General features: G+C 72.3%; 106 protein-coding genes (2 of these 106 running past the window's edge). 59 read left to right on the top strand and 47 right to left on the bottom strand.

Annotated elements, in window-relative coordinates:
* Positions 1–161 carry the final stretch of a family 2 encapsulin nanocompartment cargo protein polyprenyl transferase gene (locus tag OG500_RS17190; RefSeq protein WP_327067559.1) on the top strand. 1,012 nt of this gene lie to the left of the window's left edge, so the window shows 161 of its 1,173 coding nt (coding positions 1,013–1,173); the start codon falls outside the window, past its left edge; its stop codon occupies positions 159–161.
* A gap of 124 nt (positions 162–285) precedes the next feature.
* A complete protein-coding gene (locus tag OG500_RS17185) occupies positions 286–1,044 on the top strand; it encodes a bestrophin-like domain (RefSeq protein WP_327067558.1) in 759 nt (252 codons plus the stop codon).
* A gap of 83 nt (positions 1,045–1,127) precedes the next feature.
* Here OG500_RS17185 and OG500_RS17180 read toward each other — a convergent pair whose 3' ends face one another.
* Together OG500_RS17180 and OG500_RS17175 are read right to left on the bottom strand one after the other, a co-directional pair.
* Positions 1,128–2,153 carry an NAD-dependent epimerase/dehydratase family protein gene (locus OG500_RS17180; RefSeq protein WP_329581159.1) on the bottom strand — a complete coding sequence of 342 codons (1,026 nt, stop codon included), beginning with the start codon at positions 2,151–2,153 and terminating at the stop codon, positions 1,128–1,130.
* 253 nt (positions 2,154–2,406) lie between these two features.
* Complete coding sequence (locus tag OG500_RS17175; protein ID WP_329581156.1) at positions 2,407–4,515, bottom strand: BACON domain-containing protein; 2,109 nt, start codon at positions 4,513–4,515, stop codon at positions 2,407–2,409.
* A gap of 140 nt (positions 4,516–4,655) precedes the next feature.
* Here OG500_RS17175 and radA point away from each other — a divergent pair, with 140 nt between their 5' ends.
* Both radA and disA read left to right on the top strand, forming a co-directional pair.
* Positions 4,656–6,173: a DNA repair protein RadA gene (gene radA, locus OG500_RS17170; RefSeq protein ID WP_327067555.1), complete on the top strand. Its 1,518-nt coding sequence runs from the start codon at positions 4,656–4,658 to the stop codon at positions 6,171–6,173.
* A gap of 169 nt (positions 6,174–6,342) precedes the next feature.
* Complete coding sequence (gene disA, locus OG500_RS17165; protein ID WP_327071589.1) at positions 6,343–7,401, top strand: DNA integrity scanning diadenylate cyclase DisA; 1,059 nt, start codon at positions 6,343–6,345, stop codon at positions 7,399–7,401.
* A 158-nt stretch (positions 7,402–7,559) separates the two neighbouring features.
* Here disA and OG500_RS17160 read toward each other — a convergent pair whose 3' ends face one another.
* Positions 7,560–8,528: a hypothetical protein gene (locus OG500_RS17160; protein WP_329581154.1), complete on the bottom strand. Its 969-nt coding sequence runs from the start codon at positions 8,526–8,528 to the stop codon at positions 7,560–7,562.
* Positions 8,529–8,669: 141 nt separating this feature from the next.
* On the opposite strand from OG500_RS17160, the gene OG500_RS17155 reads away from it, so the two are divergent.
* Positions 8,670–9,566 (top strand): A/G-specific adenine glycosylase, encoded by an 897-nt coding sequence (locus OG500_RS17155; protein ID WP_329581151.1) that lies wholly within the window; start codon positions 8,670–8,672, stop codon positions 9,564–9,566.
* Between the two features lie 96 nt (positions 9,567–9,662).
* On the opposite strand, the gene OG500_RS17150 is transcribed toward OG500_RS17155, so the two are convergent.
* A complete protein-coding gene (locus OG500_RS17150) occupies positions 9,663–11,267 on the bottom strand; it encodes an MDR family MFS transporter (RefSeq protein ID WP_327067552.1) in 1,605 nt (534 codons plus the stop codon).
* Positions 11,268–11,534: 267 nt separating this feature from the next.
* Between OG500_RS17150 and OG500_RS17145 the strand changes: the two genes are divergently transcribed.
* A complete protein-coding gene (locus OG500_RS17145) occupies positions 11,535–12,164 on the top strand; it encodes a TetR/AcrR family transcriptional regulator (protein ID WP_327067551.1) in 630 nt (209 codons plus the stop codon).
* A gap of 57 nt (positions 12,165–12,221) precedes the next feature.
* Here the strand turns inward: OG500_RS17145 and OG500_RS17140 are convergent, their stop codons facing one another.
* Positions 12,222–13,106, bottom strand: a complete 885-nt coding sequence (locus tag OG500_RS17140) for a M23 family metallopeptidase (RefSeq protein ID WP_329581146.1) — start codon at positions 13,104–13,106, stop codon at positions 12,222–12,224.
* Between the two features lie 319 nt (positions 13,107–13,425).
* On the opposite strand from OG500_RS17140, the gene OG500_RS17135 reads away from it, so the two are divergent.
* From OG500_RS17135 to OG500_RS17110, 6 genes are all read left to right on the top strand, one after another.
* Positions 13,426–14,583 (top strand): threonine aldolase family protein, encoded by a 1,158-nt coding sequence (locus OG500_RS17135; protein ID WP_327067549.1) that lies wholly within the window; start codon positions 13,426–13,428, stop codon positions 14,581–14,583.
* A 76-nt stretch (positions 14,584–14,659) separates the two neighbouring features.
* Complete coding sequence (locus tag OG500_RS17130) at positions 14,660–14,989, top strand: trypco2 family protein (protein ID WP_329581144.1); 330 nt, start codon at positions 14,660–14,662, stop codon at positions 14,987–14,989.
* Positions 14,986–18,702 (top strand): tetratricopeptide repeat protein, encoded by a 3,717-nt coding sequence (locus OG500_RS17125; RefSeq protein ID WP_329581141.1) that lies wholly within the window; start codon positions 14,986–14,988, stop codon positions 18,700–18,702. Before OG500_RS17130 ends, OG500_RS17125 begins: the two co-directional genes overlap by 4 nt.
* Before the next feature lie 39 nt (positions 18,703–18,741).
* Positions 18,742–18,960 (top strand): hypothetical protein, encoded by a 219-nt coding sequence (locus OG500_RS17120; RefSeq protein WP_327067546.1) that lies wholly within the window; start codon positions 18,742–18,744, stop codon positions 18,958–18,960.
* 68 nt (positions 18,961–19,028) lie between these two features.
* A complete protein-coding gene (locus OG500_RS17115; protein ID WP_327067545.1) occupies positions 19,029–19,754 on the top strand; it encodes a Clp protease N-terminal domain-containing protein in 726 nt (241 codons plus the stop codon).
* A gap of 90 nt (positions 19,755–19,844) precedes the next feature.
* The gene (locus OG500_RS17110; protein ID WP_329581136.1) at positions 19,845–20,609 is read left to right on the top strand and encodes a MerR family transcriptional regulator; all 765 of its coding nucleotides are present in this window, start codon (positions 19,845–19,847) and stop codon (positions 20,607–20,609) included.
* 92 nt (positions 20,610–20,701) lie between these two features.
* Here the strand turns inward: OG500_RS17110 and OG500_RS17105 are convergent, their stop codons facing one another.
* The 16 genes from OG500_RS17105 to OG500_RS17030 form a co-directional block, all read right to left on the bottom strand.
* Positions 20,702–23,218 carry an ATP-dependent Clp protease ATP-binding subunit gene (locus OG500_RS17105; protein ID WP_327067543.1) on the bottom strand — a complete coding sequence of 839 codons (2,517 nt, stop codon included), beginning with the start codon at positions 23,216–23,218 and terminating at the stop codon, positions 20,702–20,704.
* Positions 23,219–23,982: 764 nt separating this feature from the next.
* A complete protein-coding gene (locus OG500_RS17100) occupies positions 23,983–24,333 on the bottom strand; it encodes a histone-like nucleoid-structuring protein Lsr2 (protein WP_327067542.1) in 351 nt (116 codons plus the stop codon).
* 162 nt (positions 24,334–24,495) lie between these two features.
* A complete protein-coding gene (locus OG500_RS17095) occupies positions 24,496–25,023 on the bottom strand; it encodes an amino-acid N-acetyltransferase (protein ID WP_327067541.1) in 528 nt (175 codons plus the stop codon).
* A 10-nt stretch (positions 25,024–25,033) separates the two neighbouring features.
* Complete coding sequence (locus OG500_RS17090; RefSeq protein WP_327067540.1) at positions 25,034–25,456, bottom strand: BlaI/MecI/CopY family transcriptional regulator; 423 nt, start codon at positions 25,454–25,456, stop codon at positions 25,034–25,036.
* A 100-nt stretch (positions 25,457–25,556) separates the two neighbouring features.
* A complete protein-coding gene (locus OG500_RS17085; protein WP_327067539.1) occupies positions 25,557–25,724 on the bottom strand; it encodes a hypothetical protein in 168 nt (55 codons plus the stop codon).
* 4 nt (positions 25,725–25,728) lie between these two features.
* Positions 25,729–27,291: a bifunctional lysylphosphatidylglycerol synthetase/lysine--tRNA ligase LysX gene (gene lysX, locus OG500_RS17080; protein WP_327067538.1), complete on the bottom strand. Its 1,563-nt coding sequence runs from the start codon at positions 27,289–27,291 to the stop codon at positions 25,729–25,731.
* A gap of 80 nt (positions 27,292–27,371) precedes the next feature.
* Entirely contained in the window at positions 27,372–29,012 is a 1,641-nt protein-coding gene (locus OG500_RS17075; RefSeq protein ID WP_327067537.1) for a hypothetical protein, read from the bottom strand.
* A gap of 223 nt (positions 29,013–29,235) precedes the next feature.
* Positions 29,236–29,952 (bottom strand): hypothetical protein, encoded by a 717-nt coding sequence (locus OG500_RS17070; RefSeq protein WP_327067536.1) that lies wholly within the window; start codon positions 29,950–29,952, stop codon positions 29,236–29,238.
* Between the two features lie 117 nt (positions 29,953–30,069).
* The gene (locus OG500_RS17065; RefSeq protein WP_327067535.1) at positions 30,070–30,861 is read right to left on the bottom strand and encodes a type III pantothenate kinase; all 792 of its coding nucleotides are present in this window, start codon (positions 30,859–30,861) and stop codon (positions 30,070–30,072) included.
* A 58-nt stretch (positions 30,862–30,919) separates the two neighbouring features.
* A complete protein-coding gene (gene nadC, locus OG500_RS17060) occupies positions 30,920–31,888 on the bottom strand; it encodes a carboxylating nicotinate-nucleotide diphosphorylase (RefSeq protein ID WP_327067534.1) in 969 nt (322 codons plus the stop codon).
* Positions 31,885–33,561 (bottom strand): L-aspartate oxidase, encoded by a 1,677-nt coding sequence (locus OG500_RS17055; RefSeq protein ID WP_329581127.1) that lies wholly within the window; start codon positions 33,559–33,561, stop codon positions 31,885–31,887. The genes nadC and OG500_RS17055 overlap by 4 nt, the downstream gene beginning before the upstream one ends.
* 22 nt (positions 33,562–33,583) lie before the next feature.
* The gene (gene panD, locus OG500_RS17050; RefSeq protein ID WP_327067532.1) at positions 33,584–34,000 is read right to left on the bottom strand and encodes an aspartate 1-decarboxylase; all 417 of its coding nucleotides are present in this window, start codon (positions 33,998–34,000) and stop codon (positions 33,584–33,586) included.
* A 46-nt stretch (positions 34,001–34,046) separates the two neighbouring features.
* On the bottom strand, positions 34,047–34,943 hold the full coding sequence (gene panC / locus OG500_RS17045) for a pantoate--beta-alanine ligase (protein ID WP_329581124.1): 897 nt from the start codon (positions 34,941–34,943) through the stop codon (positions 34,047–34,049).
* Positions 34,943–35,866: a Rossmann-like and DUF2520 domain-containing protein gene (locus OG500_RS17040; RefSeq protein WP_442789175.1), complete on the bottom strand. Its 924-nt coding sequence runs from the start codon at positions 35,864–35,866 to the stop codon at positions 34,943–34,945. Before OG500_RS17040 ends, panC begins: the two co-directional genes overlap by 1 nt.
* Positions 35,867–35,927: 61 nt before the next feature.
* Positions 35,928–36,614, bottom strand: coding sequence for a response regulator transcription factor (locus tag OG500_RS17035; RefSeq protein ID WP_327067529.1), 687 nt, complete (start codon positions 36,612–36,614; stop codon positions 35,928–35,930).
* Between the two features lie 13 nt (positions 36,615–36,627).
* On the bottom strand, positions 36,628–37,830 hold the full coding sequence (locus OG500_RS17030) for a sensor histidine kinase (protein WP_327067528.1): 1,203 nt from the start codon (positions 37,828–37,830) through the stop codon (positions 36,628–36,630).
* Between the two features lie 94 nt (positions 37,831–37,924).
* Here OG500_RS17030 and OG500_RS17025 point away from each other — a divergent pair, with 94 nt between their 5' ends.
* Positions 37,925–38,926 (top strand): SAM-dependent methyltransferase, encoded by a 1,002-nt coding sequence (locus OG500_RS17025; RefSeq protein ID WP_329581118.1) that lies wholly within the window; start codon positions 37,925–37,927, stop codon positions 38,924–38,926.
* A gap of 5 nt (positions 38,927–38,931) precedes the next feature.
* A complete protein-coding gene (locus OG500_RS17020; protein WP_327071588.1) occupies positions 38,932–40,080 on the top strand; it encodes an NADH-quinone oxidoreductase subunit D in 1,149 nt (382 codons plus the stop codon).
* Between the two features lie 18 nt (positions 40,081–40,098).
* Here the strand turns inward: OG500_RS17020 and OG500_RS17015 are convergent, their stop codons facing one another.
* Both OG500_RS17015 and OG500_RS17010 read right to left on the bottom strand, forming a co-directional pair.
* A complete protein-coding gene (locus tag OG500_RS17015; RefSeq protein ID WP_329581115.1) occupies positions 40,099–40,932 on the bottom strand; it encodes a hypothetical protein in 834 nt (277 codons plus the stop codon).
* Between the two features lie 129 nt (positions 40,933–41,061).
* The gene (locus OG500_RS17010) at positions 41,062–41,817 is read right to left on the bottom strand and encodes an alpha/beta fold hydrolase (RefSeq protein WP_329581112.1); all 756 of its coding nucleotides are present in this window, start codon (positions 41,815–41,817) and stop codon (positions 41,062–41,064) included.
* Positions 41,818–41,934: 117 nt separating this feature from the next.
* On the opposite strand from OG500_RS17010, the gene OG500_RS17005 reads away from it, so the two are divergent.
* The 5 genes from OG500_RS17005 to OG500_RS16985 all read left to right on the top strand — a co-directional run bounded on the left by OG500_RS17005 (position 41,935) and on the right by OG500_RS16985 (position 47,203).
* Entirely contained in the window at positions 41,935–42,906 is a 972-nt protein-coding gene (locus OG500_RS17005) for a Ppx/GppA phosphatase family protein (RefSeq protein WP_327067524.1), read from the top strand.
* 199 nt (positions 42,907–43,105) lie between these two features.
* Positions 43,106–43,909 (top strand): sugar phosphate isomerase/epimerase family protein, encoded by an 804-nt coding sequence (locus OG500_RS17000; RefSeq protein ID WP_442789342.1) that lies wholly within the window; start codon positions 43,106–43,108, stop codon positions 43,907–43,909.
* Positions 43,910–43,938: 29 nt separating this feature from the next.
* Complete coding sequence (locus OG500_RS16995) at positions 43,939–44,703, top strand: class I SAM-dependent methyltransferase (RefSeq protein WP_327067523.1); 765 nt, start codon at positions 43,939–43,941, stop codon at positions 44,701–44,703.
* A 122-nt stretch (positions 44,704–44,825) separates the two neighbouring features.
* A complete protein-coding gene (gene ilvD / locus OG500_RS16990; RefSeq protein ID WP_327067522.1) occupies positions 44,826–46,670 on the top strand; it encodes a dihydroxy-acid dehydratase in 1,845 nt (614 codons plus the stop codon).
* A 38-nt stretch (positions 46,671–46,708) separates the two neighbouring features.
* On the top strand, positions 46,709–47,203 hold the full coding sequence (locus OG500_RS16985; RefSeq protein WP_327067521.1) for a hypothetical protein: 495 nt from the start codon (positions 46,709–46,711) through the stop codon (positions 47,201–47,203).
* Between the two features lie 266 nt (positions 47,204–47,469).
* Here the strand turns inward: OG500_RS16985 and OG500_RS16980 are convergent, their stop codons facing one another.
* Positions 47,470–47,919, bottom strand: coding sequence for a hypothetical protein (locus OG500_RS16980; RefSeq protein WP_327067520.1), 450 nt, complete (start codon positions 47,917–47,919; stop codon positions 47,470–47,472).
* A gap of 129 nt (positions 47,920–48,048) precedes the next feature.
* Positions 48,049–48,519 carry a hypothetical protein gene (locus OG500_RS16975; protein WP_327067519.1) on the bottom strand — a complete coding sequence of 157 codons (471 nt, stop codon included), beginning with the start codon at positions 48,517–48,519 and terminating at the stop codon, positions 48,049–48,051.
* Between the two features lie 507 nt (positions 48,520–49,026).
* Here OG500_RS16975 and OG500_RS16970 point away from each other — a divergent pair.
* The 5 genes from OG500_RS16970 (at position 49,027) to OG500_RS16950 (ending at position 57,042) form a co-directional block, all read left to right on the top strand.
* Positions 49,027–50,370, top strand: coding sequence for an NDP-sugar synthase (locus OG500_RS16970; protein ID WP_329581106.1), 1,344 nt, complete (start codon positions 49,027–49,029; stop codon positions 50,368–50,370).
* A 143-nt stretch (positions 50,371–50,513) separates the two neighbouring features.
* Positions 50,514–51,206, top strand: coding sequence for an NAD(P)H-binding protein (locus tag OG500_RS16965; RefSeq protein WP_329581103.1), 693 nt, complete (start codon positions 50,514–50,516; stop codon positions 51,204–51,206).
* Between the two features lie 204 nt (positions 51,207–51,410).
* Complete coding sequence (gene glgX / locus OG500_RS16960; RefSeq protein WP_329581100.1) at positions 51,411–53,552, top strand: glycogen debranching protein GlgX; 2,142 nt, start codon at positions 51,411–51,413, stop codon at positions 53,550–53,552.
* Positions 53,549–55,717 carry an AGE family epimerase/isomerase gene (locus tag OG500_RS16955; protein ID WP_329581097.1) on the top strand — a complete coding sequence of 723 codons (2,169 nt, stop codon included), beginning with the start codon at positions 53,549–53,551 and terminating at the stop codon, positions 55,715–55,717. Before glgX ends, OG500_RS16955 begins: the two co-directional genes overlap by 4 nt.
* Positions 55,718–55,809: 92 nt before the next feature.
* A complete protein-coding gene (locus tag OG500_RS16950; protein ID WP_327067514.1) occupies positions 55,810–57,042 on the top strand; it encodes an IS701 family transposase in 1,233 nt (410 codons plus the stop codon).
* Positions 57,043–57,113: 71 nt separating this feature from the next.
* Here the strand turns inward: OG500_RS16950 and OG500_RS16945 are convergent, their stop codons facing one another.
* From OG500_RS16945 to OG500_RS16920, 6 genes are all read right to left on the bottom strand, one after another.
* The gene (locus OG500_RS16945) at positions 57,114–58,064 is read right to left on the bottom strand and encodes a TMEM175 family protein (protein WP_329581093.1); all 951 of its coding nucleotides are present in this window, start codon (positions 58,062–58,064) and stop codon (positions 57,114–57,116) included.
* 98 nt (positions 58,065–58,162) lie between these two features.
* Complete coding sequence (locus OG500_RS16940) at positions 58,163–58,849, bottom strand: EthD domain-containing protein (RefSeq protein WP_327067512.1); 687 nt, start codon at positions 58,847–58,849, stop codon at positions 58,163–58,165.
* A gap of 37 nt (positions 58,850–58,886) precedes the next feature.
* Positions 58,887–59,195, bottom strand: a complete 309-nt coding sequence (locus OG500_RS16935) for a muconolactone Delta-isomerase family protein (protein WP_327067511.1) — start codon at positions 59,193–59,195, stop codon at positions 58,887–58,889.
* 32 nt (positions 59,196–59,227) lie between these two features.
* Entirely contained in the window at positions 59,228–60,706 is a 1,479-nt protein-coding gene (locus tag OG500_RS16930) for an ankyrin repeat domain-containing protein (RefSeq protein ID WP_329581089.1), read from the bottom strand.
* A 36-nt stretch (positions 60,707–60,742) separates the two neighbouring features.
* Positions 60,743–61,168: a VOC family protein gene (locus OG500_RS16925; protein ID WP_327067509.1), complete on the bottom strand. Its 426-nt coding sequence runs from the start codon at positions 61,166–61,168 to the stop codon at positions 60,743–60,745.
* Positions 61,165–61,854, bottom strand: coding sequence for an SDR family oxidoreductase (locus tag OG500_RS16920; protein ID WP_327067508.1), 690 nt, complete (start codon positions 61,852–61,854; stop codon positions 61,165–61,167). The genes OG500_RS16925 and OG500_RS16920 overlap by 4 nt, the downstream gene beginning before the upstream one ends.
* Before the next feature lie 406 nt (positions 61,855–62,260).
* Between OG500_RS16920 and OG500_RS16915 the strand changes: the two genes are divergently transcribed.
* From OG500_RS16915 to glgB, 6 genes are all read left to right on the top strand, one after another.
* Entirely contained in the window at positions 62,261–63,112 is an 852-nt protein-coding gene (locus OG500_RS16915) for a type 1 glutamine amidotransferase domain-containing protein (protein ID WP_327067507.1), read from the top strand.
* A 173-nt stretch (positions 63,113–63,285) separates the two neighbouring features.
* Positions 63,286–64,950, top strand: a complete 1,665-nt coding sequence (locus tag OG500_RS16910; RefSeq protein WP_329581085.1) for a thiamine pyrophosphate-binding protein — start codon at positions 63,286–63,288, stop codon at positions 64,948–64,950.
* A 54-nt stretch (positions 64,951–65,004) separates the two neighbouring features.
* Entirely contained in the window at positions 65,005–65,601 is a 597-nt protein-coding gene (locus OG500_RS16905; RefSeq protein ID WP_327067505.1) for a DJ-1/PfpI family protein, read from the top strand.
* Between the two features lie 30 nt (positions 65,602–65,631).
* On the top strand, positions 65,632–67,728 hold the full coding sequence (locus tag OG500_RS16900; protein ID WP_329581083.1) for an alpha-1,4-glucan--maltose-1-phosphate maltosyltransferase: 2,097 nt from the start codon (positions 65,632–65,634) through the stop codon (positions 67,726–67,728).
* Positions 67,728–69,257, top strand: coding sequence for a maltokinase N-terminal cap-like domain-containing protein (locus OG500_RS16895; RefSeq protein WP_329581080.1), 1,530 nt, complete (start codon positions 67,728–67,730; stop codon positions 69,255–69,257). The genes OG500_RS16900 and OG500_RS16895 overlap by 1 nt, the downstream gene beginning before the upstream one ends.
* 72 nt (positions 69,258–69,329) lie before the next feature.
* Positions 69,330–71,630 carry a 1,4-alpha-glucan branching protein GlgB gene (gene glgB / locus OG500_RS16890; protein WP_442907042.1) on the top strand — a complete coding sequence of 767 codons (2,301 nt, stop codon included), beginning with the start codon at positions 69,330–69,332 and terminating at the stop codon, positions 71,628–71,630.
* Between the two features lie 49 nt (positions 71,631–71,679).
* Here glgB and OG500_RS16885 read toward each other — a convergent pair whose 3' ends face one another.
* Positions 71,680–73,026, bottom strand: a complete 1,347-nt coding sequence (locus OG500_RS16885; protein ID WP_327067502.1) for a helix-turn-helix domain-containing protein — start codon at positions 73,024–73,026, stop codon at positions 71,680–71,682.
* A 280-nt stretch (positions 73,027–73,306) separates the two neighbouring features.
* Between OG500_RS16885 and OG500_RS16880 the strand changes: the two genes are divergently transcribed.
* The gene (locus tag OG500_RS16880) at positions 73,307–73,480 is read left to right on the top strand and encodes a hypothetical protein (protein ID WP_327067501.1); all 174 of its coding nucleotides are present in this window, start codon (positions 73,307–73,309) and stop codon (positions 73,478–73,480) included.
* Positions 73,481–73,523: 43 nt separating this feature from the next.
* Positions 73,524–74,708: a glycogen synthase gene (glgA, locus tag OG500_RS16875; protein WP_329581075.1), complete on the top strand. Its 1,185-nt coding sequence runs from the start codon at positions 73,524–73,526 to the stop codon at positions 74,706–74,708.
* Positions 74,709–74,737: 29 nt separating this feature from the next.
* Here the strand turns inward: glgA and OG500_RS16870 are convergent, their stop codons facing one another.
* On the bottom strand, positions 74,738–76,105 hold the full coding sequence (locus OG500_RS16870) for a cation:proton antiporter (RefSeq protein ID WP_329581072.1): 1,368 nt from the start codon (positions 76,103–76,105) through the stop codon (positions 74,738–74,740).
* A 442-nt stretch (positions 76,106–76,547) separates the two neighbouring features.
* Between OG500_RS16870 and proC the strand changes: the two genes are divergently transcribed.
* From proC to OG500_RS16835, 7 genes are all read left to right on the top strand, one after another.
* Positions 76,548–77,375 carry a pyrroline-5-carboxylate reductase gene (proC, locus tag OG500_RS16865; RefSeq protein ID WP_327067498.1) on the top strand — a complete coding sequence of 276 codons (828 nt, stop codon included), beginning with the start codon at positions 76,548–76,550 and terminating at the stop codon, positions 77,373–77,375.
* A 122-nt stretch (positions 77,376–77,497) separates the two neighbouring features.
* Complete coding sequence (locus tag OG500_RS16860) at positions 77,498–78,712, top strand: MFS transporter (protein ID WP_327067497.1); 1,215 nt, start codon at positions 77,498–77,500, stop codon at positions 78,710–78,712.
* Positions 78,693–79,892, top strand: coding sequence for an acetoin utilization protein AcuC (locus OG500_RS16855; protein WP_329581068.1), 1,200 nt, complete (start codon positions 78,693–78,695; stop codon positions 79,890–79,892). Before OG500_RS16860 ends, OG500_RS16855 begins: the two co-directional genes overlap by 20 nt.
* 258 nt (positions 79,893–80,150) lie before the next feature.
* Complete coding sequence (locus OG500_RS16850; protein WP_035847941.1) at positions 80,151–80,360, top strand: helix-turn-helix domain-containing protein; 210 nt, start codon at positions 80,151–80,153, stop codon at positions 80,358–80,360.
* A 103-nt stretch (positions 80,361–80,463) separates the two neighbouring features.
* A complete protein-coding gene (locus OG500_RS16845) occupies positions 80,464–80,580 on the top strand; it encodes a 30S ribosomal protein bS22 (RefSeq protein ID WP_425311139.1) in 117 nt (38 codons plus the stop codon).
* 142 nt (positions 80,581–80,722) lie between these two features.
* On the top strand, positions 80,723–81,814 hold the full coding sequence (locus tag OG500_RS16840; protein WP_329581065.1) for an NAD-dependent epimerase/dehydratase family protein: 1,092 nt from the start codon (positions 80,723–80,725) through the stop codon (positions 81,812–81,814).
* Positions 81,811–82,860 (top strand): lysophospholipid acyltransferase family protein, encoded by a 1,050-nt coding sequence (locus OG500_RS16835; RefSeq protein WP_327067494.1) that lies wholly within the window; start codon positions 81,811–81,813, stop codon positions 82,858–82,860. The genes OG500_RS16840 and OG500_RS16835 overlap by 4 nt, the downstream gene beginning before the upstream one ends.
* Positions 82,861–82,922: 62 nt before the next feature.
* On the opposite strand, the gene OG500_RS16830 is transcribed toward OG500_RS16835, so the two are convergent.
* From OG500_RS16830 to OG500_RS16820, 3 genes are all read right to left on the bottom strand, one after another.
* The gene (locus OG500_RS16830; protein WP_329581060.1) at positions 82,923–84,206 is read right to left on the bottom strand and encodes a DUF5667 domain-containing protein; all 1,284 of its coding nucleotides are present in this window, start codon (positions 84,204–84,206) and stop codon (positions 82,923–82,925) included.
* A gap of 251 nt (positions 84,207–84,457) precedes the next feature.
* Entirely contained in the window at positions 84,458–85,234 is a 777-nt protein-coding gene (locus tag OG500_RS16825) for an ECF subfamily RNA polymerase sigma factor, BldN family (RefSeq protein ID WP_442789341.1), read from the bottom strand.
* 656 nt (positions 85,235–85,890) lie between these two features.
* Positions 85,891–86,844: an HAD family hydrolase gene (locus OG500_RS16820; protein WP_329581057.1), complete on the bottom strand. Its 954-nt coding sequence runs from the start codon at positions 86,842–86,844 to the stop codon at positions 85,891–85,893.
* Between the two features lie 96 nt (positions 86,845–86,940).
* On the opposite strand from OG500_RS16820, the gene OG500_RS16815 reads away from it, so the two are divergent.
* From OG500_RS16815 to hemB, 6 genes are all read left to right on the top strand, one after another.
* Positions 86,941–87,219, top strand: coding sequence for a glutaredoxin family protein (locus OG500_RS16815; RefSeq protein WP_327067491.1), 279 nt, complete (start codon positions 86,941–86,943; stop codon positions 87,217–87,219).
* A 250-nt stretch (positions 87,220–87,469) separates the two neighbouring features.
* Positions 87,470–88,294: a redox-sensing transcriptional repressor Rex gene (locus tag OG500_RS16810; RefSeq protein WP_327067490.1), complete on the top strand. Its 825-nt coding sequence runs from the start codon at positions 87,470–87,472 to the stop codon at positions 88,292–88,294.
* A 70-nt stretch (positions 88,295–88,364) separates the two neighbouring features.
* The gene (locus OG500_RS16805; RefSeq protein ID WP_327067489.1) at positions 88,365–89,711 is read left to right on the top strand and encodes a glutamyl-tRNA reductase; all 1,347 of its coding nucleotides are present in this window, start codon (positions 88,365–88,367) and stop codon (positions 89,709–89,711) included.
* A gap of 50 nt (positions 89,712–89,761) precedes the next feature.
* A complete protein-coding gene (gene hemC, locus OG500_RS16800) occupies positions 89,762–90,769 on the top strand; it encodes a hydroxymethylbilane synthase (RefSeq protein ID WP_327067488.1) in 1,008 nt (335 codons plus the stop codon).
* Positions 90,766–92,427: a bifunctional uroporphyrinogen-III C-methyltransferase/uroporphyrinogen-III synthase gene (locus OG500_RS16795; protein ID WP_327067487.1), complete on the top strand. Its 1,662-nt coding sequence runs from the start codon at positions 90,766–90,768 to the stop codon at positions 92,425–92,427. The genes hemC and OG500_RS16795 overlap by 4 nt, the downstream gene beginning before the upstream one ends.
* 31 nt (positions 92,428–92,458) lie before the next feature.
* Positions 92,459–93,439 carry a porphobilinogen synthase gene (hemB, locus tag OG500_RS16790; protein ID WP_442789340.1) on the top strand — a complete coding sequence of 327 codons (981 nt, stop codon included), beginning with the start codon at positions 92,459–92,461 and terminating at the stop codon, positions 93,437–93,439.
* Between the two features lie 67 nt (positions 93,440–93,506).
* Here hemB and OG500_RS16785 read toward each other — a convergent pair whose 3' ends face one another.
* From OG500_RS16785 to OG500_RS16775, 3 genes are all read right to left on the bottom strand, one after another.
* Entirely contained in the window at positions 93,507–93,779 is a 273-nt protein-coding gene (locus tag OG500_RS16785) for a hypothetical protein (protein WP_327067485.1), read from the bottom strand.
* A gap of 192 nt (positions 93,780–93,971) precedes the next feature.
* A complete protein-coding gene (locus OG500_RS16780) occupies positions 93,972–94,310 on the bottom strand; it encodes a rodlet layer protein (RefSeq protein ID WP_184936990.1) in 339 nt (112 codons plus the stop codon).
* A 69-nt stretch (positions 94,311–94,379) separates the two neighbouring features.
* Complete coding sequence (locus tag OG500_RS16775) at positions 94,380–94,718, bottom strand: rodlet layer protein (protein ID WP_184936991.1); 339 nt, start codon at positions 94,716–94,718, stop codon at positions 94,380–94,382.
* Between the two features lie 426 nt (positions 94,719–95,144).
* On the opposite strand from OG500_RS16775, the gene OG500_RS16770 reads away from it, so the two are divergent.
* On the top strand, positions 95,145–95,828 hold the full coding sequence (locus OG500_RS16770) for a hypothetical protein (protein ID WP_329581049.1): 684 nt from the start codon (positions 95,145–95,147) through the stop codon (positions 95,826–95,828).
* Positions 95,829–95,908: 80 nt separating this feature from the next.
* Here the strand turns inward: OG500_RS16770 and OG500_RS16765 are convergent, their stop codons facing one another.
* The 4 genes from OG500_RS16765 to OG500_RS16750 all read right to left on the bottom strand — a co-directional run bounded on the left by OG500_RS16765 (position 95,909) and on the right by OG500_RS16750 (position 97,407).
* A complete protein-coding gene (locus OG500_RS16765; protein ID WP_327067483.1) occupies positions 95,909–96,286 on the bottom strand; it encodes a hypothetical protein in 378 nt (125 codons plus the stop codon).
* Between the two features lie 87 nt (positions 96,287–96,373).
* Positions 96,374–96,643, bottom strand: a complete 270-nt coding sequence (locus tag OG500_RS16760; protein WP_327067482.1) for a chaplin — start codon at positions 96,641–96,643, stop codon at positions 96,374–96,376.
* A gap of 95 nt (positions 96,644–96,738) precedes the next feature.
* On the bottom strand, positions 96,739–96,981 hold the full coding sequence (locus OG500_RS16755) for a chaplin (RefSeq protein WP_327067481.1): 243 nt from the start codon (positions 96,979–96,981) through the stop codon (positions 96,739–96,741).
* 186 nt (positions 96,982–97,167) lie between these two features.
* On the bottom strand, positions 97,168–97,407 hold the full coding sequence (locus OG500_RS16750) for a chaplin (RefSeq protein ID WP_184937001.1): 240 nt from the start codon (positions 97,405–97,407) through the stop codon (positions 97,168–97,170).
* A 253-nt stretch (positions 97,408–97,660) separates the two neighbouring features.
* On the opposite strand from OG500_RS16750, the gene OG500_RS16745 reads away from it, so the two are divergent.
* Entirely contained in the window at positions 97,661–97,900 is a 240-nt protein-coding gene (locus OG500_RS16745) for a chaplin (protein WP_184937003.1), read from the top strand.
* 205 nt (positions 97,901–98,105) lie between these two features.
* Positions 98,106–99,755, top strand: coding sequence for an RICIN domain-containing protein (locus tag OG500_RS16740; RefSeq protein WP_329581043.1), 1,650 nt, complete (start codon positions 98,106–98,108; stop codon positions 99,753–99,755).
* 59 nt (positions 99,756–99,814) lie between these two features.
* Here the strand turns inward: OG500_RS16740 and OG500_RS16735 are convergent, their stop codons facing one another.
* The gene (locus OG500_RS16735) at positions 99,815–100,402 is read right to left on the bottom strand and encodes a hypothetical protein (protein WP_376778494.1); all 588 of its coding nucleotides are present in this window, start codon (positions 100,400–100,402) and stop codon (positions 99,815–99,817) included.
* A 285-nt stretch (positions 100,403–100,687) separates the two neighbouring features.
* On the opposite strand from OG500_RS16735, the gene hemL reads away from it, so the two are divergent.
* The 9 genes from hemL to OG500_RS16690 all read left to right on the top strand — a co-directional run bounded on the left by hemL (position 100,688) and on the right by OG500_RS16690 (position 109,002).
* A complete protein-coding gene (hemL, locus tag OG500_RS16730; protein ID WP_327067479.1) occupies positions 100,688–102,022 on the top strand; it encodes a glutamate-1-semialdehyde 2,1-aminomutase in 1,335 nt (444 codons plus the stop codon).
* Entirely contained in the window at positions 102,019–102,696 is a 678-nt protein-coding gene (locus tag OG500_RS16725; RefSeq protein ID WP_327067478.1) for a histidine phosphatase family protein, read from the top strand. Before hemL ends, OG500_RS16725 begins: the two co-directional genes overlap by 4 nt.
* Positions 102,697–102,812: 116 nt before the next feature.
* On the top strand, positions 102,813–103,415 hold the full coding sequence (locus tag OG500_RS16720; protein WP_327067477.1) for a TlpA family protein disulfide reductase: 603 nt from the start codon (positions 102,813–102,815) through the stop codon (positions 103,413–103,415).
* A gap of 107 nt (positions 103,416–103,522) precedes the next feature.
* On the top strand, positions 103,523–104,125 hold the full coding sequence (locus tag OG500_RS16715; protein WP_327067476.1) for a TlpA family protein disulfide reductase: 603 nt from the start codon (positions 103,523–103,525) through the stop codon (positions 104,123–104,125).
* A 35-nt stretch (positions 104,126–104,160) separates the two neighbouring features.
* Positions 104,161–104,907: a cytochrome c biogenesis CcdA family protein gene (locus OG500_RS16710; protein WP_327071584.1), complete on the top strand. Its 747-nt coding sequence runs from the start codon at positions 104,161–104,163 to the stop codon at positions 104,905–104,907.
* Between the two features lies 1 nt (position 104,908).
* Entirely contained in the window at positions 104,909–106,687 is a 1,779-nt protein-coding gene (gene resB / locus OG500_RS16705) for a cytochrome c biogenesis protein ResB (protein ID WP_327067475.1), read from the top strand.
* A gap of 45 nt (positions 106,688–106,732) precedes the next feature.
* Positions 106,733–107,848: a c-type cytochrome biogenesis protein CcsB gene (gene ccsB / locus OG500_RS16700; protein WP_327071583.1), complete on the top strand. Its 1,116-nt coding sequence runs from the start codon at positions 106,733–106,735 to the stop codon at positions 107,846–107,848.
* A gap of 189 nt (positions 107,849–108,037) precedes the next feature.
* A complete protein-coding gene (locus OG500_RS16695) occupies positions 108,038–108,442 on the top strand; it encodes a hypothetical protein (protein WP_327067474.1) in 405 nt (134 codons plus the stop codon).
* A 65-nt stretch (positions 108,443–108,507) separates the two neighbouring features.
* On the top strand, positions 108,508–109,002 hold the full coding sequence (locus OG500_RS16690; protein ID WP_329581033.1) for a GNAT family N-acetyltransferase: 495 nt from the start codon (positions 108,508–108,510) through the stop codon (positions 109,000–109,002).
* On the opposite strand, the gene OG500_RS16685 is transcribed toward OG500_RS16690, so the two are convergent.
* The 3 genes from OG500_RS16685 to OG500_RS16675 all read right to left on the bottom strand — a co-directional run bounded on the left by OG500_RS16685 (position 108,980) and on the right by OG500_RS16675 (position 111,668).
* Positions 108,980–109,192 (bottom strand): acyl-CoA carboxylase epsilon subunit, encoded by a 213-nt coding sequence (locus OG500_RS16685; protein ID WP_327067472.1) that lies wholly within the window; start codon positions 109,190–109,192, stop codon positions 108,980–108,982. The two genes, OG500_RS16690 and OG500_RS16685, sit on opposite strands and share 23 nt — an antisense overlap.
* Before the next feature lie 99 nt (positions 109,193–109,291).
* Positions 109,292–110,878, bottom strand: coding sequence for an acyl-CoA carboxylase subunit beta (locus tag OG500_RS16680; RefSeq protein ID WP_327067471.1), 1,587 nt, complete (start codon positions 110,876–110,878; stop codon positions 109,292–109,294).
* A gap of 448 nt (positions 110,879–111,326) precedes the next feature.
* Complete coding sequence (locus tag OG500_RS16675; RefSeq protein ID WP_327067470.1) at positions 111,327–111,668, bottom strand: PLD nuclease N-terminal domain-containing protein; 342 nt, start codon at positions 111,666–111,668, stop codon at positions 111,327–111,329.
* A 105-nt stretch (positions 111,669–111,773) separates the two neighbouring features.
* Here OG500_RS16675 and OG500_RS16670 point away from each other — a divergent pair, with 105 nt between their 5' ends.
* Together OG500_RS16670 and mqnP are read left to right on the top strand one after the other, a co-directional pair.
* A complete protein-coding gene (locus tag OG500_RS16670) occupies positions 111,774–113,231 on the top strand; it encodes a menaquinone biosynthesis decarboxylase (protein ID WP_327067469.1) in 1,458 nt (485 codons plus the stop codon).
* Positions 113,228–114,089 carry the 5' portion of a menaquinone biosynthesis prenyltransferase MqnP gene (gene mqnP / locus OG500_RS16665; protein WP_327067468.1) on the top strand. Its footprint extends 47 nt past the window's final position, so 862 of the gene's 909 nt are visible here — the first part of the coding sequence; its start codon is at positions 113,228–113,230; its stop codon lies beyond the right edge, outside the window. The genes OG500_RS16670 and mqnP overlap by 4 nt, the downstream gene beginning before the upstream one ends.

The raw sequence follows: 114,089 nt of genomic DNA, 5'->3' as shown, positions 1-114,089 counted from the left end.
CCGAGGCCGTCGAGCGGGCCGGCGGCCGCGCCTGGGCCCAGGGCGCCTCGTGCGAGCACATGGCCGCCGCGATCGAGCACCTCGCCGTCGCCGTGCCCGAGCCCTCGGCCGCCGAGGACTTGCTGGCCCTGGCCGAGCTGGTCACCCGCCGCAACCGCTGAGCCAGGTCGCGCCCGGGGCGTTCCACCCCACACATCCCACCGCGCACGACGTCACGTCACACCACCCCACACCCCGCTGTCATGGCACCGCAATCCCCCAGAACACAGCAAGGACCTCTTCGCCATGAGCCTGACGGACATCGGTATCGTCCTCATAGTCCTCGCCGCGCTGGCCGTCGCCCTGTTCCTGTTGCAGCGCTGGGTCCCGCACCCGGTGCGCGAGGCGCACAACGACGTGGCCGGCTTCATCTTCGCCGCGGTCGGCGTCATCTACGCCGTGCTGGTCGCCTTCGTGGTCGTCACGGTCTGGACCAACGACGACGCCGCCCGCAAGACCACCTTCCAGGAGGCCGACTCGCTCGCCGGCATCTACTGGATCTCCCGCGAGCTGCCCGCGCCGTTGGGCCCGCAACTGGAGCAGCAGACCCTCAGCTACGCGCGGACCGTGATGGACACCGAGTGGCCGCTGATGGCCTCGCACCAGAGCAGCCCGGCGGCCACCGACCTCGTCTACCAGATCCGTGACAGCGTCTTCGCGATCAACCCCAGCGGCCCGCAGCAGCAGGTCCTCTACGAGCACGCGGTGAGTCACATGGAGGACCTCGCCTCGCAGCGCCGGGCCCGGCTGAACGAAGTGGACGACGAGGTCCCGACGCTGCTCTGGGTGGCGTTGATCGTCGGCGGGGTGCTCACCGTGGGCTTCACCTTCCTCTTCGGCTTGCCCAACACCCTGGCGCACTCGATGATGGTGCTCTCACTCGGCGGGCTGGTGGTGATCTCGCTGCTGGTGATCAAGGAGATGAACTTCCCGTTCACCGGGGTCACCGCGGTCAAGCCGACGGCCTTCGAGGTCTTCCTGCAACGCCTGCCACCGCCGCGCTGACGCGGGGCGGGCCGACCACGCCCCGCTTGCCTGCTGCCTGCTGCCTGCTGCCCGAGGGTGCACCACCCTCGGGCAGCAGCTGTTCAGGCGCCGTCGAGGATCCGGCGCTCCTTCTCCGGGTCGATGCCCAGCACCTCGGTGCCCTGCAGGTACGGCCGGTCCCGTGGGCCGCGCTGCTGGATCCAGGCCCAGGTGTCGCGCACGCTCTCCTCGAGCGGCCGGCAGCGCAGCCCGGCGGCCACTGCCTTGCGGCTGTCCGCCTGCCAGATCCCGCTCGGCCTGCCGTCGCCCGTGAACTCGGCGGCCCAGAGCGGCAGCTCGGTCCACTCCTCGATCCCGGCGGCGACCAGCTTCCGGTCCGGCACCCAGACCAGCTCGGCCGACGAGCCGGTGGCCGCCACGCAGGCCGCCAGCAACTGCCCGTAGGTGCTCGATCCCGGCAGTGCGGTGGTGACGTAGCTGCCCGCGGCGCCGCGCTCGGCCAGGTCGAGGCCGAAGACGGCGAAGTCCCGGGCGTCGATCAGCTGGATCGGCAGGTCGGGCCGGCCCGGGGCGAGCACCCGCCCGCCGCGCGCGATCCGCTCCAGCCACCAGGGCAGGCGGCCGACGTTCTCGTAGGGGCCCATCAGCAGTCCGCAGTTGAGGATGATCGAGCGGTCGCCGAACTGCTCGACGACCGCGCGCTCGCAGCCCGCTTTGAGTGCCGTGCTGAACGGCTGGTCGGGCGGCGAGTCGGCCGGGCACTCGTGCAGCGGCGCATGCTCGTCGATCGCCTCGGCGGGCCAGTCGGCGAAGGCGTGCACCGAGGAGACGAAGAGGTAGCGCGCGGCGTGCTCGCGCAGCAGGGTGGCCGTACGCGAGACGGCGTGCGGCTGCTGGCCGCTGGTGTCGATCACCAGGTCCCAGGGGCCGTCCGGGCCGGTGGCGGCGGCGGTCAGCTGGGCCAGGTCCTGCTCGTTGCCACGGTCGCCGCGCAGTGCCCGGACGCCCGGCTGATCGGGCCCCGAGGCGCCGCGGTTGAAGGTGGTCACCTGATGGCCGCGCGCCAGGGCTTCGGTGACGAAGGCGCGCCCGAGGAAGACCGAGCCGCCGAGTATCAGGATTCGCATGCCCCCGATCCTGCCCAGCGGGACCGCCCGAGCAGCAGGCCTTACGCCCATGGCGGATCAGCCGAGGGCGAAGTGATCGGGTGTCAGGCGAGGGTCGAGGCGGTCGGTCCCGCTCCGGCCTCCCCGCCGGGCGGCCGGGGCCCGGTCGCGGCAGGGCCGGGTGGCCGATTTTCTCGGAGCTTTCTCATCAATCGTGCGCAACATGACCGGCGTGTGGGGAGTCATAGTCACGTGACCGGAGGGTCCTGAAGGTTCAGCGCGCGGGTGACGAGGACGAAGGGTTGGACGTCGTGGAGGTCGGAACGGGGCTGGGTGAGGCGGCCGGCGGCGCGGCCGACGGCGTCGCGGGGGCGGGCGTCGGCGTGGCGCTCGGCGGACTGCTCGGCCGCACGGAGGGGCTCGCCGGGGCCGAGGGGCCGGACGTCGGGTTCGCGGTGGGGCTGGCGCTGCTGCTCGGCGCGCTGCTGGCGCTGCTGCCCGGGGTGGAGGTCTCCGAGGGGCTGGGGCTGGCGACGCCGCTGGGGTTCGCGCTCGCGCTCGGCGCCACCGTCGGTGCCGACGAGGAGGAGGACGCGCCGGGCGCGGGAGTGGGGGTGGACGGCGTGCCGGGTTCGCCGGTCGGGCCGCCCTGCAGGGTGACCACGGCCTCGGACGGCGGCAGCGCGATCTCGGCCGTCCACTGACCGGTGGGCGCGCGCTGCTCGTCGACGGTGACCGTGACGGTGATCCGCTGGCCCGGGGCCAGGGTGCCCGCGTCGCGGCTCAGCCGCAGCCAGTCGCGATCGGGCACGGCGTGCCAGTCGATCGGGGCGTCGCCGCTGTTGGTCAGGGTGAGCACGGTCCGGTTGCCGTAGGCGCCGGCCGCCACGGTGAGCTGGGCGCCGGCCGACGGCGGCGGGACGGGCGCACTGTGCAGGCCCGGGCTGTCGAGCGGGACGGCGCCAGGGGCCGGGACCGGGACCGCGACACCCTGAACCGCCGGTAGAAACGTTTCTGCACCCAGGGCACCCAGGGCACCGGTGCCGCTGCGCGCACCCCCCGCCGGGTCCGCGTCGACCAGACTGGCGGCCAGGCCGGTCCCGGCCTTCGAGGCGCCCGCCGCGCCCGGCAGCACAGCGCCCAGGCCCCGGCCCGGTGCCGCGGCCGGCGCCGGGATCGGGGCGGCGGCGACCACACCGGGGCCGGCGGCCTCGCCGCCTCCGTCGCCCGGGCCCGCCCAGTCGTCCGGACCGCCCGGGTCCGGGTCGCCGTCGGCCACCCGGACCGCGGAGACGGCGGTGGCGCCGGTGGCGCCCGCGGTGTCCCGGTGGGCGATCCACAGCGCCGCCAGCGGGGCGGAGAGGACGGCGGCGAGCACCCCGGTGGTGACGGCCCGCTGCCGCACCAGGACCACCCGCTCGTGCAGGTCGCCGCCGCGCCGGTGGCGCTCCAGCAGGCTCGGGGCGCGGTGGCGGGGGAAGCCGCGCTGGTCGAAGCGGATCGCGCCGGAGCGGGCACCGCGGGCACTGCGGGCACTGCGGGTGCTGAGGACGCCGAGCGCGCTGCGAGTGGCGGAGTGGCGGGCCTCGCCGCCCCGGGCGTCGGCGGAGTCGACTTCCACCGCGCCCGCCCGTGCCGCCGCCGGGGCGGACAGCAACCGCGGCCCGCCCCCGCCGCCTGACGCCCCGCCCCCGCCGGCCGCCCCGCCCGCGTCGGCCAGCTGCTCCGCCGTGCCCCGGCAGGTGGGGCAGTCGACCAGGTGCCCCACCAGCTCGCGGCGCAGCGCCGGCCCCAGCACCCAGCCGTCCTCGGCCGCCCCCGCACCGGTGCTCGCCCCCGCGCAGCCGAGCCGGGTCAGCTCGGGACAGCGCCCCGCCGCCAGCACGCGCAGCGCCTGCCCGGTCCGTTCGGCCTCGGCGCTCCCGGCCGCCAGCAGCCGCTGGGCCGCCACCGCCTCCAGGCCGAGCACCGCCGCGACCTCCAGCGGGGTGAGCCGGTGGCGGACCGCCAGCTCCAGCGCCTCGCGCTGCTCCGCCGTGGTGCCGGCCGCCGCGGGCCAGGCGAGCGCCGCCGGCAGCGCCGCGGCCCCGGGGCCGCCGGCCGGCTCCGTCCCGGGGTCGGCGGCCGGCCCGGCCGACCACCCGTCAGCTCCGGCCAGCCGCCGCACGCAGGCGTACCGCGCCACCGCGTACAGCCAGGCCCGCCGCAGCCCGGGGTCGGTCAGCCGGTCCGCGTTGGCGGTGGCCAGCTCCCGCGTCTCGGCCAGGGCCGCGAGCGCCGCCCGCTGGTCGCAGAGCACCGAGAGGCAGTAGGTGTACAGGCCGTCCAGCAGTTGGTCACAGCTCGGCGCGGGGTTCGGCACGGGGTCCAGGCGGTGTCTCATCCTGCTGACGGTAGGGACCTCGCTCCGGCGGACCCGGAAAGTCGGCCCGCTTGTCCTTCTTTCGGGTAACAACACCGCCCACCGGCTGACAATCCACAGTCGGCCGACCCTTGTCGGTGCCACCCGCTACGGTGGCCCCCATGGCAGCCCGTACCTCGAAGACCACCGCCAAGCCGCGCCCGGCCTACCGCTGCACCGAGTGCGGCAACCAGCTGCCCAAGTGGGTCGGCCGGTGCCCGGAGTGCAACGCCTGGGGCACGGTGGAGGAGTACGGTGCGGTCCCGATCCGCACCACCGCCGCCGGCCCGGTCAGCGCGCCGGCCCGCCCGATCGGCCAGGTCGACGGCCAGGTCGCCACCGCGCGCTCCACCGGCGTCCCGGAGCTGGACCGGGTGCTCGGCGGCGGCCTGGTGCCGGGCGCCGTGGTGCTGCTGGCGGGCGAGCCCGGCGTCGGCAAGTCCACCCTGCTGCTGGACGTCGCCGCGAAGGCCGCCACCTCCCAGCACCGCACCCTCTACGTCACCGGTGAGGAGTCGGCCGGTCAGGTCCGGCTGCGCGCCGACCGGATCAACGCCCTCTCCGACCACCTCTACCTGGCCGCCGAGTCCGACCTGGGCGCGGTGCTCGGCCACATCGAGCAGGTCAACCCGGGGCTGCTGATCCTGGACTCGGTGCAGACCATCGCCTCCGCCGAGCTCGACGGCGCGCCCGGCGGCCCGGCCCAGGTGCGCGAGGTGGCGGGCGCCCTGATCCGCGCCTCCAAGGACCGCGGCATGGCCACCCTGCTGGTCGGCCACGTCACCAAGGACGGCCAGATCGCGGGCCCGCGCCTGCTGGAGCACCTGGTCGACGTGGTGCTCTCCTTCGAGGGCGACCGGCACGCCCGGCTTCGCATCATCCGCGGTATCAAGAACCGCTACGGCGCCACCGACGAGGTCGGCTGCTTCGAGCTGCACGACGAGGGCATCGAGGGGTTGGCCGACCCCAGCGGCCTCTTCCTGACCCGCCGTGACAAGCCGGTGCCCGGCACCTGCCTGACCGTCACGCTGGAGGGCAAGCGCCCACTGGTCGCCGAGGTGCAGGCGCTGATGGTCGATTCGCAGATCCCCTCCCCGCGCCGCACCACCTCGGGCCTGGAGTCGCCGCGGATCGCGATGATCCTGGCCGTGGTCGAGCGGCACGGCGGGGTCAAGCTCGGCAAGCAGGACATCTACACGGCCACCGTCGGCGGGGTGAAGCTCACCGAGCCCTCCGCCGACCTCGCGGTCGCGCTCGCGGTCGCCAGCTCCTCCACCGACACCCCGCTGCCGAGCAACCTGGTGGCGATCGGCGAGGTGGGCCTGGCCGGTGAGGTGCGCCGGGTGACGGGTGTGCAGCGACGGCTGGCCGAGGCGCACCGGCTCGGCTTCACCCACGCGTTGGTCCCGCCGGACCCGGGCAAGGTGCCGCCGGGCATGAAGGTGGTCGAGGTGGCCGACATCGGCGAGGCGCTGCGGGCACTGCCGGGGCGCCGCCGCGCCGCCTCCGGCAAGCCCCCGGTCAAGAGCGCCGCGCAAGGTTCGCGGACCAACCAGGCCCCGGTGGTGCCGCCCCCGGCCGCCTGGCCGGAGGAGGTGATGGGGAGCTGGGAGCCCGTCGATTCGGACGAAGTGGTCTGACCGAGGCTCCGTCAGCGCGCCCGCACCGTAGACTTTGCCCTGTCAAGCACCAGATCGGGCAGTAGCGAACGAGGGACCGGGGCCACCGCGCCGAGCGGACCGGGCCGGCCGGAGGAGTCACGTGGCAGCGAGCGACCGGGTGGAGAAGTCCCCCCGCGAGGAGGCCCTGCTGCGCTCCTCCCTGCAGGCGATCGCGCCCGGAACGCCGCTGCGCGACGGTCTGGAGCGGGTGCTGCGGGCCAACACCGGTGGTCTGATCGTGCTCGGTTTCGACAAGACGATGGAGTCGGTCTGCACCGGCGGCTTCGTGCTGGACGTCGAGTTCACCGCGACCCGGCTGCGCGAGCTGTGCAAGCTGGACGGCGCCGTGGTGCTCGACAAGGACATCACCAAGATCGTCCGGGCCGGGGTGCACCTGATGCCGGACGCCTCGATCCCGACCGACGAGACCGGCACCCGGCACCGCACGGCCGAACGGGTCAACAAGCAGACCGGGTTCCCGGTGGTGGCCGTCTCGCACTCGATGCGGCTGATCGCGATGTACGTCAACGGCAGCCGCCGGGTCCTGGAGGACTCGCCCACCGTGCTCTCCCGGGCCAACCAGGCGCTGGCCACCCTGGAGCGCTACAAGCTGCGGCTGGACGAGGTGGCCGGCACGCTCTCCGCCCTGGAGATCGAGGACCTGGTCACCGTCCGGGACGTCACGGCGGTGGCCCAGCGGCTGGAGATGGTCCGGCTGATCGCGGCCGAGATCGCCGGCTACGTGCTGGAGCTGGGCACCGACGGGCGACTGCTCTCGCTGCAGCTGGACGAGCTGATCGCGGGCGTCGAGCCGGAGCGCGAGCTGGTGGCCCGGGACTACTTCCCCGATCGGATGGCCAAGCGCGGCCGGACCGTCGCCGAGGTGCTGGCCGACCTGGAGACGCTCACCCACGCCGAGCTGCTGGACCTCCAGACAGTTGCAAAAACGATCGGCTACTCGGGCTCGCCGGAGTCGCTGGACTCGGCCGTCTCGCCGCGCGGCTACCGGCTGCTGGCCAAGATCCCGCGGCTGCCGAACACCGTGATCGAGCGGCTGGTCGAGCATTTCGGCGGGCTGCAGAAGCTGCTGGCGGCCAGCATCGACGACCTGCAGGCGGTGGAGGGCGTCGGCGAGACCCGGGCGCGCTCGGTGCGCGAGGGGCTGTCGCGGCTGGCGGAGTCCTCGATCCTGGAGCGCTACGTCTAGGCCGTGTCTCACAGTTCCCGCCAGGCGCGCGGAGCCGCGCGCTGATCCGACGCGAATGGTGAGACACGGCCCAGGGCCTGTCCGGCCCCAGGCCTGTCCGGCTACAGCTGAGCCCAGGTCGTCCGCGACCTGGGCTCCGTGCTGTGCGGGACGGGGCGTCAGGCGTCCAGCCTGGTCGAGGTGCGGGCCGGGACCGGGCCGCCGCTGGGGCCGGTCAGCTCTGCCTGCACCAGGTAGTTGCCGGTCGGCGCGGGCGAGGTGTCGCTCGGCGTCGCGCACTGCGGCTTGCTGCGGGTGCGGTCCCAGACGAAGGTCTCGGTCAGCGCGTTCGCGGGGGAGACCTGCACCCAGCGGCTCTGCTTGTCGGTCACGCAGTCGGCGGAGGACCAGATCCGTTCGCCACTGGCGGAGTTGACGGTGATCGCGGCGGCGGCCTGGCTCAGGTCCACCCGGCAGCCGGCCGAGGAGGCGTTGCGGATCTTCAGCTCGAAGGTCGGCTTCTCCTTGGTCTGGTAGGCGTTCTGGGTGCCGGCGAGTTCCAGGGTGAGCTGGGAGGCGGTGCAGACGGGCAGCGCCATCACCTCGCCGGTGTTGATCGGCGGGTTGCCGCCGCCGGACCCACTGCTGCCCGAACCACTGCTGCCCGAACTGCCGCTGCCCGACCCGCCACTGGATCCGGCGCTGCCCATGCCGGATCCGGAGCCGCCCGTGCCCGAGCCGCCGCCCGTGGCGGAGCCGCCCGCACCCCCGCCGTCGCCGCTGCCACCGGCGCTGCCCGAGATCGCACCGGTGCCGCCCCCGGTGTCGCTGCCGCCGCTACCACCGCTGCCGCCGGTGCCGCCACCGGACGCGGTGCCGCCGCCGCTCGTGCCCCCGGTGCCGCCGGGGCGGGAGGTGATCGCGGGACCGGTCGGGCTGGCCCCCGGCGTGATCGAGGCGGCTGCCGTGGGCGTGCCGGTAGCGGGGGCCGGCTGAGCGGTCTTCTGCTTGCCGCCGTCACCGCCCTGACCGAGCGTCAGCCACGCCACGAGGGCCACCACCACCGCGGCGGCCGCGAGCACAACAACCCGCCGCCGCCAGTAGATCGAGGCGGGCAGCGGTCCGACAGGCTGACGCAATGAAGGCACGATCAAACTCTACGAGAGGCGGAGCACCGCTTGTCGCACCAACACCGGTATCGAACCCCGATCTTTCAGATCATCCGGTATTTCCTCCCTTTGAGGGAGGGAAACGGGGCCGTCCGGGCGTGTGCGAGGATCGGTAGCGCTATGGCGACCACCACCACTCACGCTCCCGCCCCGCTGCTGCACACGATCGTGCTGGACTGGTACCGGGAGTACGCCCGCGACCTGCCCTGGCGGGCACCCGACGCCTCGCCCTGGGCGGTCATGGTGAGCGAGTTCATGCTCCAGCAGACCCCGGTCAAGCGGGTGCTGCCCGCCTACCAGGCCTGGCTGGAGCGCTGGCCCACCCCGGCCGCGCTCGCCCAGGACGCGCCGGGCGAGGCGGTGCGGATGTGGGGCCGGCTGGGCTACCCGCGACGGGCGCTGCGGCTGCACGCGGCCGCGAGCGCGATCGTCGAGCGGCACGGCGGCGAGGTGCCGAGCGACCACACCGAGCTGCTCGCGCTGCCGGGCGTCGGTGAGTACACCGCCGCGGCCGTGGCCTCCTTCGCCTTCCGGCAGCGCCACGCGGTGCTGGACACCAACGTCCGCCGGGTCTTCGCCCGGGCGGTGACCGGCGAGGAGTACCCGGCCCAGGCCACCACCGCCGCCGAGCGCCGCACGGCCGTCGAGCTGCTGCCCGACCACCCCGAGGTGGCCGCCCAGTGGGCGGTGGGCGTGATGGAGCTGGGCGCGCTGGTCTGCACCGCCCGCAGCCCCGAGTGCGGTGGCTGCCCGCTGCGCGCGCACTGCGCCTGGGACCGGGCCGGACGCCCGCCGTACCAGGGTCCGGCCCGCCGGGGTCAGAGCTACGAGGGCACCGACCGCCAGGTCCGCGGCAAGCTGCTGGCGGTGCTGCGCGAGGCGCACGGCGAGGTCCCGCAGCACCGGCTGGACGCCGTGTGGCCCGAGCCCGTGCAGCGCTCGCGGGCGTTGCACGGCCTGATCGTCGACGGCCTGGTGGAGCCGGTGGCCCCGGGCGTCTACCGGTTGCCGCAGTAGCTGCGGCGGAGAACGCGGAGCGGGTGGGCCCGGGAGTGATCCCGGGCCCACCCGCTCTGTTCTTCAGGCAGGTGCGCCGTCAGACGGCCGCGCCGGTCAGTGCGCCATCGCCGCCATGTCGCTGCCCTCGGCCTGCTCGCCGGCGGCCTTGCCGGCGCCGCGCAGCGGGGTGCCCTTGAGGAAGAGCGCGGCGATGATCGAGACCACGCTGATCCCCGCGGCCCAGAGGAAGACCGCGTGGTTGCCGTTGCTGTAGGCGTGGTGGAACGCGCTCTGCACCGGCTCGGGCAGGGTGCGCAGCTTGGCCGGCGTCATCTGGCCGGTCCCGTCCGAACCGGAGCCGCTGGCGCCCGGCAGGCTCTTCAGGCCGTCGGTGACGTGGTTGGTGAAGATCGAGCCGAACAGCGCCACACCGAAGGAGCCGCCGATGGTGCGGAACAGGGTGGCGGTGGAGCTGGCCACGCCCATGTCCTTGAGCTGCACGCTGTTCTGGGCGACCAGCATGGTGATCTGCATCAGGAAGCCCATGCCGGCGCCGAGCACCGCCATGAAGATGCTGGAGGTCAGGCGGGTGGTGCCGACGCCCATGGTGGAGAGCAGCAGCGAGCCGGCGCCCATCACCACGGTGCCGATGATGGGGAAGACCCGGTACTTGCCGGTCTTGGTGACCACCTGGCCGACCGCCAGCGAGACGACGAGCATGCCGAACATCATCGGCATCAGCAGCAGGCCGGAGTTGGTGGCCGAGGCGTTCTGCACGATCTGCTGGTACTGCGGCAGGAAGGTGACGCCACCGAACATCTGGAAGCCGACGATGAAGCCGATGATCGAGACGACGGTGAAGTCGCGGTTGCGGAACATGCTCAGCGGCAGCATCGGCTCCTGGACCCGCGCCTCCACGTAGCAGAAGCCGATCAGCGAGGCGGCGGCCAGCACGATCAGGCCGATGATGTGCTTGGAGCCCCAGGCGTACTGGGTGCCGCCCCAGGTGGTGATCAGGACCAGCGAGGTGATGCCGACGGTCAGCAGCAGCGCGCCGAGGTAGTCCACCTTGGCGTCGGAGCGGACCTTGGGCAGGTGCAGCGTGACCCACACCACGGCAAGTGCGACCGCGCCCAGCGGCAGGTTGATGTAGAAGATCCAGTGCCAGCTGAAGTGGTCGGTGATGAAGCCGCCGAGCAGCGGCCCGCCGACGGTGGCGATCGCCATGACGGCGGCGAACATGCCCTGGTACTTGCCGCGCTCGCGCGGGCTGACCAGCGCGCCCATGATCGACATCACGCCGACCATCAGGCCGCCGGCGCCCAGGCCCTGCAGGGCGCGGAAGCCGATCATCTCGTTCATGTTCTGCGACAGACCGGCCAGTGCCGAGCCGACCAGGAAGATCACGATCGAGGTGAGGAAGGTGCCCTTGCGGCCGTAGAGGTCGCCGAGCTTGCCCCAGATCGGGGTGGCGGCGGCGGTGGCCAGGGTGTACGAGGTGACCACCCAGGACAGGTGGTTGGCCCCGTGCAGGTCGCCGACGATGGTGGGCATCGCGGTGCCGACGATCAGGTTGTCGAGCATCGCGAGCATCATGGTGATGACCAGACCGATCATCACCAACCGGATCTCACGCGGTGAACGGGCCGGGCGCTCGCCCTCCCCCGCGACGCCTCCCGGCGGTGTGTCCGCCTTGGCGTCGACCTGCTGCTGTGCCATGGTGCATCTCCCGGAAGCGCGTCTGGTCCGCGACTCGCGGCCCTCTTGGTGTCGGCTGCTGACTGCGGTGACTGATGTGGTGGAGCGGAAAGCTTACTTGCCGACCGGCTAGTTGTTTGTCAGCTGGCACGGTAAGGTCTGGGTAAGCCGGGCGTCAAGCCGAATTCGGCCCCGTCGGTGCGTACCGGTGAGAATGTCCGTACGGGAGGCTGGGCACGGCCCGGCCTCCGGGTCCCCTCAGCAGCTAACTAGGCAGGCCAGGAAGCCATGAGTACGTCGCAGAGCCCCCGCAGTGGCACCCGCGCGCGCATCATCTCGGTCGCGCTGGAGCTGTTCGCCGAGCAGGGCTACGAGAAGACCTCGCTGCGCGAGATCGCCGACCGGCTCGGGGTGACCAAGGCCGCGTTGTACTACCACTTCAAGACCAAGGACGACATCGTCCACGGCATCGTGCAGAGCATGGCCGCCCCGATCGACGAGGCGATCAGCTGGGGCGAGCAGCAGTCCTGGACGCCCGAGGTGCGCGACGAGCTGGTGCGGCGGTTCGCGGCGGGCATGGCCGAGCGGGCGCCGCTGCTGCGCTTCTTCCACGACAACCAGCCTGCGCTGCGCGACCTGCCGGCCGGGCTGGAGTTCAAGATCCGGATGCTGCGGATGGTCCGCATGGTGCACGGTCCGGGCGCCTCGTTCGAGGACCGGCTGCGCGCCACCATGGCGCTCTTCTCGGTCAACTCGGCGTTCTTCCTGCTCAAGCACGACCCGGACGAGGGGAGCGGCCTGCCGCCGCTGGACTCCGCGCGGGCCACCAGCGAGGAGGAGGCGATGGCGGCCGCGCTCACGGTGGCGCTGGAGATCGCCGGCCGGATCGGGCCGCGCGAGGACTGCGCGGTGGGCTGACCGCGCACGGCGAGCCCCGCGGGCGCCGTGTCCCCGCACGGCGCCGTCCGCGGCCGCTCAGAGGTCGTCCACCCCGTGCGCCGTCAGGTACCTGACCGGGTCCACCACCGCGCCGTAGGTGTCGACGGTGCGGATCTCGAAGTGCAGGTGCGGCCCGGTGGAGTTGCCCGTGCTGCCGGAGGCCCCGACCAGCTGCCCGGCGCCCACCCGCTGCCCCGGGGCGACGTCCAGCCGCGACAGGTGCGCGTACTGCGCGAACCGGCCGTCCGCCAGCCGCAGCACCACCTCCTTCCCGTAGGCCCCGTCCCAGGCGGCCGAGACCACGGTGGCCGCGCCGACCGCGTGCACGGGCGTGCCCGCGTCGACGGCGAAGTCCACCCCGGTGTGGTAGCCGGCCGCGTAGCCGGTGTCGGGGGTGCCGAAGAGGTAGCTGATCCGTGCCCCGGGCACCGGTGCCGACCAGTCCGGCGGCGTGGCCGCGGCCGGCTGGGCCGGCGGTGCCGGCTGCGGTGCGGCGGGGGTGGCCGGGGCCAGGTTCCCCGCGACCGTGACGGCCAGCTGCAGGTCCTTCCAGCCGGCCGCCGGCCGGTACGGACGCGCGGCGGCCACCTGCACCAGGTTGTCGAAGGGCGCCGCCTCGTGGGCGGTGCTGAACGCGGAGCTGCCGGGCGTGGTCGGGCGCACGGTCTGCGCCACCGCGCTGCCCGGCACCGCCGACACCGCCACCCCGAGCAGCGCCGCGCCCGCCACGGTGGCGGAGACCGCCTTGCGCCGGTGCGGGCCGCGGAAGACGGCGTACGGATCCGGCCAGGGCAGGGCCGGGCGCCGCACCAGCCGCGGGCGCGCGTGGCGGCCGTGGCCCAGCCGGGTGCGCAGGACGGTCAGGCGCAGGACGGCGGAACGGGCGGCTGAGCGGGCGTCGGAACGGGGCTGGAAGGACATCGTGTGCTCGACCTCGCAGTGGTTCGGGGCAGCGCGGAGCCGGCCTTGGGGGCGCACGCGGCGGGGGGCCCTACAGCTTTACCGTCGGTGAGGTGGTAGCGAAATCCGATCAGCTACGACGGTGTGTAGTGCGAGGCGTCTGAAATTTTCAGGCGATCGGCGGATTGGTCCATTGATCAGATCGGCGACCGATCGCTCACGACCTACTACGCCGGTTCGTATCAGGCTTCCGGGCTGTGACAAGGCCCACCCCGGCCCGCCATCGAGCAGTCCCGGCACGGGCATTCCCCGCACCGCGCGGCTGATGGACCATCGAGGGATGACGGACGAGTCGAACGGCCCATCGGATCCGGTGCTCGACCCGCAGGACCAGCGTTTCGCCCGGTGGCGCTCCAGTCGCCGGATCCTCTCCGGGCCGCGCCCGGTCACCCTGCACGAGCGCCTCGCCGAACTGGGCGCCGACGCCCGTGCCGTGGTCGGCCCGCAGGAGCGTCCCGACACCTACGGCGACGGCGTGGTCGCCGAACTGGAGTGCCGGGTGGCCGACCTGCTCGGCAAGCCCGCCGCCGTGTTCTTCCCCACCGGCACCATGGCCCAGCAGGTCGCGCTGCGCTGCTGGGCCCGCCGGCGCGGCAGCCAGGTGGTCGCCGCCCACCCGCAGTTCCACCTGGAGACCCGCGAGCGCCACGCCTACCGCCGCCTCACCGGCCTGGAGACGGTCTGGCCCACCGCCGCCGGCCGGCTGCCCACCGCCGCCGAACTGACCGCGTTCGACGAACCCTTCGGCGTGCTGATGATCGAACTGCCGCTGCGCGAGGCCGGCTTCGTGCTGCCCGAGTGGTCCGAGCTGACCGGGCTGGTGGCCGCGGCCCGCCGCCGCGGCGCGGCGGTGCACCTGGACGGCGCCCGGCTCTGGGAGTCCGCCGCCCACTACAACCGACCGCTGGCCCGGCTCGCCGCGCTCGGCGACTCGGTCTACGTCTCGCTCTACAAGGCGCTGGGCGGCATCAGCGGGGCGGTGCTGGCCGGTGACCCCGAGCTGGTGCGCGAGGCCGTCGCCTGGCGCCACCGCTACGGCGGCCTGCTCTACCAGCAGTGGCCCGCCGCGCTCTCCGGGCTCGCCGCGCTCAATCGCGAACTGCCGCGCCTGCCCGGCTACCTGGCCCAGGCCCGGATCCTGGCGGACGGGCTGCGCGAGGTGCTGTCCGAGGTGCCGGGCGGGCGGCTGCACCCCGATCCGCCGCACACCCACCAGTTCCAGCTCTGGCTGCCGCACCCGCCACAGCTCCTCGCCGAGGCGACCCTGCGGCACGCCGAGACCAGCGGCGACGCGCTCTTCGGCAGCTGGTGGGAGACCCGGCTGCCGGGTCTGTCGATGACCGAGGTGACCGCGCTGACGCCTTCGCTGGCCTGGTCGGCCGGGCAGGTCGCCGACTCCTTCCGCGGCTTTCTCCAGCTTCTGGAGAAAGGGGGTTGACGGTCCGTCGGGCATCGTCAACGCTGATGGGTGATCAGTTGACGAAGCGTCGAACAGCGGCCCCCGAGGAGTGCCAGTGAGCGACGACCGGTTCGCGGACATCGAACTCGCGGAGGCGGTCGAGGCCGTCCGCCGGCAGCTGGTGTCGGCCGCCGAGCGCGCCGAGGGGGAGCGCTTCCAGTTCGAGGTCGGCACGGTCGAGCTGGAGTTCGACGTCGAGCTGCGCCGTGAGGTGAAGGCCGCCGGGCGGGTGCGGGCCTGGGTGCTCTCCGGCCAGGCCGAGGCGGCAGCCGGGCGCACCCGTACCCAGCGGGTCACCGTCAGCCTCACCCCCAAGGACGTCGTCAGCAACGGCAGCGTGCGGGTGGGCAACCCGGACCTGGGCAGCCGTGAGGGCTTCAATTGAGCCTGACGGCCCAGCGGGTCGCGGCGATCCGCGCGGCGGGCCAGGGCAGCGGCGTGCTGCTCACCGGCCGCCTGGTGCTGACCGTCGCGCATCTGCTGCCCCCCGAAGGGACGGCACCCGTGCGGATCGAGGCCGCCGTCCCCGGGGGCCGGGGCTGGGTGCGCTGCACCCCGCTGTGGCGCGCCCCGCTGGACGGCGCGGACGTCACGCTGCTGCTGGCCGCCGGCGACCTGGTCCGCCGGGAGGTGGCGGCCGGCTTCAGCCCGCTGCACTGGGGACGGATCGAGGGACTGGACCCGGTCCCGCTCTGCCACGCGATCGGCTACCCGGCTGCGGGCCGCGAGGACGGCGGGGTGCTGCGCAGCCACCAGCTGGTCGGCACGCTGGCTCCCGGCACCGGCCTGGGCACCGGCCGGCACACCCTGACCACCCAGCACCAGCCGCCGGGCCCGGTGGGCGGCGCCGACTCCCCGTGGTCGGGCATGTCGGGCGCCCCGGTGATCTTCAACGGCCTGCTGCTGGGCCTGGCCACCGCCGATCTCGCGCCCGAGGTCTGGAGCCACTCCCAGCTGGGCCTGGTCCCGGTCGTCCCGCTGCTCGACACCCCGGAGTTCACCCGGCAGCTGGCCCGGCGGCTGCCCGCTCCGGTCCGGATCCAGGGCATCTCGGCCCAGGAGCGCCAGGACGCCGCCTTCGAGGAGCGGTACGCCCGCAGCATCGGCAAGGAGCACGGCCGGCTGAAGATCTTCGGCCTGCCCCAGTCGCTGCCCTGGGACCTGGGCACCGCCTACCTGAGCCTGCAGGCCGTCCAGCTCTCCGACACCCAGCGCAGCGCCGACTCCCCGGCGCCCCGGCGCGGCTACGGCAACACGGCCGTGCCCTCCGGGGACACCCTGCTCGGCCCGCCCGAGCGGCGCGGACGGGTGGAGGGCATGCTCAAGAGCCGCCGCCGGGTCCTGCTGCGCGGCCAGGCGGGCTCCGGCAAGACCACCCTGCTGCAGTGGCTCGCGGTCAACGCGGTGGCCGGCACCCTGGTCGGCGAGCTGGCCGAACTCAACTACCGGGTTCCGTTCGTGCTGCGGCTGCGCACGATGTTCCAGCTGCGCAACCTGCAGCCGGTGCCCGCCGAGTTCCTGGCGATGGACCGCAGCCCGGTCGCCGACAGCCAGCCGCCCGGCTGGGCGGACCGGCTCTTCGCCGCCGGACGGGCGGTGCTGCTGGTCGACGGCCTGGACGAGATCCCGCAGGGCGAGCGCGACGAGGCCGGCGAGTGGCTGGCCGAGCTGCTCGCCTCCTACCCGAACTGCTTCACCCTGGTCACCGTGCGCCCCTCCGGGGTGCCCGCGCAGTGGCTCAGCCACCTGCGCTTCGAAGAACTGCTGCTCTGCCCGATGGACGAGTGGGACCGCAACCGCTTCGTCGAACGCTGGCACCAGGCGGCGCTGGCCGCCGAGCGCGCCGCCGCCGAGGCGACCGCGCCCGAGCAGCTGACCGAGGACGAACTCGCCGCGCTGGAGGAGCAGTTCCGTGGGATGAAGAACATCCTGCGGCGCACCCTGCGGCAGTCGCCGGAGCTGGAGCTGCTCACCGACAGCCCGCTGCTGTGCGCGATGATCTGCGCGCTGCACCGCGACTGGGAGGGCGCGCTGCCGCGCCGCAAGATGGAGCTCTACGAACTGGCCCTGGACATGCTGCTGCTGCGCCGCGACAAGCAGCGCCGGGTGGCCGTCGAACCGGCCGGCTACCAGTACGGGCGCGAGGAGCAGCTGGCGCCGTTGCAGCGGATGGCCCGCTGGCTGGTGCTCAACGGCCAGCACGAGGGCGACCGCAGCGACGCGCTGCGCCAGATCGCCCAGGTGCTGCCCAGCCTGCCCGCCGCCCGGGCCGGGCTGGACGCCGAGCAGATGCTGCGGCACCTGGTGGAACGCACCGGCCTGCTCACCGAGACCAGCGTGGACACCTTCGAATTCGTCCACCGCACCTTCCAGGACTACCTGGCCGGCCTGGAGTTCGCCCAGGACCGGGACTTCGGCCTGCTGGCCGGGCGGGCCGCCGACGAGCACTGGGCGGACGTGGTGCGGATGGCGGTGGGCCACTGCTCGCACGGCGACCGGGGCCGCCTGCTGCACCGCCTGCTGGTCGCCGCCGACGAGTGCCCCGACCCGCGCGAGGCCCGCTGGATGCGGCTGGTCACCGCCAGCTGCCTGCCGTACGCCTCGGTGCTGGCCGAGAACGTGCGCGCCGAGGTGCTGGCCGGGGTGGAGCCGCTGCTGCGGCTCTACCCGGTGGAGGCCGAGGCCGCCTACGAACAGCGCGAGTGGCAGGGGCTGTTCGCGATCGGCGAGGACCTGCTGCCGCTGCTCACCCCCGACACCGACCTGCCGCTCTGGCTGGTCTGCCGGCTGCTGGAACGGATGGGCGGCGAGGAGGCGCTCAGCCGGCTGGCCGCGATCAACAGCCGGATCGCGGCCGAACAGGGCTCGCCCGACTCCTCGCGCGACGCGCTCGCCTCCCGCGAGGTGCTGGCCCGCGCCTACCAGGAGGCCGGCGACCTGGCCCGGGCGATCCCGGTGCTGGAGCAACTGGTCACCCTTGCCGAGGCGGTGAAGGGCCCCGGCCACCCCGACACCTTCGGTCCGCGGCTGCGGCTGGCCGACGCCTACCTCGACTCCGGCCAGCTCAGTGGCGCGCTGCCGCGCTACCAGCAGCTGCTCGCCGACGCCGAGGCCGCCACCGGTGCGGGGCAGGGCGGCGCGGGCGACGGCACCACGGCCGCCGGCACGCCCGCCGCCGCCGACCTGCTGCACATCCGCGGCCGGCTCGGCGCCGCCTATCTGCAGGCCGGCGCGATCGGCCAGGCGATCCCGCTGCTGGAGGACCTCACCGCGCAGACCGAGGACCTGCACGGCCCGGAGAGCGGCGAGGCGCTGGCCGCCCGCGGCAGCCACGCCGCCGCGCTGCGCGACGCGGGCGTGCTCGCCAAGGCGATCACCACCTTCGAGTGGCTGCTGATGGACGCCGAGCACGCGCTCGGCGAGGACCACCCGATCACCCTGGTGATCCGCACCGACGCCGCCGCCGCGCTGGCCGAGGCCGGCGACCTGTCCCGGGCGATCGCCGCCCTCGAACAGGTCCAGGCGGATGCGGTGCGCGCGCTCGGTGAGGACTACCCCGCCACTCTGACCGCGAGCCTGCGGCTGGCCGCCGCCTACGCGGACGCGGGCGACCTGTTCCGGGCCGTCCCGCTGCTGGAGGCCGTCGACCTGGCCCGCACCCGGGTGCTCGGCGAGCGGCACCCCGCCACCTTCAGCGCCCGCCGTCATCTCGCGGTTGCCTATCTCGACCAGGGCGAGGCGGCGCTCGCCTTCGACCTGCTGCACAGCACGCTGGAGCGGGCCCGGCGCTCGGTGGGCGACCAGCACCCCGAGTCGCTCGCGCTGCGCCACGAACTGGGGGTCGCCACCCGGCGGGTGGGCGACGCGAGGCAGGCGCTGGGGCTGCTGCGCGAGGTGCTCAACGACCGCTGGGCGCTGCTGGGCGAGCGCCACCCGGACACCCTGCGCACCCGTCATCAGCTGGCGAAGGCCTACTGGGCGGCCGGGGACTCGGTGGAGGCGGCCCAACTGGCCGGGCGCACCCTGGCGTTGTGCCTGACCTACCTGAGCGCCGGGCATCCGCTGACGGTGGCGGTCCGGGAGAGCCTGCGCGGCTGAGGGCCGTGACCCCGTCGGTCGCGGCTCGTTGTGCCGGGTATGAAGAAGCGCAGCATGCTCGCCGTCGCCTCCCTCGCCGTCGGTTTCGCGGCCTCCCTCGCGGCGCCCTCCGCCCACGCGGCCACCTCGCTCGGGGACGGCAGGACGCCGAATCTGCTCGGCAACAGCACGGTGCTCGACCCCCTGCTCGGCGGCCACCACAGTGCGCCCGAGGCCGGCGCGACCACCAGCACGACCGGGGGCCTGCTCGGCGGCTAGGCTCCGTCCGATCGAAAGATGTCAACCGGCGGTTGACGTCGCGCCATGTGTCAACCTACGGTTGACACATGGCGAACTCCACGCGCAAGACGTACTCCGTGCGCCTCGACGACCTGATCGAGGCCATCAAGCAGGGCCAGGGCGATGCGCTGACCCAGCTCTCCAACGCGGTCGTCGCGGCGGACCACCTCGGCGAGGTGGCCGACCACCTGATCGGCCACTTCGTCGACCAGGCCCGACGCTCGGGCGCCTCCTGGACCGACATCGGCCGCAGCATGGGCGTCACCCGGCAGGCCGCCCAGAAGCGGTTCGTGCCCAAGGACCCGGGCGAGCCCACCGACCTCGACCCCAGCCAGGGCTTCGGCCGCTTCACCCCGCGGGCGCGCAAGGTGGTGGTGGCCTCCCAGGAGGAGGCCCGCGACGCCCGGAACGAGGAGATCAACGCCGACCACCTGCTGCTCGGCCTGCTGCACGAGCCGGACGGCCTGGCCGTCAAGGCCCTGCTGGCTCAGGACATCACGGTGGCCCAGCTGCGGGAGGCCGCGACCGCGGTGCTGCCGGCGGCCTCGGACGAGGCGATCCCCGCGCTCATCCCGTTCGACGCGGGCGCGCGCAAGGCGATCGAGCTGAGCTTCCGCGAGGCGATCCGGCTGGGCCACAACTACGTCGGCACGGAGCACATCCTGCTCGCCCTGCTGGAGTTCGAGGACGGCTCCGGCGTGCTGGGCGGGCTCGGCCTGGACAAGGCGGGGGTGGAGGCCGCCATCGCGGCGGAACTGGCCGCGTTCAGCTGACCGGCCCGGGGGCCGCCACCTGATGGGCGGCGGCCCCCGGGAGTGCCCGCCCCTTGCTCCTCACGCGACGTGAGGAGCGATCGTGGACGCATGGACACCGAACAGACCTGGAAGGTCGGGGCCTTGGCCCAGGCGAGCGGCCTGACCGTACGCACCCTGCACCACTGGGACGAGATCGCCCTGCTCAGCCCCTCCCGCCGCACCCGTGCCGGGCACCGTGAGTACGGCGAAGGGGACGTCATCCGCCTCTACCAGGTGCTGGCATTGCGCCGGCTGGGCCTCGGGCTGGAGAGCATCGCCGTCTGCCTGGACGCCGGGGTGGACCCGGTCCGGCTGGTGGGGGAGCACCTGGCCGGCGTCGAGGCCTCGATCGCGGCCCTGACGACCCTGCGGCAGCGCCTCGCCCAGGTCCGCGACCAACTGGCCGACGAGCAGGAGCCGGACAGCGCCACCCTGATCGCCCTGCTGCAGGCGATGGGCAGCGCGGGCCCGGCGGGCGAGCAGGCACTGCGGCGCCACCTGGACCAGGACCAGCTCGACGCGCTGCGCGACCGCGCCGCCGCGATCGGGCCCACCGCCCACTACCTGCTCGAGGTGGAGTGGCCGGAACTCTACCGCAGGGCGGAGGCGCTGCGGCTGGCGCAGGCCGACCCGGCCTCGGCGCCGGTGCAGAAGCTGGTGCGGCGGATGGACGAACTCGGCGCGCTCTTCGCCTGCGGCGACCTGTCCCTCTCCGCCGGCGTCCGGACAGCCTGGCACGAGGACCCGGCCGCGATGGCGGGCGACCCCGCGCTCGCCCCCGACGCCTGGCACGACCTCACCGCCTTCCTGGACCGCGCCCGGTCCGCGAGCTGACACTCCCCCTGGGACGGCCCGGGACGACCAACGGCCGCGGCCCCCTCGAATTCCTTCGAGGGGGCCGCGGCCGTTGAGGCACCTGGCAGGTGTTACTTCGTCAGGTCGGGACCCGTCGCCGCCACCGCGGCCGGAGTGTCGGCAACCGCCGACTTCTCCTCGCCACGGAAGGTGAACTTGGCGTCCTTGCCGTCGCCCTCCACGCCGACGACCACGATGTGGCCGGCGCGCAGCTCGCCGAAGAGGATCTTCTCGGAGAGGTGGTCCTCGATCTCGCGCTGAATCGTGCGACGCAGCGGGCGGGCGCCGAGCAGCGGGTCGTAACCGCGCTTGGCCAGCAGCTTCTTGGCCTCGATGCTGAGCTCCAGGCCCATGTCGCGGTCCTTGAGGCGGCCGTCCACCTTCTCGATCATCAGGTCGACGATCTGGATGATGTCTTCCTCGGTCAGCTGGTGGAAGACCACGATGTCGTCGACACGGTTGAGGAACTCGGGGCGGAAGTGCTGCTTGAGCTCCTCGCCGACCTTGGCCTTCATCCGCTCGTACCCGGTCTGGGTGTCACCGCTGGCGGCGAAGCCCAGGCCGAAGCCCTTGGAGATGTCCCGGGTGCCGAGGTTGGTGGTCATGATGATGACCGTGTTCTTGAAGTCCACGACCCGGCCCTGGGAGTCGGTCAGGCGACCGTCCTCCAGGATCTGCAGCAGCGAGTTGAAGATGTCCGGGTGGGCCTTCTCGACCTCGTCGAAGAGGACGACCGAGAACGGCTTGCGGCGCACCTTCTCGGTGAGCTGGCCACCCTCCTCGTACCCGACGTAGCCGGGGGGCGAGCCGAAGAGCCGCGAGACGGTGTGCTTCTCGCTGAACTCCGACATGTCGAGGGAGATCAGGGCGTCCTCGTCGCCGAAGAGGAACTCGGCGAGCGTCTTGGAGAGTTCGGTCTTACCGACGCCGGAGGGGCCGGCGAAGATGAACGAACCACCGGGACGCTTCGGGTCCTTGAGGCCTGCCCGGGTGCGCCGGATGGCCTGGGAGAGCGCCTTGATGGCGTCCTTCTGGCCGATGACGCGCTTGTGCAGCTCGTCCTCCATACGCAGCAGGCGGGAGGACTCCTCCTCGGTGAGCTTGAAGACCGGGATGCCGGTGGCGGTGGCCAGGACCTCCGCGATCAGCTCCTCGTCCACCTCGGCGACGACGTCCATGTCGCCGGCCTTCCACTCCTTCTCGCGCTTGGACTTCGCGTTCAGGAGCTGCTTCTCGTCGTCACGCAGCGAGGCGGCCTTCTCGAAGTCCTGCGCGTCGATCGCGCTCTCCTTCTCGCGGCGGACCTCGGCGATCTTCTCGTCGAACTCGCGCAGGTCCGGCGGCGCGGTCATCCGGCGGATGCGCATCCGGGAGCCGGCCTCGTCGATCAGGTCGATCGCCTTGTCCGGCAGGAAGCGGTCCGAGATGTACCGGTCGGCCAGGGTGGCGGCGGCGACCAGGGCGGCGTCCGTGATCGAGACCCGGTGGTGGGCCTCGTACCGGTCGCGCAGACCCTTGAGGATCTCGATGGTGTGCGGGAGCGAGGGCTCGGCGACCTGGATCGGCTGGAAGCGGCGCTCCAGCGCGGCGTCCTTCTCCAGGTGCTTGCGGTACTCGTCCAGCGTGGTGGCGCCGATCGTCTGCAGCTCACCACGGGCCAGCATCGGCTTGAGGATGGAGGCCGCGTCGATCGCACCCTCGGCGGCGCCCGCGCCGACCAGGGTGTGCAGCTCGTCGATGAACAGGATGATGTCGCCGCGGGTGCGGATCTCCTTGAGCACCTTCTTCAGGCGCTCCTCGAAGTCACCGCGGTAGCGGGAACCGGCCACCAGAGCGCCGAGGTCGAGCGTGTAGAGCTGCTTGTCCTTCAGCGTCTCCGGCACCTCGCCCTTGACGATCGCCTGGGCCAGGCCCTCGACGACCGCCGTCTTGCCGACGCCGGGCTCGCCGATCAGCACCGGGTTGTTCTTGGTGCGGCGGGACAGCACCTGCATGACCCGCTCGATCTCCTTCTCGCGCCCGATCACCGGGTCGAGCTTGGCCTCGCGGGCGGCCTGGGTGAGGTTGCGGCCGAACTGGTCCAGGACCAGCGAGGTCGACGGGGTGCCCTCGGCGGGCCCGCCGGCCGTGGCCGACTCCTTGCCGCCGCCCTGGTACCCGGAGAGCAGCTGGATGACCTGCTGGCGGACCCGGTTGAGGTCCGCACCCAGCTTCACGAGGACCTGGGCGGCGACGCCCTCGCCCTCGCGGATCAGGCCGAGCAGGATGTGCTCGGTGCCGATGTAGTTGTGGCCGAGCTGAAGGGCCTCGCGGAGCGAGAGCTCCAGCACCTTCTTGGCCCGGGGGGTGAACGGGATGTGGCCGGACGGAGCCTGCTGGCCCTGCCCGATGATCTCCTCGACCTGCTGGCGGACCGCCTCAAGAGAGATCCCGAGGCTCTCCAGGGCCTTAGCGGCGACACCCTCACCCTCGTGGATCAGGCCCAGGAGGATGTGCTCGGTGCCGATGTAGTTGTGGTTGAGCATCCGGGCTTCTTCCTGAGCCAGGACGACAACCCGCCGCGCGCGGTCGGTGAACCTCTCGAACATCGTTAATCGCTCCTCAGAGCGGTCGGGCAGTTCGGGGACTGTCCCCGCCCTGTCCTTCCGCATGCTAGTCCCGCTCAGCGGCGCGGCCTACGGTGTTCCTCGCGACTGCGAGGAAATCGTGCTGCGCGACCAGCCGACACCCTTCCCAACCTGATGCTGGGGAACGGTGTTCCCGCCAGTACGCGCGATGCACGTCTTGCCGCTACGCCAATGGCGAACACGCATCGGACCCCGATGGGGAACAGTGCGCACCCGCCTCGATTCCCGGCTTCGCGGCCTGCCTCCGGGGTGGGCCACGGAAGCCACTCACGCCCCAGTCGCCCGCCCCACCTGCATTCATACCGGAAATTCCGGCCGTTCTCGTGCAGTTTCCCCGGTAGTGTTGTTCGCCCGGCGAGAAGTTGCCCGCCCGGCGAGAACTCGCCGCCGCATCGGCCGCCGGCCCTCCGCTGGGGCCGAACGGGGCCGATGCCGTGACCGGCCCGCCGTTCCAGCGTTGCACAGTGCGTGAGCCTTCTGCTGCCGGTGCCCCAACCCGCCGGTGCCCCGCGCCCATCGGGCGCCGGCGGCCGCGGGACGGGGCGCGCCTGCGGCGGCCGGGCGGGGTGTGCCCGCGCCGGCCGGATCGGTCGCGCCGCTGATGCGGCCACGGCGCGCGGAGGGGGATCCTCCGCGCGCCGTCGTGGGTGGCGCGGTCCGCTCGCGTCCGTCCGTCGGCCCGGCGTGCACTCCCGGCTCGCCGCGCAGTGCCGCCCTGGGGCGGGTCAGGAGACGTTGGCCGCCTCGTAGGCCTCGCGGACGTTGCTCGGAACCCGGCCGCGGTCGTTCACGTTGTAGCCGTTGTCCTTCGCCCACGTGCGGATCTTGGCCGTGTCCGCACTACCGGCCGCCGGGCGGGCGGCGGCGCGGCCACCGGAGCGGCGCGCGCTGGTGAGGCGACCGCTCTGCTTGCGGCCCTTTTCGACGTACGGAGCGAGCAGACCGCGCAGCTTCTCCGCGTTGCCGGACTTCAGGTCGATCTCGTAGGCAACGCCGTCGAGCGCGAACGTCACCGTCTCGTCCGCCGAACCGCCGTCGAGATCGTCTTCAAGAATGACCTGCACCCTCTGTGCCACGGGACTCCCTTTCCGCTTAACGACCCAATGCCTTAGGGAAAGGAAACCGCCTTTTCTCGGAAAACACAAACCCCGGTCTCTTCGGCCGGGCGTGCCAAGCGGCATGGGCAAGTCGCCGTCAGTTGCTCCGGCGAGTGCGCCGCGAGTAGTGCACGGCCCGGTTCAGAGGTGCAGCAGCATGCGCGAGTTGCCCAGGGTGTTGGGCTTCACCCGCTCCAGGTCGAGGAACTCCGCCACTCCTTCGTCGTAGGAGCGAAGGAGTTCTTCATACACTTCCGTAGCGATGACGGCCGGGTCTGTCGTACCATCATCGGTTTCGCCGATCTCGATGAAGCCGTGTTTCGCGAAGAACGCGACCTCGAACGTCAAGCAGAAAATCCGACGGACGCCGAGCCACCGCGCGGTCTGCAGCAGCTTCTCCAGCAGCACGTGTCCGATGCCGTGACCTCGGCAGATCGGATCGACGGCCAGGGTGCGCACCTCCGCCAGGTCTTCCCACATCACGTGCAGCGCGCCGCAGGCGACCACGCTCCCGTCGTCATCGCGTTCGGCGACCCAGAACTCCTGAACGGATTCGAACAGTGTGACCGTGGGCTTGTCGAGCAGAATGCCGCCCCGCGCGTAGCCGTCGATCAGCCGGCGGACGGCCCGCACATCAGTGGTCCGCGCCCGGCGGATGGTGACCTCCATGGGCGCGACGTTATCGTGTCGGCCCCGGCTCGGTCCCATCGGTGCCAAGGGGCGGATTGCCGTCGTCCGAAGGGTCGGGGCCGGTGACACGAAGCGCGTCGCGCAGTGCCGCGCGCTGGTCGGCCGACATCATGCCGAAGAAGTGCACCAGGGCCGCCGCGGGATTGTCGCTGGTGGCCCACGCATCGTTCATCAGAGATGCCGTGTACGCCTCACGGGAGGAGACCGGCGCATATCGATAGGCCCGCCCCTCGCGCTCGCGGCGCAGCCAGCCCTTTCGGTAGAGCTTGTCCAGCACCGTCATCACCGTGGTGTACGCGATATCGCGTTCCGCGCGCAGATCGAGCAGAACCTCGCGAACCGTCACCGGACGGTTCCACCGCCACACCCGGGTCATGACGGCGTTCTCGAGTTCGCCGAGCGAGCGCACCATACGACCACTTTAGAGACTTTTGTCTGTTTAATGGCGCAGGCCGCCACCCGAATCGGGAGGCGGCCTGCGGCCGAGCGATCGGCCCTGCGCTACGACGGTGCTACTCGGCCGCCGAACCGCGCGCGGCACTGGCCTTGACCAGCACGTCGGCGGCGGCGTCCTCCTTGCTCTTCTGGGCGCCGCCCTGGTTGCGGATGATGGCCCGCACCAGGAACCCGAACCCGATCGCCATCACCAGCGGCGGCACGATCGCACTGATGTACTCCATCAGGTCACTCTCCCTCGGACTCTTCGGTCTTTTCGGCGGTCCCCGTGGTCTTTGCGGCCGGCTTCACCAGCGGGAAGAGCACCGTCTCGCGGATGTTCTTGCCGGTGAGCAGCATGATCAGGCGGTCGACGCCCAGGCCCAGGCCGCCGGTGGGCGGCATCGCGTACTCCAGCGCCCGCAGGAAGTCCTCGTCGATCTGCATCGCCTCGACGTCGCCGCCGGCCGCCAGCAGCGACTGGGCGGTGAGGCGGGCGCGCTGCTCGACCGGGTCGATCAGCTCGGAGTAGGCGGTGCCCAGCTCGGTCCCGAAGATCACCAGGTCCCACTTCTCCGCCACGCCCGGGATCGAGCGGTGCTGGCGGGTGAGCGGGGAGACCTCGGTCGGGTAGTCCTTGATGAAGGTCGGCCGGATCGCGTTCTCCTCCAGCAGGCGCTCGACCATCTCCAGGACGATCTGCCCGTGGCCCCACTCCTTCTCGTAGGGCACGCCGGCCGCGTCGGCGAGCTTGCGCAGCTCCTCGACGGTGGTCTGCGGGGTCACCTCGCTGCCCAGGCGGGCGGAGATGCCCGGGTAGACGCCGACCTCCTCCCACGGCTCGGCCAGGTCGATCTCGTGCTCCACGCCGTGCGCGTCGACGCCCTTGATCACCGTGGTGCCCAGCGCGTCGCGGGCCGCGTTGACGATCGTCGCGCGGATCAGCTCGGCCTGGGTGTCGTAGTCGCCGTACGCCTCGTACGACTCCAGCGAGGTGAACTCCGGGTTGTGGGTGGAGTCCGCGCCCTCGTTGCGGAAGTTGCGGTTGATCTCGAAGACCTTCTCGGCGCCGCCGACCACCAGCCGCTTGAGGTACAGCTCGGGGGCGATGCGCATGTAGAGGTCGATGTCGTACGCGTTGATGTGCGTCTTGAACGGACGCGCGTTGGCGCCGCCGTGCACCGGCTGCAGCATCGGCGTCTCGACCTCGATGTAGCCGCGCTCCTCGTAGGTGCGGCGGATCGAGCGGACCACCTTGCTGCGCAGGTGCAGGATCTCGCGGGCCTCGGGGTTGACGATCAGGTCCACGTACCGCTGGCGGACCCGGGCCTCCGGGTCGGTCAGGCCCTTGTGCTTGTCCGGCAGCGGGCGCAGGCACTTGGCGGTGAGCTCCCAGCGGTCCACCATGACGCTCAGCTCGCCGCGCTTGGAGGTGATCACCTCGCCCTCGACGCCCACCTGGTCGCCCAGGTCGATGTCGCTCTTCCAGGCCGCCAGCCGCTCCTCGCCGAGCTTGTCCAGCGAGAGCATCACCTGCAGGTCGCCCGAGCCGTCGCGCAGGGTGGCGAAGCAGAGCTTGCCGCCGGTGCGGGCCAGGATCACGCGCCCGGTGATGCCGGCGCGCTCGCCGGTGGCGGTGTCGGCGGGCAGGTCCGGGTGCTTGGCGCGGAGGTCCGCGATGGTGGTGGTCCGCGGGAACCCGACCGGGTACGGGTCGATCCCGGCGGCGCGGAGCCGGTCGAGCTTCTCGCGCCTCACGCGCATCTGCTCGGGAAGGTCGTCGGTCGCGGGAAGGCTGCTCTGATCGCTCACCTCACCAGGGTAGCGAGCCAAACACCCCGCTCCGCCACCGGATATCTCCGGACGGCGGGGCGGGGTGTCCGGCCTGGCCGTCAGTGCTGCGCGCCGGCCTTGCGGCGACGGGCGGCGTACACCAGGGCGCCGGCGCCGAGCAGCACCGCGGCGCCACCGGCGGCGGCGATCGCACCGGCGTCGGAGCCACCGCCGGTGAAGGCGAGCTCCTGGCCGGCCGGCTTCGCGGCGGCCTCGGTGGCCCGGGCAGCCGGGGTGGCCGGGGCCACGGGGGCGGCGGTGGTCGGCGCGGCGCTGGTGGCGGCGACGGGGGCGGCGCCGGTCGGGGCGGCGCTCGGGGTGGCGGCGGCCTGGGTGCCGAAGGCCAGCTGGACGCTGTTGTTGGCCGGGTTCGGGTCGAAGTCCAGCTTGTCGGTGGCGTCGAAGTCGGACGGCGCCTCACCGTTCACGAAGTCGACCAGCCCGTTGCGCACGGCGCTCGGGTCGTCCACCTGGATGCCGAAGTTGAAGGTGATCTTGAAGCCGGCCGGCTGGGTGTCCTTGGTGTCGCAGCGGTACATCGTGCGGTTCGCCGCGTCGGTCAGGTGCGTCTGCAGCAGGCAGCCGCTCGGCACCGTGGTGGCCTTGACCCCGGCGGGCAGGATCACCTGCAGGTCGGCGATCGAGGAGCCGGCCCGGTCGCTGTACAGCGCGGGGCCGTCGTTGCGCAGGCCGACCTGCAGGGTGCCCTGCTTGCCGCCGGCCTGGGGCTGCCAGCTGCCGAGCGCGACGTAGTCCGCGTGGTTGACGGCGGTGACGTCGAGTTCCGCCCCGCTGTTGGTGCCGAGGTCGGCGACGGTCGAGGGGCCCTGGCCGGGCGTCTCGGGCTTGCCGAGGGTCAGGTGGGGGCCGCTGCCCTGGGTGAACGTCTCGGTGCTGAAGCGGGTGAGGTCGTACGGCTGCGGGCTCACCGCGAATTCGACGAAGTCCTCCAGCGCCTGGCTGCTCACGTCGAACTGCATCGGGTCCAGATGGACCGTCTCGCCCGGCGCGATGCCGGTGTCTATGGTGCAGACGGCGGTCGAGGCGATGCCGTTGGCGTCCTTGCCGTACTTGCAGTTGCCGTACTGCTGGTGGAACGGCAGGGCGACGGACGAGAAGATCTCGATGTTCGTCTGGGTCGAGGCCAGCGTGCCGTTGTTGGTGATCTCGAGCCCGGTGCCCACGGTGGAGCCGATCTTCACACCGTTCTGCGCCGGGATCTGCTGGACCGACAGCTTGGTGCCGCCGACGGTGAGCGCGGTGTCGAAGGTGGTGGTGGCCCCGTCGTCCGTGGTGGCCGTGAGGTGGAGCTTCGCGGAGGCGCCGGGCTTGGCGCCGGCGACCGCCGCGAAGTTCAGCTGGGGCTGGGCCTCGGCGTACGGCCCCATGGAGTCCGTGCAGCTGACGACGGTGCCCTTGACGTTGCAGCTGGCGCTCGGCCGGAACGTGGCGATGCCGGTCAGCGCGCTGGTGTCGAAGGTGTAGGTGAGGCCCTCGTTCGAGGCCGCGCCGGGCTCGTCGATCCGGAGCTGGACCTGCTTCGGGGTGCCGTCTGCGGCCAGTGCGTTGGCGGCATCGCCGCTGATGGTCAGCTTGCCGGCCGCCGCGTGGGCCGGCAGCGCCGTCAGGCCGGCGGTGAGGAGCGCGGTGAGCGCGGTGGCGCCGGCGGCGGTGGCGCGGCGGGTGCGGACTGAGAGCACGGGGGTCCCCCTGGTTGCTGAATATTCCCAGCGGACCATAGGGGCGGACGTGACGGCGCGAATCGGACAGTTTCGGGCAGTGGTGGCTTAAATGCACTCAAGTTTTAGTGAAGCTTGACCATGAATCAGGAACGCAGCCATCACATTATCGACAAAGCGCTGCACGCCACCGCCTGCGGAAGGCGATGGCGTGCAGTTCGGACCAGGGCGTCAGCGCTGCGCGTCAGCCGGTGCCGGTCGCCAGCTCCTCGTCCTCCTCGGCCTGCGCGACCACCACCGGTGCCGGGCGGCGGGCGAAGAGCTCGGCGGGGGTGGGGATGCGGCCGGTGCCGGGGGCACCGGCGGTGCCGGCCGGGGCGGTGGCCTTCGGGCGGGGGGCGGGGGTACCAGCGGGGGTGCTCATCGGGATCGGTCCTCCGGCGCGGTCGGCTCGGTCGTTGAGGGGGCTGGGTACGGCCGCCAGGTGCCGCGTGGTGGCGGGACCCGGGACGGTGGGGCGGGGCAGGCCGGTGGTGCGGGCCAGGCGCTCGCGGATGGCGGTCTCGGCCAGGGCGTGGCAGCGGCCGGCCAGGCGGGAGCGGCGGGTGCGTTCACCGGGGCCGCAGGGCAGCTTGGCCAGGGCGCGCAGGGCGGCGAGGTCGTCCGGTTCGGGGAGGTAGCCGTCGGTGACGGCCTCCTCCAGCCGTTCCAGGTAGCCGCGGGCGCTGCCGGGCAGGGCGCGCCGGTAGCGGACCAGCTCGGCGAGGAGGAAGCCACGCAACCGGCCGCCCTCGCTGACGGCCTCGTCGATGGCCTCGGCCAGTCGGAGCGCCTCCTGGACGTCCTCGACCCAGAGGTCGGCCGGCAGAGGGCCGGCCGGGCTCTGGGCGGGGACGGCGGGGTGGAGGGCTTGGGCGAGGGCACGGCGCAGCACGCGCACTTCGTCGCTGCTGAAGGCCATGCCACCGCGGGATCCGTGAGGCGTGGGCATAAGTTGACACTACGTGAGGAATATCCGATTTGTGGGATGCCTCGCATGGCGCCGCCCGGATGGCCCAGCCTTATATCTGATGGTCCGTCAACTCGCGGTGTTCCGCTCGTAGACCAGTCGCAGTCCGATCAGCGTCAGCCAGGGCTCGTGCACGTCGATGGTGCTCGCCTCGTCCAGCACCAGCGGGGCCAGGCCGCCGGTGGCGATCACCTGGACGTCCTCGGGGTCGGTGGGCGAGAGCTCCTTGGCCATTCTGCTGACCAGCCCGTCCACCTGGCCGGCGAAGCCGTAGAGCACGCCGGACTGCATGCCCTCCACGGTGTTCTTGCCGATCACATTGCGGGGCTTGGCCAGCTCGATCTTGCGCAGCTGGGCGCCGCGCACCCCCAGCGCCTCGACCGAGATCTCGATGCCGGGGGCGATCGCGCCGCCCACGTAGTCGCCGCGCTCGTTGATCGCGTCGAAGGTGGTGGCGGTGCCGAAGTCGACCACGATGCACGGCCCGCCGTACAGGTGGTTGGCGGCCAGTGCGTTGACGATCCGGTCGGCGCCGACCTCCTTGGGGTTGTCCATCAGGACGTGCACCCCGGTCTTGACGCCGGGGGCCACCAGCACCGCGGGCAGGTCGCCGTAGTAGCGGCGGGTCACCTCGCGCAGCTCGTGCAGCACGGCGGGCACCGACGAGCAGATCGCCAGCCCGTCCACCCGCTCGCGGCCCGCGCCACCGGGCTGGCGGCCCATCAACCCCTGCATCAGGACCGCCAGTTCATCGGCGGTGCGGCGCGGGTCGGTGGAGATCCGCCAGTGGTCGACGACCTCCTCACCGTCGAACAGGCCGAGCGTGGTCTGGGTGTTGCCGACGTCGATGGTGAGGAGCATGGGCCCCGCTTTCCGGATCGGAGGGGTCGTCAAGGGTCGTCAGGGGTCGGCCGCCGGATCAGGCCCTCAGGTCCAGGCCGATGTCCAGGACCGGCACCGAGTGGGTGATCGCGCCGACCGCCAGGTAGTCGACACCAGTCTCGGCGACCTCGCGCGCGGTGGCCAGGGTCAGACCGCCGGAGGCCTCCAGCTTGGCCCGGCCCGCCACCAGCTCCACCGCCTCGCGCATCTTCGGCACGGTGAAGTTGTCCAGCAGGATCAGCTCGGCACCGAGCTCCAGCACCGGCGGGATCTGCTCCAGGGTGTCCACCTCGACCTCCACCGGCAGCTCGGGGTAGGCGGCCTTGACGGCCGCGAAGGCCTCGGCCACGCCGCCCGCGGCGACCACGTGGTTGTCCTTGATCAGCGCGGCGTCGGAGAGCGCCATCCGGTGGTTGACGCCGCCGCCGCAGCGCACCGCGTACTTCTGCAGCGCCCGCAGGCCCGGGTGGGTCTTGCGGGTGTCGCGCACCGCGGCGCCGGTGCCCTCCAGGGCGTCGGCCCAGGCGCGGGTGGCGGTGGCGATGCCGGACAGGTGGCAGAGCAGGTTGAGCGCGCTGCGCTCGGCGGTGAGCAGGTCGCGGGTGCGGCTGCGCACCGAGAGCAGCACCTGGCCGGCCTCGACCCGGTCGCCGTCCTCGACGTGCCGCTCGACCTCGAACTCCTCCTCGCAGATCAGCGAGACCACGGCCTCGGCGATCCGCAGACCGGCCACCACGCCCGCCTCGCGGGCGGTGAAGTCGGCGGTGGCCACCGCGTCCTCGGGGACGGTGGCCACCGAGGTGACGTCCTCGCCGCCGGCCAGGTCCTCGGCCAGCGCCAGGGTGGCGATGTCCTCGACCTCGACCGGGTCCAGGCCCGCCTGCTCCAGCAGCTCGGCCAGCGCCGGGTCCAGGCCCGTCTCGTAGCCCTCGCCGTCGGCGCAGCCGCAGCCGGCGCCGCAGCCGTCCTGGTCGGCCAGCGGAAGTTCCTCGTGGCTGTGGGTCATTGGTTCTGGTGCTCCTCACGGACGCGGACACCGGCGGCGTCCAGGACGGTGGTCAGATGACGCTGCCAGTTGGCGTCGTCGCGGTCGGGGAAGTCCTCGCGCCAGTGGCAGCCGCGGGTCTCGGTGCGGCGGGCGGCCGCGGCCACCAGGGCGGTGCCGACCAGCAGCAGGTTGGCCGCCTCCCAGGTCTCCACCCGCGGGTCGGCCGGCTTCTGCTCGGCGGCCCGCTCGGCGGCGCCGGCGGCGAGCGCGGCCAGCCCCTCGGCGGCTTCGGCCATGCTCCCGGCCGAGCGCAGCACGCCCGCGCCACGCGACATCAGGTGCTGGATCCGGGCCCGCGCCTCGGGGGCGGGCAGCGGGACGGGGGTGGCGGCCCGGGCGGCCGCCACGTCGACCTCGCGCAGCGGCAGTTCGCCGGCCGCGCTGCGCTCGGCCAGGTCGTGGGCGATCCGCTCGGCGAAGACCAGGCCTTCGAGCAGCGAGTTGGACGCCAGCCGGTTGGCGCCGTGCACCCCGGTGCAGGCCACCTCGCCGCAGGCGTAGAGGCCGGGCACCGAGGTGCGGCCGTGCAGGTCGGTGCGCACCCCGCCGGAGGCGTGGTGCGCGGCCGGGGCCACCGGGATCGGCTCGGTGACCGGGTCGATGCCGTGCGCCCGGCAGGAGGCCAGGATGGTGGGGAACCGCTCGGCCCACATCCGCGCGCCGAAGTGCCGACCGTCCAGGTACATGTGCTCGGCGCCCTGGGCCGCCATCTGCCGGGTGATCGCCTTGGCCACGATGTCACGCGGGGCCAGCTCGTTGAGTTCGTGCTGGCCGACCATGAAACGGGTGCCGGCGGCGTCCACCAGGTGGGCGCCCTCGCCGCGGACGGCCTCGGAGACCAGCGGCAGCTGGCCCTCGGCCCCCGGGCCGACCCAGAAGACGGTGGGGTGGAACTGGACGAACTCCAGGTCGGCCACCTCGGCGCCGGCCCGCAGCGCGAGCGCCACCCCGTCGCCGGTGGAGACCGCCGGGTTGGTGGTGGCGGAGAAGACCTGGCCCATGCCGCCGGTGGCCAGCACCACGGCCCGGGCCCGGATCGCGCCCACCCCGTCGCGCTGGCCCTCGCCCATCACGTGCAGGGTCAGCCCGGCCGTGCGGCCCGCGGCGTCGGTGAGCAGGTCGAGCACCAGCGCGTGCTCGATCAGCTCGATCTCGGGGTCGGCGTGGACGGCGGCGACCAGGGCGCGCGATATCTCCGCGCCGGTGGCGTCGCCGCCCGCGTGGACGATCCGGTTGCGGTGGTGGCCGCCCTCGCGGGTGAGCAGGATCTCGCCCTCGGCGTCGGTGTCGAAGGCCGCACCGAGGGCGATCAGGCGGCGCACCGCCTCGGGGCCCTCGGTGACCAGCACCCGCACGGCCTGCTCGTCGCAGACCCCGGCGCCGGCCACCAGGGTGTCGGCCAGGTGCTGTTCGGGGGTGTCGCCCTCGCCCAGGGCGGCGGCGACACCGCCCTGGGCCCAGCGGGTCGAGCCCTCGTCGAGCACTGCCTTGGTGACCACCGTCACCCGCAGGCCCGCTGTGCGGATGTTCAGGGCGGCCGTCAGGCCGGCGACACCCGAGCCGACCACCACGACGTCGGTCGTGGCGGTCCAGCCGGGCGCGGGTGCGGTGAGGCGGTGGGTCGCAGGCATCTCAGGCTCCAGTCGGCCGGTGTTACGCGTGTACGGCGTCGCCGCGCAGGGTGTCCGTCCCGGGCAGGGCTTCGGCGGCGTCGGAACCGAAGCCGGTGATCCTGTTCTCCGCGTCCACGAAGACCACCTTGGGCTGGTAGGCCCTGGCCTCGGCGGTGTCCATCTGCCCGTAGGCGATCAGGATCACCAGGTCGCCGGGGTGGACCAGGCGGGCGGCGGCGCCGTTGATGCCTATCACGCCGGTGCCGCGCGGCCCGGCGATGGTGTAGGTCTCCAGCCGGGCGCCGTTGTTGATGTCGACGATGTGGACCAGCTCGCCGGGGAGCAGGTCGGCCGCGTCGAGCAGGTCCTGGTCCACCGTCACCGAGCCGACGTAGTGCAGGTCGGCCTGGGTGACGGTGGCCCGGTGGATCTTGGACTTGAGCATGGTGCGGAGCATGGGTCACGCCTCCTGAGGTGAGTGCATGCCGAAGGGAATTACTGGGTTACCTGACCTGCAGGCGGACGTTGTCGATCAGGCGGGTGGAACCCACCTTCGCCGCCACGGCCAGCACCGCCTCGCCCTGGAAGTCGTCCGGCGCCTCGACGAAGTCGTGCGGGTCGATCAGGGCGAGGTAGTCGAGTTCGATGCCGTCCGCCTCGGACAGCACCTGCCCGGCCGCCTCGCGCACGGCCGCCGGGCCCTTGGCGGCCACGTCACGGCCGGCGAACAGCGCGCGGGAGAGCGCCAGCGCGTGGGTGCGCTCGGCCTCGGAGAGGTAGCGGTTGCGCGAGGAGAGTGCCAGGCCGTCGGCCTCGCGGACGGTCGGCACGCCGATCACCTCGACGTCGAAGTCCAGGTCGGCCACCATCCGCTGGATGACCGCCAGCTGCTGGGCGTCCTTCTCGCCGAAGAACGCGTAGTCCGGGTCGGTGATGTGCAGCAGCTTGGCCACCACGGTCAGCACCCCGTCGAAGTGCCCCGGGCGGGTGGCGCCCTCGAAGCGCTCGCCCATCGGGCCCGCGCTCAGCCGCACCTGCGGGGTGCCGTTGGGGTAGACCTCCTCGGGCAGCGGGGCGAAGACCACGTCGGCGCCGTGCTCCTCGGCCAGTCGCACGTCGGCGGCCAGGCTGCGCGGGTAGCGGTCCAGGTCCTCGGTCGGGGCGAACTGCAGCGGGTTGACGAAGACCGTCACGGCCACCCGGCCCTCGGGGCCGACCTCCTTGCGGGCGGCCCGGATCAGCGCGGCGTGGCCCTCGTGCAGCGCGCCCATGGTCATCACGACCGCGTTGTCCACCGGGCGCTCGTCGGGCCAGAAGGCCGCCTCGAAGTCGCCGACGGTGTGGGTGAGCTGGGTCTTGCGGACCATGGGGGCCTTGGCGGCGGGCTTGGGGCGGGCCATTACTTCTCCTCGTTGAGTACGTCCAGCAGCGAGGCCGCCGCTTCGTCCGTCAGCGTCCCGTGCGCCAGCGCCCGCTGCGCGGTGGCCTTCGCCATCGCCCGGTAGGCCGCCGGGATGTCCGGGGACACGGTGGTCAGCTGCGCCAGGTGGCGGCGCACGGTGCCGGCGTCGCCACGGGCGACCGGGCCGGTCAGCGCCGCGTCGCCGGAGCGCAGGCTGTTGTCCAGCGCGGCGCCGAGCAGCGGGCCGAGCAGCCGGCCCGGTTCGGCGATGCCCGCGGTGCGCAGCAGGTCCATGGCCTGCGCGACCAGGGTGACCAGGTGGTTGGCGCCGTGCGCCAGGGCCGTGTGGTAGAGCGGGCGGACCGCCTCGGGAACCCACTCGGGCTCGCCGCCCATCTCCACCACCAGCGCCTCGGCCACCGGGCGCAGCTCCTCGGGAGCGGTCACCCCGAACGGGCAGCCGGCCAGCCGGGCCAGGTCGACGGAGCCGCCGGTGAAGGTCATCGCCGGGTGCAGCGCCAGCGGCAGTGCGCCGGCCCGGGTGGCGGGATCCAGCACGTTCACGCCGTACGCGCCGGAGGTGTGCACCACCAGCTGGCCGGGGCGGATCGCGCCGGTCGCGGCCAGGCCCGCGACCAGGTCGGCGAGCACGTCGTCCGGCACGGTGAGCAGCACCAGGTCGGCGGCGGCCAGCACCTGGGGCGGTGTCACCAGCCGCACCCCCGGCAGCAGCTCCCCGGCGCGGCGCAGGGAGGCGGCGGAGACGCCGGAGGCGGCCACCACCTGGTGGCCGGCCAGTTGCAGGGCGGCGCCGAGCGCCGGGCCCACCCGTCCGGTCCCCACCACGCCCACGGTCAGGCGGGCGGGGCGGGCCGCGGGGTCACTCGGGTCGGGGAGGTCGAAAAGATCGGAAGTGCTCACGGGCTTCTGCGTTCCAGTCCTCATACGGGTACCAGACGGTCCGTCCCATCCTACGGCCCCCCTACGCGCGGCCCGCCCGCAGCAGCCCCGCCTCGTAGGCGAGCACCACGGCCTGCACCCGGTCGCGCAGGCCCAGCTTGCCCAGGATCCGCCCGACGTGGGTCTTCACGGTGGCCTCGGAGAGCACCAGCTCGGCGGCGATCTCGCTGTTCGACAGCCCCTGGGCGACCAGCAGGAAGACCTCCCGCTCGCGCTCGGTCAGCGGGGTCAGCGCGGGCGGCCCCGAGGCGGGCTGCGGGACGGGCAGCACCTCGGCGAACCGGTCGATCATCCGCCGGGTGGTGGTCGGGGCGACCACCGCGTCGCCCGCGTGCACCGCGCGGATCGCGGTGACCAGCTCGGTCGGCGGCACGTCCTTGAGCAGGAACCCGCTGGCCCCGGCCTTGAGCGCGGCGAAGGCGTACTCGTCCAGGTCGAAGGTGGTCAGGATGAGCACCTTGGGCGCTCCCGCGCGGGGGGTGCCGTCGGGCTCCAGGCAGATCCGCCGGGTGGCCTGCACCCCGTCCATCCGCGGCATCCGGACGTCCATCAGGATCACGTCGACCTCGCTGGCGGCGGCCACCTCGACGGCCTGGGCGCCGTCGCCCGCCTCGGCGGCGATCTCGATGTCCGCCTGTGACTGCAGCACCATCCGGAAGCCGGTGCGCAGCAGTTCCTGGTCGTCGACGAGCATCACGCGGATCGTCACCTGGGGGTTCTCCTTATCGGGCGGTCTTGAGGGGGAGCACGGCGCGGATCCGGAACCCGCCGCCGGGCCGTGGGCCGGCATCCAGGCTGCCGCTGACCATGCCGATCCGCTCACGCATGCCGATCAGGCCGTGGCCCTGGCCGTCCGTGCCGCCCCGGGAGAGCTGCTCGTCGGTGCTGCCGCGGCCGTCGTCCTCGATCAGCACGTTCAGGTCGCGGTCGCCGAAGTCCACCGCCACCCGGGCGCTGACGTTCGGTCCGCCATGCTTGCGCACATTGGTGAGGGCTTCCTGAACGATCCGGTAGACGGTCAGCTCGACGCCGCGCGGCAGCTCGCGGACCTCGCCCGAGGTGGAGTACTCCACCGGCAGACCGGCGGTGCGCACCTGCTCCAGCAGCTCGGGCAGCTCCTCCACACCGGGCTGCGGCACGTACTCCTCGGCCGCGTCGGCGGTGCGCAGCACGCCCAGCAGCCGGCGCATCTCGACCAGCGCCTGCCGCCCGGTGGAGGCGATGGTGCCCAGCGCCTCCTTGGCCTGCTGCGGCGAGTTGTCCATCACGTAGGCCGCGCCGTCGGCCTGGACGATCATCACCGAGACGTTGTGCGCGACCACGTCGTGCAGCTCGCGGGCGATCCGGGCGCGCTCGGCGGCCACCGCCACCTTGGCCTGGGCGTCGCGCTCGCGCTCCAGCCGGGACGCCCGGTCCTCCAGCTCCACCAGGTAGGCGCCGCGGACCCGGGTGAGGCGGCCCCAGGCCCAGCAGAGGATGAACGGGGTGGAGAGCAGCACGGCGACGAACGCCTGCTGCAGGAAGCCGTGGGCGGGTGAGCCGTTGTCCGAGCTCTTGTGCAGCATCCCGACCGTCAGCGGTCCGGCGAGCAGGCCGCTGACCAGCGCGAAGCGCGAGATCCAGGGGACGGCGAAGGCGGCGCCGGTGTAGACGAAGACCAGGTAGCCCAGCGAGGAGGCGTCCGGGTCGACGTTCGCCAGCACCTGCATCAGGCCGAGCAGCATCGCCGCGACGGTGGTCGGCCCCGGCCAGCGGCGGCGCACCACCATCAGGCCGAACATCAGCACGGTGATCAGGTAGTAGGCCCCGCTGCGCCAGCCGGTGGCGTTCATGTTGGAGACCAGGGCCAGGAAGAGCACGATGGACGCCCAGACGCCATCGACCACCATGGGGTGTCCGCGAAGCCAGGCGTAGAGTCGATGCACGTGACAAGCCTAGGCAGTCGCCAGGGGCCGTCCCGTCCGCCACAAGAGCGATACCGTCCTCGTCCGCAGGTCGGAGCCCGGTACGGTCGCGGGCATGACCTGGATGCGCTGGCGACCCGCCATGGAACGGGCCCTGTACGGGCCTCAGGGCGGTTTCTACCACCGTCCTGAGGGACCGGCCGGGCACTTCAGGACCTCCGTGCACGCCTCACCCCGGTACGCGGCGGCCGTCGGGCGGCTGCTCCTGGAGGTGGACGAGGCGCTCGGCCACCCCGAGGAGATCGCCCTGATCGACGTCGGGGCCGGGCGCGGTGAACTGGTGGGGGCGCTCTGCGGGCTGCTGCCGGGGCGGCTGCGGGCCTACGGCGTCGAGCTGGCCGCCCGCCCGGACGGGCTGCCGGCGCAGGTGCGGTGGACCGAGCGGGTGCCCGAGGGGGCGGTGGGGCTGCTGTTCGCCAACGAGTGGCTGGACAACGTGCCGCTCGACATCGCCGAACGGGACGAGGACGGTGTGCCGCGCTACGTCGAGGTCATCGTGACGGGGGAGGAGCGGCTGGGCCCGCCGTTGACCGGGGCCGACGCCGCGTGGGCCGGGCGCTGGTGGCCCGCGGGGGAGCCGGGGGAGCGCATCGAGCTGGGCGGGACCAGGGACGCGGCCTGGGCGGCGGCCGTGGGGGCGCTGGAGCGGGGGCTCGCGGTGGCCGTGGACTACGCGCACCGGAAGCAAGACCGGCCGGTCTTCGGGACCCTGACCGGCTTCCGGAACGGCCGTGAGGTGCCCCCGGTGCCGGACGGCAGCTGCGACCTGACCGCGCACGTGGCGCTCGACTCGGTGGCCGTCCCCGGTGTCCACAGCCTGTGGACAACCCAGCGCACCGCGCTGCGCGCGCTCGGCGTCGACGGCACCCGGCCGCCGCTCGCGCTCGCCTCCAGCGACCCGGCCGGGTACGTGCGGGCGCTGGCCGCCGCGGGGGAGGCGGCCGAGCTGACGGCCACCGCCGGGCTGGGCGGCTTCGGCTGGCTGGTCCAGGCCGTCCGGATGCCGGTACCGCGGAGCCTGGCGGGGCTGGCGGGATGGCAGACTCTGGGGGCATGAGCAGCTTGAGGGAGACCACCGTCGGCATCGGGTCGGGCGCGGAGAGCACCGCCACCGACATGGTGCTGAACATCGGCCCGCAGCACCCGGCCACCCACGGTGTGCTCCGGCTCAAGCTGGTGCTGGACGGTGAGCGCATCGTCTCGGCCGAGCCGGTCATCGGCTACATGCACCGCGGCGCCGAGAAGCTCTTCGAGGCCCGGGACTACCGGCAGATCATCATGCTGGCCAACCGGCACGACTGGCTCTCCGCCTTCGCCAACGAGCTGGGCGTGGTGCTCGCGGTCGAGCGGATGCTGGGCATGGAGGTGCCCGAGCGCGCGGTGTGGACCCGCACCCTGCTCGCCGAGCTCAACCGGGTGCTCAACCACCTGATGTTCATCGGCTCCTATCCGCTGGAGCTGGGCGGCATCACCCCCGTCTTCTACGCCTTCACCAGCCGCGAGGAGCTCCAGCACGTGCTGGAGGAGGCCAGCGGCGGGCGGATGCACTTCATGTTCAACCGGGTCGGCGGCCTCAAGGAGGACCTGCCGGCCGGCTGGCTCGGCCGGGTCCGCACCGCGATCGCCGCCGTCCGCGCCCAGCTGCCGGTCTACCAGGACCTGGTGCTGGGCAACGAGATCTTCCGGGCCCGTACGGCGGGCGTCGGCGTGCTCGCCCCCGAGCACGTGCACGCCTACGGCATCACCGGCCCGATCGCGCGGGCCAGCGGCGTCGACTTCGACCTGCGCCGCGACGAGCCCTACCTGGCCTACGGCGAGCTCCAGGACGTGCTCAGCGTGGCGGTGCGCGAGGAGGGCGACTGCCTGGCCCGCTTCGAGTGCCTGCTGGAGCAGACCGTCAACTCGCTCGACCTCGCGGACGCCTGCCTGGACCGGCTGGCCGGCCTGCCGGCCGGGCCGGTCAACCTGCGGCTGCCCAAGGTGCTCAAGGCACCCGAGGGCGAGACCTACGCGTGGACGGAGAACCCGCTCGGGGTCAACGGCTACTACCTGGTCTCGCGCGGTGACAAGACGCCCTGGCGGCTCAAGCTGCGCTCGGCGTCGTTCAACAACATCCAGGCGCTGATCGAGCTGCTGCCCGGCACGCTGGTGGCGGACATGGTGGCGATCCTCGGGTCGATGTTCTTCGTGGTCGGGGACATCGACAAGTAGCCGGGCGGCTGCCGGTGGTTACGCGTCCTTCTTGCGCTTCGGGTCGGCGGGGTGCGGCGCGAGCCTGCGGTCGGCCCTGCTCTTGATCCGCTGGTCGCACAGCTCGGTCAGCACCGCGTAGGCCGCCGGGCCCATCAGCTCGGTCAGCTCGGCGCGGTAGCTGACGTAGACCGGGTCGGGGCCCTGGTGCGCCTCCGGGCTGCTGGTGCACCACCAGTGCAGGTCGTGGCCGCCCGGGCCCCAGCCGCGCCGGTCGTACTCGCCGATGCTCACCTGCAGGTAGCGGGTGTCGTCCGGGCGGTCGATCCAGTCGTAGGTGCGGCGGATCGGCAGCTGCCAGCAGACGTCCGGCTTGGTCTCCAGCGGCTCCTTGCCCTCCTGCAGCGCCAGCGTGTGCAGCGCGCAGCCCTGGCCGCCGGCGAAGCCGGGGCGGTTGAGGAAGATGCAGGCGCCGTCCACCCGGCGGGTCTGCCGGTCGCCGTCCTCGTCCAGCATGGTGATGCCGCCGTCGAGCTTGAGCCGGCCCTTCTTGTCGGTGCCCTGGTCGAAGTACTGCCAGGCCTCGGGGGTCAGCCGCTTGGCGTGCTCGATGACGCGCTGCTCGTCGTCCTCGTCGGAGTAGTGCGCGCCCAGCGTGCAGCAGCCGTCCGACTCGCCGCGGCCCGGGCGGATGCCGTGGCAGCCCTGGCCGAAGATGCAGCCCCAGCGGGAGGTCAGCCAGGTCAGGTCGCAGCGGAAGACCTGCTCGTCGTCGGCGGGGTCGGCGAACTCGACCCAGGCGCGCGGGAAGTCCAGCGCGACCTCGGGCTGGGGCTTCTTGAGGGTGGGGGCGGGGATGTCGATGGCGGCCACCCGGCAAGGGTAGCCGCCATCGGCGACGCTGCCGTCTGAAGCGCCCCGCCGGCGCCGGTCGGTCCGGGTCCGGCGCCGATCGGCGCTGGTCGGCCCCGGTCCGGCGCCGGTCGGTCGGGTCAGTCCCGGTCAGTCCCGCAGGAAGGCCTCCAGCGCGGTGGCGAAGGCCACCGGCGTCTCGTACATCGGGTAGTGGCCGGTGGCCGGCAGCACCTCGAGCTCGGCCGCGGGGTAGAGCGGCTGCCAGCCGGTGCGGAAGAGCTCGGGGGTGAGCGCCAGGTCCAGCTCGCCGACGAAGACCCTGACCGGCAGCGGCTGGCCGGCCACCTTCGCGGCGAAGTCCTGGGTGGTCCACTCGGTCAGGTAGGCCTCGAAGGCGTCCACCCGGCTGGTCGCCGAGGAGCGGGCCACCATCCGGTCCAGCCAGACGGCGTTCGCCCGCTGCCCGGTGACCTGGTCCAGGATCATCCGGCGGGCGGTGAAGTTGCGCGGGGCGGCGTGGAAGAGCGCGTGCTCCTCCTCGCCGAGCGGGAAGGCGCCGGCCGGCACCGGCGCGACGGCGGCCAGCTTGCGCACCCGGTGCGGCGCCTGGGCCAGCACCAGCTGGGCGGCCTTGGCCCCCATCGAGTGGCCGACCAGCGAGAAGGTCTCCCAGCCCAGCTCGTCGGCGAGGGCGAGGGTGTCGGCGGCGATCTCGGCCAGGGTGAACTCGCCGGGGACCTCGACCCGGTCGCCGTAGCCGCGGTAGTCGAGGAAGGCGTAGCCGAAGGCGCTCTTGTCCAGGTAGTCCAGGAAAGGACCCCAGCCGGCGGTGGTGCCGAACCAGTCGTGCAGGACGATGACCCTGTGCTCGCCCGCGCCCAGGCGGCGGTGACTGATCGTCATGGTGGGTTGCTCCCGGGGTGTGAGTGGTCGTCAGCCACCAGGCTGGCCCGCGAGCCGCCCGATCGGCAATCGAACAGGCGGGATTTCCGCAGGTGCCGTGGCGTAGCGTGGGGATCTATGCGACTCGGTGTGCTCGACGTAGGTTCCAACACGGTCCACTTCCTCGTGGTGGACGCCCACCGCGGCGCCGCACCGCTGCCCGCGTACTCGCACAAGGCGGAGCTGCGGCTGGCCGAACTGCTCGACGAGCACGGGGCGATCCGCGACGACGGGGTGGCCCGGCTGATCGACATGGTCGCCTCCTCGCTGCGGGTGGCCGAGGACAAGGGCGTGGTCGACCTGCTGCCGTTCGCCACCTCGGCGGTGCGCGAGGCGGCCAACGGCGAGAGCGTGCTGCGCCGGGTGCGCGAGGAGACCGGGGTCGAGCTGACCGTGCTCGCCGGGCAGGACGAGGCGCGGCTGACCTTCCTGGCCGTGCGCCGCTGGTTCGGCTGGTCCTCCGGGCGGCTGCTCGACCTGGACATCGGCGGCGGCTCGCTGGAGATCGCCTGCGGCATCGGCGAGCAGCCGGACGCCGCCTTCTCGCTGCCGCTGGGCGCGGGCCGGCTGACCGCCAACCGGCTGCCGGGCGACGTGGCCGACCCCGAGGCGGTGCGCGAGCTGCGCCGCCACATCAGGGCCGAGATCGCCGGGGTGGTCGGTGAGGTGGCCAGACTCGGGCCGCCGGACCACGCGGTGGCCACCTCCAAGACCTTCAAGCAACTGGCCCGGATGACCGGCGCCGCGCCCGCCGAGGCCGGCCTGCGGGTGCCGCGCCGGCTCACCCGCAGCGGCCTGGCCGCCTGGCTGCCGCGGCTGGCCGCGATGACGGCGGCCGAGCGGGCCAAGATCCCCGGTGTCTCCGAGGGGCGCTCCCGCCAGCTGCTGGCCGGTGCGCTGGTGGCGGACGCGGCGATGGACCTGTTCGGACTGGAGGCGCTGGACATCTGCCCCTGGGCGCTGCGCGAGGGGATCATCCTGCGCCGGCTGGACAGCATGGAGCAGCAGGGCACCACCCCGTCCGCCCCGTCGGCGCTCCTCGGCGCTTAACCTGAATCCCGTGGAGGAGGAGCAGGCCAAGGAAGCGGGCGGCGGGCGCGGCGAGGCACGGCCGCGGCGGCGCGCCGGGCAGGCGGAGCCCGCGGCACGGCCCAGGCTGCCCAGGGCGCCGCGCCGCAAGGCGGCCGCCCCGCGGCGCGACCCGCTGCTGCGCACCACCGACCGGCTGGTGCTGCCGGCGCACCCGGCGCTGCACGTCCCGGACACCAAGGTCGCGCTCTCCACCGCCTCGGTCTACCCCGACAACACCGCGATCGCCTTCGAGCTGGCCGCCAAGCTGGGCTACGACGGCGTGGAGGTGATGGTCTGGAACGACCCGGTCAGCCAGGACCTGGACGCGCTGCGCGCACTGAGCGAGAAGCACCGGATGCCGATCCTGGCGGTGCACGCACCCTGCCTGCTGATCACCCAGCGGGTCTGGACCACCGACCCGTGGACCAAGCTGAAGCGCGCCAGGGCCGCGGCCGAGACGCTGGGCGCCGACACCGTGGTGGTCCACCCGCCGTTCCGCTGGCAGCGCGCCTACGCGCGCGAGTTCGTCCAGGGCATCGAGCGGATGGCGGGCGAGACGGCAGTGCGGTTCGCGGTGGAGAACATGTACCCGTGGCGCTACAAGGACCGCGAGGTGCTCGCCTACGCCCCCGGCTGGGAGGTCACCGAGGAGGCGTACCGGCACTTCACCGTCGACCTCTCGCACGTGGCCACCTCGCGGATCGACGCCTTCGCCCTGGTCGACCGGATGGGCGACCGGCTGGCCCACGTGCACCTGGCGGACGGCTCCGGCTCCGGCAAGGACGAGCACCTGATCCCGGGGCGCGGCAAGCAGCCCTGCGCCGAGCTGCTGGAGCGCCTGGCGCGCACCGGTTTCGAGGGCCACGTGGTGCTGGAGGTCAACACCCGGCGCTCCGGCTCACCCGCCGAGCGGGAGGCCGATCTGGCGGAGGCGCTGGCCTTCACCCGGCTGCACCTGGCCACCGGCTCGCGCGTACCCTGACGGTACGAACGATCCATCGGAGGGGTGTCATGACGGACGATCAGCTCAGGGAGCACGCCGAGAGCTTCGGTGCGGTGGCTGCCGAGTACGACCGCGCCCGGCCCTCCTATCCCGGTGAACTCTTCGATGCGATCGAGGAGTTGGCGCACCGCCCGATCAAGGGCTCGCTGGTGCTGGACGTCGGCGCCGGCACCGGCATCGCCACCAGGCTGCTGCACGCCCGCGGCGCCCGGGTCACCGCCGTCGAGCCGAGCCCGGGGATGGCGGCCCAGCTGCACCGGGTCAGCCCGGAGATCCCGCTGGTCAAGGGCGACGGCAACGACCTGCCGTGCCACGACGCCACCGCCGACCTGATCACCTACGCGCAGGCCTTCCACTGGACCGACCCCGACCGCTCGCTGCCCGAGGCGCTGCGGGTGCTGCGCCCGGGCGGTGCGCTGGCGCTGTGGTGGAACATCAAGGACCGCTCGGTGCCGTACCTGGCCGCGCAGGAGGCCCGGCTGCAGGCGGCGCTGCCCTCGTACCACTTCTACGGGGTGATGAACGCGGTCGGCGAGCACCTGGACCGCTACCCGTTCGAGGTGGCCCGGCGCACCCTGCAGTGGGAGCGCCAGCTCGACGTCGAGGACGTGCTGACCGACCTGCGCTCGAAGTCCTACTTCGCGGTGCTGGAGCCCGGGGTGCGCGAGCCGGTGCTGGCCGCCGAACGGGAGGCGCTGCTGGCCGACTTCCCGGACGGGCAGGTCGTCGAGCCGTACCAGCTGGAGCTCTGGGTCGGCACCAAGAAGGCCTGACTGCCGCGTCGGCCGGTGTTCCGCCGCCTCCGGCGGGTGACCGGCATGCGGACGGCGGGTCCGGCGGCTGGGACGGGGGCGTAGGCTCGGCTGTTACCTACCCCTGGGAATGGAGAGATCCCGTGCCCGAGCTGAAGTCCCGTACGGTCACCCACGGTCGCAACATGGCAGGCGCCCGCGCCCTCCTCCGGGCCGCCGGTGTAGCCCGGGAGGACTTCGGCAAGCCGATCATCGCGGTCGCCAACTCCTTCACCGAGTTCGTGCCGGGCCACACCCACCTGCAGCCGGTGGGCCGGATCGTCTCCGAGGCGATCCAGGCGGCCGGCGGCATCGCGCGCGAGTTCAACACCATCGCGGTGGACGACGGCATCGCGATGGGCCACCACGGCATGCTCTACTCGCTGCCCTCGCGCGACCTGATCGCCGACAGCGTGGAGTACATGGTCAGCGCGCACTGCGCGGACGCGCTGATCTGCATCTCCAACTGCGACAAGATCACCCCCGGCATGCTGATGGCCGCGCTGCGCCTCAACATCCCCACCGTCTTCGTCTCCGGCGGCCCGATGGAGGCCGGCCAGGCGGTGCTGGTGGACGGCACGGTGCGCAAGCTCGACCTGGTGAACGCGATCTCCGACGCGGTCAACGAGAACGTCTCGGACGCGGACATCGCGATCATCGAGGAGAACGCCTGCCCGACCTGCGGCTCGTGTTCGGGCATGTTCACCGCCAACTCGATGAACTGCCTGGCCGAGGCGATCGGTCTCGCGCTGCCCGGCAACGGCTCCACGCTGGCCACCCACACCGCCCGCCGGGCGCTGTACGAGGACGCCGGGCGCACCGTCGTCGAGATCACCAAGCGGCACTACGAGGGCGACGACTACTCGGTGCTGCCGCGCAGCATCGCCTCCCGCGCGGCGTTCGAGAACGCGATGGCGCTGGACATCGCGATGGGCGGCTCGACCAACACCATCCTGCACCTGCTGGCCGCCGCCCAGGAGGCCGAGCTGGACTTCGACATGCGGGCGATCGACGAGATCTCGCGCCGGGTGCCGTGCCTGTCCAAGGTGGCGCCCAACGGCTCGTACTACATGGAGGACGTGCACCGGGCCGGCGGCATCCCCGCGATCCTGGGCGAGCTGTACCGCGGCGGGCTGCTGAACGAGGACGTGCACACCGTGCACAGCGACTCGCTCGCCGAGTGGCTCAAGACCTGGGACATCCGCGGCGGCTCGCCCTCGCCGACCGCCGTCGAGCTGTTCCACGCGGCGCCCGGCTGCGTCCGCTCGGCCACCGCCTTCTCGCAGTCCGAGCGCTGGGAGACGCTGGACACCGACGCGGCGGGCGGCTGCATCCGCAGCGTCGAGCACGCCTACTCGGTCGAGGGCGGGCTCGCGGTGCTGCACGGCAACCTGGCCGAGGACGGCTGCATCGTGAAGACGGCCGGCGTGGACGAGTCGATCTGGACCTTCAGCGGCCCGGCCGTGGTGCTGGAGTCCCAGGAGGACGCGGTGGACGCGATCCTGACCAAGCGGATCAAGCCCGGCGACGTGCTGGTGATCCGTTACGAGGGTCCCAAGGGCGGCCCCGGCATGCAGGAGATGCTCTACCCGACCTCCTTCCTCAAGGGCCGCGGCCTGGGCAAGGCCTGCGCGCTGATCACCGACGGCCGGTTCTCCGGCGGCACCTCGGGCCTGTCGATCGGCCACGTCTCCCCGGAGGCGGCCTCCGGCGGCACCATCGCGCTGGTCGAGGATGGCGACATCATCGCGATCGACATCCCCGGGCGGACGATCGAGCTGCAGGTCTCCTTCGAGGAGCTGCACGAGCGCCGGCTGCGCCTGGAGGAGTCGGGCGGCTACCAGCCGGTGCACCGCGACCGTCCGGTGAGCGCGGCACTGAAGGCCTACGCGGCGATGGCCACCTCGGCGGACAAGGGCGCGGTGCGCGACGTCAGCCGACTGGGGTGAGCCGACCGGCTCCGGGGCTGCTCGGTGATACTGGAGGTGTGACCGACGAGCGCCCCACCCCCGCAGCAGCCCCCGAGCCGATCCGCTTCTTCGGCACCAGCTGGGCGGCCCGCGGCGCCGACTACTGGGTGCGGCGGGTGGCCGTCTCGCTCGGCGCGCTGGTGACCGTGGCCGTCGGCGCGCTGGTGCTGCGCTTCGCGGTGAGCGGGGTGCAGCTCTCCAAGTCGGGCGGCTTCGTCAACGGGCTGCTGATCGCCGCCATCGCCGTCTGCACCTGCCTGGCGGCGCTGCGCACCTGGAAGATCCTCGCCGAGGGCCGCGACTCGCTCGAGGGCTGGATGGCCGAGGACAAGTCGCTCGGCGCGGTCTGGCTGATCGGCTGCGTGGGCGCGGCGGCGGCGTACTTCTTCCGCAGCCTGGCCGAGGCCCCGGGCGAGGCGGTCAAGCGGGCGGCCTGGGAACGCGAGACCGCCCGGCTCGTGAAGCAGCAGGCTTCGCGGGACGGGCGGCCGGGCAAGCGGAAGAAGCGGTAGCTACTGGCGGCTGGCGGTGCCGCACTCGCGGTTCGGTGGCCGCCGGGCCTGCGGCTCCTCCTGCGGGGGCCCGTTGCGCCACTTGGCGGCCAGGGTCCGGCTCCTCGCCGGGGCCTGCTGGTCAGGGTCTTCGGCTATCGGCACCGGGTCAGTACGCCGAGGACGCACAACAGTTCGCACACCGGGCGGCCAACGTGCGGGCGCCCGGTGTGCGTTCCGCGTCTTCTGAGGTGATTGCTCCCTGTTCGGGGCGGGGAGGCCGCCGGTCAGCCTGAGCGGCGGGCGGCCTTGACCGAGCCGACCACGCCGGCCACCACCAGCAGGATGCCGGCGGGCAGCAGGGAGGTGAAGAAGGCGCCGAACAGGCCCCAGCTGCCGAGCATGCTCAGGACCAGCGTGTTGAGCACCAGCAGGGCTCCGCTGGCGGGCAGTGCGGCCTGCCAGGGGTGGGCGTCGGCCCAGCGGCGCAGCCGGCGGTCGCCGGTGTCCTTGCGCAGCTGGCCGCCGACCGTGCCGACCAGGAAGAAGAAGAACAGCGCCAGCCCGACCGGGCCGGCCAGGATGCCGGTGGACCAGTGCCCGGTCACCACGTCCACGGCCAGGGCTGCACCGCCCACCACCGCGCCGACCGCCGCGGCAGCGCGCCACGGTCCGACGGTGGCGGAGGCGACGGCCAGCTGACGGTTCTCGCGTCGCGACAGATTTCCGTGTTCCATGCCTCTACGGTGCTCCTCGGGCGGCGCGCGGGCCAGCCTCCGCGGCCCTGAGTTTTCCCCTACGGGCGGGCCCGATCGGGCGGGTCCTCCAGTAGGGGACCGGAGCCCGGGCCTCCTCCTGAGGGACCGCTACCGGGCCCCGGGCCACGGGGGGCCCTGGGAGCCGGCCCGGCCTGCGGGCTGGTGCGCCTCGTCGAGGATCGGCCAGCCCTGGGCGAGGGCGTGCTCGGCCAGCTCGGGGTCCAGGCCGATCACCCGGGGGTTGCCGACCACCCGCAGCGTGCGCAGGCCGCCGCAGTGGTCGACGTAGCCGAAGCAGCGGGCGGGGTCGAGTCCGAGCAGGATGATCGCCTCCACCACGGTGACCGGGGGTTCACCGGAGCGTGGCAGTGGCCCGGGTCTGGAGTGGTGCGGCTCGGGGTGCAGGATCAGGTCGGCCTCGACACCCAGGGTCGCGGTGTCGGGAAGCGGCCAGGGCCGGGACATCACCAGCACGACCAGGTCGCCGGCCTGGCGGTGGCGGATCGCCGCCGCGCGCAGGGCCTTGAGGCAGCCGACGGAGCGATTGCCGTCCGCCAGGTCGAAGAATGCCGCGCGCATCGGCTCAACCATGATCCTGCCTATCCCCCCTTGGAGACAAGGCCGTCGCCATTGTCACCGGTATAAGTATGGACGCCAGGTCAACGCTTCCGAAGTCGCGTGCAATCGAGGAGTCCGCCACAGAAGATATCCCTTCTTTAACACCTCTCACGGGCCGATCAAGGTTGTTTTTAATACCGGCTACGGTTGGTCACGGGAATACCGGCTTTGTCCGCCTCGGGCGTGACGGTGCGTCAGGTCGTTAATTCCGACTGCCCGGATCGCACCAATGGCCTGCTTCTTCCGAGTTGACCCGGGATTGTGGCGACTCGACGGCTTCGCGACCAGGGCGTTTCAGGAGTGATCGGCCGATTTCTCGTGCCATGCCCACGTCAAGGTGCACTGGAGGGCGCCTGGCGACCTGACGATAAAGGGAGGATTAGACCACGGATTTGACTCCTCCGTTGACACGCTGTGACTCATGTTGTTGAGTATTACTGGACAAGGTCGCCAACGTGGGGATGCGAGATGGGTGGCGGAGACATGGGGACCGTGGGGATCATCCTGGCCGGGGGGCGAGGCGAACGGGCCAAGCCGATCACCCTGGAGTCCGCGGACTACATCCGCAGCAAGGCGCTGATCCCCTTCGTCGGCCGCAGGCTCATCGAGTGGGTCGTCGAGGCCTGCCGGGAGCAGGGCATCCGCCGCTTCTACGTGGTCGCCCAGGGGCTGGAGAACCGCAGTCAGATCATGCTGCTGCTGGGCCACGGCGAGCGCTACGGCGTCGAGGTGCGGTACTCACGGCCGAGTTTCGACCGGTACAACGTCGGTTCCGGTGCCGCCACCCTGCACAACCTGGAGGAGTGGGACCTGACCGAGCAGGCCCTGGTGCTGCCGGTCGACTCGATCTTCGACTTCTCGCTCGCCGAACTGGAGGCCGGCCACCAGGCCGGCAAGGCCGTGGTCACGGTGGCCGCGGTGGCCCGTGCGCCGGGCGAGGTGGCCGGCAAGTACGGCGCGATGCAGACCGACCGGGCCGGACTGGTGGCCGGCTTCGTGGAGAAGCCCGACCCGGCCCGGATCAGGGAGCTCTTCCCCGAGGTGCGCGAGGACCCGGGCGCGCTGCTGCCGACCAACGCCGGGATGTACCTGATCGACTGCGCCCGGCTGCGGCAGGCCGCCCGGGAGCCCGAGCTGATGCGCCAGGCGCAGCAGCGGCTGGACTGGGGCGGCGACCTGCTGCCGTACCTGGTCGAGCGGGGCCTGCCGGTGGCCGCGCACCCGATCGCCCGGCTCGGTGACCTCGGCAACGTCGAGGACTACCTGGTCACCCTCAAGGACGTGCTGGCCGGCGACTACCCGCTGATGAACGAGCTGATGGCGGCGCCGCGCAGTGCCAGTCCGCGGTACTGGATCCACGAGAGCTCGCTGGCCACCCGGGACGACATCACCGGGACCACGCTGGCCGACAAGATCGAGGACGGCAGCGTGGTGATCGGGCCGGGGGTGCGGATCGGGCGGCACGTGGCGGTGGGCGCGGACGTCCACCTGGAGTACGCCGACGTCGGCGACGGCGTCGAGCTGCGCGAGGGGGCGCGGCTGGCCCGCAGCTCCTGCGGCGACGCCTCGGTGATCGGACCGTACGCCGAGGTCAGCGACACCTACGTGGGACCGATGGTGGAGATCCAGTCGGACCGGGAGAACCCGGTCCGACTGGAGAGTTTCTCGGCCATCGGGGACGGCGCCCAGCTGTGGCCCGGCTGCCGGCTGCGCGGGGTGAGCGTCTACCCGCGCCTGAGAGTGCCGGCGCTGGCGAATCTGCCCGCCGGCACCAGCCTGACCAGCTCGGACGACATCCTGCGCTGGGTCTGACCCGGCGCAGGAGCAGCACGGCGGAACTCGCATGACGGATCACTCAGTGGGATCGGATCGGCTCGCCGGGACCGCACGACAGGGACCGGCACGGCAGGAATCGGCTCGGCAGGGACCGGCACGGCGAAGCGAAGGAGAAGGGCATGGACAGTCCGGTGGTGGTGGTCGGCGGCGCGGGGCGCGTGGGACGGCTCATCGTGCGGCGGCTCCTGGAGCGGCGCGAGGGCGTACGGGTGGTGGGCCGCAGCGCCCCGCCCGCCAGACTCGCGCCCGCCGCCGACGCCGCGTTCGTCCGGGGCGACGTGCGGGTGCCCGAGACGCTGGCCCGCCCGCTGGCGGGCTGCTCGGCGCTGATCTACAGCGTCGAGCCGGGCACCGACGACCGTGGCCCGGACCGACCGGAGACCACGCTCTTCCAGGGCGTGCGCAATGCGCTGGCGGCGGCCGCGGCCGGCGGCAACCAGCCGCACGTGGTGCTGATCAGCCAGTTGCACGCGACCCACCAGGGCCACCCGCTGAACGCCTACGGCCGGCTGCTGGTGTGGCGGCACGCCGGCGAGGAGGCGCTGCGCGAGTCGGGCCTGCCGTACACCGTGGTGCGCCCGGGCTGGCTGATCGACGATCACGGCGCGGGCCGGCGGGTGCGGCTGGAGCAGGGCGACCGGGGGGTGGGCCAGGTGGACCGGGAGGACCTGGCCGAGGCCTGCGTGCAGGCGCTGTACACCCCGGCCGCGCGCGGCGTGACCTTCGAGATCTTCAACGAGCCAGGGGTCCCGATCCCGTCCTGGCAGCAGGCCTTCGGGTCGCTCGCCTGGGACCGGACGCCGGTGGCCTGACGAGACGAGACGCGGCGGCCCCGATCCCGGCGCTCCGGCGACGGCGGGCCGGGCACCGGGACCCGCCGCACTCCGCCCGCACCCGTGCGCGCGACTGCGACGGCGGAGAACACGACCGGAATGTGTCCTCCGTTTGGGGGACGGGCGGTCGGAATCCACAGTTCCGGGTGCACCATGGGTAGGGAGTTGACAGAAAAAATGACCATGAGTCAGACAGTGACGACCGAAGTCCCGGTCGAAACGCTCATGCGGGCCGAGGTGACTGCGGGTCGACCGCAGCCGCTGGGCGCCACCGTGGACGCGAACGGGGTGAACTTCGCGATCTTCTCGGAACGGGCGACCCAGGTCGACCTGCTGCTGTTCGACAGCTACGACGCCCCGGTGCCCGCCCGGGTCATCACGCTGGATCATGAGCGGCACCACAGTTACCACTTCTGGCACTGCCATGTCAGTAATCTCGGTCCCGGTCAGGTGTACGCGTACCGGATGGACGGCCCGCACCACACGAAGGAGTCCGGAACCCGGTTCAACCCGCGCAAGGTGCTGCTCGATCCGTACTCCCGGGCGAATATCAATACCCTGTGGGATCGAAAGCTGGCGGTGGGCCCCGAGGACAACTGCGCCGCCTCGATGCGCAGCATGGTGGTCGACCTGGACGGCTACGACTGGGAGGGCGACGAGCCGCTGCGCACGCCGCTGGCCGACTCGGTGATCTACGAGATGCACGTGGGCGGCCTGACCTCCTCGCCGACCGCCGGCGTCTCCCATCCGGGCACCTTCAGCGGCGTGGTGGAGAAGATCCCCTACCTCAAGGAGCTCGGGGTCACCGCGGTCGAGCTGCTGCCGGTCTTCGACTTCGACGAGATGCAGGTGCTGCGCAGCGGCCCGGACGGCGCCCCGCTGACCAACTACTGGGGCTACGACCCGTTCGGCTTCTTCGCGCCGCACAGCGACTACTGCTCGGACCCGTGCGGCTGCAAGCACATCGAAGAGTTCCGCGACATGGTCAAGGCGCTGCACAAGGCGGGCATCGAGGTCATCCTGGACGTGGTCTTCAACCACACCTCGGAGGGCAACGAGCACGGCCCGACGATCAGCTTCCGCGGTCAGGCCAACGAGGTCTACTACCACCTGTGGTCGCAGGACCGCCGGCACTACATGGACTTCACCGGCTGCGGCAACGCGATCAACGCCAACCACCCGGCGGTCGCCAAGTTCATCATCGAGTGCCTGGAGTACTGGGTCACCGAGCACCACGTGGACGGCTTCCGGTTCGACCTCGCCTCCGAACTCTCCCGCGGGGCCGAGGGGTTCGAGATGGAGACGCCGCCCGTCCTGTGGGGGATCGAACTGTCCGGGATCCTCTCCGAGACGAAGATCATCGCCGAGCCGTGGGACGGCGGCGGCCTCTACCAGGTCGGCCGGTTCCCGGGGAAGCGCTGGGCGCAGTGGAACGGGCCGTTCCGCGACGACGTGCGCCGCTTCGTGCGCGGTGACGCCGGCCTGGTCGGCACCCTGGCGACCCGGCTCGGCGGCTCCCGCGACCTGTTCGGCCGCCAGGGCGAACTGCCCACCAACAGCATCAACTTCATCACCTGCCACGACGGGTTCACGCTCAACGACCTGGTCAGCTACAACGGCAAGCACAACCTGGCCAACGGCGAGGCGGGCGCGGACGGGTCCTACGAGAACTACAGCTGGAACTGCGGCGTCGAGGGCCCCACCGACGCCGAGGAGGTCGAGCGCCTGCGGGTGCGCCAGATCAAGAACTTCGCCGCGATCCTGCTGCTCTCCCGCGGCGTGCCGATGATCCTGGCCGGCGACGAGTTCCGCAACAGCCAGGGCGGCAACAACAACGCCTACTGCCAGGACAACCAGATCTCCTGGCTGGACTGGGAGCAGGCGCAGAAGGAGAACGAGGTCCGGGACTTCTTCCGCGGCATGATCGCGCTGCGCAAGCGCTTCGCGGCGCTGCGCCAGCCGCGGTTCTTCGAGGACCGGCGCAACGAGCGCGGCCTGCCCGAGGTCACCTGGCACGGCTGCCAGTTGGAGCAGCCGGGCTGGGAGGACGGGCAGGCCCGGGCGCTGGCGCTCACGCTGGCCGGGTTCGACGGCGACCCGGACCTGCACATCGTGCTGAACATGTTCCACCTGGGCCTGGACTGCGAACTGCCCCATGTTCCCGGCCACCGCTGGGCGCTGGCCGTCGACAGCTCGCGCGGGCCGGGCGAGGACGTCCGCTCGCCGGACGCCCCGCTGCCGCTTGACGGCCACACCTTCCACGCCCATGGCCGCAGCGTGGTCGTCCTGACCTCGCTGCCCGACGACGGAGGTTCCACCCGATGAGCGCTCCTGACACCAGGCGCACGTACTCCGACAGCATCGCCGGATACGTCACCAGCTACGAGCCGACCCGGGAGCGGTTCGGCCTGCGCACCTCGGACGGTCGCGAGGTGACCATCCACCTGGACGAGGCGCTGAACTCGCAGATCGTGCGCAACCTCGGCGAGCCGCCCAAGGACACCACCGGCGCCACCCGGGACATGCTCGCCGAGGGCCGCTACGTCTTCGTCTACGGCATCTTCTACCAGTGGGAGGGCGGGCAGCGGATCGAGGCCCGGCAGATCACCTTCCCCGAGGAGCGCCGCGGCTCGTACGTCTTCGAGCACCCGTCCTGGTGGGTGAACCAGGCGGCCGAGATCGCCGACTTCTACCTGCGCGGGCACTTCCCCGACGGGGTGTACGACTGGCGCAACTTCCGCACCAAGCTGACCCTTTCGGGCACCCACGTGGTGGAGAGCGCGGACAGCGACGTGCGCCAGGAGACGGACACCATCTCCCGGCTGGTCTACGGCCTGGCCACCGCCTTCATGCTGACCGGCGAGGAGCGGTTCCTCGCCGCCGCCGAGTCGGGCACCGAGTACCTGCGCGAGCACATGCGGGTGGTGGACAAGCGGGAGAACGTCGTCTACTGGTACCACGGCATCGACATCACGCACGGCGGCCAGCGCAAGGTGTTCGCCTCCGAGTTCGGCGACGACTACGACGCGATCCCGATGTACGAGCAGATCTACGCGCTGGCCGGGCCGACCCAGACCTACCGGATCACCGGCGACCCGCGGATCCTGTCCGACATCGACCACACGGTCCGGCTCTTCGACAAGTACTTCCGCGACGAGGAGCGGGGCGGCTTCTTCTCCCACCTGGACCCGATCACCATGGACCCCAGGGCCGACGCGCTGGGCCGCAACCGCTCGCGCAAGAACTGGAACTCGGTGGGCGACCACGCCCCGGCGTACCTGATCAACGCCTACCTGGCCACCGGGCGCACCGACTTCGCCAAGCTGCTGGAGGAGACCGCCGACACCATCACGGAGCACTTCCCGGACGAGCCCAACAGCCCGTTCGTGCAGGAGCGCTTCCACGCGGACTGGAGCCCGGACCGCACCTGGGGCTGGCAGCAGGACCGCGCGGTGGTCGGCCACAACCTGAAGATCGCCTGGAACCTGACCCGGATCCGGGCCCTGGCCGACAAGCCCGAGTACGCCCAACTCGCCGAGCGGATCGCCGAGATCATGCCGGCGGTCGGCAGCGACCAGCAGCGCGGCGGCTGGTACGACGTGGTGGAGCGCCAGCAGGACCCGGCCACCGGCGGGCACCGGCTGGTCTGGCACGACCGCAAGGCCTGGTGGCAGCAGGAGCAGTCGATCCTGGCCTACCTGATCCTGGCCGGCGTCTCCGGCGACCCCGAGCACAAGCGGCTGGCCCGCGAGGCGGCGGCGTTCTACAACGCCTTCTTCCTCGACTACGACGACGGCGGCGTGTACTTCAACGTGCTCGCCAACGGGATCCCCTACCTGCTGGGCACCGAGCGGCTCAAGGGCAGCCACTCGATGGCCGGCTACCACGCGCTGGAGCTGTGCTACCTGGCCGCCGCCTACACCGGCCTGCTGCTCACCTCCTCGCCGCTGACCCTGCACTTCCGTCCGCTGCCCGACTCGTTCCCCGACCGGGTGCTGCGGGTGGCGCCGGACCTGCTGCCGGCCGGCTCGATCCAGATCGACAAGGTCTGGATCGACGACCAGCCGCACCGCGACTTCGACGCCAAGGCACTGACCGTCAACCTGCCGGCCAGTGACACCCCGCTGCGGGTGCGCGTCGAGCTGGAGCCGGTGGAGATGCGGCTGCGCATCTCCAGCGACTTCGACGGCAAGACCGCCCACATCCAGCTGGCCGGCATCATCGACCGCGACGAGCTGGACAAGTTCCGCCGCGGGCTGACCGAGGCGCTGTCGGTCAACCCGCGCCGGGTCGAGTTCCACCTCAGCGAGGTCACCGAGATGGCCCGTCCGGCGATCAACGAACTCCTCTTCCAGCGCACGAAGATCGGCATGGACGTCGACTTCGTGATCGTGGGCTGCGCGCTGCCGGAGGTGTCCCAGGCGCTGGTCGCCACGGACGCCTTCCTGCTGGACAAGCGCGGCAGTTGCGCCGACGACACGGACAAGTGACCGACCCCTGTCCTTCTCCAACGCCCCCCGTAGCGGAGAGGGACAGGGCCATGGGCGGCCCCGGCCGCCACAAGCACCTGAAGGAGTGTGCTGTGTCCACGATTTCGCACCGCCGCGAATCGTTCGCGGGGGAGCGGCAGGACGAAATCTCCGAGTTCTGCCAAGGCCTGTTCGCCCCGTTCGCCCGCTCTGACCAGCGGCGCTGGGGAGAGGTGTATCTGCGCGGCCTGCTCCACGCGGACGGCCGCAAGACTCCCGCCAACATCTCCGAGCACGTGCTCGGACGCCGGGCGGTCCAGCCCATCCAGCAGTTCGTCAACCAGAGCACCTGGTCCTTCGAGAGCGTGCGACGCCACCTCGCGGAGCGGGTCTGCGCGGTGACGCCGCCGGAGGCCTGGGCGTTCGACGAGGTGGTGTTCCCCAAGAACGGAGACCGGTCCGCCGGGGTGGGGCGGCAGTTCGTCGCCTCCGAGGGGCGGATGATGAACTGCCAGCTGGCCCTGGCGGCCTCACTGGTGCACAAGGCCGGCAGCCTGCCGGTCAACTGGCACCTGATGCTGCCCAGGCACTGGGACCGCGACCACGAGCTGCGCGGTCAGGCGCACATCCCCGAGGAGGAGCGCCACCGGCCGCGCTGGAGCTACGTGCTGGAGTCGGTCGACGAGATCCTGCACGAGTGGAACGTGCCGATCGCCCCGATCCTGGCCGACTGGAGCTTCGAACACGAGGTCGAGCCGCTGCTGCTGGGCCTGGAGGAGCGCGGCCTGGGCTACCTGGTGGAGATCGCCGCCAGCGCCCAGCTGCCGGTGCGCCGGCTCGGCGGCCCGGCCGGCTCCTACCGGCGGCCCGCCGCCGACCTGGCCAGGGACCTGGGCGAGCACGGCGAGCGCGCGGTGCTCGCCTGGCAGGACCGGCCGGAGAACCGCTCCAGGCACTCGCAGTTCATGGTGGGCCGGCTGCCGGCCGGACACCACCCCAAGCTGCACGGGGCCGGCCCGCGCGGTGCCCGGCACCTGGTGGTGGAGTGGCCCTTCGGCCGGCCGCAGCCGCGCACCTACTGGGTCACCAACCTGCCCGCGAGCCGGTTGGCCGAGACGGTCGCGCTGGCCGAGCTGCGGCACAAGGCGAGCCACGGCTGCGAGAAGCTCCAGGCCTTCGGGCTCGGTGACTTCGAGGGCCGCTCGTTCCGCGGCTGGCACCACCACGTGACCCTCGCCTCGGCGGCGCTGGGCTACCACGCGCTGCGCGAGCTGTGCCAGGACGGGGAGCGGGAGCAGGAGGAGGAGCAGGTCGGCCGGCCCGGGGTGCGGGTGCGGGTGAACTGACGCGGCCCTCGCGTCGCAGGGGCCGGTGCCCGCCAGCGGAGGCGGGCACCGGCCCCTGTGCCGTGTGCGCATCAGTGCGTCGGGGCGGGCTCCGGTGCGGCGTCCTCCTGGGGGTGGCCGCAGTGGGCGCAGACCTCGGGCGGTGCGGGCGCGGCGTGCGCGACGGTCTCGGCGGGCTCGCTCGGCCCGGCCGCCTCGGCCGCCTCGGCCGCCTCGGCCGGCGGTGCAGGCGCGTGCGCGGGCCGGACGGGCTCGGGCGCGGGCTCGGGCGCGGGCTCGGGCCCCGCGGCCGGCGGCGCGGGCGTGCGGGCCACCGCCGTCAGCAGCTGCACCGGTGAGCGCGGCTGCTCCTCGCGCGGGTGGGCCGCGCCCGAGGAGCTCCCCAGCACCTCGATCATGTAGAAGAGCAGCAGCACCCCGAAGATGGTCAGGCTGGCGATCGCGCTGATCAGGCCCACCAGGGTGGCCCCCAGGTACATGAACGGCCCCATGATGAAGTGCCGCCGCAGCACCGAGGCCTGGGCCGGGGTGATGTTCTTGCCCAGGTGGCGGTGGCCCGCGGCGGCGTAGAGCCAGACCGCGTTGAACGGTATCCCGCCCAGCGTCAGGGTGAGCCCGTAGAAGACCGCGGCCGTGCGCTCGCCGTGCCCGGAGCTCATCGCGTCGGCCAGCACATGGGTGGGGAAGGGGATGAACGAGACGTTCATCAGCAGGATCAGGTTGAAGAGCAGCAGGATCCGGTCGACCCGGCGGATGTAGTGGAGCATCGTATGGTGGTTCATCCAGACCACGCCGATGATCAGGAAACTGACCACGTAGGCGCCCAGCGACGGCCACTCGTGGGCCAGCCGGTTGATCAACGGCCCTTCGCCGGACGGTAACTGGAAGTCCAGCACGAGCAGCGTGATCGCGATCGCGAAGACCCCGTCGCTGAACGCCTCCAGCCGGCCGGTGCTGATCTCCACCGGCTCGGCGGCCGGGGGGTGGTGCTGTTCGTGGTGCTGATGGTGGATCGGATTCATCGCGCTGACCTCCCAGGGGGTGAACGGCTGCGGCCCGGGGCAGCCGGCTCGCTGCCCCGGGCCGACCGCTGCCAGGGATCTTGTGTATCAGGTCGTGATCACTCCGAGCCGATGAACCAGTGCTCGACGGCGGCGACCTGGTGGATGTAGCGCGGCTCGACGAACTCGCCGAGGTCCGCCAGCAGGGCGGCGAACTCGGCGGACTCGTAGGCGGTGCGCAGCGCCTCCTCGGTCTCGAAGTTGAACAGGTAGGCGCCGTCCAGCAGCGCCTCGCCCAGGCCGTACCAGCCGTCCCGGGTGAAGTTCTGGCTGTACCGCACCAGGCCCGGCAACTGGAGGGCGACCTTGGCGTGCTGCTCCAGCGAGCGGGTGCGGAACTGCTCGACGGTGGTGCCGTTGGTCCGCTTGACCAGCAGGATCAGCTTGACCGGGTGCGGGGTGGCCGCGCCCGGGCCGGGCAGCAGCAGGTGCGCGTCGGTGTCCAGCACCACGGTGCGCCAGAAGGCGGCCCAGTTGGGCTCGTCCAGCCGGGCGCCCTGCAGGAACTCGGGCGTCTGCAGCGAGGCGACCTGCTCCTCGTCGTTCTCGAGCCAGATCTCGGCGACCCCGCTCCACAGCGGGTCCGCCGGCTCGGGGCCGAGCGGGATCCGGGTGTCCACGGCGTACTTGCGGATCTGCGGGATCTTCGCGGCGTAGTTCGGCGCGTGCACCTCCAGCCAGTAGCGCTGGAACTCCTGCTCGCTCATGCCGGGCTTGGGATGGGCGAAGATGAGCTGGTGGATCATCGGAACTCCTCGTGTTGGACGTACAGATGACTGAGGATCAGACCTGGTAGCGCTTCTTGACGTCCTCGGCGAAGCCCAGGTAGTCGCGCAGCGGCCAGACCTCCTCGAACTCCAGGTACTCGCGCATCGGAAGCCGGCCGAGTGCGGTGCGGTCGAGTTCCTCGGCATCCGGCGACTCGATGATGGCGATCACCCGCTTCTGTGCCGCGACCTTCCAGATCCCGACGCAGAAACCCGAGTTGATGGTCTCCACGGCCCGCTCGGCCTCCTCCTGTTCGAGCTCCCACAGCTCGTCCAGGGTGAGTCTGCCTTCGTGTCTCCACTTCATCTGAACGTAGAACAGCATCGCGCTCTCCTCGTCTGACGTTGCGTGAACTCTCACGTGGTCGAGCCAAGTCGGCGGGCCAGCTCGTGGCCCGCGCCGAACACCTCGGTGGCGAGGTCGAGCGGGGTCTTGCCGTCGTGGCCGTGCAGGTCGGTGCGGGCGCCGGCGTCCAGCAGGATCCGCACGCACTCCTCGTAGCCGTGCCAGATGGCGTCGTGCAGCGGGCTGTAGCCGTTGGTGGCGCCCTGGAAGTCCAGGTCCACGCCCGGCCGGGCGACCAGCTGGGCGGTGATCGCGGCGTGGCCGTTGTAGACCGCCTTGTGCAGCGGGACGGCACCGAAGCAGGGCTCCACCGCGTTGACGTCCGCGCCGGCCGCCAGCAGCAGCGCGACGATCTCGGTGTGCCCGTCGCGGGAGGCCACGTGCAGCGGGGTGTGGCCGTCGTTGAAGCCGTTCAGCCGCGGGAAGACCTCGTCCACCGCCGCGCCGGCCGCCAGCAGCGCGGGCACCTGCTCGGTGTCGCCGGCCGCCACCGCCGCCATCAGGCGCTGCGCCTCGACGGCCGCGCTGTCGCCGGCCCGGCGGTCGTCGAGGTGGCGTTCGGCGGTGAGCAGCAGGTCCTTGCCGCGGGTGTTGACGTTGAGCTCGTAGTCGAAGTGCTGCTTGAGCGAGAAACCGTAGTGGGTGTACAGCTCCAGGCCCGCGCCCTGCGCCAGCAGGTACTCGACCAGGTCCGGGTACTTGTACCAGAGCGCGTCCATCAGCGCGGTGTGCCCGGTGGTGGGCGCCACCGCGTCGACGAAGGCGCCCGCCTCCACCAGTGCCTTGACCACCTCCAGGCTGCCGCCCTGGCAGGCCTTGTGCAGCGGGGTGGCCCCGGCCCGGGTGTCGGCGGTCAGCGGGTCGGCGCCGGCCGCCAGCAGCGCGCGCACGGTGGGCGCGTCGGCCCGGCCCGCGGCGATCATCAGCGCGGTCAGCCCGCTGTCCAGGTCGCGGGTGTTGGGGTCGGCGCCCCGGGTGAGCAGCAGGGTGACCTGCGCGAGGTCCCCGGCCGTGACGGCCTCCAGCAGTGGGCGGCTGGTGTGCCGGCTGCGCGGGTCGTCGTCGCCGCGCAGCGCGCGGATGATCTCGGAGGGGTCGGTGTAGGACTTCCAGCGCACGATCCTGCCCTCGCGCACGGTCAGCCACTGGATGAACTCGATCTCGAAGGGCAGGCCGGTCGCCTTGACCACCGACTCCTCGTGGATCACGCCGGCGGCGTTCTCGCCGTCCACCGCGATCCGGACCAGCTCCTCCTTGCCGACCTCGCAGATGCCGGTGAACAGGCCGAGGCTGTTCAGCACGCCCTGCTTGTCGTGCTCGGTGCCGATCCAGGCCATGTCGTCGTTGTAGCCGGGCACCGGCGCGTAGTTGATCCACTCCACGTCGTCGGCCAGACAGTCCAGCGCGGTCGCGAAGTCGCCGCTGGTCAGCGCGGTGAACCAGCGCTCGGCCACCGCCCTGGTGGCGGCGGTCTGCGGGGACTCGGTCATGTCGGTGCTCCTCTTCGACGGGGTATGCAGAGCTGGTCAGAGCCAGTCGGCCTGGATGAACTCGAGGTAGTGGCCCTCCGGGTCCTGGACGAACAGGGCCTTGACGCCCAGCTCGGGGACGTCGGCCACCTCGGTCACCGGTGCTGCGCCGCGCGCCCGCAGCTCGGCTGCGGTCCGGGCCAGATCGGTGACGTAGAAGGCGAGTTGGGATACGCCGTGCAGCGCGCCGTGGTTCGGCGGCGGCGGGCGGCGCAGCTCGATGCCGTTGGCCACCCGCATCAGCTCCAGCACCTGGGTGCCGTTGCCTAGGTAGACCACCTCGGCGTCGAACTGCGGCAGGGCCAGGCCCCGGATCGGGGTGAAGCCGAGCACCTCGCCGTACCAGGAGACGCTCGCCGCCAGGTCGGCGACGGAGAGGCAGGCGGAGAGACCGCGCAGCGCCAGCGGCTGCCCGGCGCTCACCGGGCCACCGCCGCCGGCTCGTCGCGCCGCAGCGCACCGAACAGCCGGGGCCAGTCGGGGGCCGCGGAGCCGGGCTCGTTGTACATCTCGAAGGTGATGCCGGCGCCCTGCGGCGCGTAGAGGGCCTGCACCACGGCCTCGGCCACGTCCGCTCGGCTGATCCGGCCGTCGCCCGCGTCGCCCTGTTCCAGGCGGACCCCGGTGCCCGCGTCCCGGTGGTCGGTCAGCCAGCTGGGGCGGATCACGGTGTGCGGCAGGTCGGCGGCCCGCAGCGCGTCCTCGCCGGCCAGCCGCCAGTCCAGCAGGTGGCCGTAGGCGTTCATCGAGTGGTTCTTGCGGGTCACGTAGATCTGGCTGACCAGCACCACGTGGGCCGCATTGGTGCCGAGCGCCGCCAGGGTGTTGAGCATCCCCTGGTACATGGTGGCGCGCGGACTGCCCGGACCCGAGTCCGCGGTGCCGGGTTCCACGCTGTAGACCACCGCCGAGCAGTCGGCCAGCGGGGCGGTCAGCGTGTGCGCCTCGCGGACGTCGGCCCGCAGGTGCGTGAGGCCTTCCTCGGGACGGGCGGCGGCGTGCGCGCTGCGGCCCAGGACCCGGACCCGTTCGCCGCGTTCCAGCAGGCTGCGCGCGACCAGTCGGCCGACGCGCCCGGTGCCGCCGATGACGGCTATCGGACTCTCCATCGATCCTCCCGTTCGGACGGGCTGTCGAGTGGTGGGGGTCAGGCTGCTGACCCGCAACCACAGTCGAGGTAACTATTGCAGTCACATCGGGTCAATCGAGAAGTCGGCGAGGAAGTCGGCGCTATTGCGTTCACTGGCGGGGGCAGGTCCTGGTTGACCGCATGGTCTGCCGGAGGGGTGACGGAGGCTCAGTAAAGCGCTGGGTTGTGCTCGATCGGTGACTCGGCACAGTACGACCAGTGATATGACGACTGGTCAAGTCGATGTAAAGCGATCCGGTCTGACTCATTGGGCCCACTGGTACACATGAACGGGAAGCCGGGCTCCCAGGTCCGTCGCGGCAGCCGCCGACGGGACGACCCAGGCAGTCGAGCACCGCCCCCGCCACCTAAGGAGACCATCGCTGATGGCGAAGAAGCGCATCCTCGTCGTGCTCTCGGAGTACGGGTACTGGGGAGAAGAGCTGATCGGTCCGCTGGAGACGTTCGACAAGGCCGGCTACGAGGTCACCTTCGCGACCCCGACCGGCAAGCGCCCGGTGGCCCTGCCGCCCAGCTACGACCCGGAGTTCATCGACCCGCCGCTCGGCCGCTCGGTCACCTCCACCGAGATGGCCGAGAAGGTCAGGGCGGTCGAGGCCTCGGACCGCCTCGACGACCCGCTCGACCTCTCCTCCTGGCTGCCCGACCGCCCCTACCGCAGCCGCTCGGACTTCCTGCGGGCGTGGGAGGGCTACCACACCAAGCGGCAGCACGTGCAGGACCAGATCGCCGAGCGCTACGACGCGCTGCTGATCGTCGGCGGCAGCGGCCCGATCGTCGACCTCGCCAACAACTGGCGGGTGCACGACCTGATCCTGGCCTTCTACCACCTCGACCTGCCGATCGCCGCCGAGTGCTACGGCGTGGCCAGCCTGGCCTTCGCCCGCGAGCAGGACGACCGGATCAGCATCCTGCGCAACAAGCACGTCACCGGCCACTGCATCGAGTACGACTACAAGGACGGCACCGGCTTCGTCGGCACCGACTTCCAGGTCGGCCCGCCGCCGTACCCGCTGGAGTACATCCTGCGCGACGCCACCGCGCCGCGCGGCGCCTACCACGGCAACTTCGGCCACGTGACCTCGGTGATCGTCGACTACCCGTTCATCACCGGGCGCTCCACCCCCGATTCCTACCTCACCGGCCAGAAGGTGGTGGAGGTCCTGGAGCAGGGGCTGCGCCAGTGGGGCTTCCAGCCGGACCTCTACCAGGTCTGAGCCGGGCGCCCCGGGGCAGTTCCCGGGCGGGCGGTCGCATCCGGCGCGCACCGCGCGACCGCCCGCCCAAACCCGCTCTCCGATCCCCGTGACGGACCCCTGTGACGGCCCCTGGCGACCTACCCCCGTGACCCGACCCGTTGTGTGCACGACCGCAGAGATGAGGCGAGGCGATGACCAGCAGGCCGGCCCGGGTGGCCATGCTCGAACAGTTCAAGGCCGACGGCGTGCAGTACATGTTCGGCAACCCCGGCACCGTCGAACAGGGCTTCCTGGACGAGCTGCGCGGCTTCCCCGAGCTGCAGTACGTGCTCGCGCTCCAGGAGGCCGTGGTGGTCGGCATCGCGGACGGCTACGCGCGGGCCACCCGCAGGCCCACCCTGCTGCAGCTGCACTCGGGGGTGGGCCTGGGCAACGGGATCGGCATGCTCTACCAGGCGATGCGCGGCCACGCCCCGCTGGTGGTGGTGGTCGGCGAGTCCGGCCTGGCCTACGACAGCATGGACGCCCAGATGGCCGCCGACCTGGTCGGGATGGCCAAGCCGGTGACCAAGTGGGCCACCAGGGTGGTGGATCCGCAGTCCACCCTGCGGGTGCTGCGCCGGGCCTTCAAGGTGGCCGGCACCGCGCCGTACGGCCCGGTGCTGGTGGTGCTGCCGGCCGACGTGATGGACGCCGAGACCACCGAGGAGGTCCGGCCCACCTCGTACCTGACCACCACCAGCAGCCCGGACGCCGCCTCCGTCGAGCAGGCCGCCGCGCTGCTGGCCGGCGCCCGGCGCCCGCTGATCATCGCCGGTGACGGAGTCCACTTCTCCGGCGCCCAGGCCGAGTTGGCCGACTTCGCGGAGAGCTGGGGCGCCCAGGTCTGGGGCGCGGACTGGGCCGAGGTCAACCTGCCGGCCGGACACCCGCTCTACGGCGGGCAGTTGGGCCACATGTTCGGCGAGGTCAGTGCCAAGGTGGTGCACCCCGCCGACGGGGTGCTGATCGTCGGGACCTACACGCTGCCCGAGGTCTACCCGCTGCTCGACGGGGTCTTCGGCCCCGAGGCGAAGGTGGTCCACCTCGATCTGGACAGCGGCGCGATCGCCAAGAACTTCCCGGTCGACCTCGGCCTGCTGGCCGACCCGAAGACCACCCTGCCCCGGCTCACCGAGGCGCTGAAGGCGCGGCTGACCGGCGAGCGCCGGGCCGAGGCCCAGGACCGGCTGGTCCGGGCCGGGCGGCAACGCGCCGACGAGCGCGCGGCGGCGCTCGCCGAGCTGGCGGGCGCCGATCAAGGACCGTTGACCGCAGCCTATTTCGGTGCTGAGCTGGCCAAGCAGCTGCCCGCCGACGCGGTGCTCTTCGACGAGGCGCTGACCTCCTCGCCCGGCCTCTTCCGCCACCTGCCGGCCGACCTGCCCGGCCACTGGCACCAGACCCGCGGCGGCTCGCTCGGCGTCGGCATCCCCGGCGCGATCGGCGCCAAGCTGGCCCACCCCGAGCGCACCGTGGTCGGCTTCACCGGCGACGGCGGCAGCATGTACACCGTTCAGGGGCTGTGGACCGCAGCCCGCTACGACATCGCGGCCAAGTTCGTGATCTGCAACAACGGCCGCTACCGGCTGCTGGACCTGAACATCGAGGAGTACTGGCGGACCCAGGGGACAGACGAGCACGCGTACCCCGATCCGTTCGACCTCTCGCAGCCGGCCATCGACTTCGTGCGCCTGGCCCGGTCGCTCGGGGTGCGTGCGGTGCGGGTGGAGAAGCCGGAGCAGGTGCCGGGGGCGATCACCGAGGCGCTCGCGCACCCCGGGCCGTTCCTGATCGACCTCGTGATCGGCCGCTAGTCACCCGTTCGGAGCCCGTGAAGGCCCACCTGGACCCGCGAAGGAGAGCGCGCCGTGGCGTTGAACGGCCAGAAGGTCGCCGTCCTGATGGAGAGCGACTTCTACGAACCCGAGATCCTCTACTACCAGCGCCGGTTCGCCGAGGAGGGTGCCGAGGTGCACTTCCTGACCCGGCTCTGGGGCAACGAGCGGCTGGTCTTCCGCGGCCACGAGCACCGGATGCCGTTCGAGGTGTCCGAGTCCTTCGAGGACATGGACGAGTACGCGCTCAAGGAGTACGCCGCGCTGATCGTCCCCTCGGGCATCGTCGCCGACCGGCTGCGCTACACCGAGAAGGTCGACCAACTGCCGCCCGCGGTCGCGCTGTTGCGTCGCGCGTTCGCCGACCCGGCGATCGTCAAGGGGATCATCTGCCACGGCATGTGGCTGGCCGCCCCGATCCCGCAGGTGATCCGCGGCCGGCGGGCGGTGGTGCACAACAACCTGCTGGGCGACCTGCGCAACATGGGCGGCGTCTACGTGGACCAGGACGTGGTGGTGGACGAGGACCTGGTCACCGCCCGGACCGGGAACCACTGCCACCAGTTCGCCCGCACCATCATCGACGAACTCGCCAAGCGCGGCAGCCGGCGCCATGCCGGGCTGTCCTGACGGTCCGCCGAGACGAGGGGGGAGCTGGAGATGACCGACACCGGACAGGTCCTGATCACCCGCACCGCCGCCGCGCCGGCCCGGTCCGCGACGGCGGCGCCCGCGGCGGAACGGTCCGCGCCGGAGAGATCCGGGCCGGAACGCCCGGCGCGGCCCGGCCCCGCGGCTCCGGCCCCGCTGGTGGGCCGGATCCCGGTGCTGGACGTCGCCCCGGTGGTGGAGGCCGGCCGCCGCCCGGCCAAGGCGGTGGTCGGCGAGCGTTTCCAGATCAGCGCGACCGTCTTCCGCGAGGGCCACGGCAGGCTGGGCGCCAACGTGGAGCTGCGCGACCCCGAGGGCCGGCCGGGCCCGTGGACGCCGATGCGCGAGCTGGCCCCGGGCACCGACCGCTGGGGCGCCGAGGTCAGCGCGGACCTGGTGGGCCGCTGGACCTTCACCGTGGAGGCCTGGAGCGACCCGGTGAGCAGCTGGCTGGACCGGGCCGAGATCAAGGTCCCGGCCGGGCAGGACGTCGAGCTGACCCTCGAGGAGGGCGCGCTGCTGCTGACCCGGGTGGCCGACGGGGTGCCCGGGGACGACGGCCGGGCCGCCGTGCACAGAGCCGTGGCGGCGCTGCGCGACCGGGACCGGGCGCCGCTGGCCCGCCTCGCGGTGGCGCTGCTGCCCGAGGTGGCGGCGGTGCTGAGCCGCTACCCGTTGCGGGAGCTCGTCACCGCCTCGGCGGCGCTGCCGCTGCAGGTGGAGCGGCAGCGGGCGCTGTACGGGTCCTGGTACGAGTTCTTCCCGCGCTCCGAGGGCGCCACCCTGGACCCGCCCCGCTCGGGCACCTTCCGCACCGCCGCCGAGCGGCTGCCCGCCATCGCGGCGATGGGCTTCGACGTCCTCTACCTGCCGCCGATCCACCCGATCGGCCACTCCTTCCGCAAGGGCCCCAACAACACCCTGACCCCCGGCCCGGACGACGTCGGCTCGCCCTGGGCGATCGGCTCTCCCGAGGGCGGCCACGACGCGGTCCACCCCGACCTCGGCACCATCGAGGACTTCGACGCCTTCGTCGCCCGCGCCCAGGAACTCGGCCTGGAGATCGCGCTCGACTTCGCGCTCCAGGCCTCCCCCGACCACCCCTGGGTCAACAAGCACCCGCAGTGGTTCGGCCACCGGATCGACGGCACCATCGCCTACGCCGAGAACCCGCCCAAGAAGTACCAGGACATCTACCCGATCAACTTCGACCAGGACTTCGACGGCCTGGTGATCGAGACCCTGCGCCTGCTGCGGCACTGGATGGGCCACGGCGTGCGGATCTTCCGGGTCGACAACCCGCACACCAAGCCCGTGCACTTCTGGGAGAAGGTGATCGGCGAGATCAACCGCACCGACCCGGACGTGATCTTCCTCGCCGAGGCCTTCACCCGACCCGCCATGATGCACACCCTGGCGAAGATCGGCTTCCAGCAGTCCTACACGTACTTCACCTGGCGCAACAGCAAGCACGAACTCACCGAGTACCTGACGGAATTGACCGAGGAGAGCGGCGCCTACCTGCGGCCCAACCTGTTCACCAGCACCCCGGACATCCTGCCCCGCCAGCTGCAGCACCAGGGCCCCGCCGCCTTCGCGGTGCGCGCCGTGCTGGCCGCCACCCTCTCGCCCAGCTACGGCATCTACGCCGGCTACGAGCTCGCCGAGAACCAGCCGTTGGGCGCGGACGGCGAGGAGTACCTGGACAGCGAGAAGTACCAGCTGCGCCCGCGCGACTGGACCCGCACCGACACCCTGGCCCCGCTGCTCACCACCCTCAACCGGCTGCGCCGCGAGCACCCCGCCCTCCAGGAACTGCGCAACCTCACCTTCCTGCCCACCGACAACGATCAGGTCATCGCCTACACCAAGCGCACCGGCGACGACCAGGTGATCGTGGTGGTCAACCTGGACCCGCACCACGTGCAGCAGGCCATGGTCTCGCTGCCCGCTGCCGTGCTGCCCGAAGTCGCCACTTCTGACGGCGAGTTCACGGTGTGCTGCGAACTCGGTGGCGGCGAGCACCGCTGGCGGCGGCACAACTACGTCCGGCTGGATCCCGCGACGGCTCCGGCCCACCTGCTGACGATCCGTCGGGAGCCCTGATGTCCCAGGCCCTGTGCGCCACTTGCCTCAGTGCCGAGCACGGCTCCGGGGTCCAGGCCGACGAGCTGCTGGGCCCGCTGCTGCCCGCCCTGCTGCCCTGGCTGGTGACCCGCCGCTGGTTCACCCACGAACAGGGCCACCTGTCCGCCCTGAACCCGGTCAGCGCCTCGGTGCTGGGCACCTCGGAGCGGGCGCCGGGCGACGGCGGCGGCCCGGTGCTGCTGCACTCGCTGCTCGACGCCCGGCACGGCAGCGTCGCCCACCACTACCAGGTGCTCCTCGGCCTGCGCCGCAGCCTGCCCGAGGAGCTGGCGGCGGCCGAGATCGGCCGGGCCGGCGGCGGCCGGTGGGACGGCTGGACGCTCTACGAGGCCACCGAGGACCACGAGTTGATGGAGCTGCTGCTGGAGCGCACGGCCGCGGCCGAGCCCGCCGGTGAGCTGCGGATGTCGCTCACCGGCGGCGCGCCACTGCCGCGCGGGCTCAGCGCGCGGGCGCTGGCGGTGGAGCAGAGCAACAGCACGGTGGTCTTCGGCGACCGGCTGCTCTTCAAACTCTTCCGCCAGCCGGAGCCCGGCCCGCACCCGGAGACCGACGCGCTGCGGGCGCTCACCCGGGTGCGCTGCCGGCGGATCCCGGGCCTGGCCGGCTGGCTGCACACCGAGGGCGACCCGCAGCACTCGGTGGTGCTGGGGATCCTGGAGGAGTTCCTGCCCGCGCGCGGTGACGGCTGGCAGCTGGCGGTCGACCAGGCCGCCGACTGCCTGGACGGCGCCTGCGCCCCGGTCCCCGGACTCGGCGGCTTCACCGCCGAGTCCCGGGCGCTGGGCTCCGCCGTGGCCGAGGTGCACGCCGCGCTGGCCGAAGCCTTCCCGCAGGTCATGCTGGACGGTGACGCGGTGGCCGAGCAGGTCGCCCAGCTGCACCGCGAGCTGCGCGACGCCGTCCGCCAGGTGCCCGAACTGGAGCCCTACGCCGGACGGTTGGGCGGCCTCTACGAGGACTACGCGAGGGTCGTGCGGCGCGGACCCGGGCTGGTCGGGCAGCGGATCCACGGTGATCTGCACCTCGGCCAGGTACTGCGGACCGAGGACGGCTGGAAGGTGATCGACTTCGAGGGCGAGCCGTCCCGCCCGGTGGCCGAGCGCGCGCTGCCGCAGCCGGTGCTGAAGGATGTGGCGGGCATGCTGCGCTCCTTCGACTACGCGGCCCAGCAGGCGCTGGCCCTGCTGGCCGAGCACGCGGGCCCCGAGCCGGACCCTGATCCGGCCGCCGAGCCGACTCCCGAGCGCGCCGCCGAGCGGCTGCGGCGCAGCAGACGCGCCTACGCCTGGACGGTGCGCAACCGCCGCGCCTTCACCGCGGGCTACGCGGCCGCCGGTGGCCTGGACCCGCACTGCCACCCCGTGGTGCTGCGCGCCTTCGAGGCCGAGAAGGCCGTCTACGAGGCGGTCTACGAGGCCCAGCACCGCCCCGCCTGGCTGCCCATCCCGCTGGCCGCGATCCAGCGCCTGGTCTTCGGGCGCTGACCCGCTCCCCGGCCGGGCCGCCCTCGGCGGCCCGGCCGGCCCATCCCGCCGCCTTGGAAGAAGGACCACCCCGTGACTCCGCGCCTGGCCCCCGAACTGGATCCCCCGGTCCTGCAGCTCTCCCCGGCGTGGCCGTCCCCCGAGGAACGGGGCCGGCTGCTGGCCGGCCGCCACCACGACCCGCATGCCGTGCTCGGCGTCCACCCGGTGCGCGGCGGTGTGGCGCTGCGGGTGCTGCGGCCCGGCGCCGAGCGGGTGCTGGTCGAGACGGCGGTCGGCGCCCTGGCGCTGGCCGCAGGGCAGGACGGTCTCTTCAGCGGCCTGCTGCCGCCCGGATGGGCGGCCGACTACTGGCTGCGGGTGGACTACCGCAGCGGCGCCGGGGGGTGGGGCGGCGTCGAGCAGGACGGTTACCGACTGCCGCCCACGCTGGGCGAGTTGGACCTGCACCTGATCCGCGAGGGCCGCCACGAGCAGCTCTGGCGGGTGCTCGGCTCGCACCTTCGCACGGTGGAGGGCGTGACCGGGACGGCCTTCGCCGTCTGGGCCCCCAATGCCGAAGGCGTGCGGGTGGTGGGCGACTTCAACTACTGGGACGGCACCGGCGCCCCGATGCGCTCGCTGGGCGCCAGTGGGGTCTGGGAGGTCTTCCTGCCGGGCGTCGGCGAGGGCGCCCGGTACAAGTACGAGATCGTCACCCGGGACGGGCGGCTGCTGCAGAAGGCCGACCCGCTCGCCCGCCGTGCCGAACTCGCGCCCGCCACGGCCTCGGTGGTGCACACGTCGCACTACGTCTGGGGCGACGGGGCGTTCCTGGCCCGGCGCGGCGAGGCGGGCTTCCTGGACCGTGCGATGTCGGTCTACGAGCTGCATCCGGCCTCCTGGCGGCCGGGGTTGGGCTACCGTGAGCTGGCCGAGGAACTGCCTGCGTATCTGCGGGAGTTGAACTTCACGCATGTGGAGTTCCTGCCGGTGATGGAGCATCCCTTCGGCGGTTCCTGGGGCTACCAGGTGTCCGGGTTCTACGCCCCCACCGCCCGGCTGGGCTCGCCGGACGACTTCCGGTACCTGGTGGACGCGCTGCACCAGGCCGGGATCGGGGTGATCGTCGACTGGGTGCCCGCGCACTTCCCCAAGGACGACTTCGCGCTCGCCCGCTTCGACGGCACCCCGCTCTACGAGCCCGCCGACCCGCGCCGCGCCGAGCACCCCGACTGGGGCACCCTCACCTTCGACTACGGCCGTACCGAGGTGCGCAACTTCCTGGTGGCCAACGCGGTGTACTGGTGCGAGGAGTTCCACATCGACGGCCTGCGGGTGGACGCGGTCGCCTCGATGCTCTACCTCGACTACTCCCGCCAGGACGGCCAGTGGGCCCCCAACGAGCACGGCGGGCGGGAGAACCTGGACGCGGTGGCCTTCCTCCAGGAGATGAACGCCACCGTCTACCGGCGCTGCCCCGGGGTGGTCACCATCGCCGAGGAGTCCACCGCCTGGGACGGCGTGACCCGCCCCACCGACAGCGGCGGCCTAGGCTTCGGCCTCAAGTGGAACATGGGCTGGATGCACGACTCCTTGCGGTACTTCGGCCGCGAACCGGTGCACCGCCAGTTCCACCACCACGAGCTGACCTTCTCGATGGTCTACGCCTATTCCGAGAACTACGTGCTGCCGATCTCGCACGACGAGGTGGTGCACGGCAAAGGTGCGCTGGTCGCCAAGATGCCCGGCGACTGGTGGCAGCAGCGCGCCAACCAGCGCGCCTACCTCGGCTTCATGTGGGCCCACCCGGGCAAGCAACTGCTCTTCATGGGACAGGAGTTCGCCCAGGGCGCCGAGTGGGACCACGAACAGGGCCCGCAGTGGTGGCTGCTGGACGCCGACTGGCCGGCCGCGGCGGACCACCGGGGCATCCAGCGGCTGGTCACCGAGCTCAACCGGGTCTACCAGGACTGCCCGGCGCTCTGGCAGCTGGACGCGGACCCGGCGGGCTTCGGCTGGCTGGACGCCGACGCCGCCCAGGACAACGTCTACTCCTTCGTGCGCCGCGACGCCGCGGGCAGGCCGCTGGTGAGCGTCAGTCACCTGTGTCCCGAGGTCCGCACCGGCTACCGGATCGGGCTGCCGTCCGGCGGTCAGTGGTACCCCGTGCTGGACACCGACGATCCGCGCTACGGCGGGGCCGGGGCCGGCCCGCGGGAGCCGTACCGGGCCGAGCCGGTGCCCTGGCAGGGCCAGCCGTTCAGCGTCGAGCTGACCCTGCCGGCGCTGGCCACGCTCTGGCTCTGCCCGCAGGGCCCCGCACTCCCGCTGGCGCCGGCCCCGCCGGCGGAGCCGCTGTGGCAGGACCCGCAGGACCCGCAGGCCGGGTGAGCGTGCCGCCGGGCCCGGGCCGGCCAGGACCCGGGCCCGGCGGACCCGCTCAGCGCGGCCCGGCGGGCACCTTGACCGGGGCCTGCATCGGCAGCAGGCCGACCCCGCTGAGCGCCTGCCGGTACATCGCCAGCGCCTCGGCCTGGTAGCCGTTGAGCTGCCAGACGTCCCCGGCCAGGCGCCAGACCCCGGCGGCGCTGCGGTTCATCGGGATCGAGCTGAGCTGCCGCTCGGCCGCGCGCAGGGTGTCCTCGGCGGCCTGCGTCTCGCCCCGCTCGAACTGGGCCCGGGCGAGCCAGACCCGGGCGCTGGCGGACTCCCAGCGGGCCTCGTTGCGCAGCAGGCCCAGCGCCCGGCTGGCGCGGTCGGCGGCGCCGTCGGCGTCGCCCTGGCGCAGCGCGAGCCGGGCGTAGCTGGTCTCCAGCATGCCCTGTTCGGTGGAGGTGCCCACCTCGACGAGCGCGTTCTGCGCCTCGTCCAGCAGGTTCTGCACCCGGTCCAGGTCGGGGCTCTCGGTGTCGAGCAGGTAGACGCCGCAGTTGTGCTTGAGCATGCCCAGGTGGCGGACGTTGTCGGTCTCCGCCATCAGGGCCAGCGCCCGCTCGGTCAGCGCGAGCGACTCCTCCACCTTGCCGCGGGAGTTGGCCACCACCGCGGCGTTCCAGTAGACCGCGCCGCGGGCCACCCGGGAGCCGTTCTGCTCGGAGAGCGAGGCCAGCCGGTTGACCAGCAGCTGGGCCTGGGTCAGATCGCCCCGGTGGTAGTAGCTGAACACCAGGGTGGCGCCGAGCTGGATGTGGTCGTCGGTGATGTCGAGGCCGAGCTGGTCGAGCCGCTTCATCGCCCGCTCGCCCACCTCCACGCTCAGCACCTGGTCGCCGGCGTCGCGGTAGGCGCGGCAGAGCGCCACCGCGAGCTGGGCCCACTCCGCCGAGCCCGGCACGATCCCCGGGTCCTCGAAGAGGGTGTTGAAGAGCTGGATGGCCGCCTCCAGCCGGCCGAGCTTCTCGAAGGCCAGCGCCTGGCCCAGGCGGGCCCGGCGCACCGTCGCCTCACCCAGCAGCGGGGCGTTCGCCAGCGCCTCGCTGTAGGACTGCAGGGCCTCGCCGTTGGAGCCGTTGCGCAGGGCCATGTCGCCGAAGGCGACCTTGAGTTCGAGCTCCTTGACCCGGGCGTCGTCCCGCCCGGTGCGCAGGTAGTCGACGGTGCACCCGACCCGCTCGGCGAGTGCCTTCAGCACGGTCTCCGACGGTGCCCGTTTTCCGGTTTCGATCAGCGAGACATAGCTGACCGAGATATCCGCGGATGCCAGGTCCTGCTGGTTGAGACCACGCTTCTGCCGCAACTCGCGCAGCCGCTGCCCGATGCCATTCGTACCGCTCTGTGATTGGTCCATGGTTCTCCGGTCAACGGGGAGGACGGCTGATCTAGCCGTACCTCGGGGACGCCCATTTGACTCCATTTTTTACACCACCTGCTGACAGTCTCCAAGGTTGGCGACTGACCTCAGGGCTGCTATCGGCCGAACGCTTGCCGCAGAGAATCTTGTTCCCCGAAAGCTCATGGTCACTCTCCGTGGGCTCTGGAGATCTGTAAAGATGATCATTGACAGACTGGGTCAATTTAGATTGACTCTGCTTGTCAACAACACCCGGCTCAGCGAAAGGCACTCTGTCATGCGCAAGATCCTTCCGCTCTATCTGTCCGCCGCGATGCTCGCCGTCGGCGCCCTGCTCGCCGTCGTCACCAGCAGCGCCGGACTCAGCTACGGCGAACAGAACCCGCAGGTGGACACGCCGGTGGCCACCGCCACCCCGATGGGCAGCAACGGCGGTATGGGCTGCTGCTGATCCCCTCCGCTCCCCGTGCCGCCACCCCCAGAAGGGACCAGCCATGCGGATCGACCTCCTGACCAGGGAATATCCGCCGGAGGTGTACGGCGGTGCCGGTGTCCACGCGGCCGAGCTGACCCGGGCGCTGCGACGCCTGGCCGAGGTGCGGGTCCGCTGTCTCGGAGCCCCGCGCGGTGAGGACCAGACCCATGCGTACCAGCCGCCCACGGACCTGGACGGTGCGAACGCGGCCCTGCGCTTCCTCGGCGCCGACCTGCGGATCGCCGCCGACTGCGCCGGGGCCGACGTGGTGCACAGCCACACCTGGTACGCCAACGCGGCCGGCCACCTGGCCGGTCTGCTGCACGGCGTCCCGCACGTCATGACGCTGCACAGCCTGGAGCCGCTGCGGCCCTGGAAGGCCGAGCAACTCGGCGGCGGCTACGCGCTCTCCAGTTGGATGGAGCGCTCGGCCGCGATCGCCGCCGACGCGCTGATCGCGGTCTCGGGGGCGATGCGCGAGGACGTCCTGACCGCCTACCCGGAGATCGATCCGGAGCGGGTGCACGTGATCCACAACGGCATCGACACCGAGGTCTTCCAGGCGGACGCGCGCACCGACGCGCTGGTCAGGTTCGGTATCGACCCGGAGCTGCCGATCGTGCTGTTCGTCGGGCGGGTGACCCGGCAGAAGGGGCTGCCGCACCTGCTGCGGGCCGCCTTCGAGCTGCGGCCCGAGGCCCAACTGGTGCTCTGCTGCGGCCGGCCGGACAGCCCCGCGATCGCCGCCGAGGTGGCCGGCCTGGTCGCCGAGCTGACCCGGGCCCGCCGCGGCGTGGTGCGGGTGGACGGCATGCTCGACGGCCGCAGCCTGCGTCAACTGCTCACCCACGCCACGGTGTTCGTCTGCCCCTCGGTCTACGAGCCGATGGGCATCGTGAACCTGGAGGCGATGGCCTGCGGGACGGCGGTGGTGGCCACCGCGGTCGGCGGGATCCCCGAGGTGGTGGAGGACGGCGGCACCGGCCTGCTGGTCGGCTTCCGGCCCGGGCCGGACGGGACGGGCGAGCCGGCCGACCCCGGGCAGCTGGCGGCCGGCCTGGCCGAGGCGGTCAACCGGCTGCTCGACGACCGTGACCTCGCCGAGCTGTTCGGCGCGGCCGGGCGGCGCCGGGCGGTCGAGCGGTTCTCCTGGACCGGCGTCGCCGAACGCACCCTGCGGGTCTACGAGAAGCTGGTCGGCTGAGGGCGACGGGCCGACCGGTGCGGTCCTGCTCACCGCAGGTCCGCCGGGCCGGTCCCGGTCGCGACCCGCAGGCCGGGCCGCGGGCGCCCGTTCAGCAGGGTGAGCGCGGGCCCGGCGGCGGCGGTGGCCAGCAGCGCCACCACCAGCAGCGCCTCGAAGAGCCGTTGGCCGATCAGGTGGGCCTGGTACCCGGCGCTCAGCACCACGATCTCGGTCAGACCACGGGTGTTCATCAGCACCCTGAGGCGCAGCGCGTCCCTGGGCGGGCAGCCGTAGTGCGCGCCGACCAGTGCGCAGGCGGCGAACTTGGTGGCGGTGGCCACCGTGAGCAGCAGCGCCACCAGCAGCAGGAACCCGCCGTCCAGCAGGCTCCCGCCGAGGTCCACCTGCTGGCCGGCGCCCAGGAAGAAGCAGGGCAGCAGCACCGTGGCCAGCTGGCCGATCGCCGGCTGCCCGCCGGTGGCCGCCACGCCGCTGCCGGACTTGTCGATGGACTTGTCACATGACGTTGTGACAGCCGGTGAAGCGCCACCGGGAGCCGTGCCCGGCCAGGCCAGTCCGAGCATCAGCCCGCCGAAGAGCGGATGCAGGCCGAGCGCCGAGGAGACCGCCGCGGCCAGGCAGACCGCGGCGGTGACGGTGACCGCCCCGGCCTCGGCGCTCCGCGCGCGCCGCGGCCCGCGCCGCACCCGGCTGCGCCGCCAGGCCAGCAGGGCGGCCAGTACCGCCCCGGCCAGCGCCCCGACCAGCTGCGGCCACCCCATCCGTCCGGCCAGCCAGAGCGAGAGGGCCAGCAGGCACCAGCAGGCCGCGTCGCCGATCGAGGCGGCCCGCAGGCTCAGGCGCCCGATCGTGCTCCGGTCGAGGCCCCGGTCCTGCAGGATCCGGGCCAGCACCGGCACCGCGGTGACCCCCAGCGCGCAGGCCAGGAAGAGGGCGAAGGCGTCCAGGCCGACGCCGGGTCCGCCCAGCCGGTGGGCGTGCAGCACCGGCGCCAGGGCCAGCCCGGCGGCGGCCGGTGCGAGCAGCGAGACGGTCGCGAGCACCAGCGGCGCGCGTGCCCCGCCCCGCCGCGCCGGCCCGCCGGACGGGTCCGCCTGGTCCGCCGCCCCACCGTCCGGCGTCAGCAGCTGCCGCCCGATCTCGAACGCGTACAGTGCCACCGCCAGCTGCGCCAGCCCGTTCAATACGCTCTGCGCCTCGCCGCCGAAGAGCTGGCGGTGCACCGCGGGCAGCAGTCGCCCGAGCACCGAGGGGCCGAGCAGGACGCCGACCGCGATCTCGGCCAGCACGGCGGGCTGGCCGACCCGGGTGGCCAGCCGGCCGGCGCCCCGGCTCAGGCCCAGCAGCAGGGCGAGCCCGGCCAGCAGCCGGGTGGTGAGGTCGAGGGTGGTCACCGGCGCCCCCAACGGTGACCCTGCGTGGCTGGCCCACGGGTGCTGCGGAGACGCACGGTCATCCTGAACCTCCCAGGAACGCCGGTAATCCTGTCGGGTGGCCGCGTTGGCCATTACCAGAAAATTGACAACGAGAAATATAACTTGTCACAGAAAACCGATCCGTGATCGTGCGCAGGTGGGGGCGTACTGTCGGATGTCCCAAGCTCCGGTCATGGCCGGAGATTGCCGCTGGACTTTGCCCCGGGGCGCTTGCCCCGGCGGCCGGACCGGGCACCGGGCCCCGGCGGGACTCACCGCCGGGGACGCCCGTCACGGTGCTGGCCAGCGTGCCGCCCGCCCGGCGGCGCCCGATGTCCGCCCGGTGGACAGGCCCCCGATCCGGTGGGCCCTGGTGCGAGGATGGGCGGCAGTACCGTCGCGGTGATCAAGGAGTCACGCCATGACCAGCAGCGCCGTCCACCCCCAGCGGATCGCCTTTCTGGGTACCGGCAAGATCGGTGAGGCACTGCTCTCCGGGCTGCTGCGGTCGGGCAAGCGGCCGGCCGAACTCTGGGTCACCGCGCGCCGCCCCGAGCGGGCCGCCGAACTGGCCCGCAAGTACGGCGTGGCGGCCTGCTCCAACAAGGAGGCGGCCAAGCTCGCCGACACCCTGATCCTGGCCGTCAAGCCGCAGGACATGGGCACCCTGATGGAGGAGCTGGGCCCGCACGTCACCCCCGACAACCTGGTGATCTCGGCCGCGGCCGGCATCCCCACCCGCTGGTTCGAGGCCCGGCTGCCGGCCCGCACGCCGGTGGTGCGGGTGATGCCCAACACGCCCGTCCTGGTCGACGAGGGCATGAGCGTGATCTCCGGCGGCTCGCACGCCACCGAGGAGCACCTGCGGCGCGCCGAGCAGATCTTCGAATCGGTCGGCAAGGCGCTGCGGCTGCCGGAGAGCCAGCAGGACGCGGCCACCGCGCTCTCCGGCTCGGGGCCGGCCTACTTCTACTACCTGGTGGAGGCGATGACCGACGCCGGGATCCTGCTCGGCCTGCCCCGGCAGGTGGCGCACGACCTGATCGTGCAGTCCGCGATCGGCGCCTCGGTGATGCTGCGCGACTCCGGCGAGCACCCGGTCAAGCTGCGCGAGGCGGTCACCTCGCCGGCCGGCACCACCATCGCCGCCATCCGCGAGCTGGAGAACCACGGCGTGCGCGCCGCACTGCTGGGCGCCCTGGAGGCCGCCCGGGACCGCTCCCAGGAGCTCGCCTCCGGCGGGAAGTGAACCGCACGGCGGCCACGCCGGATCAGTGCGGTCGGACCCCTCCCCAAAAGTCGGCCCACCACCTACGCTCGCGCCAATATCGTCGTACCGGCCGGTAGCGCCGGTGGTGAGCGAGGTCCCGGATGACGTCAGCGGAGGCGACGGCCGAGCAACCGGTCAGACTGCGCCAGGCCCGCACCGCCCTGCTGGTCGGCTTCCTGCTCCAGGGCGCGACCTTCGCCCTGCTGGTCACCCGGATACCCGGCCTGCAACGGCAGTACGCGCTGACCGACGGCACCCTGACCGTCATCCTGGCCGCCGTGCCGATCCTGGCCGGCGTCGGCTCGCTCTGCTCCGAGCAACTGGTCAGGCGGACCAGCGCACGCGCCGTGCTGCGCACCGTGCAGCCGCTGCTCGTCCTGACCCTGGTCGCGAGCGGGCTCGGCCACCGGCTCTGGGCGCTGGTGCCGGTGCTGGCCGCCTTCGGCCTGCTCACCGGTGCGCTGGACGCCTCGATGAACATGCTCGCGGTGGCCCTGCAGCACCGCTACGGACGCTCGATCATGCTCGGCTTCTACGCCGCCTACAGCCTCGGCGGGATCATCGGCGCGCTGCTGGCCAGCGCCGGCGCGCGCCTGCACCTGCTCACCCTGTTCGGCGCCTGCGCGGTGGTCCTGGTCCCGGCCGCGCTGCTCGCCGGCCGCTCCTTCGCCGGCCCGCGCGAGCTCGGCTCCGCCGTCCAGGAGGCCGCCGAGGCCGCCGCCCGGGCGATCCCCTGGAGGCCGCTGCTGCCGCTCTGCGCCGTGCTGGCCTTCGCCTACATCGCTGACGCCACGGTCTCCAACTGGAGCGCCAAGGACCTGACCGAGTCGCTGCACAGCTCGGACCGGGTGGCCGCCCTCGCCTACGCCGGCTACCTGGCCACCCTGCTGCTCGGCCGCACGGTCGGCGACCGCTGGGTGCAGCGGTTCGGCGCCACCGCCGTGGTGCGCGCCGGTGCCGGGGTGGCCGCCCTGGGCCTGCTGATCGCCGCGCTGGCCCCCACGCCGTGGCTGGGCATCGCCGGCTTCACCGTGCTCGGGATCGGCAACTGCGCGGTGATCCCGCAGGTCTTCGCGGCCGGCGGCCGGCTCTTCCCGCAGGACCTGGACGCGGCGGTGGCCCGGCTCAACCTCTTCAACTACGTGGGCTTCCTGGTCGGCGCCCCGCTGGTGGGCGCGATCGCCGGGGCCACCTCGTACCACTGGGCACTGCTGGCACCGATGCTGCTGGTGCTCGCCGTGGTCCCGCTCGCCGGGCACTTCGCAGCGCCCGCGAAGGGGCCGCTAGCGTTGGACCATGCCTCAAGCCGAGCCTGACCAGCCCTGCAGCCTGCGCCTCCTCTGGGACGAGGCGGTCACCGCCTACGACTTCGGTCCGGGACACCCGATGGACCCGACCCGGCTCGCGCTCACCATGCGGCTGATCGAGGCGTTCGAACTGCCCGCCGCCGCCGGGGTCACGGTGGCCGCCGCGCCGCCGGCCGGCGAGTCCACGCTGCACCTGGTGCACCGCCTGGACTACATCGAGGCGGTGCGGCAGGCGGCCGCCGATCCCGGGACGTTCGACGAGCGGCACGGCCTGGGCACCGAGGACAACCCGGTCTTCCCCGCCATCCACACCGCCTCGGCGCTCATCGCCGGGCAGTCGGTGGCCGCCGCCGAGGCCGTCTGGCGGGGCACGGCCCGGCACGCCGTCAACTTCGCCGGCGGCCTGCACCACGCGATGCCCGGCCGGGCGGCCGGCTTCTGCGTCTACAACGACGCTGCGCTCGCCGTCGCCCGGCTGCTCGAACTGGGCGCCCAGCGGGTGGTCTACGTGGACGTGGACGTGCACCACGGCGACGGCGTCCAGCAGGCGTTCTGGGAGGACCCCAGAGTGCTCACCATCTCGCTGCACGAGCACCCCAGCACGCTCTTCCCGCAGACCGGCTGGTCGAGCGAGACCGGCGGCGAGGGCGCCGAGGGCTGCGCCGCCAACCTGCCGCTGCCCGCCGGCACCGGCGACGCGGGCTGGCTGCGCGCCTTCCACGCCCTGGTGCCCGTACTCATCGCCGCCTTCCGGCCCGAGGTGATCGTCTCCCAGCACGGCGCCGACACCCACATCGAGGACCCGCTGGCCCACCTCGCGGTCACCGTGGACGCCCAGCGCGCGGTCGCGCTGAGCCTGCACGAGCTGGCCCACCAGCACTGCGAGGGCCGCTGGGTGGCGCTGGGCGGTGGCGGCTACGCGGTGGTCGACGTGGTGCCGCGCACCTGGACCCACCTGGTGGCCGCCGCCGCGGGCCGGCCGATCGCACCGGAGACCGAGACGCCGGCCCACTGGCGCGCCGAGGTCCACCGGTTGACCCGGCGTCAGGCTCCTGCTCGGATGACGGACGGCGCCACGGCCCACTGGCGCGACTTCGCGGAGAGCGGCTACGACCCGGGCGACCGGCTCGACCAGGCGATCCTGGCGGCCCGCCGCGCGGTCTACCCGCACCACGGCCTGCTGCCCTGAGCCCCGGCGCCGGGCGTTCGGCCGCCGCGGGGGTCTGGTGGCGGCGGCTCGCTCGGTGCACGATGGAGCGCGAAGCGCCTGCGCCAGAGGTCTGACCGACTACCTACTGCAACAGGCGGATCTCTGACCGTAAAACAACTCGGCGCCCCCCTCTTCCCACTGGTATCACCCGCAACTACTCTGGGGATACGCGTGTGTCGGTGGAGTCACCGGAGGGGAAGCCGGTGCCTTGCACACGGATAAGGGTCGGGTGAGGTCATGAGTTCCGGCGAACGCCCCCTGCAAGAGGTCAACTTCCTGACCGTGGCGGAAGTCGCCTCGGTCATGAGGGTGTCCAAGATGACGGTCTACCGGTTGGTGCACAGCGGAGAGCTGCCCGCCATCCGGGTCGGCCGGTCCTTCCGGGTGCCCGAACAGGCGGTCCACGACTACCTCAAGGACTCCTACGTCGGCCGACAGAGCGCCTGACCGGCGGGCCCGATCGGTCCCGATTACGGGGCTGGCCGGGTAAACGGTAGGCTAGGCCCTCCGTCAGTCGTATGGACTCCGTCTCTCACGGGCGGGAGTCTCAGTGAGCGAGGGTTGTTCCGTGGGCTCTGTCATCAAGAAGCGTCGCAAGCGTATGGCCAAGAAGAAGCACCGCAAGCTTCTGAAGCGGACCCGCGTTCAGCGTCGCAACAAGAAGTAACACCTGCGGAGCCTCGCTCCCGGTGCGCTGCTGCCCGTCCCGGCCGACCAGGCCGGGGCGGGCAGCACCCGTTTTCCCAGCGTGACGCGGTACGGTGCAAGCACCCGCCACGCGGGCGGGCCGGCAGGGAGGCGGCGGACACGTGGGCAAGGTCGTGCTGGTCACCGGCGTGGCCAGACAGCTCGGAGCCCGGTTCGCCGAGCGGATCCGCCGCGAGCCCGGGGTCGACCTGGTGGTCGGCGTGGACACCGAGCCGCTGCGCGGCGACCTCACAGGGCCGCGACCCGACGATTCCCGGGCCCCGCTCGCCGACTACGTCTTCGCCCCGGCCGACCTGCGCCGCCCCGCGATCGCCGGGGTGCTGGCCGAGTACGCCGTCGACACCGTGGTGCACCTCAACGTCAGCGCCACCAATCCGGGCACCGCGGCCCGGGCCACCGTCAAGGAGATCAACGTCATCGGCAGCATGCAGCTGCTCGGTGCCTGCCAGCAGTCGGGGCTGATCCGCCGGCTGGTGGTGAAGTCGACCACCGGCGTCTACGGCGCGACCCCGCGCGACCCAGCGGTCTTCTTCGAGCGGACCCCGCCCAAGACCCTGCCCTCCGGTGGCTTCGCCAAGGACGCGGCCGAGGTCGAGGGCTACGTGCGCGGCTTCTCCCGGCGCCGGCCCGACGTCGCGATCAGCGTGCTGCGGTTCGCCAACCTGGTCGGCCCCGGCGCCGACACCCCGCTCGCCGAGTACTTCGCGCTGCCCGTGCTGCCCACCGCGCTCGGCCACGACCCGCGACTGCAGTTCGTCCACGAGGACGACGCCGTCGAGGTGCTGCGGCTGGCCGCGCTCGACCCGGGCCCGGGCGCGCCGTGGCGCGCCGGCACCTTCAACGTCGCGGGGGAGGGGGTGCTGCTGCTCTCCCAGTGCGCCCGCCGGCTGGGCCGCCCCACCGTGCCGGTGCTGCTGCCCGCGCTCGGCCTGGTCGCGGAGCTGGCCAAGCGGACCAGGGTCTCCGACTTCTCCACCGAGCAGATCGGCCTGCTGACCCACGGCCGGGTGGTGGACACCACCGCGCTGCGCGAGGTCTTCGGCTACCGGCCGCGCTTCAGCACGCCCGAGGCGTTCGCCGATTTCGCCGCCGGCCGACGTGCCGGCCTGCTGCCGCCCGAGCGGCTGACCGCACTGACCGACCGGCTGGCCGCCCTGCTGCCCGCCACCGACCACAGGAGCGCCGGCCGATGAAGCCTGACCAGGGGACGGGGGCCGGCCACGAGCAGCAGGCCCCCGGAACGGAGCCCACCGGCAAGGTGATCCCGATCGAGAGCGCACCGAGCTGGTCCCCCGGACCGGCCGGCCAGGGCAGCTCGGACTTCGCCGGCCGGCTGGCCGAGGGTCTCGGCACCCTGCTGGCCGGGCGGGTCGGGGCGGCGGCCGACGGGCTGCTCGGCAAGGGGTGGGAGAACCGGGCGGCCGACGGGCTGGCCTTCCTGCGCCGCCGGATCACCGGCGACTACGAGGTGGACGAGTTCGGCTTCGACCGCGAGCTGACCGAACAGGTCTTCCTGACCGCGCTGCGCCCGCTGGCCGAGAAGTACTTCCGGATCGAGGTCCGCGGCATCGAGAACATCCCGGCCGAGGGCGGCGCCCTGGTGGTGGCCAACCACTCGGGGGTGGTTCCGCTGGACGCCCTGATGACCCAGGTGGCGATCCACGACCACCACCCGGGCCGACGGCACCTGCGGATGCTCGCCGCCGACCTGGTCTTCGTGCTGCCGCTGATCGGTGAGCTGGCCCGCAAGTCCGGCCACACCCTGGCCTGCAACGAGGACGCCCAGGCGCTGCTGGAGCGCGGCGAGGTGGTCGGCGTCTGGCCGGAGGGCTTCAAGGGGATCGGCAAGCCGTTCGCCGACCGGTACAAGCTGCAGCGGTTCGGGCGGGGCGGCTTCGTGGCCTCCGCGCTGCGGGCCGGGGTGCCGATCGTGCCCTGCTCGATCGTGGGCGCCGAGGAGACCTATCCGATGCTCGGCAACGTCAAGAGCCTGGCCCGGCTGCTCGGGCTGCCCTACCTGCCGATCACCCCGACCTTCCCCTGGCTCGGCCCGCTCGGCGCGATCCCGCTGCCGACCAAGTGGACGATCCAGTTCGGCGAGCCGATCCGCACCGACGGCTATCCGCCGGAGGCGGCCGAGGACCCGATGCTGGTCTTCAACCTGACCGACGAGGTCCGCGAGACCATCCAGCACACGCTCTACGAGCTGCTGGTGGCGCGGAGCAGCCTCTTCTTCTGATCCTGCTCCCCTGAGGTGGGGGCGGGCGGCCCGGGACCCGGGCCGCCCGCCCCCACCAGGGTTCAGCTCCCGTCCAGCCCCAGCCCCGGCAGCAGGCCCGGGACCAGCGGCGGCAGGTTGAGCCCCTGCCCGGTGGCCGGCGTGCTGCCGCCCTGGCCGGGCACGGCCGCCGTCGGAGCGGCCGGCGCGGGCGTGGTGCCCGGCGTCGGGGTGCTCGGCGCGGCGCCCGGGGAGGCGGGCGTGGCCGGGGCCGCACCGGCACCGCTGCCGGTCAGACTGCCGGTCAGGCCGTTGACCAGCCCGCCCACCGGGTTGCCGCCGCCGAGCGCGCCGCCCTGGCGGGCCTGGCCGCCGCCGGGGCTCTGCGCCGTGCCGCCGCCCGTCGTGGGCTGCCCGCCGCCGGTCTGGCCACCGGCCGGGCTCTGCGGGGCGCTGCCCGTCGAGGGGTGCCCGCCGCCGCTCGCGGCGCCCGCGGGCGAGGGGGCCTGCGCCGCGCCGCCGACGGGACCGGTCGCCGGGGTCTGCCCGGAGGCCGGAGCGCTCTGCGCCGGCTCCAGGTGCAGCGGCGCGACGTCCTCGTTGAGGTTGTCGAAGAGCTGGTCGACCTGGCCCGCCACCGGGGTCAACTGCTGGGGCAGCCGCTGCTGCAGGGCGCTCCAGTGGTTGTCCTGGGCCTCGGTGAAGCTGGCCAGCTTGCGCATCGGGTCGAGCGAGCCGTTGGCCCGGTAGACCGACCGCAGCAGGTCCCTCCCCTTGGCCGCCTCGGCGTGCATGTCCTTGAGGGCCGAGGCGAGTTGGGCCACTGTGGTCTGGCTGAGCGCGCCGCCGGTGGCCTGCCGGCCGACCAGCGAGCGGGCCTCCGCGAGCCGGGTGGAGGCCTGGTCGAGCAGCAGCGCGCCGCGCTCGGCGTCCGAACCGGCCAGGTCGAGCCGCAGGCCCTCCAGGCCGCGCTTCATCCCGTAGAGCGGGTCACCGGGCAGCGCGCCGGAACTGGCCGCGGCCACCCCGGCGAAGCTCCCCACGGTGACCCCGGCCACCAGCCCGGTGATCGCGAACCGCCGTCCCCAGCGCCGCCGTTGCAGGCCGCGTTCGGAGCGGTGGCGGCGCTGGCGCGGCACGGTGGGCAGGCCACCGGCCGCATGCTGCTCGAACGCAGCCATCAGCTGCGCCCGTTGCTCGCTCTTCACCCCGGCGTCCATGGCGGGGGCGGCCAGCTGTGCCAACGCCTCGGTCGTTCCGAGGAGTTGCCCCAGGGCCGCACTCGCTGCGGGCTGTCCCGTCCGGTGGGCCTCCAGCGCCTCGGCGAAGGCCTTCGCCCGCCGGTGCTCCAGCACGTTTGCCGTCACGGGCCACACCTCCCTTCGTCGTTGTCGACTCCCCGGCCTGCCGGACGGTTGCCACGGCGGGCCAAATCCACTCCTTCGGGTGACGGTTCGCGGCTCGGCTTGACCACGTGACCCGAGGGGGTTTGCACGCTGGGCAACGAGCGGTGCGGGGGGTCGGTTACGCACGAGTGATCATGTGACCGCATTCTCACCCGGACGTGTGGGAACGGTCCGTGGGGTGACCCGACGTCAGCTATGGTCATCGGGCCGGGTCAGCGGGCGTCCGGCGGCAGCAGCCTGGCCAGCGTGCGGACCGCGCGGTACTGCAGGGTCTTGATGGCCCCCTCGTTCTTGCCCATGATCCGGGCCGTCTCGGCGACCGAGAGGCCCTGCAGGAAGCGGAGGGTGACGCACTCCTGCTGCTGGGGGTTGAGTCGGCGCACGGCGTCCAGCAGGGCGGCGTTGGAGAGCGACTCCAGCACCGAGTCCTCGGGGCTGCGCTCGCACTCGTTGGAGTCGAGCATCTCGCCGGTGGTCACCTCCAGCCGGAACCGGCTGGACTTGAAGTGGTCGGCGACCAGGTTGCGCGCGATGGTCACCAGCCAGGCGCCGAAGTCCCGGCCCTGCCAGGTGAAGGTGCCGATCCGGCGCAGCGCGCGCAGGAAGGTCTCGCTGGTCAGGTCCTCGGCCGTGGCCCGGCTGCCGACCCGGTAGTAGATGTAGCGGTAGACCGTGTCGCTGTAGTGGTCGTACAGGCGCCCGAACGCCTCGCTCTCGCCCGCCTGGGCGCGCTCGACCAGTTCCATGATCGGGTTGTGCTCGGTCTCGGTGCCCTGGTGCGGCACGGTGCCGGTGCGGCTACGGGCACCGGCACCCCGGGTGCGGGTGCCGGCCGAGCCGGTGGCCGCCGAGCGCAAGGCGGTTCCCGCCGCGGCCGGGCCGAAGGCCCCGAACGGGCTTGGCCCGCCGGCCGGTTGCCAGGTGCCGCCGGCCGGGACCAGCTCGGGCAGGGACGGCAGCAGCTGACTGCGCAGCAGGGTGCGCAGCAGGCGGAGGTTGCGGGTGGTCGCGCGGGGCAGGGCAGCGAGGGCGACGGGTGGCGACGGGCGGGCGGGAGCAGGCGCGTCGTTCCGGACGGGTGGGTACACGGGACTCCCAGAGGCAGAACTGTGGACGGATCACCTCCGCCTGCGCGGAGAGCACACTCCCCGTCACCCCGTCGGGGGGACACCTGGGGTGGACGTGCATCCAGGAGAGAATAACGCTTTGTGCAATGACAGCTACACCGTGTGGCGGAAGTGGTCGATAGGGATCCACTTCGCGTGGTATATGAGCTGAAACCGACCGAACGCAGCACCGAACCAGGTGCTGTTGGTGAGCGTTCAGGGGCGGGCTGTGACCGATTCCGAGGTCGGCCGGGCGGTTTCCCCGCCAACGGGCCTGCCAATCCCAGACTTTCCAGGCCGTTCGAACGATCAGATCCGGTCACCGGGCCGCCGACGCTGGGAGTTTGTCAGATTCCGCTGGTGACAGATGTGGTGACGGTGTTTCGGGTCGCCGCGGGCGCGCCGCCGCGCCTCGGGGCGCCGGGTTGACCGGGCACCCCCGGGGCGTGCGGGAGCCTGGTTGACGTCGCGTCAACCAGGCTCCCGTCAACCGTGTCGGCCGTCGGCCGTGCCGGCACGGGTCGGCCGTGCCGGCCGGGTCAGTCGCGCTTGCGGCGCAGCGCGACGGTCGCCACCGTCGCCCCCGCCACCGCGCCGAGCCCCACCGCGGCGGGCACGCCGATCCGGGCCGCCTTGCGACCGGTGCGGAAGTCGCGCACCCGCCAGCCGTGCGCCCGCGCGTGCTTGCGCAGCCGCGCATCGGGGTTGACCACGAAGGGGTGCCCGACCAGCGAGAGCATCGGGATGTCGTTGGCCGAGTCGCTGTACGCGGCGCAGTGGCCCAGGTCGAGCTGCTCGCGCCGGGCCAGCGCGCGCACCGCGGCGGCCTTGGCCGGGCCGTGCAGCATCTCGCCGACCAGCCGGCCGGTGTAGTGGCCGCCGACCTCCTCGGCCACCGTGCCCAGCGCGCCGGTCATGCCGAGCCGGCGGGCGATGATCCGGGCCACCTCCTGCGGGGCGGCGGTCACCAGCCAGACCCGCTGCCCGGCGTCCAGGTGCATCTGCACCAGGGCCCGGGTGCCCGGCCAGACCTTGGCCGCGACGATGTCCTCGAAGATCTCCTCGCAGATCGCCTCCAGGTCGGCGGTGCGCTTGCCGGCCACCAGCGACAGCGCGGTGTGCTGCGCGTCGGCGATGTGCCCGGGGTCCTCGGCGCCGAACAGCCGGAACCAGGCCTGCTGCCAGGCGAACTTGGCCACGTCGCGGCGGGAGAAGAAGTGGCGGCGGTAGAGCCCGACGCCGAGGTAGAAGACCGCGGCGCCCTGGAGGATCGTGTTGTCGCAGTCGAAGAAGGCGGCGCCCTGCGGGTGGTCGACCGGGGGCGTGGCCGACTGCGGCTCGGCGGGCGGCTGTTCCGCGGGTGTGCCGGTGCCCTCCGCCGCCGCCCCCTCGCGCAGTGCCCGCTCGGCCGCCTGTGCGGCGGCCTCGCCTGCCAGGGCGGCCCGCTCGGAGGAGGATCGTCTTGCCTGGGTGAGCCTTCGCAGCGCGGCCATGGCTCCGAGCATAGTCAGCCCTGGTGGGCGCCGGTATGGACGGGCACGCCGCGGTGGCCTGCCGGCGCCGCTCCGCGCGCGGCGCACAATGGTGCGGTGACCCCTCTGCTGCGCCGTGAGCGGCGTTCCGACCCCGCCGACCGCACCGTGACCCTGATCGGCAAGCCCGACTGCCACCTGTGCGAGCAGGCCAGGGAGGTGATCGTGCGGGTCACCGCCGAGCTGGGCGCCGGCTTCGAGGAGCGGGACATCACCCAGGACGCGGAGCTCTACCGCACGTACTGGGAGCAGATCCCGGTGACGCTGATCGACGACCGTCAGCACGATTTCTGGCGGGTCGACGAGGCCCGGCTGCGCGCCGCGCTCACCCGTTAGCACCGGCGCGGCGCCGTTCCGGTTCGAACTCCTGGCCGGACCGGCGCTGGTGGACGACGATGGTGCCGCCGGGGCGGCGTGTGGCGTGATGCGCGTCACTGTGGCGGGACAAAACGGACATCATCTTTGTGCACACGTTCACAAACGCATAGCCTGGCTGCCAAAGCCCAGCTTCACCCACAGGAGCACCGTGGCAATCGGCCGATCCACCCCTGAATCCTCGCCCCCCAGCACCGCCGACGGAGGCTCCATGCGCCGCACCCCTGTGGGACGTCAGACGCGTGCCCGCGGCATCCCGGAAGCCACCGTGGCCCGGCTGCCGCTCTACCTGCGCGCACTGACCGCGCTCTCCGAGCGCTCGGTCCCCACCGTCTCATCGGAGGAGCTGGCGGCTGCGGCCGGGGTCAACTCCGCGAAGCTGCGCAAGGACTTCTCCTACCTCGGCTCCTACGGGACCCGCGGGGTGGGCTACGACGTCGAGTACCTCGTCTACCAGATCTCGCGCGAGCTGGGCCTCACCCAGGACTGGCCGGTCGTGATCGTCGGGATCGGGAACCTGGGCCACGCGCTCGCCAACTACGGGGGCTTCGCCTCCCGCGGCTTCCGGGTGGCGGCCCTGCTGGACGCCGACCCGGCCGTGGTCGGCGGCAGCGCGGCGGGCCTTCCGGTGCGGCACATGGACGAACTGGAGTCCATCGTGGAGAGCCAGCAGGTCTCCATCGGTGTGATCACCACTCCGCCGGGCGCCGCCCAGCAGGTCTGCGACCGGCTGGTGGAGGCCGGGGTGACCAGCATCCTGAACTTCGCGCCGACCGTGCTGACCGTGCCGGACGGCGTGGACGTGCGCAAGGTCGACCTCTCCATCGAGCTGCAGATCCTGGCCTTCCACGAGCAGCGCAAGGCGGGCGAGGAGCCGGAGGCCGAGGAGGAGCCGGCCCCCAGCCGCACCCCCGGCCCGGTGCGCGCCGCGGCGGCCAAGCTGCGCCGCGCGGCCGGCGGCGGCAAGGACGCCCCCCGGGACGGCAAGGCGGAGCCGCGTGGCGAGAGCGAGCGGTCCGCGGTGATGCCGGCATGAGCGAGCGCAGCGAGCGAATCATGTCAGGTGCGTCCGGCTCGCCGGCTGCCGAGCGAAGCGAGGTGGGCGTGTGAGTTTGCTCGTCGTCGGCCTGAGCCACCGCACCGCACCCGTCACCGTCCTGGAGCGCGCCGCGCTGACCGGGGAGGTCCCCACCCGGCTGCTGCACGACGCGGCCGCCACGGCCACCGTCTCCGAGGCGGCCCTGCTCAACACCTGCAACCGGATCGAGCTCTACGCGGACGTGGACAAGTTCCACGCCGGCGTCGCCGAGCTGTCGCTGCTGCTCGCCGAGCACAGCGGGGTCGACCTGGAGGAGCTGACCGCGCACCTCTACGTCCACTACGAGGACCGCGCCGTGCACCACCTCTTCTCGGTGGCCTGCGGGCTGGACTCGATGGTGGTCGGCGAGGGCCAGATCCTCGGTCAGCTGCGCGACGCGCTGGCCCGCGCGCAGGAGGAGCACACCGCCGGACGCCTGCTCAACGAGCTGTTCCAGCAGGCCCTGCGGGTCGGCAAGCGCGCGCACAGCGAGACCGGCATCGACAAGGCCGGCCAGTCGCTGGTCACCTTCGGGCTGGAGCAGATCACCTCGGGGGCCGGCGAGATCGCCGGCAAGCGGGCGCTGGTGGTCGGCGCGGGCTCGATGAGCTCGCTGGCCGCCGCCACCCTCGCCCGGGCCGGGGTCGGCGACCTGTTGATCGCCAACCGCACCCCCGAGCGGGCCGAGCGGCTGGCCGCCACGCTGGGCGCCCGGACGGTCGAGTTCGCCAAGGTGCCGCAGGCGCTGGCCGACGTCGACGTGGTGATCTCCTGCACCGGCTCGGCCGGCGCGGTGATCCAGGCCGCCGACGTCGCCGCGGCGGTGGCCGCCCGGGCCGGGCGGACGCCGCTGGCCTTCCTGGACCTGGCGATGCCGCGCGACGTGGACCACGCGGTGCACGAGCTGCCCGGCGCGCTGCTGGTCGACCTGGAGTCGCTCTCCCAGGTCGACGCGGCGCTGCCCGGCACCGGTGACGTGGACGCGGTCACCACCATCGTCGCCGACGAGGTGGCCGCCTTCGGCGCCGCCCAGCGCGCCGCGCGGATCGCCCCCACCGTGGTGGCGCTGCGCGCGATGGCCTCCGAGGTGGTCGGCGCCGAGCTGGCCCGCCTCGAGGCCCGGCTGCCCGACCTGGACGACCGCTCGCGCGCCGAGATGGCGCAGACCGTCCGCCGGGTGGTCGACAAGCTGCTGCACGCACCGACGGTGCGGGTCAAGCAGCTGGCCGCCGAGCCCGGCGGCGCCTCCTACGCGGACGCGCTGCGCGAGCTGTTCGACCTCGACCCGGGTGCCGTGCACGCCGTGTCGGGGACGCCGGTGGGGCCGCAGGCGCAGCCCACCAGCGGTAGTCTCGCGGGCGGAGCGGCCCGATGAGTCGACCGCACCATCTTCTCGACCACCAGCACGACCGGGATGATCACGTTATGAATGGTCAACTGAGCACGCAGCAGGGCCAGTTGGACGCCGAAATACCGCTGCGGCTCGGCACCCGGCGCAGCGCGCTGGCGATGGCGCAGTCCGGGATGGTCGCCCGCGAGGTCAGCCGGCTGACCGGCCGCGAGGTCGAGCTGGTGGAGATCACCACCTACGGCGACACCTCGCGCGAGCAGCTGGCCCAGATCGGCGGCACCGGGGTCTTCGTCTCCGCGCTGCGCGACGCGCTGCTCGCCGGCCGGATCGACTTCGCCGTCCACTCGCTCAAGGACCTGCCGACCGCCGCCCCCGAGGGCCTGGTGCTCGCCGCCGTCCCCGAGCGCGAGGACGTCCGGGACGCCCTGGTCGCCCGCGAGGGACTGAGCCTTGAGGCGCTGATCGAGAAGTGCGCCGGGCGCGCTGCCCGGATCGGCACCGGATCCCCGCGCCGGATGGCCCAGTTGAACGCCTGGGCCGCGGCCCAGGGCGTCGCCGTCGAGACGGTGCCGATCCGCGGCAACGTCGACACCCGGATCAACTTCGTGCACAGCGGCGAGCTGGACGCGGTGGTGCTCGCCACCGCCGGCCTCAACCGGCTGGGCCGCTCGGCCGAGATCAGCGAGCACCTGGCGCCCGAACTGATGCTCCCGGCCCCCGGCCAGGGTGCGCTGGCCATCGAGTGCCGTGCCGACGACCCCGAACTGGCCGCCGCCCTCGGCGCGCTCGACCACGCCCCCACGCGTGCCGCCGTCGTCGCCGAGCGCGCGCTGCTGGCCGCGCTGGAGGCCGGCTGCTCGGCTCCGGTCGCCGCACTGGCACAGCTGAGCGAAGAGAACGAACTGCGGCTGGAGGGTGTCGTCGGCTCCGTCGACGGTGCCACCCTGCTGACGATGTCCACCACTGGCCCGCTCGCGACCGACGAGACGGCCGAACGGCAGGCGCGGGCCCTGGGCCACGCGCTGGCCGCCCGGCTGCTCGACGGCGGAGCGGCCGGTCTGATGGGGGAGCGAGTGCGATGAGCCCCACCACCACCGCCGCCGACCGGTCCGGACGCTGCACCTTCCTGGGTGCCGGCCCCGGCGACCCGGGACTGCTGACGCTCCGTGCGGTCGAGGTGCTGGCCTCGGCCGACCTGCTGATCGCCGACCCGCTCACCGCCGGAGCGGTGCGCAGCCACTGCCCCGAGGGCGTCCAGGTGTTCGCACCCGGCGCGCCGGTGGGCGAGGCGGCACCGCTCGACATCGGCGGCGACGACGCGGGCGCGCTCGCCCGGCTGATCGCCGACGCGGTGCAGGCGGGCAAGCACGTGGTCCGCACCGTCGACGGCGACCCGGGCCTGGACGGCCGGGCGGCCGAGGAGATGCTGCTCTGCGCCAAGGCCGGCACCTCCTTCGAGGTGATCCCGGGCGTGGCGCAGTCCGTCGGCGTCCCCGCCTACGCGGGCGTGCCGCTGCGCGGCAGCAACGGCGCCGACGTGCGCTTCGTGGACGGCACGGCGCTGCTGGCCGGCGCCCTGGTCGACCTCGGCGCGCCGGAGACCACCCTGGTGGTGCGCACCACGCTCGGCCAGCTGCCCGCCACCGCGAGCGCGCTGGTCACCCACGGCCGCAAGCCGGACGCCGCGCTGTGCGCCACCCTCTCGGGCACCACCACCCGCCAGCGCACCTTCACCTCCACGCTGGCCGCCATCGGGGCCGACCTGAAGGCGGCCCGGGTGCTGCCCTCGCCGGTCTCCGCACCGGTGGACCCGGCCACCTCGGTGATAGCCGTGGTGGGTGACCAGGTCGCCTACCGCGACTCGCACTCCTGGTTCGAGACCAAGCCGCTGTTCGGCTGGAACGTCCTGGTGCCGCGCACCAAGGAGCAGGCCACCGGCCTGTCCGAGCAGCTGCGCTCCTACGGCGCGGTGCCGCAGGAGGTGCCGACCATCGCGGTCGAGCCGCCGCGCACCCCGCAGCAGATGGAGCGGGCGATCAAGGGCCTGGTCACCGGGCGCTACGAGTGGATCGCCTTCACCTCGGTCAACGCGGTCCGCGCGGTGCGCGAGAAGTTCGAGGAGTACGGTCTGGACGCCCGCGCGTTCGCCGGCATCAAGGTCGCCGCGGTCGGCGAGACCACCGCCAAGGCGCTGGTCGACTTCGGCGTGAAGCCCGACCTGGTGCCCAGCGGCGAGCAGTCCGCGGCCGGCCTGCTGGAGGACTGGCCGCCCTACGACCCGGTCTTCGACCCGATCGACCGGGTGCTGCTGCCGCGCGCCGACATCGCCACCGAGACCCTGGTGGCGGGCCTGGTCGAACTCGGCTGGGAGGTGGACGACGTGACCGCCTACCGGACCGTGCGCGCCTCGCCGCCGCCGGCCGAGACCCGCGAGGCGATCAAGGGCGGCGGCTTCGACGCGGTGCTCTTCACCTCGTCCTCGACCGTGCGCAACCTGGTCGGCATCGCCGGCAAGCCGCACAACGTCACCATCATCGCCTGCATCGGTCCGGCCACCGCCAAGACCGCCGAGGAGCACGGCCTGCGGGTCGACGTGATGGCCCCCGCGCCGTCCGCCGCCGCGCTGGCCGAGGCGCTCGCGGAGTTCGGCGCCGGCCGCCGCGACGCCGCCACCTCGGCGGGCGAACCGGTCTACCGGCCCAGTGAGCGGCGCCCCGGCTCCCGTCGCAAGGCGCGCTGAGCCAGGGCGTTCACCGACGAACTCTGGAGGAATCGTGTCTTTCCCCGCCGCCCGTCCCCGCCGGCTGCGCACCACTGTGGCGGTGCGCCGGCTGGTCGCGGAGACCCGGCTGCACCCGGCCGAGTTCATCCTGCCGGTCTTCGTGCGGGAGGGCATCAGCGAGCCGGTGCCGGTCGCCTCGATGCCGGGCGTCGTGCAGCACACCCGCGATACGCTGCGCAAGGCGGCGGTGGAGGCGGCGGAGGCCGGCATCGGCGGCATCATGCTCTTCGGCGTGCCGCAGACGAAGGACGCCGTCGGCTCGGCCGGCACCGATCCCGAGGGCATCCTGCAGCTGGCGATCCGCGACGTGGTCGCCGAGGTCGGCGACCAGCTGGTGGTGATGTCGGACCTGTGCCTGGACGAGTTCACCGACCACGGCCACTGCGGGGTGCTCGCGGCGGACGGCAGCGTGGACAACGACGCGACGCTGGAGCGCTACGCCGAGATGGCCGTGGTGCAGGCCGAGGCCGGGGTCCACATGGTCGGGCCCTCCGGGATGATGGACGGCCAGGTCGGGGTGGTCCGCCGGGCGCTGGACGCCGCCGGGCACCAGGACGTCGCCGTGCTCGCCTACACCGCGAAGTACGCCTCCGCCCTCTACGGCCCCTTCCGCGAGGCGGTCGCCTCCTCGCTCAAGGGTGACCGCAGGACCTACCAGCAGGACCTGGCCAATTCCCGCGAGGCGCTGCGCGAGCTGGAGCTGGACCTGGCCGAGGGCGCGGACCTGGTGATGGTCAAGCCGGCCATGCCCTGCCTGGACATCCTGCGCCAGGTCGCCGACCGCTCGCCGGTGCCGGTGGCGGCGTACCAGATCTCCGGCGAGTACTCGATGGTGGAGGCCGCCGCGGCGAACGGCTGGATCGAGCGCGAGCGGACCATCCTGGAGACGCTCACCTCGATCCGCCGGGCCGGGGCCGAGCAGATCCTCACCTACTGGGCCGTCGAGGCCGCGCGGCTGCTCGGGCGCTGATCGACCGCATGACGAAGGGGGTGCCGGCAGCTGCCGGCACCCCCTTCGTCATGTCCGGCCCGGTGGCTCAGTGGTGGTGCATGCCGTCGATCTCGACCGCGCCGGCACCCTCGCCGCCGGTGGCCGTGGCGGTGGCCCAGCCGTCGCCCGAGCCCGCGATGTGCACGTGGCTGGTGCCCGCGACACCCTCGAGCCAGCCGGCCGCGAGGACGGGGTGGGCGCTGACCATGCCGCCCCCGTCACCGCCGGTGTAGACATGGGCGTAGGCCGGAGCGGCGATGGCGGCGATCATCAGCGCGCCGGCCGAGACGGCAGCGGCCTTGCCGAGCGTCTTGAGCATGGGAATCGGTCCTTCCTCGTGGTGGATTGACTGCTCGTCAACTACATGGCAGCGGAGCCGGGGGAAGCGTGCTCCCCGGCTCCGCTGGGTCCAGCTCTGGAGGGTCGGATACTGCTCTGGAGGGTCAGGTGCTTCAGGCGGCGCGTGGCGGACCGGTCGGGGCCGGCCGGTCCGCCCGTTTGCGGGGCTTGGTCAGCCGATCAGGTGCGACAGCGCGCCGTCGCCGTTGGCCTGGGTGGTCTGGCCCACGTTGCAGATCTGGTGCTGCTGCTGGTTGAGGACCGGCACGTCGACCTGGACCGGCACGAGGCCGACCTGGACGTGGTGCACCTCGGGCAGGCAGACGTTGGTGTTGTCCAGGGTGTGGTAGTTCGGGCTGTGGTCGCCGTGGGTGCCGGTGTGGTTGGTGCCACCGTTGCCCTGCACCGAGGCGGCCGAGCCGTCGGCGTCGCCGATCGCCATCGAGGGGGCGGCGGACATCGCGATGGCGGCGGTGGCCAGACCGGCGGTGGCGAGGACCTTCTTCAGCATGGGAGTGCTCTCTCTTGCTACGGGGTTACTGGGGGAGGTGGAGCGGGTGGAGCGAGGTGGCTTGCTTGCTCAGCCGATCAGGTGCGAGGCGACACCGTCGCCGTTGCTCTGGGTGGGCTGACCCTGGTTGCAGACCTGGTGCAGCTGCTGGTTTCCGACCGGCACGTCCGCCTGGACCGGCACGAGGCCGACCTGGACGTGGTGGATCTCCGGCAGGCAGATGTTGGTGTTGTCCAGGAAGTGGAAGTTGGGGCTGTGGTTGCCCCAGGTGCCGGTGTTGTTGGTGCCGCCGTTGCCGGAGAGCGAGGCCGCGGAGCCGTCCGCGTTGCCGATCGCCATCGCCGGGGTGACGCCGGCGGCCATCGCGGCGGCCACCAGGCCGACGGAGGCCAGGGTCTTCTTGATCATGAGGTTCCTCTCTGGATTGCTGCGTCCGCTGCGTCTGGGTGCAATCCGTTCTCCGAATTGACCTGGTCTGCGGTCACCATGACGTCCGCGGCGTATTCAGGAAAGTGATCACATTCGGCAGACCTCTGGCTGCGGTGCGATCGGGCACCCGATCCGGCCGTTGTCATGCTCGTTGTGCGGTGACATCGATATCAAAGAACGGCGGCCCGGAAAGTTACGCGAGGCGTGCCGGGAAAAATTCCGTACGACCGAATCAACCGGCGTGTCGGTGCTATTAATGAGCCATTCCGGTTAAGCCGCGCCTACTCCAACCGCGCCGGGTCGTTGAAACAGATCGACCCCGGTCCTGTCCGGCGGGCCGTGCGACGGGCCCACCGGTGCCGGGGACACGTCCCAGTGCCTCACGAGATCGGATCAGAGAAGACGATGAAGCTTCCCAAGCGGACCGGTGTACTGCTGCTGGCGGTCGGTGCGTCGGCGATCGCGGGCCAGGGCGCGGGCAGCGCCGCCGGTGCCCAGCCGATGACTCCGGGCCAGCCGATGACCCCGGCCCAGGTGGCGGCGATGGAGAACGGCCTGGCGACCAAGACGGTGCCGCTGCGGATCCCGCTGGAGACGGTCAGCGAGCACGCGCCGATGCTGCCGCTGGGCGGGGACGTCCACGGTGCGCTGCCGGCCTCCCCGGTGCTGCCGCCGGTGCAGGGCGGCCCGGAGAAGCACGAGCTGGTGCCGGACAAGGTCGTGCCCGCGCTCAACTTCAGCAAGGTCGGCCCGAGCCTGGGCAGCGACCTGCCGCTGCCGGCGGTGGCCGACGGGGTGCGGCCCGGCAACCTGGACCTGGACGCGCCCTCGGCCCCCTTGAAGGCGGTGGGCCCGGCCGTCGGCCTCGGGCACCCGCTCAACTTCGTGGAGGGTGCGGACGGCCAGCTGAAGAACGGCTCGCTGTCGGCGGGCGACCTGGACCCGCGGGTGCTGCCCGGCGCGCTCTCGGCCGGCCCGGACGCCAAGGCCTCGCTCGGCGGGCCCGACCAGCACGCCCCGATGCTCAAGACGGCGCAGGACCTGCTCGACACCACCGCGGCCACCGCCCAGGAGGCCACCCAGGGCTGAGGCCCTGCGGCCCCGGGGCATGGCTCAGGCCCGGTGCGAGCACCCGCACCGGGCCTGACCCATGCCCGACGGGCGCTCGCTCAGTGGCCCGGCACCGCGCCGAGCAGCAGCCCCAGGCCCGGCAGGTCCTTGGCCCCGCCGCCGTCGCTGAGCGCCCCGGTGACGGCCGTGCTGCTGACCGGGCGCATGCCGGGGTTGTCCGGCTTGACCGCGACCGCGTTGTTCAGCGGATCGGCACTGGACTGGGCGAACGGGTCCAGGCGCAGGTCCTTGACCGGCCCGGTGACGTAGCCGACGGCCCCCAGCGCCGGGCCGACCTCGGTCGGCTGCAGCTGTGCCTTCGGTACGGGGGCCTGCGGTACGGCGGAGTCGGCCATGGCGGTGCCGGCCGCCGCGGGGGCGAGCAGCAGGGCCGCCCCCAGCGCGGCCAGCGCGCCGCTGGTGGTGGTGAGGCTCAACGGGGTCCTTCTCTCTTGCGGGCCGGAAACGGCGCTGTCCCCCGGACGCGGAAGTCCGGGGGACAGCGCTCACGCGACTTCCGCTGCTCAGCAGTCGTCGTCGTGGTGGTGCGGGGCCTCGACGTTGGCGCAGGTGTTGCCGAACGCCGGGTTCAGCAGGCCGATCACGTTGATCGAGTTGCCGCACAGGTTCACCGGGATGTGCACCGGCACCTGGATGGCGTTGCCGGAGGCGACGCCGGGGGAGTGGGCGGCGACGCCCTCCGCACCCGCGCTGGCGTTGGCGGCACCGGCGGCACCGATCACCAGGCCGACGGCGGCGGTGGAGAGGATGGCGAGCTTCTTGGTGGACTGCATGGGGGATCTCCTAGGGGATCATCACGGGGTGGCGGGCTGTGCTGCCAGGGGGAGGCGGCCGCACAGCCCGCGGCGCCGGGTCAGCGGGGGGTGGCTCAGCCCGCGTTGGCGCAGGTGTTGCCGAACGCCGGGTTCAGCGCGCCGATCACGTCGATGGTGTTGCCGCACAGGTTCACCGGGATGTGGATCGGGACCTGGATGGCGTTGCCGGACAGCACGCCGGGCGAGCCGGCCGCGACGCCCTGGGCGCCCGAGCTGGCGTTGGCCGCGCCGGCACCGGCCAGCAGCAGGCCCGCAGCGGCGGTGGTCAGGACGAGGGACTTCGAGAACTTGCGCATGAGTTATTCCTCCGTTGATTTCCCGGGAGCACTTCGGTCGGACACTTCGTCGTCCCGGTCGTCCCGGGTACCGGGCGAAACAGGATGGGCGATCGGAAGGTTCCGGCCGACCGGCCCGAATTCACTCAGCCGGGCGAAAGCCCGGCGATTCGAGCGGGCGGCGGACCGGAATTACCGTCCTGGTGGTCAGGCGTTGACGCAGGTGTTGCCGAAGGCCGGGTTCAGGATGGTGACGAGGCCGATGCTGTTGCCGCAGAGGTTCACCGGAACGTGCACGGGGACCTGGATCAGGTTGCCGGAGAGCACACCGGGCGAACCGACCGCGGCACCCTCGGCACCCGCGTTGGCCGAGGCGGCGGACGCGCCACCGATGATCAGAGCGGCGGCGGCGGCCACGCCGAACGCGCCGTGGACGAGCTTGCGCATGACGGAATTCTCTTTCTGCCTACGATTGCTGACGGTGTGAAGCGGCTTCCCGACATAGAACGAGCACCGGCGCGGCCGGAAACGGGCACCGTCCTGGATCACCCGATCGCCTGCACACGCGGTCCGGGCAGGGGCGGTGGGCCGGGTGGCTGCGCGCAAACGGGTGAATTCGGCGGGGTGGGCCGCAACCCCTCGCGGTATGGGGTCGTTGCTGGTCATGCACGCATCGTGCTCAGCAACAAGGAGACTCAATATGAGCGTCAAGAAGGCTGCCGCTGTCGGCGCCGCCGTGGTCGGCATCGTGGCCGCGGGTGCCGGGACCGCCATGGCCAGCGCGGGCGCCGAGGGTGCCGCGGTCGGCTCCCCCGGTGTCCTCTCCGGCAACCTGATCCAGGTCCCGGTGCACGTTCCGGTCAACGCCTGCGGCAACAGCATCGACGTGATCGGTCTGCTGAACCCGGCGTTCGGCAACACCTGCGTCAACGAGGGCTGATCCACCCCTGGCGAAGCCGTCGTCCGTCGTCTCCCCTCCTGAGACGACTGGCGGCGGCTTTGGCCTGTCCGCGCGGCCCTTCTCCGCCTGGCTATATGAGTGGGGCTCAACTTCTGTTGCCGCGAGCCTTGTTGCGTTACTTGTCAGTACCTACCATGTGAACCCGCTCACCGCACAGCTCCGCCACCCCCACCAAGGAGTCTGCGTGATCAGGAAGCTCACATCCGGTCCGCCCACCGTGCTGCTCGCGGTCGCCGCACTGGTCGCCACCATCGGCCTGGCCACCGGCGCCCCACCGGCCCACGCCGCCGCCGACTCCCCGTCGCCGCGGGCCGCGTTGCCCAGCGCGGTGGTCTCGCTGGGCGACAGCGCGATCTCCGGCGAGGGCGCCGGGACGGACACCAACGACGGCTACTTCGCCGGCACCGACGGCCCCAAGGACTACTGCCACCGGCACCCCCAGTCGGAGATCTTCGACACCGGCCTGTCCGGCGTCACCGCCGTCGACCTGGCCTGCTCCGGGGCCCAGACCGGCGACCTGGTCAGTGATCCGACCCTGGCCAAGGTCACCGGCGGCGGCAGCGGCGACTTCGGCGAGCCCAAGCAGGACGCCCAACTCGCCCAGACCGCGGGCAAGTACGACGTCAAGATGGTCGTCGTCACGATCGGCGCCAACGACGACTTCGACTTCAGCGGCATCATGGAGAGCTGCCTCGGGCAGTACTTCCCGATCCCCAAGTCGCAGGGCTGCCGGGACACCATCGGCAGCGCCACCATCACCCAGCGGGCCGCCGCGGTGATCCCCAAGGTGACCGCCGCGCTCACCGACGTCCGCCAGACCATGCGCGCCGCCGGCTACGCGGACGGTGACTACCAGCTGGTCTACCAGTCGTACTTCACCCCGATCACCCCCGACATCCGCAGCAACGACTACGCGACCAAGGTGGCCCAGGGCTGCCCGGCCTTCCCCGAGGACCTGGCCTGGGGCCACAACTGGGTGGTGCCGACCTTCGACGACGCGCTGCGCCAGGCCGCCGAGGCCGTGCCCGGGGTGCGCTTCCTGGACCAGCGCCGGGTCACCTACGGCCACGAGGTCTGCGCCGAGTGGACCACCTCGCCCTACGAGTACACCAACGGCGACGTGATCGACCTCTCGGAGAACACCCGCAACGGCTGCGACTACTCGATCGGCATCCTCTCGCTCTGCGAGAACGAGATCCGGCAGTCCTACCACCCCCGGGTCGCCGGCTACCAGGCCGAGGGCAACTGCCTGGGCGAGTTCTACAACGAGCCCGGCCAGCAGGAGGCCTACTGCACCCTGGACCAGGCCGACGGCACCACGATCATGCCGCTGACGCTAGGTCAGCCCTTCGGCGACGTCCCCGAGGACGGCGCCTGGTACCAGCTGACCAACGCCGCCACCGGCCAGGTGCTCGACTTCGCGGGCGGCGGGACCTACGGCGACGCCACCAACGGCCGACTCGCCATCAACTATCCGGCGGACGGCGGCCTCAACCAGTCCTTCGTGCTGGAGGCCAAGCCCGGCGGCAGCTACGAACTGGACTTCAGCGGCAACCGCACCATGTGCCTGGACGCCACCGGCGCGGCCACCGCCCCCGGCACCCGCCTCGAACAGTGGGGCTGCAACGGCGGCGGCAACCAGCACTGGATCTTCGAGCCCGCCGGCCAGAACCAGTACAAGCTGGCCGACTCCCAGGACACCACCAAGGTCGCCACCGTCAGCGCCGACCACGACGCCCAGAACAACCCGATCGTGGAACTCGCCGCCGACACCGGCGCACCGGCCCAGCTCTGGCAGCTCACCAAGCTCGGCATTGTCTACCTGCACGGCTGAGCCCGCCACGTGAGTGTGGGAAGCCGGCCCGCCCGACTTCCCACCCCATGCGGGTCAGCTCACGGCCACACCAGGCAGTACAGCTGGTGCCCCGCGTCGTGCAGCCGGTTGGCGAAGTCCTGCCACTCGTGCAGCATCGTGTAGATCACGAACGCGTCCCGCGGCCCGCGCCGGTCGGGGACGGTGGACCAGATGAAGGCGGCCGCGCCCAGCTCGGTCTCGTCCGCCTTGCGCAGGGGCTCGACCACGGTGTGGGGCAGCTGGACCACCGCGTAGTCGGGGTGCAGCACGACCAGTTCGAGCGGCGGGACCTGGTGGAGCGGGACGCCCTCGATGCCGGTGAGGACCATGGCGCTCATGGTCTCCGGTTTGATCTTGGTGGAGAGGTGGCCGGTGGGGGAGCCGCTGGTCTCCATCAGGTCGCCGAGGCGCCCGAGCGAGCCGAGCTCGCCGGCGTCCAGCCCCAGCCCCCCGGGGCCGAGCGCGGTGGGGACTCTCGCGGCGGTCGCGCGGTCGGGTGCGCCGAAGTACTTGTACGTCACCCCCACGCGTCCCTCACCCCGCCTTCCCCTTCCCGCGCGGGCGGCCTTGCGGCCGGCCCCCGTGGCCTCCTCGAAGCCGTCCTGCTCCTCGGACACTCGGACCATCCTCACCGGAATTCGCCGGAATCGACAGACCCCCGGACCTCCGGTGTCCCGCCGGATGTCCCTTTTTCCCGTTATGTCAGCGATTGTGCGCCGTGCCCGGCCAGCGTCGACCGCATCACGTCACATCGCGCCCAGCCCCGCACCGGGGCGCGTCGCCGCGCTCTCCAGTGTGCGGGATGAACCGACCGTGGCCGCACACGGATCATCGTTCCAGATGATCGGCCCCGACATGCAGAGGTAAAGGACACGATTTGAGAGCGGCGCCGTTTGAGAGGATGTGGTCTCGTGAGCTACCCCTATGAAGCACCCCAGTCCCAGTCGCTCTTCGAGCGCGCCTCGGCCGTGACCCCCGGCGGGGTCAACTCCCCGGTGCGCGCCTTCCGCGCCGTCGGCGGCACCCCGCGCTTCATGGTCTCGGGCAACGGCCCCTACCTGACCGACGCCGACGGCCGCGAGTACGTCGACCTGGTCTGCTCCTGGGGCCCGATGATCCTGGGCCACGCGCACCCGGCCGTCCTGGAGGCGGTGCGCGAGGCCGTCGGCAAGGGCACCTCGTTCGGCACCCCCGGTCAGGGCGAGGTCGAGCTGGCCGAGGAGATCGTGGCCCGGGTGGCTCCGGTCGAGCAGGTCCGCCTGGTCTCCTCGGGCACCGAGGCGACCATGTCCGCGATCCGGCTGGCCCGCGGTTTCACCGGCCGGGCCAAGGTCGTCAAGTTCGCCGGCTGCTACCACGGCCACGTGGACGCGCTGCTGGCCGCGGCCGGCTCCGGCGTCGCCACCTTCGCGCTGCCGGACACCCCGGGCGTGACCGGCGCCCAGGCGGGCGACACCATCGTGGTGCCGTACAACGACCTGGCCGCCGTGGCGGAGGCCTTCGCCCGGCACCCGGGCGAGATCGCCTGCGTGATCACCGAGGCCGCCCCCGGCAACATGGGCGTGGTCCCGCCGGGGCCCGGTTTCAACGCCGGCCTGGCCCGGCTCTGCCAGGAGAACGGCGCGCTCTTCATCTCGGACGAGGTGATGACCGGCTTCCGCGTCTCCAAGGCGGGCTGGTACGGCCTGGAGGCGGCAGGCGAGGGCTGGGCGCCCGACCTGCTGACCTTCGGCAAGGTGATGGGCGGCGGCTTCCCGGCCGCGGCCTTCGGCGGTCGCGCCGACGTGATGGCCCACCTGGCCCCGGCCGGCCCGGTCTACCAGGCCGGCACGCTCTCCGGGAACCCGGTCGCCACCGCGGCCGGCCTGGCCCAGCTGCGGGCCTGCACCGACGAGGTCTACGCGACCCTCGGCCGGGTCGCCGACACGGTCTCCGGCCTGGTCTCCGAGGCGCTGACCAAGGAGGGCGTGGCGCACCGGCTGCAGAAGGCGGGCACCATGTTCTCGGTTTTCTTCACCGAGGAGCCGGTCACCGACTACGCCTCCGCGAAGCGTCAGGAGGCCTTCCGCTTCACCGAGTTCTTCCACAGCCTGCTCGCGGACGGCGTCTACCTGCCGCCGTCGGCCTTCGAGTCCTGGTTCGTCTCGGCCTCCCACGACGAGCGCGCGATCGAGCGGATCGCCGCCGCGCTGCCCGCCGCCGCCCGCGCCGCGGCGCTGGCCAAGCCCGCGGAGGAGCTGCGATGACCGAGACCACGGTGGTGCACCTGGTGCGCCACGGCGAGGTGCACAACCCCGAGGGCGTGCTCTACGGGCGGCTGCCCGACTACCACCTGTCCGAGCTGGGCCGGCAGATGGCCGACCGGGTCGCCGAGCACCTGGCCGACCGCGACATCACCCACGTGGTCGCCTCCCCGCTGGAGCGCGCCCAGGAGACGGCCGAGCCGACCGCCAAGTCGCACGGTCTCACCGTCGCGGTGGACGAGCGCCTGATCGAGGCCGACAACATCTTCGAGGGCAAGACCTTCGGCGTCGGCGACGGCTCGCTGCGCAACCCGCGCTACTGGAAGTACCTGGTCAACCCGCTGCGCCCGTCCTGGGGCGAGCCGTACGTGGAGCTGGCGGTGCGGATGATGGGCGCGCTCGCCGGGGCGCGGGACGCCGCGCGCGGGCACGAGGCGGTCTGCGTCAGCCACCAGCTGCCGATCTGGATCGCCCGCTCCTTCGCCGAGAAGCGCAGGCTGTGGCACGACCCGCGCAAGCGGCAGTGCTCGCTGGCCTCGCTGACCAGCTTCACCTACGAGGGGGACAAGCTGGTCTCGGTCGGCTACCGCGAGCCGGCCCGGGATCTGCTGCCGGCCCACCTGGTGGGCAAGGGCGGCAAGGGTGACAAGCCGGTGGGCAAGAGTTTCGGGGCTTGATCCGCTTAACGCCGATCGGCATTTAAAGGATCTTTACAGTCCCAGTTCACAGGGGGGTCGGCAGAGAACTGCCGACCCCCCTGAAACACCTTCAACTACCGTGCGAGACTTTTCACATGTCTGGCACGCCCCGTTTCCGCCTGGCCGCGCTTTTCACCGCTGCAGCCGCCGTGCTGGCGCTCGCCGGCTGCAGCTCGACCGGCAGCGGCGGCAGTGCCGACGCCCAGGGCGGGTTCGTCGCCGGCCAGGACGGGCTGGGCACGGTCCCACCGGCGAACCGGAAGCCGGCCCCGGCGATCTCGGGCAAGGACCTGGAGAACAAGCAGGTCGCGCTCTCGGACTACACCGGCAAGATCGTGGTGATCAACGCCTGGGGCTCCTGGTGCTCGGCCTGCCGTAGCGAGGCTGCCGGGCTGGAGCAGTCGTACCAGAAGTACAAGGACCAGGGCGTGGAGTTCCTGGGCATCAACACCCGGGACACCGACCCGACCAACGCCCGGCAGTTCGAGGAGAACCACGGGATCGCCTACCCGAGCATCTACGACCCGGACGGCACCCAGATCCTCAAGTTCCCCAAGGGCAGCGTCGACCTGCAGGCCCTGCCGGCCACCCTGGTCGTGGACCGCCAGGGCCGGCTGGCCGCCCGCGCGATGCGGGCGGTCTCGAGCCACGACCTGGACACCCTCCTGGAGCCGCTGCTCGCGGAGCAGCATTCCTGACGCCGATCGGCGCTTAAAGGATCTTTACACCCGCAGTTCACAGGGGGGTCGACACGCAACTGCCGACCCCCCTGAAACGCCCTGAACTGTCATGCGAAACTTTTCACATGTCTGGTACGCCCCGCTTCCGCCTGGCCGCGCTTTTCACCGCGGCAGCCGCCGTTCTCGCCCTCGCCGGCTGCAGCTCGACCGGCAGCGGCGGCAGTGCCGACGCCCAAACCGGATTCATCACCGGCACCGGCGGCGTGGACACCGTTCCGCTGGCCAACCGGAAGCCGGCCCCGGCGATCTCGGGCAAGGACCTGGAGAACAAGCAGGTCGCGCTCTCGGACTACACCGGCAAGATCGTGGTGATCAACATCTGGGGCTCCTGGTGCTCGCCCTGCCGCAAGGAGGCCGCCGGGCTGGAGCAGTCGTACCAGAAGTACAAGGACCAGGGCGTGGAGTTCCTGGGCATCAACACCCGGGACACCGACCCGACCAACGCCCGGCAGTTCGAGGCGAACCAGGGGATCACCTACCCGAGCATCTACGACCCGGACGGCACCCAGATCCTCAAGTTCCCCAAGGGCAGCCTCAACCCGCAGACCATCCCGACCACCATGGTCGTGGACCGCCAGGGCCGGCTGGCCGCCCGCGCGATGCGGCCGGTCTCGATCTACGACATGGACGCCATCCTGGAGCCGCTGCTCGCGGAGCAGCACTCGTGACCGGCGCCCTCACCCTGCTCGCCGACGGCAACGGGATGAACCAGACGGTGAGCAGCGGCCCGCTGCTGCTCGCCGTCCCGGTGGCGGTCGCGGCCGGCCTGGTCTCGTTCTTCTCGCCCTGCGTGCTGCCGCTGGTCCCCGGCTACCTCTCGTACATCACCGGCTTCTCGGCCGCCGACCTGGCGGACGCCCAAGGGCGCCGGCGCGGACGGATGCTGGCCGGCTCGATGCTCTTCATCGCGGGCTTCGCGGCGGTCTTCATCTCCTTCGGGGCGCTCTTCGGCAACTTCGGCAACACCCTGCGCGACGACCGGCAGACCGTGAACATCGTGCTGGGCAGCCTGACGGTGCTGATGGGCCTGGCCTTCATGGGGTTCCTGCCGGGATTCACCAACCGCGAGTTCCGCTCGCACCGCCGGCCGGTGGTCGGCCTGCTCGGTGCCCCGCTGCTCGGCGTCGTCTTCGGGCTGGGCTGGGCCCCGTGCACCGGGCCGACCATGGCCTCCCTGCTCTCGCTCTCGTTCACCCAGGCCAGCGCGGCGCGCGGAGCTTTCCTGATGGCCGTCTACTGCCTGGGACTCGGCCTACCGTTCGTGGTGGCGGCGCTGGCCTTCCGCAAGGCACTCGGTGCTTTCAGCTTCATCAAGCGGCATTACCAGTGGGTCATGCGGATCGGCGGCGGCATGCTGGTCGCCGTCGGCGTCCTGCTGATCACCGGCGGCTGGGACTACCTGGTGAACCAGCTTCAGTACGTCGCCCCCAGCGGCGAGATCGGAATCTGACGTGAGTGACACCGACCTCAAGTCCGCGGACGCCACCCCACCGCCGGGTGATGCCCCGGCGGACGAGGTGTCGGCCGGGCGGCTGACCAGCGCGCCGCAGGAGGCGGAGGCGCCGGCCGGCATAGGGCTGCTGGGCTGGGCGCGCTGGACCTGGCGTCAGCTGACCTCGATGCGGGTCGCGCTGATCCTGCTCTTCATGCTCTCGCTGGCCGCGATCCCGGGCTCGCTGATCCCGCAGACCAGCGAGAACCCGTTCAAGGTGCAGACCTTCCAGGCCGCGCACAAGAGCGTCACGCCGATCTACATCAAGCTCCAGCTGTTCGACGTCTACAGCTCGGTGTGGTTCTCGGCGATCTACATCCTGCTCTTCATCTCGCTGGCCGGCTGCATCATCCCGCGGACCTGGCAGTTCGTCGGGGTGCTGCGGGCCAAGCCGCCGGCGGCGCCGGCCAACCTCACCCGGATGCCGGTCTACGCGGCCTGGCACACCGACGCCGACCCCGAGACGGCGGTGCGCGCCGCCGAGCGGCTGCTGCGCAAGCGCCGCTTCCGGGCCCACCTGGCGAACGGCGCGGTCGCCTCCGAGAAGGGCTACCTGCGCGAGGTCGGCAACCTGCTCTTCCACCTCTCGCTCTTCGCCCTGCTGGCCGGCTTCGCCTGGGCGAGCCTGGCCAGCGGTACCGGCAGCAAGCTGGTGGTGGAGGGCGGCGGCTACACCAACACCATGACCCAGCTGGACAACTTCACCGGGTCGGCCTTCTACGGCCCCGAGGACCTGGACCCGTTCGGCTTCAACCTGAACAACTTCACCGCCACCTACCAGACCACCGGCGACCAGATCGGCGAGGCCCGCGACTTCACCGCGCACATCCAGTACTGGAAGGGCGCGGACCCGACCAAGCTGAAGGGCGGTGAGATCCAGGTCAACCAGCCCCTGGAGATCGACGGCAGCAAGGTCTTCCTGATCGCCCACGGCTACGCCCCGGTGATCACGGTGCGGGACGGCAGTGGCAAGGTCGTCTACCACGACCAGGTGCCCTTCCTGCCGCAGGACACCAACCTGACCTCGACCGGCGTGATCAAGGTCGGCGACTACGGGCAGAAGGACGGCAAGAAGGTCCAGCTGGGCTTCCAGGGCTTCTTCCTGCCGACCGCGCCGGCCAACTTCGACGCCAACACCGGCCCGCGCTCGCTCTTCCCGGGCCCCGCGGCCCCGACCATGGTGCTCACCGCCTACGAGGGCGACCTGGGCACCGACTCGGGCCAGCCGCAGAACATCTACCAGCTGGACCTGAGCCACATGACCCAGCTGCAGCAGGACGGGCAGCCGGCCAAGGTCAAGATGGTCCCGGGCCAGGGCTGGGAACTGCCGGACGGCTACGGGTCGATCACCTTCGACGGCTACAAGCAGTGGGCGAACTTCAGCGTCTCGCACCGCCCCGGCAACTCGGTCGCGCTGACCGGCGCGGTGCTCGCGGTGCTCGGCCTGATCGGCTCGCTGATGGTCCAGCGCCGCCGGATCTGGGTCCGCGCGGTCGCCACGCCGGACGGCCGGACCCTGGTGGAGCTGGCGGGCCTGGCCCGCAGCGAGTCGGCGAAGATCGCCGAGGAGCTGGCCGAGCTGGCGGTCGACCTCCAGGACGACGCCCCGGCCCTCGACGACGAAGCACCGGCCGAGGCGTCGCTCGACGCACCGGCCGATCCGCCTGCCGACTCGCCCGGAGAGTCACCCGGCACCCCCGCAGATGCCACCCCCGCCGCACCGGAATCCAAGGAGTAGACGGTGACTAACCTCGCCACCGGGGTCAATACCCAACTGTCGGGCATGTCCGACAAATTGATCTACTCGGCCATGTTCGTCTACGCGCTGGCCATGTTCGCCCACATGTTCGAGTGGACCTTCGGCAGCAAGGGCGGCGTCGCGCGCCGCTCCGCCGAGCAGGCCTCGCTGGCCGCCGCTGCCGCCGCGGCCAGCCTGCCCGGACAGGCGGCGGCGGCCCAGGCGGCCAAGAAGGTGACCGTCACGGTCGCCACCGGCGACGGCGGCACCACCACGCTGACCCGCACCGCGCTGGCCGGCGAGGGCGCCACCGTGGTCACCAGCGGCCGCGGCGACGAGCTGGACTTCGACGGCCCGGGCGCGGCCGGCAGCAGCGAGAAGGGCGACCTGGCGGGCCGGATCGCCATCTCGCTCACCGTCCTCGGCTTCCTGTGCAACTTCGGCGGCGTGCTCTGCCGCGGCCTGTCGGTGATGCGCTGGCCGTGGGGGAACATGTACGAGTTCTCCTGCGCCTTCGGCGTCACCATGATCGGCGCCTACCTGCTGATGCTGGCGCTCGGCAAGCCGGTCCGCTGGATGGGCCTGCCGGCCGTGGTGGCCGCCTGCCTGACCCTGGGCCTGGCCACCAGCGTGCTCTACACGGACGACGAGCAACTGGTGCCCGCGCTGCACTCCTACTGGCTGGCGATCCACGTGACCGCCGCGATCATCTGCGGCGGCGCCTTCTACGCGGCCTTCGCCACCACCGCGCTCTACCTGGGCCGCGAGTCCTACGACAAGCGGGTGGCGGCCGGCCTGCCGGGCGGCCCGTTCAAGACCGCGGCCTCGATCTGGGAACGGCTGCCCGCCACCGCCACCCTGGACAAGCTCTCCTACCGGATCAACGCGCTGGTCTTCCCGCTGTGGACGTTCACCATCATCGCGGGCGCGATCTGGGCCGAGGCGGCCTGGGGCAAGTACTGGGAGTGGGACCCGAAGGAGACCTGGTCCTTCATCACCTGGGTGGTCTATGCCTGCTACCTGCACGCCCGGGCGACCGCGGGGTGGAAGGGCCGCAAGGCGGGGTACCTGGCGCTGCTGGCCTTCGCCTGCTTCCTGTTCAACTACTACGGCGTCAACATCTTCATCACCGGCAAGCACTCCTACGCGGGTGTGGGCTGATCCGACCGTCCCGGCACCCCGTCCCGCCGCCGATCCCGCCGACCGCAGCTGACGGTGTCGGCGAGATCACCGGCCTGACGGGGTGTCAGTGCCGGTGCGATGGGCAGGAGTCGGAACGAGTGACTGGCTGTACAGAGTGGGACGTACCGGTACCGATGCCGGTGCACCAGGCAGCGGGGAGGTCGCGACATGGACAGCGATGAGCTCATGCTGACGGTCCGGATCACGGTCGCCGAGCGGGCACTGCTGCGGCGCCTCGCGCAGGGGCACCGCAGCGACCTGTCCGAGGTGGTGGCCGACGGGCTGCTCGACATCCTGCCGACGCTGTCCGGCACCGCCCGCGCCTACCTGCTGCTGGCCGCGCTGACCGAGCCCGCCCCGTGCGCCCTGACGGTCTGGCTGCCCGCGCCGCTGGCCGACCTGCTGGTGCCCGCCGCCGACCAGGTGGCGCTGGCGACCGGGGTGCGGCTGGGCTCGGGCAGCTCGATGCTGGGCGCCGCGCTGCGGCTCTGGCTGGCCCAGGACCCGCAGCTGCTGGCCGACCACCTGGACCTGATGCACGCGGGCCGCTCGACCGGCCTGGTGGCCGCCTAGCCCCGGCCTCGGCCCGGGGGAAAAGCAGGTGCCCCGCGGGTGCCGTCGCGGCCATCATGACCCGCGTGAACGCGAAGATCTGGACCATCGAGCCGACCCCGGTCGACCACCCCGAGGCCGTCGCCCTGCTGCGCGCCTACCTGACCGAGATCGTGGGCCGCTACTACCAGCGCCCCGCCACCGAGGCGGAGGTCGACCAGGTCGAGGAGTGGGAGCCCGTCACCGGACTCGCCGCCTTCCTGGTGGCGCGGCTGGACGGCCTGCCGGTGGGCTGCGTGGGCCTGCGCGAGCTGGCGCCGGGGCTGGGCGAGCTGACCAAGGTCTACCTCGGCCCACCCGCCCGCGGCCAGGGCGCCGGCGGGCGGCTGATCGCCGCCGTGGAGGCGGCGGCGCTGGAGCTGGGGCTGACCACGCTGCGCCTGGACACCCGCGCCGACCTGGTGGAGGCGCGGGCGCTGTACGCGCGGCAGGGCTATCGCGAGATACCCCGCTACAACGACAGCGCGTTCGCCGCCCACTGGTTCGAGAAGGAGCTGATCAGGCGGCCCACTGCCAGCTGACCGGCGAGTAGTACACGGGGTGGCGGTCCAGCCGCTGCCAGCGGGCGATCGGCTCGACCGGAGCCAGGCCGGCGGCCGGCGCCGCGCTCGCGGCGGCGCGGGCGAGCAGGACGGCGGTGAGGGCGGCGAGCTCCTCGTCGGACAGGGTGCCGCGGGTGACGCGGACGAGCGGTTCGGCTGCTGCGGTCATGGCTGGGTCTCTCTCCCCCGGAAAGCGGTGCCCCCGGAAAGCTGTGGTCGACGAGGTGGCGCGCGGGCCCGGCGGCGGTCGGCCGCCGGGCGGCGGCTGCTACATCGGTGGGTTGCCGTGCTTGCGGCTGGGCAGGTCGGCGTGCTTGGTGCGGAGCATGGCCAGGGCGTGGGCGAGGACGGCGCGGGTCTCGGCGGGGTCGATGACGTCGTCCACCAGGCCGCGTTCGGCCGCGTAGTACGGGTGCATCAGCTCGTTCTTGTACTCCTTGATCTTCTGCGCGCGCATCGCCTCGGGGTCCTCGGCCCCGTTGATGTCGCGCCGGAAGATCACGTTGGCCGCGCCCTCGGCGCCCATCACCGCGATCTCGTTGGTCGGCCACGCGTAGGACAGGTCCGCGCCGATCGAGCGCGAGTCCATCACGATGTACGCCCCGCCGTAGGCCTTGCGCAGGATCAGCGAGATCCGCGGCACCGTGGCGTTGCAGTACGCGTACAGCAGCTTCGCGCCGTGGCGGATGATCCCGTCGTGCTCCTGGTCCACACCCGGCAGGAAGCCGGGCACGTCCAGGAGGGTGACCAGCGGGATGTTGAACGCGTCGCACATCTGCACGAAGCGGGCGGCCTTCTCCGAGGAGTGGATGTCCAGCACCCCGGCCAGCGACTGCGGCTGGTTCGCGATGATCCCGGTGACGTGCCCGTCGATCCGCGCCAGCGCCACGATCACGTTCGTCGCCCACCGCTCGTGGATCTCCAGGAACTCGCCGTGGTCGACGATCTCCTCGATCACCTTGCGCATGTCGTAGGGGCGGTTCCCGTCGGCCGGCACCAGGTCCAGCAGCGTGTCGTTGCTCCGCTCGACCGGGTCCTCGCTGGCGGTGGCCGGCGGCATCTCCCGGTTGTTCTGCGGCAGCAGCGACAGCAGGTAGCGCACCTCCTCGATGCACGACTGCTCGTCGTCGTAGGCGAAGTGCGACACCCCCGACACGCTGGAGTGCACATCCGCACCCCCCAGCCCGTTCTGGCTGATCTTCTCCCCGGTCACCGCCTGCACCACGTCCGGACCGGTGATGAACATCTGCGAGGTCTCACGGACCATGAAGACGAAGTCGGTCAACGCCGGGCTGTAGGCCGCACCGCCCGCACACGGGCCCAGCATCACCGAGATCTGCGGGATCACCCCCGAGGCCCGGGTGTTGCGCTGGAAGATGCCGCCGTAACCGGCCAGCGCCGTGACACCCTCCTGGATCCGGGCCCCGGCGCCGTCGTTCAGCGACACCAGCGGCGCACCCGCCGCGATCGCCATGTCCATGATCTTGTGGATCTTCTGCGCATGCGCCTCACCCAGCGCCCCGCCGAAGATCCGGAAGTCGTGCGCGTAGACGAACACCGTCCGCCCGTGCACCGCACCCCAGCCCGTGATCACACCATCGGTGTGCGGCTTCTTGTTCTCCAGCCCGAACCCCGTGGCCCGATGCCGGCGCAACGGCTCCACCTCGTGGAACGAACCCTCGTCCACCAGCAGATCGATGCGCTCACGCGCCGTCAACTTGCCCTTCGCGTGCTGCGCCTCGGTCGCCTTGTCACTGGGACCACGCCGCACCGCCGCACGCAACTCGTGCAACTCCGCGACCCGGCCACGCGCGTCCGCGGGCTCACCCGCAGCGGCCTCCTGCAACACCGTCATCTCGAACTCCCAGGTATGTGAGCGAGCGAGCAGTCGGTGTCGGCTGTGGGCTCCGGCTGCGATTTCCTTCTTCCCCTACGACATTACGAGGCCGGGCCACTCCGTTTCGGCGTTGATTCCGTACAAGGTCCTCTCGGTTTACCTGTCGAGGCCATACAGAAATCCTGATCGCGAGGCCGAGGAGACAGTCACTCGAATGCCTCCTGGGCGCCGCCTTGCGCCGTGCACGCCAAGATCGGCAGTGTCTTGGCGGAAAAGTCGATTCCCCAGCTCAGAGTGGGTTGCTAGGGGGTGACCCAGTGGGCCGCAGGGTGTCGGCCAGGGGTCGGTAGGGGTTGGTCCCGGGAACGGGTCGGTGGACCATCAGTCGTAGGGATACACCAAAAGGCGAAGATTGCGGATCAAGCGGCACAGTACCGGGGCCGGGCCCGGCCCCCGGGCTGCTGCGTCAGGTCGTGGCGTCGCCGCGGCCCTCCCGGCGGCGGCGCTCGTTGTCGCGCTGCAGCGAGGCGAGGAACTCGGGGTCGTCGTCCGGTGCCAGTGGGCGTCCGAGCGGGGCCGGCCCGTCCGGCGCGAAGCCGGCGCCCCGGCCCAGCACCGGCGCACCGCGGCGCCGCCCCGCCAGCAGCCAGGCGAGCGGGCCGAGCAGCACCTCGCCGAAGAAGAGGATGAGCAGGATCCAGACCACCTTGGGCAGGTGGCGGACCTCCTGCTCGGGGGTGGTCAGGCAGTCGATGAACGCCCACACCCAGAGCAGCAGGACGACCAGGAACGGCAGATAGTCCAGCACGTCGGTTTTCTCTCCCCCGAGACCGAGCGGGCGGCGGGCCCCGCGCCGCGGTGGAGCGGGACCTGTTGACCGGGCCAGGCTATCGGGTACCCGATACTGGCAGGTATGGCATACGACGATCTCCGCTCGTTTCTGCGGGCTCTCGAACGAGAAGGCGACCTCAAGCGCATCAAGGTCGAGGTGGACCCCCATCTGGAGATCGGCGAGATCGTCGACCGGGTGCAGAAGGCCAAGGGCCCGGCGCTGCTCTTCGAGAACGTCAAGGGCTCCACGATGCCGTTGGCGATGAACGTCTTCGGCACCGAGCGCCGGCTGGCCAAGTCGCTCGGCCTCAAGTCGCCGGAGGACATCGCGGAGAAGATCGCCGGGCTGCTGAAGCCCGAGCTGCCGCACGGTTTCACCGGCGTCCGGGACGCCTTCGGCAAGCTCGCCTCGATGACCCATGTGCCGCCGCGCAAGGTCAAGACGACCGAGGCGCCGGTGCAGGAGGTGGTGCTGACCGGTGACCAGGTGGACCTGGACACCCTGCCCGCGCTCTTCACCTGGCCGCTGGACGGCGGCTCCTTCTTCAACCTGGGCCTGACCCACACCAAGGACCCGGAGACCGGCGGGCGCAACCTGGGCCTGTACCGCCTGCAGCGGCACGACAAGCGGACCATCGGCATGCACTGGCAGATCCACAAGGACAGCCACAACCACTACCAGGCCGCCGCCCGGCGCGGCGAGCGGCTGCCGGTGGCGATCGCCTTCGGCTGCCCGCCGGTGGTCACCTACGCCGCCACCGCCCCGCTGCCCGGCGACATCGACGAGTACCTGTTCGCGGGCTTCGTGGCCGGCGAGCGGGTACGGATGGTCGACTGCAAGACGGTCCCGCTCCAGGTCCCGGCCGACGCCGAGGTCGTGCTGGAGGGCTGGCTGGAGCCGGGCGAGATGCTGCCCGAGGGCCCGTTCGGCGACCACACCGGCTTCTACACCCCGCAGGAGCCGTTCCCGGCGCTGACCATCGACTGCGTCACGATGCGCCGCCGCCCGATCCTGCAGTCCATCGTGGTCGGCCGCCCGCCGACCGAGGACGGACCGCTGGGCAAGTTCACCGAGCGGTTCTTCCTGCCGCTGCTCAAGATCATCATCCCGGACATCGTCGACTACGACCTGCCCGAGGCCGGCGGCTTCCACAACTGCGCGATCGTCTCGATCGACAAGAAGTACCCCAAGCACGCGCAGAAGGTGATGCACGCCATCTGGGGCGCCCACATGATGTCGCTGACCAAGCTGATCATCGTGGTGGACGCCGACTGCGACGTGCACGACTACCAGGAGGTCGCCTGGCGGGCGCTGGGCAACACCGACTACAGCCGCGACCTGAGCGTGGTCGAGGGCCCGGTGGACCACCTGGACCACGCCTCCTACCAGCAGTTCTGGGGCGGCAAGGCGGGCATCGACGCGACCCGCAAGCTCCCCGAGGAGGGCTACACCCGCGACGGCGGCTGGCCGGAGATGGTCAGCTCCGACCCGGCCACGGCCACCCTGGTCACCAAGCGCTGGACGGAGTACGGACTGTGAGCCTGACCGCCGACGCGTTCGAGGCGCCCCCGAGCAAGACCAGGTCCTTCCTGCGCCTGGTCCTGATCGAGCACTCGGTCTTCGCCCTCCCCTTCGCCTACATCGCCACCCTCACCGCGATGTTCCTCGCGGACAAGCGGGTGCACTGGGGGCAGCTGCTGATCGTCACCGTCGCGATGGTGAGCCTGCGGACCTTCGCGATGGCCGCGAACCGGATCATCGACCGCGAGATCGACGCCCGCAACCCCCGTACCGCGGGCCGCGAGCTGGTCACCGGCGCGGTCTCGCTGCGCACCGCCTACACCGGCTCGGGCATCGCCCTGCTGGTCTTCCTCGGTGCCGCGGCCCTGCTCAACCCGCTCTGCCTGGCGCTCGCGCCGGTGGCCGTGGTGCCGATGGTGGTCTACCCCTACGGCAAGCGCTTCACCGACTTCCCGCACGCGATCCTCGGGCTGGCCCAGGCGATGGGCCCGGTCGGCGCCTGGCTGGCCGTCACCGGCACCTGGTCCTGGGACGCGGTGGTGCTCGGGCTCGCGGTGGGCATCTGGATCGGCGGCTTCGACCTGATCTTCGGCTGCCAGGACGTGCTGGCCGACCGGGCCGAGGGCGTCCGCTCGGTGCCCGCCCGGTTCGGCGTCGCCGCGGCGCTCACCGGCGCCCGGGTCTGCCACGCCGTCACCACCGGGCTCTTCGTCTGGTACGGCGTGCTCACCCACGTGGGCCCGGCGTTCTACGTCGGCCTGGCCGTGGTGATCGTCGCGTTCTGCTACGAGCACAGCATCCTCAAGCCGGACGACCTCTCCCGCCTCAACCGGGCCTTCTTCACCGCCAACGGATTCGTCGGCGTCTCGCTGTTCG

This window comes from Kitasatospora sp. NBC_01250, assembly GCF_036226465.1.
GTDB lineage: Bacteria > Actinomycetota > Actinomycetes > Streptomycetales > Streptomycetaceae > Kitasatospora.
Note: the sequence above shows the minus strand (reverse complement) of the source record. Positions and strands in the feature narration are given on the sequence as shown.

Bases quoted from the DNA above. Each gene is read 5' to 3' on its own strand.
- OG500_RS17185 (WP_327067558.1), top strand. From the start codon at position 286: ATGAGCCTGACGGACATCGGTATCGTCCTCATAGTCCTCGCCGCGCTG.
- OG500_RS17180 (WP_329581159.1), bottom strand. From the start codon at position 2,153: ATGCGAATCCTGATACTCGGCGGCTCGGTCTTCCTCGGGCGCGCCTTC.
- OG500_RS17175 (WP_329581156.1), bottom strand. From the start codon at position 4,515: ATGAGACACCGCCTGGACCCCGTGCCGAACCCCGCGCCGAGCTGTGAC.
- radA (WP_327067555.1), top strand. From the start codon at position 4,656: ATGGCAGCCCGTACCTCGAAGACCACCGCCAAGCCGCGCCCGGCCTAC.
- OG500_RS17155 (WP_329581151.1), top strand. From the start codon at position 8,670: ATGGCGACCACCACCACTCACGCTCCCGCCCCGCTGCTGCACACGATC.
- OG500_RS17150 (WP_327067552.1), bottom strand. From the start codon at position 11,267: ATGGCACAGCAGCAGGTCGACGCCAAGGCGGACACACCGCCGGGAGGC.
- OG500_RS17145 (WP_327067551.1), top strand. From the start codon at position 11,535: ATGAGTACGTCGCAGAGCCCCCGCAGTGGCACCCGCGCGCGCATCATC.
- OG500_RS17140 (WP_329581146.1), bottom strand. From the start codon at position 13,106: ATGTCCTTCCAGCCCCGTTCCGACGCCCGCTCAGCCGCCCGTTCCGCC.
- OG500_RS17135 (WP_327067549.1), top strand. From the start codon at position 13,426: ATGACGGACGAGTCGAACGGCCCATCGGATCCGGTGCTCGACCCGCAG.
- OG500_RS17120 (WP_327067546.1), top strand. From the start codon at position 18,742: ATGAAGAAGCGCAGCATGCTCGCCGTCGCCTCCCTCGCCGTCGGTTTC.
- OG500_RS17115 (WP_327067545.1), top strand. From the start codon at position 19,029: ATGGCGAACTCCACGCGCAAGACGTACTCCGTGCGCCTCGACGACCTG.
- OG500_RS17110 (WP_329581136.1), top strand. From the start codon at position 19,845: ATGGACACCGAACAGACCTGGAAGGTCGGGGCCTTGGCCCAGGCGAGC.
- OG500_RS17105 (WP_327067543.1), bottom strand. From the start codon at position 23,218: ATGTTCGAGAGGTTCACCGACCGCGCGCGGCGGGTTGTCGTCCTGGCT.
- OG500_RS17095 (WP_327067541.1), bottom strand. From the start codon at position 25,023: ATGGAGGTCACCATCCGCCGGGCGCGGACCACTGATGTGCGGGCCGTC.
- OG500_RS17090 (WP_327067540.1), bottom strand. From the start codon at position 25,456: ATGGTGCGCTCGCTCGGCGAACTCGAGAACGCCGTCATGACCCGGGTG.
- OG500_RS17085 (WP_327067539.1), bottom strand. From the start codon at position 25,724: ATGGAGTACATCAGTGCGATCGTGCCGCCGCTGGTGATGGCGATCGGG.
- OG500_RS17070 (WP_327067536.1), bottom strand. From the start codon at position 29,952: ATGGCCTTCAGCAGCGACGAAGTGCGCGTGCTGCGCCGTGCCCTCGCC.
- OG500_RS17065 (WP_327067535.1), bottom strand. From the start codon at position 30,861: ATGCTCCTCACCATCGACGTCGGCAACACCCAGACCACGCTCGGCCTG.
- nadC (WP_327067534.1), bottom strand. From the start codon at position 31,888: ATGACCCACAGCCACGAGGAACTTCCGCTGGCCGACCAGGACGGCTGC.
- OG500_RS17055 (WP_329581127.1), bottom strand. From the start codon at position 33,561: ATGCCTGCGACCCACCGCCTCACCGCACCCGCGCCCGGCTGGACCGCC.
- panD (WP_327067532.1), bottom strand. From the start codon at position 34,000: ATGCTCCGCACCATGCTCAAGTCCAAGATCCACCGGGCCACCGTCACC.
- panC (WP_329581124.1), bottom strand. From the start codon at position 34,943: ATGGCCCGCCCCAAGCCCGCCGCCAAGGCCCCCATGGTCCGCAAGACC.
- OG500_RS17025 (WP_329581118.1), top strand. From the start codon at position 37,925: ATGACCTGGATGCGCTGGCGACCCGCCATGGAACGGGCCCTGTACGGG.
- OG500_RS17010 (WP_329581112.1), bottom strand. From the start codon at position 41,817: ATGACGATCAGTCACCGCCGCCTGGGCGCGGGCGAGCACAGGGTCATC.
- OG500_RS17005 (WP_327067524.1), top strand. From the start codon at position 41,935: ATGCGACTCGGTGTGCTCGACGTAGGTTCCAACACGGTCCACTTCCTC.
- OG500_RS16995 (WP_327067523.1), top strand. From the start codon at position 43,939: ATGACGGACGATCAGCTCAGGGAGCACGCCGAGAGCTTCGGTGCGGTG.
- OG500_RS16980 (WP_327067520.1), bottom strand. From the start codon at position 47,919: ATGGAACACGGAAATCTGTCGCGACGCGAGAACCGTCAGCTGGCCGTC.
- OG500_RS16975 (WP_327067519.1), bottom strand. From the start codon at position 48,519: ATGCGCGCGGCATTCTTCGACCTGGCGGACGGCAATCGCTCCGTCGGC.
- OG500_RS16970 (WP_329581106.1), top strand. From the start codon at position 49,027: ATGGGTGGCGGAGACATGGGGACCGTGGGGATCATCCTGGCCGGGGGG.
- OG500_RS16965 (WP_329581103.1), top strand. From the start codon at position 50,514: ATGGACAGTCCGGTGGTGGTGGTCGGCGGCGCGGGGCGCGTGGGACGG.
- glgX (WP_329581100.1), top strand. From the start codon at position 51,411: ATGAGTCAGACAGTGACGACCGAAGTCCCGGTCGAAACGCTCATGCGG.
- OG500_RS16955 (WP_329581097.1), top strand. From the start codon at position 53,549: ATGAGCGCTCCTGACACCAGGCGCACGTACTCCGACAGCATCGCCGGA.
- OG500_RS16945 (WP_329581093.1), bottom strand. From the start codon at position 58,064: ATGAATCCGATCCACCATCAGCACCACGAACAGCACCACCCCCCGGCC.
- OG500_RS16940 (WP_327067512.1), bottom strand. From the start codon at position 58,849: ATGATCCACCAGCTCATCTTCGCCCATCCCAAGCCCGGCATGAGCGAG.
- OG500_RS16935 (WP_327067511.1), bottom strand. From the start codon at position 59,195: ATGCTGTTCTACGTTCAGATGAAGTGGAGACACGAAGGCAGACTCACC.
- OG500_RS16930 (WP_329581089.1), bottom strand. From the start codon at position 60,706: ATGACCGAGTCCCCGCAGACCGCCGCCACCAGGGCGGTGGCCGAGCGC.
- OG500_RS16920 (WP_327067508.1), bottom strand. From the start codon at position 61,854: ATGGAGAGTCCGATAGCCGTCATCGGCGGCACCGGGCGCGTCGGCCGA.
- OG500_RS16915 (WP_327067507.1), top strand. From the start codon at position 62,261: ATGGCGAAGAAGCGCATCCTCGTCGTGCTCTCGGAGTACGGGTACTGG.
- OG500_RS16910 (WP_329581085.1), top strand. From the start codon at position 63,286: ATGACCAGCAGGCCGGCCCGGGTGGCCATGCTCGAACAGTTCAAGGCC.
- OG500_RS16900 (WP_329581083.1), top strand. From the start codon at position 65,632: ATGACCGACACCGGACAGGTCCTGATCACCCGCACCGCCGCCGCGCCG.
- OG500_RS16895 (WP_329581080.1), top strand. From the start codon at position 67,728: ATGTCCCAGGCCCTGTGCGCCACTTGCCTCAGTGCCGAGCACGGCTCC.
- OG500_RS16885 (WP_327067502.1), bottom strand. From the start codon at position 73,026: ATGGACCAATCACAGAGCGGTACGAATGGCATCGGGCAGCGGCTGCGC.
- OG500_RS16880 (WP_327067501.1), top strand. From the start codon at position 73,307: ATGCGCAAGATCCTTCCGCTCTATCTGTCCGCCGCGATGCTCGCCGTC.
- glgA (WP_329581075.1), top strand. From the start codon at position 73,524: ATGCGGATCGACCTCCTGACCAGGGAATATCCGCCGGAGGTGTACGGC.
- proC (WP_327067498.1), top strand. From the start codon at position 76,548: ATGACCAGCAGCGCCGTCCACCCCCAGCGGATCGCCTTTCTGGGTACC.
- OG500_RS16860 (WP_327067497.1), top strand. From the start codon at position 77,498: ATGACGTCAGCGGAGGCGACGGCCGAGCAACCGGTCAGACTGCGCCAG.
- OG500_RS16855 (WP_329581068.1), top strand. From the start codon at position 78,693: ATGCCTCAAGCCGAGCCTGACCAGCCCTGCAGCCTGCGCCTCCTCTGG.
- OG500_RS16850 (WP_035847941.1), top strand. From the start codon at position 80,151: ATGAGTTCCGGCGAACGCCCCCTGCAAGAGGTCAACTTCCTGACCGTG.
- OG500_RS16835 (WP_327067494.1), top strand. From the start codon at position 81,811: ATGAAGCCTGACCAGGGGACGGGGGCCGGCCACGAGCAGCAGGCCCCC.
- OG500_RS16820 (WP_329581057.1), bottom strand. From the start codon at position 86,844: ATGGCCGCGCTGCGAAGGCTCACCCAGGCAAGACGATCCTCCTCCGAG.
- OG500_RS16810 (WP_327067490.1), top strand. From the start codon at position 87,470: ATGCGCCGCACCCCTGTGGGACGTCAGACGCGTGCCCGCGGCATCCCG.
- hemC (WP_327067488.1), top strand. From the start codon at position 89,762: ATGAATGGTCAACTGAGCACGCAGCAGGGCCAGTTGGACGCCGAAATA.
- OG500_RS16795 (WP_327067487.1), top strand. From the start codon at position 90,766: ATGAGCCCCACCACCACCGCCGCCGACCGGTCCGGACGCTGCACCTTC.
- OG500_RS16785 (WP_327067485.1), bottom strand. From the start codon at position 93,779: ATGCTCAAGACGCTCGGCAAGGCCGCTGCCGTCTCGGCCGGCGCGCTG.
- OG500_RS16780 (WP_184936990.1), bottom strand. From the start codon at position 94,310: ATGCTGAAGAAGGTCCTCGCCACCGCCGGTCTGGCCACCGCCGCCATC.
- OG500_RS16775 (WP_184936991.1), bottom strand. From the start codon at position 94,718: ATGATCAAGAAGACCCTGGCCTCCGTCGGCCTGGTGGCCGCCGCGATG.
- OG500_RS16770 (WP_329581049.1), top strand. From the start codon at position 95,145: ATGAAGCTTCCCAAGCGGACCGGTGTACTGCTGCTGGCGGTCGGTGCG.
- OG500_RS16760 (WP_327067482.1), bottom strand. From the start codon at position 96,643: ATGCAGTCCACCAAGAAGCTCGCCATCCTCTCCACCGCCGCCGTCGGC.
- OG500_RS16755 (WP_327067481.1), bottom strand. From the start codon at position 96,981: ATGCGCAAGTTCTCGAAGTCCCTCGTCCTGACCACCGCCGCTGCGGGC.
- OG500_RS16750 (WP_184937001.1), bottom strand. From the start codon at position 97,407: ATGCGCAAGCTCGTCCACGGCGCGTTCGGCGTGGCCGCCGCCGCCGCT.
- OG500_RS16745 (WP_184937003.1), top strand. From the start codon at position 97,661: ATGAGCGTCAAGAAGGCTGCCGCTGTCGGCGCCGCCGTGGTCGGCATC.
- OG500_RS16735 (WP_376778494.1), bottom strand. From the start codon at position 100,402: ATGGTCCGAGTGTCCGAGGAGCAGGACGGCTTCGAGGAGGCCACGGGG.
- OG500_RS16725 (WP_327067478.1), top strand. From the start codon at position 102,019: ATGACCGAGACCACGGTGGTGCACCTGGTGCGCCACGGCGAGGTGCAC.
- OG500_RS16720 (WP_327067477.1), top strand. From the start codon at position 102,813: ATGTCTGGCACGCCCCGTTTCCGCCTGGCCGCGCTTTTCACCGCTGCA.
- OG500_RS16715 (WP_327067476.1), top strand. From the start codon at position 103,523: ATGTCTGGTACGCCCCGCTTCCGCCTGGCCGCGCTTTTCACCGCGGCA.
- OG500_RS16710 (WP_327071584.1), top strand. From the start codon at position 104,161: ATGAACCAGACGGTGAGCAGCGGCCCGCTGCTGCTCGCCGTCCCGGTG.
- ccsB (WP_327071583.1), top strand. From the start codon at position 106,733: ATGTCCGACAAATTGATCTACTCGGCCATGTTCGTCTACGCGCTGGCC.
- OG500_RS16695 (WP_327067474.1), top strand. From the start codon at position 108,038: ATGGACAGCGATGAGCTCATGCTGACGGTCCGGATCACGGTCGCCGAG.
- OG500_RS16685 (WP_327067472.1), bottom strand. From the start codon at position 109,192: ATGACCGCAGCAGCCGAACCGCTCGTCCGCGTCACCCGCGGCACCCTG.
- OG500_RS16680 (WP_327067471.1), bottom strand. From the start codon at position 110,878: ATGACGGTGTTGCAGGAGGCCGCTGCGGGTGAGCCCGCGGACGCGCGT.
- OG500_RS16670 (WP_327067469.1), top strand. From the start codon at position 111,774: ATGGCATACGACGATCTCCGCTCGTTTCTGCGGGCTCTCGAACGAGAA.